The sequence below is a fragment of the Saccharothrix xinjiangensis genome (genome assembly GCF_039527585.1).
Classification (GTDB): Bacteria; Actinomycetota; Actinomycetes; order Mycobacteriales; family Pseudonocardiaceae; genus Actinosynnema; species Actinosynnema xinjiangensis.
In genome coordinates this window covers 18,358-131,013 of sequence record NZ_BAAAKE010000010.1, presented here as the reverse complement: position 1 = coordinate 131,013, position 112,656 = coordinate 18,358, and the positions used below count along the sequence as shown (strand labels likewise).

At 71.9% G+C, this 112,656-nt stretch carries 109 protein-coding genes, 1 tRNA gene, 1 pseudogene and 1 CRISPR repeat array (1 of these 112 only partly in view); of the genes and pseudogenes, 44 read left to right on the top strand and 67 right to left on the bottom strand.

The features are described 5' to 3' along the window. Nucleotides 1–1,113, bottom strand: partial view of a TRM11 family SAM-dependent methyltransferase gene (locus ABD223_RS22000; RefSeq protein WP_344038245.1) — the 5' portion only. The gene continues 105 nt to the left of window position 1, outside the view; the window shows 1,113 of its 1,218 coding nt (coding positions 1–1,113); it begins with the start codon at nt 1,111–1,113; its stop codon lies beyond the left edge, outside the window. Continuing rightward, nucleotides 1,110–2,180, bottom strand: coding sequence for a hypothetical protein (locus tag ABD223_RS21995; RefSeq protein ID WP_344038244.1), 1,071 nt, complete (start codon nt 2,178–2,180; stop codon nt 1,110–1,112). The genes ABD223_RS22000 and ABD223_RS21995 overlap by 4 nt, the downstream gene beginning before the upstream one ends. A gap of 506 nt (nt 2,181–2,686) precedes the next feature. Here ABD223_RS21995 and ABD223_RS21990 point away from each other — a divergent pair. The 8 genes from ABD223_RS21990 to ABD223_RS21955 all read left to right on the top strand — a co-directional run bounded on the left by ABD223_RS21990 (nt 2,687) and on the right by ABD223_RS21955 (nt 14,116). Continuing rightward, entirely contained in the window at nt 2,687–3,763 is a 1,077-nt protein-coding gene (locus ABD223_RS21990) for a hypothetical protein (RefSeq protein ID WP_344038243.1), read from the top strand. Between the two features lie 143 nt (nt 3,764–3,906). Next, nucleotides 3,907–4,272: a pilin gene (locus ABD223_RS21985; RefSeq protein WP_380648766.1), complete on the top strand. Its 366-nt coding sequence runs from the start codon at nt 3,907–3,909 to the stop codon at nt 4,270–4,272. Between the two features lie 413 nt (nt 4,273–4,685). Continuing rightward, a complete protein-coding gene (locus ABD223_RS21980; protein ID WP_344038242.1) occupies nt 4,686–6,323 on the top strand; it encodes a TrbL/VirB6 family protein in 1,638 nt (545 codons plus the stop codon). Then, nucleotides 6,320–7,432 carry a PrgI family protein gene (locus ABD223_RS21975; protein ID WP_344038241.1) on the top strand — a complete coding sequence of 371 codons (1,113 nt, stop codon included), beginning with the start codon at nt 6,320–6,322 and terminating at the stop codon, nt 7,430–7,432. Before ABD223_RS21980 ends, ABD223_RS21975 begins: the two co-directional genes overlap by 4 nt. Beyond that, the gene (locus ABD223_RS21970; RefSeq protein WP_344038240.1) at nt 7,432–9,312 is read left to right on the top strand and encodes a VirB4 family type IV secretion system protein; all 1,881 of its coding nucleotides are present in this window, start codon (nt 7,432–7,434) and stop codon (nt 9,310–9,312) included. The genes ABD223_RS21975 and ABD223_RS21970 overlap by 1 nt, the downstream gene beginning before the upstream one ends. 35 nt (nt 9,313–9,347) lie before the next feature. Then, a complete protein-coding gene (locus ABD223_RS21965) occupies nt 9,348–11,972 on the top strand; it encodes a type IV secretory system conjugative DNA transfer family protein (protein WP_344038239.1) in 2,625 nt (874 codons plus the stop codon). Nucleotides 11,973–12,063: 91 nt separating this feature from the next. Further along, on the top strand, nt 12,064–13,125 hold the full coding sequence (locus ABD223_RS21960) for a replication-relaxation family protein (RefSeq protein WP_344038238.1): 1,062 nt from the start codon (nt 12,064–12,066) through the stop codon (nt 13,123–13,125). Between the two features lie 55 nt (nt 13,126–13,180). Beyond that, nucleotides 13,181–14,116 carry a C40 family peptidase gene (locus ABD223_RS21955; RefSeq protein WP_380648784.1) on the top strand — a complete coding sequence of 312 codons (936 nt, stop codon included), beginning with the start codon at nt 13,181–13,183 and terminating at the stop codon, nt 14,114–14,116. 69 nt (nt 14,117–14,185) lie between these two features. On the opposite strand, the gene ABD223_RS21950 is transcribed toward ABD223_RS21955, so the two are convergent. Continuing rightward, a complete protein-coding gene (locus ABD223_RS21950) occupies nt 14,186–15,076 on the bottom strand; it encodes a restriction system modified-DNA reader domain-containing protein (protein ID WP_344038236.1) in 891 nt (296 codons plus the stop codon). Between the two features lie 315 nt (nt 15,077–15,391). On the opposite strand from ABD223_RS21950, the gene ABD223_RS21945 reads away from it, so the two are divergent. Then, nucleotides 15,392–15,949, top strand: a complete 558-nt coding sequence (locus ABD223_RS21945) for a hypothetical protein (RefSeq protein WP_344038235.1) — start codon at nt 15,392–15,394, stop codon at nt 15,947–15,949. Nucleotides 15,950–16,177: 228 nt separating this feature from the next. After that, nucleotides 16,178–16,723, top strand: coding sequence for a cysteine hydrolase family protein (locus tag ABD223_RS21940; protein ID WP_344038234.1), 546 nt, complete (start codon nt 16,178–16,180; stop codon nt 16,721–16,723). Nucleotides 16,724–16,736: 13 nt separating this feature from the next. On the opposite strand, the gene ABD223_RS21935 is transcribed toward ABD223_RS21940, so the two are convergent. The 18 genes from ABD223_RS21935 to ABD223_RS21850 all read right to left on the bottom strand — a co-directional run bounded on the left by ABD223_RS21935 (nt 16,737) and on the right by ABD223_RS21850 (nt 34,749). Then, nucleotides 16,737–17,369 carry a hypothetical protein gene (locus ABD223_RS21935; protein ID WP_344038233.1) on the bottom strand — a complete coding sequence of 211 codons (633 nt, stop codon included), beginning with the start codon at nt 17,367–17,369 and terminating at the stop codon, nt 16,737–16,739. A 94-nt stretch (nt 17,370–17,463) separates the two neighbouring features. Next, complete coding sequence (locus ABD223_RS21930) at nt 17,464–18,384, bottom strand: DUF4192 family protein (protein ID WP_344038232.1); 921 nt, start codon at nt 18,382–18,384, stop codon at nt 17,464–17,466. Nucleotides 18,385–18,418: 34 nt separating this feature from the next. Next, nucleotides 18,419–18,916: a hypothetical protein gene (locus ABD223_RS21925; RefSeq protein ID WP_344038231.1), complete on the bottom strand. Its 498-nt coding sequence runs from the start codon at nt 18,914–18,916 to the stop codon at nt 18,419–18,421. A gap of 112 nt (nt 18,917–19,028) precedes the next feature. Beyond that, nucleotides 19,029–20,777 (bottom strand): hypothetical protein, encoded by a 1,749-nt coding sequence (locus tag ABD223_RS21920; protein ID WP_344038230.1) that lies wholly within the window; start codon nt 20,775–20,777, stop codon nt 19,029–19,031. 39 nt (nt 20,778–20,816) lie between these two features. Further along, the gene (locus tag ABD223_RS21915; RefSeq protein ID WP_344038229.1) at nt 20,817–22,016 is read right to left on the bottom strand and encodes an AAA family ATPase; all 1,200 of its coding nucleotides are present in this window, start codon (nt 22,014–22,016) and stop codon (nt 20,817–20,819) included. Nucleotides 22,017–23,045: 1,029 nt separating this feature from the next. After that, nucleotides 23,046–25,910, bottom strand: a complete 2,865-nt coding sequence (locus tag ABD223_RS21910; RefSeq protein ID WP_344038228.1) for a transcriptional regulator — start codon at nt 25,908–25,910, stop codon at nt 23,046–23,048. Between the two features lie 173 nt (nt 25,911–26,083). After that, complete coding sequence (locus ABD223_RS21905; RefSeq protein WP_344038227.1) at nt 26,084–26,515, bottom strand: hypothetical protein; 432 nt, start codon at nt 26,513–26,515, stop codon at nt 26,084–26,086. Nucleotides 26,516–26,564: 49 nt separating this feature from the next. Continuing rightward, the gene (locus ABD223_RS21900) at nt 26,565–26,954 is read right to left on the bottom strand and encodes a hypothetical protein (RefSeq protein WP_344038226.1); all 390 of its coding nucleotides are present in this window, start codon (nt 26,952–26,954) and stop codon (nt 26,565–26,567) included. 83 nt (nt 26,955–27,037) lie between these two features. After that, nucleotides 27,038–27,562, bottom strand: coding sequence for a TadE/TadG family type IV pilus assembly protein (locus tag ABD223_RS21895; RefSeq protein WP_344038224.1), 525 nt, complete (start codon nt 27,560–27,562; stop codon nt 27,038–27,040). 7 nt (nt 27,563–27,569) lie between these two features. Further along, the gene (locus ABD223_RS21890; RefSeq protein WP_344038223.1) at nt 27,570–28,025 is read right to left on the bottom strand and encodes a TadE/TadG family type IV pilus assembly protein; all 456 of its coding nucleotides are present in this window, start codon (nt 28,023–28,025) and stop codon (nt 27,570–27,572) included. Nucleotides 28,026–28,030: 5 nt separating this feature from the next. Beyond that, the gene (locus ABD223_RS21885; RefSeq protein ID WP_344038222.1) at nt 28,031–28,219 is read right to left on the bottom strand and encodes a hypothetical protein; all 189 of its coding nucleotides are present in this window, start codon (nt 28,217–28,219) and stop codon (nt 28,031–28,033) included. A gap of 47 nt (nt 28,220–28,266) precedes the next feature. Next, nucleotides 28,267–29,160 carry a type II secretion system F family protein gene (locus tag ABD223_RS21880; RefSeq protein WP_344038221.1) on the bottom strand — a complete coding sequence of 298 codons (894 nt, stop codon included), beginning with the start codon at nt 29,158–29,160 and terminating at the stop codon, nt 28,267–28,269. Further along, the gene (locus tag ABD223_RS21875) at nt 29,157–30,089 is read right to left on the bottom strand and encodes a type II secretion system F family protein (protein ID WP_344038220.1); all 933 of its coding nucleotides are present in this window, start codon (nt 30,087–30,089) and stop codon (nt 29,157–29,159) included. The genes ABD223_RS21880 and ABD223_RS21875 overlap by 4 nt, the downstream gene beginning before the upstream one ends. Next, nucleotides 30,077–31,444 carry a TadA family conjugal transfer-associated ATPase gene (locus tag ABD223_RS21870; protein WP_344038219.1) on the bottom strand — a complete coding sequence of 456 codons (1,368 nt, stop codon included), beginning with the start codon at nt 31,442–31,444 and terminating at the stop codon, nt 30,077–30,079. The genes ABD223_RS21875 and ABD223_RS21870 overlap by 13 nt, the downstream gene beginning before the upstream one ends. Further along, entirely contained in the window at nt 31,441–32,346 is a 906-nt protein-coding gene (locus ABD223_RS21865) for a CpaE-like family protein (protein ID WP_344038218.1), read from the bottom strand. Before ABD223_RS21865 ends, ABD223_RS21870 begins: the two co-directional genes overlap by 4 nt. Further along, the gene (locus ABD223_RS21860) at nt 32,346–33,035 is read right to left on the bottom strand and encodes an SAF domain-containing protein (RefSeq protein ID WP_344038217.1); all 690 of its coding nucleotides are present in this window, start codon (nt 33,033–33,035) and stop codon (nt 32,346–32,348) included. Before ABD223_RS21860 ends, ABD223_RS21865 begins: the two co-directional genes overlap by 1 nt. 113 nt (nt 33,036–33,148) lie before the next feature. Next, nucleotides 33,149–34,153: a hypothetical protein gene (locus ABD223_RS21855; protein ID WP_344038215.1), complete on the bottom strand. Its 1,005-nt coding sequence runs from the start codon at nt 34,151–34,153 to the stop codon at nt 33,149–33,151. Beyond that, on the bottom strand, nt 34,147–34,749 hold the full coding sequence (locus ABD223_RS21850) for a hypothetical protein (protein ID WP_344038214.1): 603 nt from the start codon (nt 34,747–34,749) through the stop codon (nt 34,147–34,149). Before ABD223_RS21850 ends, ABD223_RS21855 begins: the two co-directional genes overlap by 7 nt. Before the next feature lie 233 nt (nt 34,750–34,982). On the opposite strand from ABD223_RS21850, the gene ABD223_RS21845 reads away from it, so the two are divergent. Continuing rightward, nucleotides 34,983–35,618: a prepilin peptidase gene (locus tag ABD223_RS21845; RefSeq protein WP_344038213.1), complete on the top strand. Its 636-nt coding sequence runs from the start codon at nt 34,983–34,985 to the stop codon at nt 35,616–35,618. Between the two features lie 43 nt (nt 35,619–35,661). Here the strand turns inward: ABD223_RS21845 and ABD223_RS21840 are convergent, their stop codons facing one another. The 7 genes from ABD223_RS21840 to ABD223_RS21810 all read right to left on the bottom strand — a co-directional run bounded on the left by ABD223_RS21840 (nt 35,662) and on the right by ABD223_RS21810 (nt 42,185). Beyond that, on the bottom strand, nt 35,662–36,033 hold the full coding sequence (locus tag ABD223_RS21840) for a winged helix-turn-helix transcriptional regulator (RefSeq protein WP_344038212.1): 372 nt from the start codon (nt 36,031–36,033) through the stop codon (nt 35,662–35,664). A 105-nt stretch (nt 36,034–36,138) separates the two neighbouring features. Further along, nucleotides 36,139–36,750 carry a GGDEF domain-containing protein gene (locus ABD223_RS21835; protein WP_344038211.1) on the bottom strand — a complete coding sequence of 204 codons (612 nt, stop codon included), beginning with the start codon at nt 36,748–36,750 and terminating at the stop codon, nt 36,139–36,141. 264 nt (nt 36,751–37,014) lie between these two features. Next, nucleotides 37,015–37,866: an SDR family NAD(P)-dependent oxidoreductase gene (locus ABD223_RS21830; protein WP_344038210.1), complete on the bottom strand. Its 852-nt coding sequence runs from the start codon at nt 37,864–37,866 to the stop codon at nt 37,015–37,017. Between the two features lie 57 nt (nt 37,867–37,923). Beyond that, on the bottom strand, nt 37,924–38,955 hold the full coding sequence (locus ABD223_RS21825; protein WP_344038209.1) for a GAF domain-containing protein: 1,032 nt from the start codon (nt 38,953–38,955) through the stop codon (nt 37,924–37,926). 178 nt (nt 38,956–39,133) lie between these two features. Then, on the bottom strand, nt 39,134–39,616 hold the full coding sequence (locus ABD223_RS21820) for an NUDIX domain-containing protein (RefSeq protein WP_344038208.1): 483 nt from the start codon (nt 39,614–39,616) through the stop codon (nt 39,134–39,136). After that, the gene (locus ABD223_RS21815) at nt 39,613–40,821 is read right to left on the bottom strand and encodes a helix-turn-helix domain-containing protein (protein ID WP_344038207.1); all 1,209 of its coding nucleotides are present in this window, start codon (nt 40,819–40,821) and stop codon (nt 39,613–39,615) included. The genes ABD223_RS21820 and ABD223_RS21815 overlap by 4 nt, the downstream gene beginning before the upstream one ends. 1,127 nt (nt 40,822–41,948) lie before the next feature. Beyond that, on the bottom strand, nt 41,949–42,185 hold the full coding sequence (locus tag ABD223_RS21810; RefSeq protein ID WP_344038206.1) for a hypothetical protein: 237 nt from the start codon (nt 42,183–42,185) through the stop codon (nt 41,949–41,951). Between the two features lie 87 nt (nt 42,186–42,272). Here ABD223_RS21810 and ABD223_RS21805 point away from each other — a divergent pair, with 87 nt between their 5' ends. The 11 genes from ABD223_RS21805 (at nt 42,273) to ABD223_RS21755 (ending at nt 50,674) form a co-directional block, all read left to right on the top strand. Then, complete coding sequence (locus ABD223_RS21805) at nt 42,273–42,752, top strand: hypothetical protein (protein ID WP_344038205.1); 480 nt, start codon at nt 42,273–42,275, stop codon at nt 42,750–42,752. A 6-nt stretch (nt 42,753–42,758) separates the two neighbouring features. Continuing rightward, nucleotides 42,759–43,472 carry a 7-cyano-7-deazaguanine synthase QueC gene (gene queC, locus ABD223_RS21800; protein WP_344038204.1) on the top strand — a complete coding sequence of 238 codons (714 nt, stop codon included), beginning with the start codon at nt 42,759–42,761 and terminating at the stop codon, nt 43,470–43,472. 191 nt (nt 43,473–43,663) lie between these two features. Then, the gene (locus tag ABD223_RS21795; RefSeq protein ID WP_344038203.1) at nt 43,664–44,443 is read left to right on the top strand and encodes a reverse transcriptase domain-containing protein; all 780 of its coding nucleotides are present in this window, start codon (nt 43,664–43,666) and stop codon (nt 44,441–44,443) included. Nucleotides 44,444–44,448: 5 nt separating this feature from the next. Continuing rightward, nucleotides 44,449–45,006 (top strand): formylglycine-generating enzyme family protein, encoded by a 558-nt coding sequence (locus ABD223_RS21790; RefSeq protein ID WP_344038202.1) that lies wholly within the window; start codon nt 44,449–44,451, stop codon nt 45,004–45,006. After that, nucleotides 45,003–45,464, top strand: coding sequence for a DUF6884 domain-containing protein (locus tag ABD223_RS21785; RefSeq protein WP_344038201.1), 462 nt, complete (start codon nt 45,003–45,005; stop codon nt 45,462–45,464). Before ABD223_RS21790 ends, ABD223_RS21785 begins: the two co-directional genes overlap by 4 nt. Then, nucleotides 45,449–46,525, top strand: coding sequence for a glycosyltransferase family 2 protein (locus ABD223_RS21780; protein ID WP_344038200.1), 1,077 nt, complete (start codon nt 45,449–45,451; stop codon nt 46,523–46,525). The genes ABD223_RS21785 and ABD223_RS21780 overlap by 16 nt, the downstream gene beginning before the upstream one ends. Next, nucleotides 46,522–47,499, top strand: coding sequence for a radical SAM protein (locus tag ABD223_RS21775; RefSeq protein ID WP_344038199.1), 978 nt, complete (start codon nt 46,522–46,524; stop codon nt 47,497–47,499). The genes ABD223_RS21780 and ABD223_RS21775 overlap by 4 nt, the downstream gene beginning before the upstream one ends. Beyond that, nucleotides 47,496–48,059, top strand: coding sequence for a phosphoribosyltransferase (locus ABD223_RS21770; protein WP_344038198.1), 564 nt, complete (start codon nt 47,496–47,498; stop codon nt 48,057–48,059). The genes ABD223_RS21775 and ABD223_RS21770 overlap by 4 nt, the downstream gene beginning before the upstream one ends. Continuing rightward, the gene (locus ABD223_RS21765; protein ID WP_344038197.1) at nt 48,052–49,191 is read left to right on the top strand and encodes a glycosyltransferase family 4 protein; all 1,140 of its coding nucleotides are present in this window, start codon (nt 48,052–48,054) and stop codon (nt 49,189–49,191) included. Before ABD223_RS21770 ends, ABD223_RS21765 begins: the two co-directional genes overlap by 8 nt. Continuing rightward, entirely contained in the window at nt 49,191–50,045 is an 855-nt protein-coding gene (locus ABD223_RS21760; protein WP_344038196.1) for a 5'-3' exonuclease, read from the top strand. The genes ABD223_RS21765 and ABD223_RS21760 overlap by 1 nt, the downstream gene beginning before the upstream one ends. A gap of 5 nt (nt 50,046–50,050) precedes the next feature. Next, a complete protein-coding gene (locus ABD223_RS21755; RefSeq protein ID WP_344038195.1) occupies nt 50,051–50,674 on the top strand; it encodes a PIG-L deacetylase family protein in 624 nt (207 codons plus the stop codon). Between the two features lie 14 nt (nt 50,675–50,688). Here ABD223_RS21755 and ABD223_RS21750 read toward each other — a convergent pair whose 3' ends face one another. Further along, the gene (locus ABD223_RS21750; RefSeq protein ID WP_344038194.1) at nt 50,689–52,206 is read right to left on the bottom strand and encodes a helix-turn-helix transcriptional regulator; all 1,518 of its coding nucleotides are present in this window, start codon (nt 52,204–52,206) and stop codon (nt 50,689–50,691) included. Nucleotides 52,207–52,499: 293 nt separating this feature from the next. Here ABD223_RS21750 and ABD223_RS21745 point away from each other — a divergent pair, with 293 nt between their 5' ends. From ABD223_RS21745 to ABD223_RS21730, 4 genes are all read left to right on the top strand, one after another. Beyond that, nucleotides 52,500–52,985: a 6-pyruvoyl trahydropterin synthase family protein gene (locus tag ABD223_RS21745; RefSeq protein ID WP_344038193.1), complete on the top strand. Its 486-nt coding sequence runs from the start codon at nt 52,500–52,502 to the stop codon at nt 52,983–52,985. Further along, nucleotides 52,982–53,701, top strand: coding sequence for a 7-carboxy-7-deazaguanine synthase QueE (locus ABD223_RS21740; protein ID WP_344038192.1), 720 nt, complete (start codon nt 52,982–52,984; stop codon nt 53,699–53,701). The genes ABD223_RS21745 and ABD223_RS21740 overlap by 4 nt, the downstream gene beginning before the upstream one ends. Before the next feature lie 87 nt (nt 53,702–53,788). Next, on the top strand, nt 53,789–54,235 hold the full coding sequence (locus ABD223_RS21735) for an NUDIX domain-containing protein (protein ID WP_344038191.1): 447 nt from the start codon (nt 53,789–53,791) through the stop codon (nt 54,233–54,235). Between the two features lie 20 nt (nt 54,236–54,255). Continuing rightward, nucleotides 54,256–55,641, top strand: a complete 1,386-nt coding sequence (locus tag ABD223_RS21730; protein WP_344038190.1) for a hypothetical protein — start codon at nt 54,256–54,258, stop codon at nt 55,639–55,641. A 64-nt stretch (nt 55,642–55,705) separates the two neighbouring features. On the opposite strand, the gene ABD223_RS21725 is transcribed toward ABD223_RS21730, so the two are convergent. The 12 genes from ABD223_RS21725 to ABD223_RS21670 form a co-directional block, all read right to left on the bottom strand. Next, entirely contained in the window at nt 55,706–55,942 is a 237-nt protein-coding gene (locus ABD223_RS21725) for a transcriptional regulator (protein WP_344038189.1), read from the bottom strand. A gap of 32 nt (nt 55,943–55,974) precedes the next feature. Next, entirely contained in the window at nt 55,975–56,874 is a 900-nt protein-coding gene (locus ABD223_RS21720) for a helix-turn-helix domain-containing protein (RefSeq protein WP_344038188.1), read from the bottom strand. Nucleotides 56,875–57,355: 481 nt separating this feature from the next. Beyond that, nucleotides 57,356–58,330 carry a hypothetical protein gene (locus ABD223_RS21715; RefSeq protein ID WP_344038187.1) on the bottom strand — a complete coding sequence of 325 codons (975 nt, stop codon included), beginning with the start codon at nt 58,328–58,330 and terminating at the stop codon, nt 57,356–57,358. Between the two features lie 27 nt (nt 58,331–58,357). Next, on the bottom strand, nt 58,358–58,750 hold the full coding sequence (locus tag ABD223_RS21710) for an integrase core domain-containing protein (RefSeq protein ID WP_344038186.1): 393 nt from the start codon (nt 58,748–58,750) through the stop codon (nt 58,358–58,360). An 18-nt stretch (nt 58,751–58,768) separates the two neighbouring features. Continuing rightward, nucleotides 58,769–59,248, bottom strand: a complete 480-nt coding sequence (locus ABD223_RS21705; RefSeq protein WP_344038185.1) for a helix-turn-helix domain-containing protein — start codon at nt 59,246–59,248, stop codon at nt 58,769–58,771. A 310-nt stretch (nt 59,249–59,558) separates the two neighbouring features. Then, nucleotides 59,559–59,890: a CRISPR direct-repeat array (repeat unit 28 nt; unit sequence GGAACACCCCCGCGTGCGCGGGGTCGAG). A 547-nt stretch (nt 59,891–60,437) separates the two neighbouring features. Beyond that, nucleotides 60,438–60,511, bottom strand: a tRNA-Pro gene (locus ABD223_RS21700). 180 nt (nt 60,512–60,691) lie between these two features. After that, nucleotides 60,692–61,804, bottom strand: coding sequence for a sensor histidine kinase (locus tag ABD223_RS21695; protein ID WP_344038184.1), 1,113 nt, complete (start codon nt 61,802–61,804; stop codon nt 60,692–60,694). Next, nucleotides 61,798–62,454, bottom strand: a complete 657-nt coding sequence (locus tag ABD223_RS21690; protein WP_344038183.1) for a response regulator — start codon at nt 62,452–62,454, stop codon at nt 61,798–61,800. The genes ABD223_RS21695 and ABD223_RS21690 overlap by 7 nt, the downstream gene beginning before the upstream one ends. A 22-nt stretch (nt 62,455–62,476) precedes the next feature. Further along, a complete protein-coding gene (gene der / locus ABD223_RS21685) occupies nt 62,477–63,883 on the bottom strand; it encodes a ribosome biogenesis GTPase Der (RefSeq protein WP_344038182.1) in 1,407 nt (468 codons plus the stop codon). Further along, a complete protein-coding gene (locus tag ABD223_RS21680) occupies nt 63,880–64,524 on the bottom strand; it encodes a lysophospholipid acyltransferase family protein (RefSeq protein WP_344038181.1) in 645 nt (214 codons plus the stop codon). The genes der and ABD223_RS21680 overlap by 4 nt, the downstream gene beginning before the upstream one ends. Then, nucleotides 64,521–65,249, bottom strand: coding sequence for a (d)CMP kinase (cmk, locus tag ABD223_RS21675; RefSeq protein WP_344038180.1), 729 nt, complete (start codon nt 65,247–65,249; stop codon nt 64,521–64,523). The genes ABD223_RS21680 and cmk overlap by 4 nt, the downstream gene beginning before the upstream one ends. A gap of 32 nt (nt 65,250–65,281) precedes the next feature. Further along, entirely contained in the window at nt 65,282–66,427 is a 1,146-nt protein-coding gene (locus tag ABD223_RS21670) for a DUF1015 family protein (RefSeq protein ID WP_344038179.1), read from the bottom strand. Nucleotides 66,428–66,446: 19 nt separating this feature from the next. Between ABD223_RS21670 and ABD223_RS21665 the strand changes: the two genes are divergently transcribed. The 5 genes from ABD223_RS21665 to ABD223_RS21645 all read left to right on the top strand — a co-directional run bounded on the left by ABD223_RS21665 (nt 66,447) and on the right by ABD223_RS21645 (nt 70,702). After that, complete coding sequence (locus tag ABD223_RS21665) at nt 66,447–66,929, top strand: cation:proton antiporter regulatory subunit (protein WP_344038178.1); 483 nt, start codon at nt 66,447–66,449, stop codon at nt 66,927–66,929. A 5-nt stretch (nt 66,930–66,934) separates the two neighbouring features. Then, entirely contained in the window at nt 66,935–68,116 is a 1,182-nt protein-coding gene (locus ABD223_RS21660; protein WP_344038177.1) for a cation:proton antiporter, read from the top strand. 139 nt (nt 68,117–68,255) lie between these two features. Next, nucleotides 68,256–69,434 carry a S8 family serine peptidase gene (locus tag ABD223_RS21655; protein WP_344038176.1) on the top strand — a complete coding sequence of 393 codons (1,179 nt, stop codon included), beginning with the start codon at nt 68,256–68,258 and terminating at the stop codon, nt 69,432–69,434. 20 nt (nt 69,435–69,454) lie between these two features. Next, nucleotides 69,455–69,700 (top strand): hypothetical protein, encoded by a 246-nt coding sequence (locus ABD223_RS21650; protein WP_344038175.1) that lies wholly within the window; start codon nt 69,455–69,457, stop codon nt 69,698–69,700. Nucleotides 69,701–69,793: 93 nt separating this feature from the next. Further along, nucleotides 69,794–70,702 (top strand): mechanosensitive ion channel family protein, encoded by a 909-nt coding sequence (locus tag ABD223_RS21645; RefSeq protein WP_344038174.1) that lies wholly within the window; start codon nt 69,794–69,796, stop codon nt 70,700–70,702. Between the two features lie 115 nt (nt 70,703–70,817). Here the strand turns inward: ABD223_RS21645 and ABD223_RS21640 are convergent, their stop codons facing one another. Beyond that, a complete protein-coding gene (locus tag ABD223_RS21640) occupies nt 70,818–71,153 on the bottom strand; it encodes a DUF6401 family natural product biosynthesis protein (RefSeq protein WP_344038173.1) in 336 nt (111 codons plus the stop codon). 139 nt (nt 71,154–71,292) lie between these two features. Here ABD223_RS21640 and ABD223_RS21635 point away from each other — a divergent pair, with 139 nt between their 5' ends. After that, nucleotides 71,293–71,739 carry a DUF6319 family protein gene (locus ABD223_RS21635; RefSeq protein WP_344038172.1) on the top strand — a complete coding sequence of 149 codons (447 nt, stop codon included), beginning with the start codon at nt 71,293–71,295 and terminating at the stop codon, nt 71,737–71,739. A 42-nt stretch (nt 71,740–71,781) separates the two neighbouring features. Here ABD223_RS21635 and ABD223_RS21630 read toward each other — a convergent pair whose 3' ends face one another. Together ABD223_RS21630 and ABD223_RS21625 are read right to left on the bottom strand one after the other, a co-directional pair. Beyond that, nucleotides 71,782–72,738, bottom strand: a complete 957-nt coding sequence (locus tag ABD223_RS21630) for a quinone oxidoreductase family protein (RefSeq protein ID WP_344038171.1) — start codon at nt 72,736–72,738, stop codon at nt 71,782–71,784. Between the two features lie 5 nt (nt 72,739–72,743). Continuing rightward, nucleotides 72,744–73,535: an SDR family NAD(P)-dependent oxidoreductase gene (locus ABD223_RS21625; RefSeq protein WP_344038170.1), complete on the bottom strand. Its 792-nt coding sequence runs from the start codon at nt 73,533–73,535 to the stop codon at nt 72,744–72,746. A 170-nt stretch (nt 73,536–73,705) separates the two neighbouring features. Here ABD223_RS21625 and fabG point away from each other — a divergent pair, with 170 nt between their 5' ends. Together fabG and ABD223_RS21615 are read left to right on the top strand one after the other, a co-directional pair. Next, on the top strand, nt 73,706–74,467 hold the full coding sequence (fabG, locus tag ABD223_RS21620; protein WP_344038169.1) for a 3-oxoacyl-ACP reductase FabG: 762 nt from the start codon (nt 73,706–73,708) through the stop codon (nt 74,465–74,467). 1 nt (nt 74,468) lies between these two features. After that, the gene (locus ABD223_RS21615) at nt 74,469–74,921 is read left to right on the top strand and encodes a MaoC family dehydratase (RefSeq protein WP_344038168.1); all 453 of its coding nucleotides are present in this window, start codon (nt 74,469–74,471) and stop codon (nt 74,919–74,921) included. On the opposite strand, the gene ABD223_RS21610 is transcribed toward ABD223_RS21615, so the two are convergent. The 5 genes from ABD223_RS21610 to ABD223_RS21590 all read right to left on the bottom strand — a co-directional run bounded on the left by ABD223_RS21610 (nt 74,918) and on the right by ABD223_RS21590 (nt 79,386). Then, on the bottom strand, nt 74,918–75,508 hold the full coding sequence (locus ABD223_RS21610; RefSeq protein WP_344038167.1) for a DinB family protein: 591 nt from the start codon (nt 75,506–75,508) through the stop codon (nt 74,918–74,920). The two genes, ABD223_RS21615 and ABD223_RS21610, sit on opposite strands and share 4 nt — an antisense overlap. Beyond that, a complete protein-coding gene (locus ABD223_RS21605) occupies nt 75,505–76,089 on the bottom strand; it encodes a TetR/AcrR family transcriptional regulator (protein WP_344038166.1) in 585 nt (194 codons plus the stop codon). Before ABD223_RS21605 ends, ABD223_RS21610 begins: the two co-directional genes overlap by 4 nt. 173 nt (nt 76,090–76,262) lie before the next feature. Beyond that, nucleotides 76,263–77,024, bottom strand: coding sequence for an SDR family NAD(P)-dependent oxidoreductase (locus tag ABD223_RS21600; protein ID WP_344038165.1), 762 nt, complete (start codon nt 77,022–77,024; stop codon nt 76,263–76,265). Next, nucleotides 77,024–78,226, bottom strand: a complete 1,203-nt coding sequence (locus tag ABD223_RS21595; protein WP_344038164.1) for an acetyl-CoA C-acetyltransferase — start codon at nt 78,224–78,226, stop codon at nt 77,024–77,026. Before ABD223_RS21595 ends, ABD223_RS21600 begins: the two co-directional genes overlap by 1 nt. A gap of 14 nt (nt 78,227–78,240) precedes the next feature. Then, a complete protein-coding gene (locus tag ABD223_RS21590; protein ID WP_344038163.1) occupies nt 78,241–79,386 on the bottom strand; it encodes an acyl-CoA dehydrogenase family protein in 1,146 nt (381 codons plus the stop codon). Between the two features lie 132 nt (nt 79,387–79,518). Between ABD223_RS21590 and ABD223_RS21585 the strand changes: the two genes are divergently transcribed. Beyond that, complete coding sequence (locus ABD223_RS21585) at nt 79,519–80,079, top strand: TetR/AcrR family transcriptional regulator (RefSeq protein WP_344038350.1); 561 nt, start codon at nt 79,519–79,521, stop codon at nt 80,077–80,079. A 214-nt stretch (nt 80,080–80,293) separates the two neighbouring features. Here ABD223_RS21585 and ABD223_RS21580 read toward each other — a convergent pair whose 3' ends face one another. The 3 genes from ABD223_RS21580 to ABD223_RS21570 all read right to left on the bottom strand — a co-directional run bounded on the left by ABD223_RS21580 (nt 80,294) and on the right by ABD223_RS21570 (nt 83,009). Next, nucleotides 80,294–81,541, bottom strand: a complete 1,248-nt coding sequence (locus ABD223_RS21580; protein WP_344038162.1) for a PIN-like domain-containing protein — start codon at nt 81,539–81,541, stop codon at nt 80,294–80,296. 194 nt (nt 81,542–81,735) lie between these two features. After that, the gene (locus ABD223_RS21575; RefSeq protein ID WP_344038161.1) at nt 81,736–82,008 is read right to left on the bottom strand and encodes a GlsB/YeaQ/YmgE family stress response membrane protein; all 273 of its coding nucleotides are present in this window, start codon (nt 82,006–82,008) and stop codon (nt 81,736–81,738) included. 203 nt (nt 82,009–82,211) lie between these two features. After that, nucleotides 82,212–83,009 carry a sporulation protein gene (locus ABD223_RS21570; protein WP_344038160.1) on the bottom strand — a complete coding sequence of 266 codons (798 nt, stop codon included), beginning with the start codon at nt 83,007–83,009 and terminating at the stop codon, nt 82,212–82,214. A 157-nt stretch (nt 83,010–83,166) separates the two neighbouring features. Between ABD223_RS21570 and ABD223_RS21565 the strand changes: the two genes are divergently transcribed. From ABD223_RS21565 to secA2, 3 genes are all read left to right on the top strand, one after another. Then, nucleotides 83,167–86,136, top strand: a complete 2,970-nt coding sequence (locus ABD223_RS21565; protein ID WP_344038159.1) for an acetyl-CoA carboxylase family protein — start codon at nt 83,167–83,169, stop codon at nt 86,134–86,136. A 10-nt stretch (nt 86,137–86,146) separates the two neighbouring features. After that, complete coding sequence (locus ABD223_RS21560) at nt 86,147–87,445, top strand: MFS transporter (RefSeq protein ID WP_344038158.1); 1,299 nt, start codon at nt 86,147–86,149, stop codon at nt 87,443–87,445. Nucleotides 87,446–88,165: 720 nt separating this feature from the next. Further along, the gene (gene secA2, locus ABD223_RS21555) at nt 88,166–90,484 is read left to right on the top strand and encodes an accessory Sec system translocase SecA2 (protein WP_344038157.1); all 2,319 of its coding nucleotides are present in this window, start codon (nt 88,166–88,168) and stop codon (nt 90,482–90,484) included. Nucleotides 90,485–90,782: 298 nt separating this feature from the next. Here the strand turns inward: secA2 and ABD223_RS21550 are convergent, their stop codons facing one another. Beyond that, nucleotides 90,783–91,049, bottom strand: coding sequence for a hypothetical protein (locus ABD223_RS21550; protein WP_344038156.1), 267 nt, complete (start codon nt 91,047–91,049; stop codon nt 90,783–90,785). Nucleotides 91,050–91,297: 248 nt separating this feature from the next. Here ABD223_RS21550 and ABD223_RS43595 point away from each other — a divergent pair. Further along, nucleotides 91,298–92,044: pseudogene (locus tag ABD223_RS43595) on the top strand (tannase/feruloyl esterase family alpha/beta hydrolase); the annotation flags it as partial. A 684-nt stretch (nt 92,045–92,728) separates the two neighbouring features. On the opposite strand, the gene ABD223_RS21540 reads toward ABD223_RS43595, so the two are convergent. From ABD223_RS21540 to ABD223_RS21525, 4 genes are all read right to left on the bottom strand, one after another. Continuing rightward, entirely contained in the window at nt 92,729–94,582 is a 1,854-nt protein-coding gene (locus ABD223_RS21540) for a helix-turn-helix domain-containing protein (RefSeq protein WP_344038155.1), read from the bottom strand. An 18-nt stretch (nt 94,583–94,600) separates the two neighbouring features. Continuing rightward, the gene (locus ABD223_RS21535) at nt 94,601–95,944 is read right to left on the bottom strand and encodes an MFS transporter (protein ID WP_344038154.1); all 1,344 of its coding nucleotides are present in this window, start codon (nt 95,942–95,944) and stop codon (nt 94,601–94,603) included. 71 nt (nt 95,945–96,015) lie between these two features. Next, nucleotides 96,016–96,780, bottom strand: a complete 765-nt coding sequence (locus ABD223_RS21530) for a 3-hydroxybutyrate dehydrogenase (protein ID WP_344038153.1) — start codon at nt 96,778–96,780, stop codon at nt 96,016–96,018. A gap of 528 nt (nt 96,781–97,308) precedes the next feature. After that, nucleotides 97,309–98,025, bottom strand: a complete 717-nt coding sequence (locus tag ABD223_RS21525) for a TetR/AcrR family transcriptional regulator (RefSeq protein ID WP_344038152.1) — start codon at nt 98,023–98,025, stop codon at nt 97,309–97,311. A gap of 107 nt (nt 98,026–98,132) precedes the next feature. Between ABD223_RS21525 and ABD223_RS21520 the strand changes: the two genes are divergently transcribed. Next, a complete protein-coding gene (locus ABD223_RS21520) occupies nt 98,133–99,404 on the top strand; it encodes an MFS transporter (protein WP_344038151.1) in 1,272 nt (423 codons plus the stop codon). A gap of 49 nt (nt 99,405–99,453) precedes the next feature. On the opposite strand, the gene ABD223_RS21515 is transcribed toward ABD223_RS21520, so the two are convergent. The 6 genes from ABD223_RS21515 to ABD223_RS21490 form a co-directional block, all read right to left on the bottom strand. Continuing rightward, complete coding sequence (locus ABD223_RS21515; protein WP_344038150.1) at nt 99,454–100,599, bottom strand: LCP family protein; 1,146 nt, start codon at nt 100,597–100,599, stop codon at nt 99,454–99,456. A 72-nt stretch (nt 100,600–100,671) separates the two neighbouring features. Continuing rightward, the gene (locus ABD223_RS21510) at nt 100,672–101,061 is read right to left on the bottom strand and encodes a DUF3037 domain-containing protein (RefSeq protein WP_344038149.1); all 390 of its coding nucleotides are present in this window, start codon (nt 101,059–101,061) and stop codon (nt 100,672–100,674) included. Continuing rightward, nucleotides 101,045–101,848, bottom strand: a complete 804-nt coding sequence (locus tag ABD223_RS21505) for a HipA family kinase (protein ID WP_344038348.1) — start codon at nt 101,846–101,848, stop codon at nt 101,045–101,047. Before ABD223_RS21505 ends, ABD223_RS21510 begins: the two co-directional genes overlap by 17 nt. Before the next feature lie 33 nt (nt 101,849–101,881). Further along, a complete protein-coding gene (locus ABD223_RS21500) occupies nt 101,882–102,676 on the bottom strand; it encodes an SGNH/GDSL hydrolase family protein (RefSeq protein ID WP_344038147.1) in 795 nt (264 codons plus the stop codon). Nucleotides 102,677–102,737: 61 nt separating this feature from the next. Beyond that, a complete protein-coding gene (locus ABD223_RS21495) occupies nt 102,738–103,796 on the bottom strand; it encodes a lactonase family protein (protein WP_344038146.1) in 1,059 nt (352 codons plus the stop codon). A gap of 142 nt (nt 103,797–103,938) precedes the next feature. After that, nucleotides 103,939–104,820: a PPK2 family polyphosphate kinase gene (locus ABD223_RS21490; RefSeq protein WP_344038145.1), complete on the bottom strand. Its 882-nt coding sequence runs from the start codon at nt 104,818–104,820 to the stop codon at nt 103,939–103,941. 142 nt (nt 104,821–104,962) lie between these two features. Here ABD223_RS21490 and rocD point away from each other — a divergent pair, with 142 nt between their 5' ends. From rocD to ABD223_RS21470, 4 genes are all read left to right on the top strand, one after another. Next, a complete protein-coding gene (rocD, locus tag ABD223_RS21485) occupies nt 104,963–106,186 on the top strand; it encodes an ornithine--oxo-acid transaminase (RefSeq protein ID WP_344038144.1) in 1,224 nt (407 codons plus the stop codon). 95 nt (nt 106,187–106,281) lie between these two features. Continuing rightward, nucleotides 106,282–107,655 (top strand): DUF2252 domain-containing protein, encoded by a 1,374-nt coding sequence (locus ABD223_RS21480; RefSeq protein ID WP_344038143.1) that lies wholly within the window; start codon nt 106,282–106,284, stop codon nt 107,653–107,655. An 84-nt stretch (nt 107,656–107,739) separates the two neighbouring features. Next, on the top strand, nt 107,740–108,444 hold the full coding sequence (locus ABD223_RS21475; protein ID WP_344038142.1) for a histidine phosphatase family protein: 705 nt from the start codon (nt 107,740–107,742) through the stop codon (nt 108,442–108,444). After that, nucleotides 108,422–109,276, top strand: coding sequence for an NAD(P)H-hydrate dehydratase (locus ABD223_RS21470; RefSeq protein WP_344038141.1), 855 nt, complete (start codon nt 108,422–108,424; stop codon nt 109,274–109,276). Before ABD223_RS21475 ends, ABD223_RS21470 begins: the two co-directional genes overlap by 23 nt. Here ABD223_RS21470 and ABD223_RS21465 read toward each other — a convergent pair. From ABD223_RS21465 to ABD223_RS21450, 4 genes are all read right to left on the bottom strand, one after another. Further along, nucleotides 109,273–109,470 carry a hypothetical protein gene (locus ABD223_RS21465; protein WP_344038140.1) on the bottom strand — a complete coding sequence of 66 codons (198 nt, stop codon included), beginning with the start codon at nt 109,468–109,470 and terminating at the stop codon, nt 109,273–109,275. The two genes, ABD223_RS21470 and ABD223_RS21465, sit on opposite strands and share 4 nt — an antisense overlap. Nucleotides 109,471–109,519: 49 nt before the next feature. After that, nucleotides 109,520–110,344, bottom strand: coding sequence for a COX15/CtaA family protein (locus ABD223_RS21460; RefSeq protein WP_344038139.1), 825 nt, complete (start codon nt 110,342–110,344; stop codon nt 109,520–109,522). Between the two features lie 18 nt (nt 110,345–110,362). After that, nucleotides 110,363–111,991 (bottom strand): ABC-F family ATP-binding cassette domain-containing protein, encoded by a 1,629-nt coding sequence (locus ABD223_RS21455; protein ID WP_344038138.1) that lies wholly within the window; start codon nt 111,989–111,991, stop codon nt 110,363–110,365. Nucleotides 111,992–112,222: 231 nt separating this feature from the next. Next, nucleotides 112,223–112,465, bottom strand: coding sequence for a DUF3040 domain-containing protein (locus ABD223_RS21450; protein ID WP_344038347.1), 243 nt, complete (start codon nt 112,463–112,465; stop codon nt 112,223–112,225). Between the last annotated feature and the right edge of the window lie 191 nt (nt 112,466–112,656).

Genomic DNA, 112,656 nt, shown 5'->3' with positions numbered 1-112,656 from the left:
GGTCTTGTGCAGGGCGGTGCGGAAGACGAGGACGTCCTCGTGGGCGATCAGGTGCAGCGGTAGTCCGGCTTCGCGTTGTTTGCGGATGAAGTCGCGTTGGAAGAACGAGCCGCGGGTGACCAGGTCGGTGTCGGCGGCGCGGGCGAGCAGGGCGACGTCGCGTTCGACCGGGACGAGTCCGGCGGTGCATCCGCAGGCCAGGATCTGGGAGGGCAGGTCGATCAGCTCGGCGTGCTCGCGCCAGGGGCGGATGGTGATGACGACGTGCCCGCCCGGCTTGAGGAAGGTGCGCAGGGCGGCGAGGATGCGGGTGAAGCCGGCCAGCAGGCGGTGGTGGCCGATGTTGGCGAGGTTGCCGCGGTCGAGGGTGTTGCCGTAGAGGTGGTGGTACTTCTGCACCCCGGCACCGGGCGCGACCGCGACCTGTCCGTGTGTGGAGGGTCCGTAGGGCGGGGAGGTCACGACCAGCGCCGCCTGCCCGACGTACTCGGGCGGGAGCAGGGTGAGCAGTTGGCGGGCGTCGCCGTGGAAGACCCGCGCGTCGTGGTCGACGCCCTGCGCCGTGGCGAGGTCGAGGTTCGCGCGGGCGACGTCGACCCAGTGCGGCTCGTACTCCACGCCCACCGCGCGGCGTCCGAGTCGGACGGCTTCGACGAGGGTGGTGCCGATGCCGCACATCGGGTCGAGCACCAACTCGCCCGGCTCGGTGTAGTGGGCGACGGCGTGCCGGACGACCTCGGGCAGCATTTTGGCCGGGTGCGCGGTCGACTCCGGGACGTAGGTGTTCTTGCGCTGGGTGGCCGGGGACGCCTGCGCGGTGGTCCACACCGAGACCGCGGGCGACTCGGACCGGTCCTCGCGCAGGCCGCCCGACGTCGTGTCCACCGGGCCGTCCGCAGGGGCGGTCGGGGTGTCGAGTGCGGTGATCAGGGCGCGCGGGATGTGCAGGGTCTGCTCGCCACCGGTCGCGTCCGTGGTGTCGGAGAAGGTGTGCGCGAGGACGTCGGCGGCGGTGCCGCCGGCCGGTCGGTTGGTGTGGTCGTGGGTCACGGGGATGCCCTCCTGGCGGTGTGGTCCGGGCTGGATGCGCCGGGCAGTGCGCGGGGCGCTCATCGGAGATCTCCATCCCGGGAAGGCCCGTCCACTCGCGCCGAGGGCGGCGGTTGGTGGTCGTGCGGCTGGGCGAAGACCAGGACATCGGAGTGGATGCGCCGATGCGGCGCGGGCAGTCCGCGCACCGGTGCGCGGTGCCGCGCGTAGTCCTGCGCGTCCTCGGTGTTCGGGTGTAGGTCGGCGAGGTGGAAGCGGCCGTCGCGGACGGGGGCGTGGACGGCGACGATGTGCTGGAGGTAGAGCAGGTCGGCGTTCTGCCCGGCGGTCACCACCGCGCCGGTCGGATCGGTCAACTCCCCCGCCGTCCAGTCACAGTGCGTGAGCACGACGAGGATGCCGCCGACCCGCAGCAGGCGGGCCGCGGACAGCGCGGCCAGGTCCGCGCCGCGAGTGCCGGAGTGCTGCGGGCGCAGGTTGGCGACGACCAGATCCGCACCGCCGGAAGACGTCGAACGCTGGTGGTGCGAGCCCGGCTCGACGACGCACGCCGGCACCGTCGGACCGGATGCGTGGGCCGGGTCGGAGTCCGCGGCGAGGTCGCTGTCGGCAGGACGACGGACCGGGTCGGTCGCGGGCGTCTCGACCGGTACGTGTTCCACGCGCGCCGCCCTGTCGAGGCGTTCGACGGCGTGCACGGCATGGGTCAATCCGGTGTCCGTCCCGGTCCCGGACGGGTGGGCGAGGATGCCGTCGAGTCCCGCCGAAGCGGCCGTCGGTCGGTCCCCGCCCGGGGTCGGCCAGGTCAACAGGACGACCTGCGCGGCGGGCCGGCTGAACGAGGTGACGATCCGTTCCACCAGCGCCGTGGGCCAGGTGGCGTCGAGGTCGATCGGGTGGGAGCCCGCGGTCCAGACGGTGGCGGGAGTGGGCGTCGAGGACGAGCCGCGTGACCGCGGGTGGGCGGCGCCCGCGGTGGGCTTGCCGGGGCTGACGCGGGTGGTGGTCGGGGCGGTCGGCCAGGGGCGCCGGTCCCCGCTCCGCCGTCCACCGGGCCGGGCCGCGGTGGGGTGGTCGGCATCGGCGTGTCGTCGGGAAGGACGGCGGTCGGGATGGTCGGGTCGGGCCACGGGTGTCCCCTTCGCAGCAGCTGGCGCGCCTATCGACGTGAGGCGCTGATGTCACCCGTAAACTCCGAAATACAGACCTGCCGGGGACACGAAGCCGGTCACTTCCCGACTTTTTCACGCCCGTGCCAGAAGCGTCGGAGAGTCGTGCGCGTTGACGCATGCCCAGCAAGAGGCCTCGCCGCCGGAAGAACCTTCGCAGTTTTTCCCAGATGGATCCGCCGCCGCCTCGAACCTCGGAAGCGACACACGGTCAACCCCCGCACAGAGCTATTACCAGACTGGTACCGAACTAGTACCGCTACACCGTAAGAGCAGTTGGGGCGCTGCCACAGTATGATCCGAGTGGATCTTGAAATCATTGTTTTGTGGATCATGACCGCTGCCTGATCGGACCTTCCGATGGCCTCGAAGGTTTCCGGGGAGATCATCGGCACCTCTGCGGTACTAGTTCTGTACCAGTTTGGTCAGCGTTTGGTACCACCCTCTGTGGCGTCCTGGTCGAGTCATTGGTTCCGACTCGCTCCGGGAGTCATTTCATGAGTTTGCATGATGCCGTTCCGCGCTCGCGTTTCGAGCGTGACGACATGCCGTTGGACGCCGCGCGCTCGGCGTTCGAGTGGCTGGTCGCCGGCCCTCGCCCGGTGGGCGTCGACGGTCGGTTGTTCCCCGGTCTGCCGGCGCGGCGGGTGCCGCTGGACGAGGTGCGCGACCGGCTGCTGCGCCGCCACTGCCCCCAGGCGTTGCGGGACGCGGTGTGGGCGCACCTGGTGCTGCTCGCCCGCGCCGAGGGCGGTGCCTGGACCGTCGGTGCGGTCGGTGTCGCGCTGCCCGCGCTGATTTCCATCTCCGCCACGCTCTCGGCGCGCTTCGCCGGGGATCCCAGCGACATCCACGCCGCGGTCCTGGCCGGGTTCGTCGCCGAACTCGGCCAGGTCGACCTGCGTCGGCCGCGCATCATGCTGCGGCTGCGGTGGGCCGCCTACCGCGCCGGGCACGCGTGCGTGCGCGAGGCGTTGGACGCGCCGGTGCCGTTCAGCCACGGGTTCCGCTCGATCGTGCCGCCGTGCCCGTCGGGCCATCCCGACTTCGTCCTGGCCCGCGCCGTCGCCGAAGGCGCCATCACCTCATCAGAGGCCGAGCTCATCGGCTCCACCCGTCTGGAAGGCGTGCCGCTGACCGCCGCCGCGACGACGCGGGACATGTCGTATCAAGCGGTGAAGAAGGCGCGCCGACGCGCCGAGCACCGACTGCTCGCCTACCTGCGCAACGACACCACGGACACCGCGCACACCGGTGCGGGCGAACGCGACCTGGCGACCCGGGTCGCCGACTCGATCGCCATCACGGCAGCCGCCGAACACGCGACCACCGCCACCCGGTCCTCACGCACAGTAACGTCATTGCGGAAGCGCGCGCCACGGAAATCCGAAGAGCGCGTGTCCCCCCGGGGCGCGTTTTCCGGAGTTCACGGACGCGGGAGGCAGTCGACCGCCACCGCGCCCACCACCTCTTCCCCCGCACCGCCGCGGCAGTCGCCACAGCGGTCGTCGGGCCCGACTCCGGGAGCGTCGCGATGCGCCTGACCCGACCTCTTACCCGTCTTCGCCACCACCGCATCCCCCTCGATCGGCGGACCGTCCGCGGTCGGGCACCGGGCCTGCGCGGGAACGCCTCACAAGCCCGGCCGACCACCAGTTCCGATCCCGGTGCGCGCAGCTACAACACCATGGCTCGTCCGACCTGTGCGGTGGTTCGCGGACGCACGCCCCGTCGTGCGCTGGTGCTCGTCGCGCTGCTGGTGCCGGCGTTGTTCGTGTCCGGGGTGACCGCGCACGCGGAGACCGTGGTGCTCGCGGTGGCGGGCAGCGTGGACGAGGTCCTGACCAACATGCGCAACTGGTTGATGGGGATCCTGGCCGGGTTGGCGACGGTGTTCCTGACCATCGGCGGGGTGCGTCGGGTGTTCGGCAGCGGCGACCCGGGTGAGCAGGAGAAGGCCAAGCAGGCGTTCAAGTCGGCCGGGATCGGCTACGGCCTGGCCGCGCTCGCGCCGCTGGTGGTCAGCGTGCTCAAAGGGATCGTGGGGGCCTAGCCATGCCCATCTCATCCATCCCGCGTTCTCACCGGCCACCGCCGGCCGAAGCTGCGACCGGCGTGCAGGTCGCGACGTCGTCGACCGGCCGCGGCGACACGACGCGGCAGGTGTTGCGTCGGCGTCACCGCGCCGTGTGGGTGGTGCTCGCCGGTGTGGTCGTCTCGTTGGCTTGCGTTCTGGTGGTGTCCGCGTCCGCGCAGCCGGCCTCGCCGCGTCCTGCCCAGCCGACGGATCCCTGTGCCGGACCAGGGCCGTACCCCGTGCCTTGCCCACCGGGCCCGACGAGAACACTGTCGCCTTCGGCGCCGTCGAACCCGTGCCTTGCCCCGCAGCCCGAACAACCTCCCCCACTCGGGTGTCTGCCACGACCGACCCCGACCTCGCCACAGCCCGTTTCCCCGACGGGCGCCGTGCCGGTGCCTCCCGCGGACGCCGAGTGCGGGATTCTCAACCCGGGCGCGTGCATCGGGGAGGGCATCGCCGGGTTCCTGCACCTGTTGGTCGGCGAGTCGCTGAACACGTTGTTGGGGTGGCTGGGCGGCACCCTGCTGTCCACGCCGACACCGGCCGACCTGCCCCGGGTCGGGGAGATCTGGGAGCAGTCGCGGCTGGTCGCGGTGGCGGTCTACTCGCTGCTGGTGGTGCTGGCCGGCGTCGTGCTGATGGGGCACGAGAGCGTGCAGGTCCGCTACTCGGTCCGTGAGATCGCGCCGCGGGTCGTGGTGGGGTTCCTGGCCGCCAATCTCAGTCTGGTGGTCGCCGGGCACGCCATCGGTCTGGCCAACGCCGCGTCACTGGCGGTGCTCGGCGACGGGTTGGATCCGCAGTCCTCCGGGCAGGCGGTAACGGAGTTGTTCGTCGGTCTGGTGGCGGGTTCGCTGGTGTCGGGCGGGTTGTTCGCCGGGGTGTTGTCGGTGGTGCTCACCGTTCTTTTGGTCGCGCTGTTGGTCGGCTACGTGGTGCGGGTCGCGCTCACGGTGATCCTGCTGGCCGGGGCGCCGTTGGCGGTGATGTGGCACGGCCTGCCGCAGACCGAGGGCCTGGCGTACTGGTTCTGGCGCGCCGGGGCCGGGGTGTTGGGCATCCAGGTCGGGCAGAGCCTGGCGTTGATCTGCGCGGTGAAGGTGTTCCTGCAACCCGGCGGCTTCCACTTCTTCGGCGCCCCGACACCCGACGGGCTGGTCAACCTCGTCGTGCTGATCGCCCTGGTGTGGATCCTGGTGAAGATCCCCGGCTGGGTGATGCGGCAGATCGGCATCGGTGGCGGACGCCGATCGTTCGTCGGCGGCCTGGCGCACGCGTTCGTGGTCGGCAAGACGATGGGCCTGCTCGGCGGCCGAACCAGAGGTGCCCGCGCCGCGTCCACGGCGGGCGGTGCGCGCCACGGTGCCGGGGCCTCTCGTGGGCGGGACCCTGGGTGGCCCGCGCCGGTGAGGGAGTGGGGCGGCGTCAACGGCGTGTTCGGCCCCGAGGCGATCGGGCGTCGCCTCACCGCCCAACGCGCCCAGGAGTTCGCGCGACGGCGCACCGTGTCCGGCCGGCAGCATCTGCGGTTCCTCCAGCCCACACCCCAGACGCCCACGCACGACCTCGCGCACTGGAACCCGGCGGGCAGCACGACCGCGGCGGAGTTCCACGCCGCTTCCCCCGCCACCGGTGAGCCGTCGGTTCCTGCAGCACACCCGCTGGGCATCGCCGCGGCACCGGTGTTCCGTGCGGCGGGACAGGACGCCCGACCTTGCCACACCCCTGCGGGTCCTGCGACGCCGATGCGCACCGCGCCCGTGCCGCCGGAGCTCAGGTTCCGGCCGCCCACCGAGGAGGTTCCGGCTTCCCCGGTCAGGGCGGGCAGTCCGGTTCAGGTGCCGGTGTTCCGATCCGCCGCGCCGTCTCAGCCCGGCGCGCACGGCCGCCGCGCCAGGACCCACACACCCGCGCCCGTGCTGTTCCGACCACCGTCCCCGCCCGATGCGGCACCGACACCACTCGGCGGTGCACCTGTTGCTCCTCGCGCACGGTCCGTGCGGCAGGCGGGTGAGCACCGATGAGTCACCCCGTCCGCATCCCGGCCGACGTCGACCTGCACGACCGCGTCCTCGGACCGCTGACCGCACGCCAGCTGGCGATCCTCGCCGCCGCCGGGGCGGTGCTCTACCTGCTGTGGGCGGCCACCCGCACGCTGGTGCCGCTGCCGGTGTTCGCCGTGCTCGCCGTCCCGCTCGGCGCGGCCTCGGCGATGCTCGCCCTCGGCCGACGCGACGGCGTCCCGATGGACAGGCTGCTGCTCGCCGCGATCGGCCAACGCCTGGCCCCACGCCACCGCGTCACCGCACCCGAAGGCGTGCGCCCGGTCCCGACCTGGCTCGCCACCGCTGCCCACGAGACCGCCGCAGACACGCCGGGCAGAAACGGATCGGCGCGTTCCGAGCAGGTCGCGCCGTCGGCGTTGCGGCTGCCGGCCGAGGCCGTCACCGACACCGGGGTCATCGACCTGGGCGCCGACGGACTGACCGTCGTGGCGGTCGCCGGCACGGTGAACTTCGCGCTGCGCACCCCGGCCGAGCAGGAGTCGCTGGTCGCCTCGTTCGGCCGCTACCTGCACTCGCTGACCGCCCCGGTGCAGGTGCTCGTGCGCACCGAACACCTGGACCTGTCCGCCCCGATCGCCGAGCTGCGCGAACGCGCGGGCGGGCTGCCGCACCCCGCGCTGGAGGCCGCCGCGAACGAGCACGCCGACTACCTGGACCAGCTCGGCCGGCAGTCCAATCTGTTGCGGCGCCAGGTCCTGCTCGTGCTGCGCGAACCGCTCGGCACCGCAGCCCCGACCGACGGCCTGGGCGGACCCGGTCCGCTGACGGTGCTCACCTCACTGGCCGGCGCACGTCGCAGACAGGCCGGCGAACACGTCGACGCCGGAGCCCGGCGGGCGGCGGAGTCGCGACTGGTGCGCCGCCTCGGTGAGGCGATCGAACTGCTGTCCCCGGCCGGCATCACGGTCACCCCGCTCGACGCCGGACAGGCCACCGCCGTGCTCGCCTCGGCGTGCAACCCCGACAGCCTGCTGCCTCCCTCGGCGGGACTGGCCGGCGCGGACGACGTCATCACCACCACCGCGGACCCGACCGAGGACGACTTCGACGAAAGGCAGTGGTCCTGATGGCCTCCCGCGCACGGCGCCACCGCCGCCCGGCCAGCCCGACAGCGTCCTCGACGGCCGCCGCCTTCACTCCCGACGCCCTGTCGGTCGCCGCCCGGCACCTGGAGGTCGGCGGCGAATGGGTCTCGTCGTTCGTGATGGTCGGCTTCCCCCGCGAGGTACACCCCGGCTGGCTCGCGCCGCTGCTGACCTACCCCGGACGCCTGGACGTCTCGCTGCACGTGGAGCCGATCGACCCGACCACCGCCGCCACCCGGTTGAAGAAGCAGTTGGCGAGGCTGGAGGCCGGGCGGCGGCACACCGCCGAACACGGCCGCCTGTTCGACCCGCACGTCGAGGCCGCCACCGAAGACGCCTACGACCTGTCCCACCGCGTCGCCCGAGGCGAGGGCAAGCTGTTCCGCGTCGGGCTGTACCTCACCGTCCACGCCACCTCCGAGAACGACCTCGCCGACGAGGTGGCCGCGCTGCGGGCACTGTGCGCCTCGCTGCTGCTCGACGCCAAGCACACCACCTACCGGTCGTTGCAGGGGTGGGTGTCCACCCTGCCGATGGGCCTGGACCTGATCGGCATGCGCCGCACCTTCGACACCTCCGCGTTGGCCGCGGCGTTCCCGTTCACCAGCCCCGACCTACCCGCACCCGACCCCACCTCCGTGGCCGCGCCGGCCGGAGTGCTCTACGGCTACAACATCGGCTCCCAGGGACTGGTGCACTGGGACCGGTTCGGCGAAGGCATGCACAACCACAACGCCGTGATCCTCGGCCGCTCCGGCGCCGGCAAGTCCTACCTGGTCAAGCTGGAACTGCTGCGGTCGCTGTACCGGGGCGTCGAGATCGCCGTGGTCGATCCCGAGGACGAGTACGCCCGCCTGGCCGCCGCGGTGGGCGGCACCTACGTCCACCTCGGCGCGCCCGGTGTCCGGCTCAACCCGTTCGACCTGCCCGTCCACACCCGCGCCGACGGACACCGCACCGCCCCGAAGGACGCGCTCGTGCGCCGGTCGCTGTTTCTGCACACCGTCCTGGCCGTGCTGCTGGGCGGCGAGCCGACGGCGGACGAACGGGCTGCGCTGGACCGGGCGATCGCCGCCACCTACCAGTCGGTAGGCATCACCGCCGACCCGCGCACCTGGACCCGTCCATCGCCGACCCTGCGGGTCTTGCGGGACCGGCTCGCGGACGCCGGGCAGACCGGAGACCACACTGCGGGCAAGCTGGCGGCGAGACTGCACCCGTTCGTCGACGGCGCCTTCGGGCAGCTGTTCGACGGGCCCAGCAGCGTCACCCCCGAGGGTCACCTCGTGGTGTTCAGCCTGCGCGACCTGCCCGACGAGCTGAAAGGCATCGGCACCCTGCTCACGCTGGACGCGGTGTGGCGGCGGGTGTCCAACCCCGCGATGCGCCGCCCGCGCCTGGTCGTGGTCGACGAGGCGTGGCTGCTGATGAAACAGCCCTCCGGGGCGGAGTTCCTGTTCCGCATGGCCAAGGCCTCCCGCAAGCACTGGGCCGGACTGACCGTCGCCACCCAGGACACCGCCGACGTCCTCGGCAGCGACCTCGGCAAGGCCGTCGTGGCCAACGCCGCCACCCAAATCCTGCTGCGCCAGGCCTCCCAGGCCATCGACGAAATCACCCGCACCTTCGACCTGTCCGCCGGAGAACGGCAATTCCTGCTCTCCGCCGACCGCGGGCAGGGCCTGCTGTCGGCGGGCACGCAGCGAGTGGCGTTCCACGCCATCGCCTCCCCCACCGAACACCAGCTGGTCACCAGCGACCCGGCCGAACTCGCCACCTACACCGACACCACCGATCCGGAGAACCAAGCCGACGCCGCCTTCGTCGACCTGGGCTCAGACGGCGACAGCTCCGCCACCTGACCCACCCCGCACCTCAACCTGCGGAGGACTTCACCATGCTTGGGCGCACAGCGGCTGCCCTGCCGCAGCCATCAGACTCCAACGCCACCGTGCCGTCCTCGACCCCGTTGCTGACGGGATGGCTGGAGGACTACCTGCACGATCCGGGCCGAGCGCTGCCGGCGCTGGTGGACCGGCTGCATGACCTCGCGCTGGAGTGGGGCCCGATCGTGACTCCGGTCCTCACCGTGCTCGTCACACTGACCGTGATCGGCCGCCGTCAGTGGGCCCGGCGCTGCCACCGGCTCCTGCTCGCCGACGCCCGCCACATCACCGTGCTCGCGCCACCCCAGGTCGATCCCGCGGGCGGCGCGGCGCTGTGGTCCAACCTGGTGGGCCTGTTGCGACCGGGATGGCGGCGGGCGTTCAGCGGCCAACCACACGTCGCCTACGAGTACACCTTCTCCGAGAGCGGGGTCGCGATCCGGCTGTGGGTGCCCGGCGTCATCCCGCCCGGCCTGGTCGAACGCGCCGTGGAGGCGGCCTGGCCCGGCGCCCACACCCGCGTCGGCCCCGCGGAGCCACCCCTGCCAGTGCCGGGTGAGGGACAGCGGCGGCTGGTGGTCGGCGGTGAGCTGCGGCTGGCCCGCCCCGAAGCGTTGCCCCTGCGCAGCGGCTTCGACGCCGACCCCCTCCGCGCCCTGCTCGGAGCCCCGGTCGGACTCGGCCGCGACGAGTACGCCTGCGTCCAGGTGCTGGCGCGCCCGGTCACCGGTCGCCGAGTGCAACGCGCGCGCCGAGCGGCACGCCGTGTGCACACCGGTGGCTCGACCCGGCTGATCAGTCGCCTGCTGGACGCGGTCACCCCGGGCCCGTCCCGACCGAAGGGTCCGGCGACGTCGCGAACGAGGACCGGGTCCCTGCACAGCGACCCGCAGACCAGCCTGGAGTTCGCGGCGCAGAACCGCGCCATCGTCGGCAAGCAGCGCGGCAGCCAGTTCGAGACCGTCGTGCGCTACGCCGTAGCCACCCTGCTGCCCACCGACACCGACCAGGACGAGGTCCGGCGGGCCCGGGAGACCGCCCGCGGCCGGGCCCACGCCCTGGCCGCCTCGTTCGCCTCCTACACCGAGCACAACCACTACACCCGCCGCCGCCTGCACCACCCGGACCGTGTCATCAACTCCCGCCGCCTCGGCCGCGGCGACCTGTTGTCAGTGCCCGAGCTGGCGGCGATCGCGCACCTGCCGGTCGACGAGGCCGTCCCCGGTGTCCAGCGCGCCGGAGCCCGCGCCATCGCACCCCCACCCGGAATCGCCACACCCGGCCCGGAAGCCAAACCGCTCGGGGTCACCGACACCGGCCACCCGCGTCCCGTCGCACTGCGCGTGCCCGACGCCCGCCACCACCTGCACGTCATCGGCGCCACCGGCTCGGGCAAGTCCACCCTGCTCGGGAACATGATCCTGGCCGACGCCGAGGCCGGACGCGGCATCGTCCTGATCGACCCCAAAGGCGACCTGGTCACCGACGTGCTCTCCCGCCTGCCCCGCTCGGCCGCCGACCGGGTCGTGCTCTTCGACGCCGACAGCAAGACCCGCCCGCCGTGCCTCAACCCGCTCGACGGCGGCGAGACCGACCTGACCGTGGACAACCTCGTCTCGGTGTTCCGGCGGGTCTACTCGGCGTTCTGGGGACCGCGCACCGACGACGTCATGCGCGCCGCCTGCCTCACCCTACGCACCCAGGACGGCGTCGCCACCCTCGCCGACCTGCCCAAACTGCTCGCCGACACCGCGTTCCGCGCCCGCGTCACCGCCGGGGTCACCGACCCCGTGCTGCGAGGCTTCTGGACCTGGTACGAGGAACTGACCGACTCCTCGCGTTCGCAGGCCATCAGCCCGCTGATGAACAAGCTCCGGGCGTTCCTGCTGCGCCCGTTCGTCCGCGACGCCATCGCCGCCGGCCCCTCCACCGTCGACATGAGCCGGGTCCTCGACGGTGGCATCTGCCTGGTCCGCATCCCCAAGGGCTCACTCGGCGAGGAGACGACCAGGCTGGTCGGATCGCTGGTCGTCGCCCGCACCTGGCAGGCCACCACCGCCCGCGCCCGCACCCCGCAACGCCAACGGCACGACGCCAGTCTCGTCATCGACGAGTGCCACAACTTCCTCAACCTGCCCTACCCGATCGAGGACATGCTCGCCGAAGCCAGAGGATTCCGCCTGGCCATGACCCTGGCCCACCAGCACCTCGGCCAACTCCCCCGCGAACTGCGCGAAGGCCTGTCCACCAACGCCCGCTCCAAAATCTTCTTCAACGCCTCCCCCGAAGACGCCCACGAACTGGCCCGCCACACCGCACCCAGGCTGTCCGACCACGACCTCGCCCACCTCGGCGCCTACCACGCCGCCGCCCGCCTCGTCCTGCACGGCGAACAAGCCCAGCCCTTCACCATGCGCACCCAACCGCTGCCGCCAGCCGTGCCCGGACGTGCCCGGGAAATCCGCGCCATAGCCCGCCGCACTGCCCGCACTCGCCCGACCGAGACCACCACCGGCGACAGCTCCCAACCCGTCCGCGTCCGGCCTTCTCGCGACCCGTCGGACTCCTCGCGCCCCGCGGAGCGGATCGAGCCCGTCGTGCGCCCACGCAGCACCGACCCCCGCCGCCACGCCTGACCCACTTCTTCCCGCCGTTCCACCCGCCCACTCCGCCTCGGCACGCCTCGCGCCCAGGCGGCTCGGGCCTGCCCACCCGGAGGCGCCCACCATGATCACCAACCCCACCCGCCAACGCGCCCTGCGCGGCCACAAGCCCACCCGACCCACCCCGCGTGCGGCCAACACCGCCGAACACCAGGCCGTCCTGGCGTGGCGGCTGACCCCGCGCGACAAGTGGATCGCCCGGATGCTCTGGGAGCACCGGGTGCTCACCGCCCACCAGATCACCGCCCTGGCCTTCCCGTCGTTCCGGTCCGGGCGCCAACGGCTGCGCGAGCTCTACACCTGGGGCGTCATCGACCGCTTCCAACCCTTCGTCACCGTCGGCACCGCCCCCATGCACTACGTCCTGGCACCCGCCGGGGCGGCCGTGCTCGCCGCCGAGGACGGCCTGGACGTCAAGGACCTCGGCTACCGGCACGACCGGGTCTTCGGCATCGCCCACAGCCTGCGCCTGGCCCACACCATCGGGGTCAACGAGTGGTTCACCGCCCTGATCGCCCGCGCCCACCACCCCGCACCCGGCGAGCAGGTCGCGCTGACGGCGTGGTGGTCGGAGACCCGCTGCGCCCGCCACTTCGGCGACCTGATCCGCCCCGACGGCTACGGCCGCTGGCGCAACGGCAGCCGCCAGGTCGAGTGGTTCCTCGAGTACGACTTCGGCACCGAGGCCCTGGCCAAACTCGCCGGGAAACTGACCGGCTACGCCGCGCTGGCCCAGGCCACCGGCATCACCACGCCGCTGCTGGTATGGCTGCCCACCTCGCGTCGCGAAGCCACCGCCCGCCGGCTGCTCCAGCGGACCTGGCGCGAACTGGACGACCCGCGCACAGTGCCGGTCGCCACCGCCACAGCAGAACTGCTCAACCCCGACCACACCCACCCCAGCCCCGCCGACGAGATCTGGCTCCCCCTCGACACTCAGGCCGGCGGGGCTCGACGGCGGACGCTGCCCGACCTGCCCGACGCCTGGCCGCACGTCCCGCCACCGGTCACCACCGGCGGTGACGACATCCACGGGCCGGATTCACCCCACCCCACGATCTCGCCACCCTCGCCGATGCCGCCCACGACCGCGCCCCGCGGATCAGACCAACCGGAAACGGGGTGAACCCGTGCTCGCCAAGATCACCACAGGTGTCGTTGCCGCTGTGCTGCTCATCCCCATGCTGCTCGCCCAGGCCATGGTCGACGCGCTGTTCGGCCCTTCGTCGAACACCACCGTCGACTGCGCCGCACCGGTCGCCGACATCCCGCCCGACTACTGCCGGCTCTACCTCGCCGCCGCGCCCCACTGCCCCGGCCTGGACTGGACCGTGCTCGCCGCCATCGGCAAAATCGAGTCCGACCACGGCCGACTCCAGGCACCCGGCGTCCACGACGGCGAGAACTCCGCCGGAGCCGCCGGACCCATGCAATTCCTCACCCCGACCTTCCACGGCGTCCTCGCCGCACACCGCATCCCGCCGGGCGGCGCCACCCCGCCCTCGCGGTACAACCCCCACGACGCCATCCACGCCGCCGCCTTCCTGCTCTGCGATGAAGGCGTCCGCCAAGGCGACCTGCGGGCGGCGATCTACGCCTACAACAACGCCGACTGGTACGTCGACCTGGTCCTCGACCAGGCCGCCAAGTACGCCGAAGCCGCCGTGACCAGCGTCGGCAACGGCGACTGCAACGCCATCCAAGCACCCAACGCCGTCGCCCTCACGGCAATCAACTACGCCTGCGGGCAACGCGGCCTGCCCTACGTGTGGGGCGGCAACGGACCCGACAGCGGACACGCGGGCTTCGACTGCTCCGGCCTGACCAAAGCCGCCTACGCCGCCGCCGGAGTCACCCTGCCCCGCACCGCCCAGACCCAGTTCGACGCCGGCCCACGCGTCCCGGCCGGGCAGCCACTGCTGCCCGGCGACCTCGTCTTCTACGGCACACCCGACAACATCCACCACGTCGGCCTCTACCTCGGCGCCGGACTCATGATCAACGCCCCGACCTTCGGACAACCCGTGCAGATCGACAACCACCGCTACTCCGGCGACGACTACGCCGGAGCGACCCGCCCGGCCTTCGTCTCCGTCACAGGTGGGAGTCGTCCATGACGACGCCCCGGGCGGATCGGTCGGACCGCCCGCGCGAAGGAAGCGGGCGGTCCGAGGCCGAAGAGGTGGTCATCGCCGTCGCGGTTCCAGCGTCAGTCCGCGGCGCGTCCGCAATCGGGCGCGCAGATCACCGAGGGCATGGCCATCCGAGGTCCGTTTCCACACCTTCCAGCCGTTCTGGTGCCTGCCGCCGAGTGCGACCACGGCACCGGAGGGATTGGCGTAGGCGCGTCCGTCGGCCAGGACCAGGGTGCCGTTGGAGTGGATGCGGGCGGTGTGGCGGGCACCGCGACCCGGGCGGTTCCAAGTGAACTCCTCGCCCGCCCGGACCAGACCGGCGGCGAGCAGGTCCACGATGCCGCCGTTGCCGCCCCAGCCCTGCAGCGGCCGGCCGGACGGCACATCCACCGGGGACGGATCTGCCCCCGTCGCCTCGGTGTGCAAGCCCATGATCGCGGCGGCGGTCACCGCGACGGTCCACGGCCAACGCGGGTCCAGGTTCTCCCACTCACCGACCCGGAGCCACCGGCTGTGGTGGGCGAGCAGCATCTCCACGTCGACCCGGTCATCCGGGAACGGCCCGTCGTCGGGTGTGGTCAGGACGAGGACGAGATCGCCTTCACGCAGCGCCGCCGATGGCTGTTCGGACAGCCAACACCCGGCGAACAGGACGACTTCGCCTTCCCGGTCGGGGTCGGTGTCGTCCAGCACGTCCGCCGCCAGCATCAGCATCGCCCAGGTGTCCTCCGGCTGCCGCATCGGCGTGGCGGCGACCGACGGGGCGAGGATCACGGCATCGGAAGGCAATCCCTCCCTCCACAACATCCGCGCCTCGTCGTCGCCGTGCGCGGCGACGGGTACGGGTTCGGGTCCATCGGTCGTGGCACCATTGTTCGACACGAGCACGACGGCGTCGGGCACGGGTTCGGGTGGCATCGATGGAGCGGCGCTGGCGGTCATCAGTCCCGGTGTCCCTTCGGGTTGGCTTCAACTGGGCCGAACGGCCAACATGCATGGACGCTCCGCTACGGCCGAAATGTCAATACGCAATGCGGCAACAGCGGCGAACTGCACCCTTGTGATGTAAGGGTTTCCCGAGGTATCCATCGTCCACAGAAGACGGATTCGGTTTCTCGGTGTTCGACTTGACTTCATAGGGGCAAGGAAGCGTCCATAGTCGTGTGGCCCGAAACCCACCGGATGCGCACCGGGGGCCGCACCCGCTCCGGCCGGGGCGGACCACCAACACAGGACACCACTTCATGCGAGGTAGTCATGCCCACCGACACCATCCCCACGTTGCGAGCTGTCCCCGATCCGGCGAAGCCTCGGACGGAGGCCGAGGAGAAGCTGCGGCAGGCACTGCTCACCCACCCCGGCAGCACCGCTGTCGCCCTGTCGACCACTGCCGGGATCGGGAAGTCCACCGCCCAGAAGATCCTTGCCCGCTGGGCGCAGGACAACCTCGTCACCCGCACCACGGGCATCGCCGATGATGGGTCGCGCTCCGCCGACCGCTGGTCGATCACGGCCGATGACGAGCCCGTCGACGACCAGCCCAGCGGTGACCACCCGGGTGAGCCTGCCGCACAGCCGGTGGGGTCCGAGCGCCTGGCGTCGGGCGCATTGCGTGGAATGGTCGAGGACCACCTTCGACAGCACCCCGGTGAGGAGTTCAGCCCGAATGCGATCGGCAAGGCGTTGAGCAGGTCCTCCGGTGCGGTGCACAACGCCTTGGAGAAGCTGGTCGAGAGCGGCTACGCCGTGCGCACGAGCGACAAGCCGAAGAAGTACTCGATCGTCACCGAGGCTGCCGCCACGTCGGTGGAGTGACACCGCGCGAAAGGCGGTCACGCGGTTCTGTGCCCTCCGCTCCCTCGGGTGGAGGGCACAACCGCTTCCGGCCGTCGACCGACCGGTCGGCGGTGCCGGACCGGGGCCGGAACGACGACCGGTAGCTTCACCTGCGCACTGTCACCATCGCGAGCACCATGGCCGCCGGACCTGCTGCCCTGTCCACCACGGGGCGCCACGTCGGGGCGGCCGGACGGGGAGCCTGTCTTGACCACCGCACTGATCATCGGTGACCTCCAGCGGGGCATCACGGACACCTACCCGTTCGCCGCGCGGGTCGTGCCGCCGGTCGCCGACCTGCTCCCGCGGGCCCGTGCGGCGGGCGCGCTCGTGGTGTTCGTGCACTTCGCCTTCCGGGGCAACGGAGCCGACCTGCTGCCGGGCAACGACTTGTACAAGTCGTTCTACGACGCCGGGGACGCCTTCCACGAAGGATCGGCCGGGACCGAACCGACCCTGCCGGTCGCCGAGGAGGACGTCGTCGTGCTCAAACGCCGCGCCGGCGCGTTCGCCGGCACGGACCTCGACCTCGTGCTCCGCGCCCGCCACGTCGACACCCTCGCGATCGCCGGGGTCGCGACCAGCGCGATGGTGGCCGCGACGTGCTACGACGCGGCCGACCGCGGCTACCGGGTGACCGTACTGCGCGACGGTTGCGCCGACGGCGACGGCGCGGTGCACGACTTCTTCGTGGACACCGTCTTCCCCAGCCGGGGGTTCGAGGTGGTGTCCTGCGCCGACTGGTCCTGTTGACCTTGCTCCGGGTTCACGCCCCTTGATGGCAGATCGATGCCGTTGACGCGCAGCATCCCCGTGGCGGTCCGGTGCACCCGAGGTTGGGCGTGTCGTGCACGGTTCTGCCCGGTAGCGGTGCCTTATCGAGGGTCTGGTCGTGATCGAGGCAGTGGGGAAAGCGGCAATTCCCGTCGCAGTCCCGGGTGCCGGTGCTGGTGATGAACGAGCAGTCGTCGCGGTGGGCTTTGGTGAAGATGACGCCGCCGTCTTGGCGCTCGATGACGTGCAGGGTGCCACCGAGGCCTCGGGCCCGGGAGATGTCGTCGGGGTTGATGCGGACCTCGGCGTCGACGCCGTGGGTGGCGGCTGGCAACGCGCTGATCGCGTCGTGGGCGTGGGGTGGGATGCGCTTGGTGATCCGGCGGTGGGAGGCGAGGATCGTGGCGGCGCGGCGCAGGAGCTGCTCGGCCAACGGGCCGAGGACGGTGCCGGCGCGGGTGTCGGGTATGGGTGGCGGGGTGTCGTGCCACCAGGCGGCCGGTGCTTCGGCGGTCAGGCTGGTCCAGGTGGTCCGGTCGTTGAGGGCTTCGGCGAGGGCGAAGCCCTGGTTGAGGTAGGAGTCGCGTTCGACGCGGGCTTGGACGGTGTGTCCGGCGATCTGCACGACGCGGGTGCAGTGGTGACGGGTCGGTGGGTGATGCCCGGCCGGACGCCGCTGGTGATGGCGTCCGGGCGGGCGGTGTGGGCTTGGTGGCGGTTCAGAGTTCGGCGATCAGGTTGTGGCTGTTGTGTGCCATGGCGAGCAGGTGGTCCGGTGCCAGGTCGGTGACGATGACTTCGCTGATCAGCCGGCTGAGGCGGTGTTCGGGGTGGGCGTTGAGGGCGTGGGCGGTGGCGGCGGTGGCCAGGTCGGGGTCGTGGTGGAGGTAGGCGAAGGCGGCCAGCAGGGCGGCCGGTTCGGCGCGTTCGGGGGCGGGGGTGGCGGCGGTCAGTTGTGTCCAGAGGGTTTGGGCGGCGTGGGCGTGCTCGCCGGTGGCGAAGGACAGGGCGGCGTCGCGGACCATGGGGTCGGTCAGGGCGAAGGCGAGGGCGGCGATTTCGGTGTCGGTCAGCGGGTCGGTGCGGTCGGCCGTGCGCAGGATGTGTTCGTGGATCAGGTCGAAGCGGCTGCGGCGTCGGCTGGGTGTGTCGGGCTCGGTGGGGTGGTCGTCGGTGGTGGAGGTGCGGGTGGCCAGGTCGTCGATCAGGGTGGCGCGGCGGGCGAGGACGTCGTCGGGGTGTGGTAGGAGGACTGTGGGGGTGGAGGGGAAGCGGGCGGTGCGGGTGGCGACCCAGGCGCGGGTGTCGTCGCAGAGGTAGACCCAGTCGGCGTGGCGGTAGTCGTGCCACGGCCAGGGCCAGCCGTCGGTGGGCAGGTAGCGCGGGCGGGTGTCCTGCTCGTCCGAGGCGTGCAGCAGGTCGGTCACGGCGGCGGTGAAGGCCTGTGGGGTGGTGGCGTTGAGCAGCTGCCGGCCGGTGGCGGTCTGTCGCAGGGAGTCCGGGTCGGTCGCGCCGTGCAGAGTGCCCAGCCATTGCAGTTCGGTGTCGTGCAGGGCGTAGAAGTCGGCCATGGCGGCGGGGGTAGTGGTGGTGTCGTGGGTGTCGGTGGTGGTGTCGTCCGGGCTGGTCGTGGTGCGCATGGTGGTCCTCCTGGATGGGTGATGGTGCGGGTTGTCAGTTGCCGGCTCGGGAGTGGGCGCAGTCGGGTCGGTGGCCGGTCGGGTCGGGGAGTTCCCGGGCGGGTGGGGTGTGGGGGTCGGGGTCGAGGTGGTCGCCGAGGTCGGCCAGGGTGGCGACGGGGGCGACGGGGACCTCGGCGGCGCAGTGGGGGCAGGTGTCGAGCAGCAGCCAGGCCTGGCCGGGGGTGGTGTCGTCGGGGATGAACCGCCACTCCCTCCTGCCGGCGGGGTCGGTGACGGTGATCAGGTCGCCGGGGACCTCACCGGTGCGGGCGGGGTAGGTGCGGTGGGGGTCGTCGGTGACCAGCACGTGCTCGACGGGCACGTGCAGGGCGGTGGCGACGGTGCGGGCGACGCGGGCGCGGCGTGTCCACCGGTCCCACGCCTGCGGGCTGTCGTGACGGTGGCGGAATCCGTCGGGGTCGGCGGCGCGGTGGGCGCGCACGGCGCGTGCCGCGCGGTGGGCGAGCACGGAGGTGGCGGTGGTCATCATGACCGTCCGGGGACGTCGGCGGCGGTGTCGGGTCGGGTGGTCATCGGGATCTCCTCGGGCATTAGGGGTGGCCGGTCCGGGGCGGGTTGTCCGCCCCGGGACCGGGCAGGGTTCAGCGGGTGGCGCGCAGGGCGGTGGTGGCGGCGTGTCCGATGGCTCGGGCGGTGGTGGTGGGGTCGGTGAGCCGGTGCACGGTCACGCCGTCGAAGGGGTGGTCGTGCTGGTCGGTGGTCAGCCACAGCACGGCGCACCCGGACGCGCGCAACCGGTCGACCTGGTGGTGTCCGGCGGCGCGTTCGTCGACGTCGTACATCCCGTCGGAGACGATCACCAGCAGGCGTGCCGCGCCGGGTCGGGACAGTCCGAGTGCGCCGTCGAGGGCTGCGGTGGCGGTGGCGATGTCGTGCGAGCAGTCGTTGGCCTCGAACTCGGTCACCTGGTCGGGGATGACGCCGGGGTGGGTGATCGGGCGGACGTGTGCGCCGTAGATGACGGTGGCGGTGGTGACGGGCACGGTGGCGCGATGTCCGGCGTGGGCGAGGATCCACGCGGTCGAGGCGACCGGGTGGCGCAGGTCGCCCATGGAGCCGGACACGTCGCAGGCGATGCCCAGCCGCAGCGGCGGGGTGGGCACGGTGAGCCGGGTGGTGCGGGTGAACGGTTCGGCGGTGACGGTCGCGCCGGCGGCGCGTTGGGCGTCGGCGGCGAGTGCTCCGCGCATCCGCAGTCGTCCGGGCGGGACCGGTGAGGTGGTCTTGGCCGTGACGCGGTCGCGTGTTCCGGCGGTGGACAGGGCACGGGCGAGCACGCGGGCGGCGGTGTGTTCGGCTGTGGTGGGGCGACGGGTGCCCGTCGTGGCGGTGGTTCCGTACCCCTTGGGGTTGCGGTGTGCGCCGGCGAACACGATCCGGGCGGTGGTCTCGTTGGCGTGGCGGGTGGCGTCCTCTGCGGCTTGTCGTGCCGCCGCCATGGCGGCGGGGTCCTGTGGCGCGGGTTCGGTCGCCACCGCCGTCGCGATGTTGGCCAACGCCCTGCCGATGGCCTGGGTCAGCGGCGAGGGCACGCCCGAGTCCTCCGACGGGTCGGGGTCGCCGGATGCGCCGGGGTCGGGGTTGTCGGGATCGGCACCGATGGCCTGGCACCAGCGTCGCCCGAGGTCGATCATCGTTGCGGTGTCGTCGTCGGCGGTGCGCAGCGCTTCCCGCCACAGCCCGCGCAACTCGGCCAGCAGGTCCGCGCCGAGTACGGTCTCGACCACGGTGGCGACCGGGGCGACCTCGTCGGCGGTGAGGATGCCGCCGTCGACCCGTGCCAGCAGCAGCGCGGCGGTGTGGGCGGCGTGCGCCGTGGTCATGCGCGGTGCGCGGGCGGGGTCGGTGGCGTCGGTGTCGGCGAGGATCAGGTCGGTGGCCGAGGCGCGCAGCCAGTGCCGGTCGTCGAGGCGGCGGCGGACGTGGGCGGCTTCCATTCGGGGTTCCTCCAGCAGCATGGCGGCGGCGAGCACGCCGGGCGGGGTGTCCTCGGGTGGTTGCCACGCGCTGTGTTTGGCGTGCCCGCACTCGTGGGTGAGCAGTCCCCACGTGGTGGCGTAGCGGGTGCGGTCGGCGGGGTTGGCGGGGTCGGCGGTGGCGGGGTCCACGCCGAGGTGGTCGCCGTCGACCTCGATCAGCGCGCGGGCGGGGTAGAAGCACGCCGGGGCACCTGCGCCCGCGCCGGGGGCGATGGTGACCAGCAGGTCCTCGCGGTCGGCGATCACGTCGACCTCGTCGGCCAGCGCGGCGGACAGGGTGAGCCATTCGGGGCGGGCGGGGAACACGGCGGCACCGGTCGCGGTGGGGTCGGCTACCAGGTGGGTGGCCATTGTCTGTCCTTTCGGGACGGTGGCGGTGGCGTGGGGTGGTCAGATGCGGGAGCCGAGGGCGAGAGGTTCCACGGTGGTGCCGAAGGCGGCTTTGACGGCGGCGGCGACGACGTCGCGGTCCTCTTCCGGGGCGATGCCCACGAGGTTCCCGGCGGCGGCGTCCGCGCCCAACACGCCCACGATCTTCTGGAACGCGATCAACTCCCGCAGTTGCGGTGCCCACCCGATCTCGCCGCGTGCCTGTCGGGTGGCGAGGTTGCGGGCGACCTTGACCGCCCGCTTGTCGATCTTCAGTTGGGCGGCGAGGTCGTAGTCGGTGGACACCCGGATCTGGGCGGAGAACCGCGACGACAGCGCGTCGGTCAGGATCGCGCCGTGCACACCGGGGTTGTGCCCGGCCACGACGTAGAAGCCCTCGGCGGCGTCCACGACCTCCCCGCCGTTGGCCTTGACCACGATCTGCCGGCGTCCATCCATCGCCGGGTAGACCACCGCCAGCACGGTCGGCGGGATCAGGGTGGCGTCGTCGACGAACAACGGCACGCCCCCGCGCATCGCGCGCACCAGGGGACCGTGCACGAACACGTACCGGCCGTCGTCGGTCTGGGTGTACTCCCCCACGAAGTCCGCGACCGTGGTGTCCCCGTCGCCCTGCACGGTCACCAGGTCCGGGAAGGCCGCCTCCACCACGCTGGTCTTGCCCGTGCCCGGTGGTCCGTACAACAGTGCGGCGACCCCCGCTTCCCGCAACCGCCGCAGCGCGGTCACATCCGGCATCCCCGACAGCATCCGGGGGTGGTAGGTCATGCCGTTGGGGCGGGCGACCGGACCGGTGACCACCGCCGCCGTCACCGATACCGCCGCCGGAGCAGGCGTGGCGAGGGTGGAGGTTTTCGGGCGACGTGGACGGGGCGCGCCGGACCGGGCGGGTGCGATGGTCGAGGCGGCAACGGCGGCGGTGGTCGCGGTGGCACGGTAGGTCAGCGGCGCGGGCGTCGCGATGTCGGCCTCGCCCCGGTCGGCCAGGACCTTCAGCGCGTTGCCGACCGCGCCCGACGACCGCCCGCCGAGTCGGGCGGCGATGGCGCACGGGGTCAGCGCGGTCGCCGGGTCGTCGGCGAGGATCCCGGCGACCATCGCGCGCAGTTCACCGCTGCGCAGCCGGGACCGCGACCCGCCAGGCGAGGTGGGCGTGGTGGCGGTGCCGGGTGTGGCCGTACCGGAAGAATTCGTGTTCATCATTTTTCCCCGTTCCGATAATTTGACATGGCTCGCGCCGGGCGTGTCATTCGGTGTGACTTTTCCGTTCCGTCCCTGCAATTAATTATGACTCTGCACCGGGGACCCGGGCAACCGCTCCACAGCTCTTTTCCCGCCCCGTTCGGGTGAACAATACGCGCGACTTTCCGGCCGGCCGCAGATGCTCAAATACGCAACCCCGGGCGAACGCACACGAATTACGCACGAAATGCGCGGCCGACAACACCGATAAAACACGCCATTTGAATGGGGCGGCGAAAATCAGGGAACCGTGCATGAGGAGAAGACCAGGGCGGACGTCGGTGTCGGTCCACCGGTTGCCGGTGAAGGGCCGACGTTCCACACCCACGGGACGAGGTGGCCCCGCCCTGCCGCCCCGATGTGTGAACCGGCTTGCGGGCAAGCGAGTCTGGGATACCAGCGGATCCCCTCACAAGCCCGGCGACCGGCGTCTTCACGACTCGCAGGGGGTGGCGCCCTAAGGGGATCCTCAACCTGATCCCCAAGGTGATCCCCCGTGTGAACCCCCAACGGAAGCCACCGTAGGCGCAGGCGATCTCCACGTCGGCCACACACGGCGACCGTCCGGCGGAGGCGCGCCGAGCAGGGCTGGCCGTCTCGGCGGCGCACCGGGAAGGTACTGCGATCTTTCGTGAAAGCATGCACGACGCGGACCCGGCAGCGGGGCGGCACGACGGGGTCCCGCAAGCACGCACGACTGGCGACACCGAAGCGGAACTCTTTTCACGGCCAACTCGTATTCCATCGCCCAGGACGGGAGGACTAACACGACGTGCCGCACGGTAGCATTCAGGCGCGAACGCTCCAAATGGAATAAGAATGACCTTTTACCGTTCGGGCGAGCCGCGTGGAATCTTTCTCTCCGGACATCGACGTGGTGTTGCCGTTGGGTATCGCCGGTCACCGCACCATCCCGGCCCGTCGCACCGGGTGGTTCTCGTGAGGGAGATGCCGGTGGGACGTACGCGGCCCGGTTCGCCAGGGTGGTCATCCGGCCCTGCTGTGTCCGTGGTCGATCCGGGGTTCCGGGTCACCGGTGTCGTCGTGGCGGCGGCGCAGCCGCTCGGCCAGCTCGACGGTCTGTGGTGTAGGCCGGTCGTCGATCTCGGTCAGCCGGGCGGTCAGCAGGGACAGAGTGCGCCGGATCGAGTCGAGTCGGCCGAGGCGTTCCTGCAGGCGCATGATGTCGCGGTAGATCAGCTCGTTGTGCGGGTCGAACGCCCGCGCCACCTCCAGCAGGTCCAGTGTCTGCTGCGGGTCGCGGTCGGCCAGGGTGCGGGCCAGGGCGGCCACGGCGTCGATGGCGTCGCGGCGGATCGCCTCGCGGGCGGTTTCGATCCACTCGGTGCTCATCCCGTCGGCCAGCGGGCCGGTGTAGCTGTCGACGATGCGCCGGTAGGTCTCGATCCGCTGCCGCTCGGTGGTGGCGGCGCGGCGGGCGGCCACGGCGGCGGCGAAGGACCAGTGGTCCACCTCCACCAGGTCGGGATCCAGGCGGTAGCGGCTTTCACCGACCTGCACGATGTCCGGCAGGGAGCCCTCGGTGGCGACCGTCAGGGCGCGACGCAGGCGGCTGAGGCTGGTGTTCATCACGTTGGTGGTCTTCTCCGGTGGACTGGTGGGCCACAGAGCGGCGATGAGGGCCTCGCGGCTGGCGCCGTCGGGGTGCAGGGCCAGGAACACCAACAGCTCGCGCAAGCGCGGCTGGAACGCCGCGGTGACCTCGCGCTCCGCAACCTCGCCGTCCTGGCCTGCCGACTCCTGGCGCCACCACACCCTCGGGGGTCCCAGGACGTTGATCCGCATCGGCACGCACAAAGCACAATGCTCGGGGACAGCGGTTTCGTGCGGTTCGTCGTCCGAAGGGTGAGCGGATCCGGTGGCCGGTGTGGTCTGGTCGGTGTGGGACCCGGTGCGCGTGTGCGCGAACGGCTCTGGGCGCAATCGAGAACCGGCCGAGAGCATGGACATGGACCCGAGGATTTCCAGGTCGTGGTGCCCTCCTTTCCGGAGGTCGGCTAGCGGCTCGGCGGGCTCGGTCGCGGTGTCCGGTGCGGCGTGGTGCAGCAGCGCCAGCAGGTCGGTGGTGTGGTCGTCACCCAGCCGGAACACGCGCGTACCTCTCAGTAGCTCGCCGAGTCGAGGGGTGGTGGTGGAGACGGTGCCGTCGTCGCGCACGTATGCGGTCACCCCTGAGTTCCACTGCCCCAGTAGCAGCCCGGTCACACCGACGGCCGACCCGTTGTCCAACACCGCTTGCAACCGTCGGGACTGCCGTGCGGGTGTGCGGGCCACCAGCACGACCGCACCCCACGAGCGGCCGGTGGACCGGCGCTGACCGACGCGCACCAGGGTCTCGGATTCCAGCACGTCCAAGGCGGCATCGAGGTCCGTCGCCACGTGCAAGCTCGTCGGAAGCGGTGCCCGCTCCGGTCGCCGGTCCAGCAGCGCCGCGAGGTCCTCGGCCGGAACGACCACCCTTGCCTCCCCTTCTCCAGCGGTCAGGGCGGCGACGAGCAGTGCGCGCACCGCGCCCGTGGCGCCCGCGCCGAGCAGGCCCAGACCGCGCGCGGCGGCCAGGTCCAGGGCGATCTCGCGGCCGTCACGCACACCGATCGGCAGGATCGGCGCCTGGTCGTCGAGGACGTCGTCATCACCGAGCACAACCGGCGGCACCGGTGCCCGCCGCGGTCGCCCGCCCGGCCTGTCGAGGGCCGGATCGTCGTCACCATCTGGGTCGAACTCGTGGTCGGCGCGCAGGTGCGCCAGCCGCAGCTGGTAGACCACAGGGGCGACGGGCAGGTCGCCGCGCTCGCCGCTGCCGGGCCGGTAGCGGCGCCGGTTGTGGCGGCGGGCGGCGACCAGGGCGGCGCTGACCGCCGAGGCCAGGCCCAGGCCGACGAACAGCTCCTCGCCCCAGCTGAGCCCCGGGTCGTCGGAGGCGCTCGTGCTCGGCGCTCGGGGACCTGGCGGCTGGGTGAACCGGGGAGCCTGTGTGGTCGTGGGAACCTGCGTTGTCGAGTGCGGCGGGCTGGTGGAAGGTGGCGTAGCGGTGGTCGGGGGCGGCGCGGGCTGTGGGGAGGGCTGGGCGGGAGGCATCGCGGGCACGGTGACGTCGTCGGGCAAGGCCATCTCTTCGCCGGGGAACACCAGGCTGGGCCGGGTGAAGGTGCCACCGTTGGGTTGCGATTTTCCCTTGTTGAGCTCGTAGATCTCCGGCCAGCGGTTGCCGTCGCCGAGCGTGCGTTCGGCCATGCGCCACAGCGAGTCGTGCACGCCGGTCTCGGGGTCGTGGGCGAGCACCACGGCGGACTTCGCGTGGGCGGGCCGCTCGGCAGCGACATCGGGTGCCGCCCGGTGTGGCGCGGTGTGGGCGGCCGGGCGAACCTGGGCTGCCGATCGCTCGGACGCCTGGTTCCAGGCCGGGGCCGCCGCGACGACATCGGTGCCGCCGAGCCCGGCGGAGAGCAGGGGCGCGACGGGGAGGTTGGCCCGCTGGCCGAGGAGGGAGATCAGGACCGCGCCGATGAGCGCGGCCGCGATCCGCTGCACCGGTCCGGCCTCTGACAGGTCCGGCATCCGCGCCTCGCGAGCGATGTGGATCACGCAGCGGGCGACGTCGAGGGTGAACGAGGCCCACACCAGCCAGGCCACGCAGGCGATGAAGTCCAGCAGGAACGTGGTGGTCATCGGGCCGAGCAGCACACCTTGGACCTCCGCCCAGGTGGGCAGGTGGTCGGGCAGCGGGAGGCCGACGAAGTGCGTCAGCGCCCACGGCAGCCCTGCCAGCAGCGCCGCGAGAACGGTGACGGCCAGCGCTGCGCGCACCAGCAGCGCGAACACCCCGAGCACGCACCCGGCACCGCGCCGTGCCCGACCTCGTTCTCGGGACAACCGAGGCGGCTTCGGGCGGGAGGGGTGCGGTGGCGCCGTCATGACGTGCTCGTTTCCTCAGCAGTGCCAGAACTCCATGCAGGACGTCGTGAGCCGACCGGCGGTCTAGTCCGGCCGGGAGGCGGATGTCGTCAGCTCGCCTGTGCGACCGGACGCTCGGGTGCGTCCGGTGACCCGGCTGTGGCCATGTCTTCTCGCGGAACAGGCGCTTGGGCGGGCGTCCTCGACGTTTTCGGTTCCGGGCTGCGGCGCGCGTCGCCCTGGGCGCTGGAGGTGCTCGTGGTCTTGCGGCGCTTGCCGCGGCCGGGTTTGTGGCCGGCGAGCCAGGCGGTGAGGTCGGCGGGCTTGAGGTCGGTGAACTGGGCGAGTTCGTCGACGCCGATGACGTCCTGGGCCTCGGCGAGCACGTCGCCGAGTTCGCGTTCGACGTCCTGGAGTTGGTCGAGGACGGCGGCGCGGCGCTGGGCGAGTTCGCCGACCTGCTGTGCGGCAGCGGCCCGCCGCGTGCTGCGGGCGGTGTCGGTCTGCTCAACGCGCCGGCGGATCTCCTCGGGCGTTGTCATGTTGCTCTCCCGTCTCGGGTGCCTGTTCACGGTGACCAGGCGGGTGTGGTCATGGATCGATCGCGGTCACCCCGCGTTGCGGGTGGGCGCTGCCCCGGCCGTGGACCTGGAGCGAGCCGATGCCGACCAGGCCGAGCAGTTGGGTGTTCTGGCTGGCGGTCACGGTGACCGTGACGGTGTCGCCGGAGACGGTCACGGTGCCGGTGGCGCCCTCGGCGGCCAGATGTGCCTGGGCGTTGGCGACCGCCTGGGCGGGCACCAGCCGCACGGTTCCGCCGCCGCGGTAGGCGGTCAGGTCGATGGCTTGGGCTCCGGCGCGGGCGGCGGCCTCGGCTCGGCCGGCTGCCCGCACCTTGGCGGCCAGTGCGAGACCGCCGTCGAGGGTGAGGCCGGCCAGGGCGAGGATGCCGGTGGTGAGCACCACGACGAACGCGGTCACCGAGCCCTCATCGGCACGCCACCACCGGGCCCGCCTGCGCCACGCCGGCCCTCTGCCGCGCCGAGCGCGGCGATCTCGGCGGGTCATGCCCGGCTCCCGGTGTCGACCGTCGAGCGCCACAGGTCGACCGGTTCGATCGAGGTCGCCGAGAGCGTCTTGCCGCCGGGCACGCCGAGGATGAGCGCGTCGCCGAAGTCCACGGCGCAGGACACGGTCACGCTGACCGTGCCACCGGGCCGAAGGCCGCCGGTGGCGGTGTTCACCGACAGGGACGCGCACGTCACGCCGGCCTGCGAAAGCGCGCCGGCGGCGGTGGCCTGGGCGGCGGCGATGGCGGCGACGGGGGTGCGTTCGATGCTGGCGGCGCGGGCGGCCTGGTGGGCGGCGTCGTCGATGCGGATGCGCGTGTCCACGCCCCGGTGGATCACCACCCCGACGAACACCAGCAGCATGACCAGGAACGGGGCGGCGATGGTGACTTCGGCGGCCACGGAGCCGTCGTCGGCCCGCCACCAGGCCGGCCAACCCCGGTGACCGTGCCATCGGCGGCCGTGGCCGTACCGGGGCGGTGTTTCGGGCGTGCCGGGCGTCTTGGGCGCTGCGGTCATCGGTTCCTCAGCCTCCTACCAGGTCGGGGACGAAGCGTTCGACCGGTCCGACGGCCTCGGCGTGCACGGGCAGGCTCAACAACGGCACCACCGAGGTCGCGGTACCGCTGATGCGCACCGACGCCGAGGCCGCCCCACGGTCGGCGCTGACGACGGCACCGCGCAGCGGACCGGTGGCGAGCTGGTCGAGGAGCTGCCTCGCGCCGGCTATTCCCGCCGCCGAGGTCCCGTTCTGGGACCCCGCCGCGGCCAGCCCTTGCGAGGCGGCGGCCTGGGCGATGTGGGTGGCGTGCGACCACAGCGCGAACTGCACGATTGACAGCAGCATCAGCAACAGCAGCGGTGTGGCGATCACCAACTCCGCGCTGACCGCCCCTCGCTCACCCCGCAACGCCCGCCGAAACCGCGGGGGCCACGCGCTGCCCAGCGTCGGCCGTACAGTGGTGAAGTCCTTGCTGTTCATGTGATTCACATGGTGATGCCGTTGGCCTTCTCGGTGACCTTGGCGACCACGATCGCGATCACCGCGAGCGCGGCCACCACGAGCAGCGCGGTCACCAACACGGTCTCGGTCGAGTACCCGGCCTCCGGGCGCTGGTGCAGCTGCTCCCAGCGAGCTTGCACTACGGTCCACAACGCCTTCACCTGTGAGAGCATCGTTTTCTCCCTTGCGGTTCAGGGACTTGGAATGCCCGCGCGTCGTGTCAGAGTCCATTGAGGACCTGCGTCAGCGCGGGATAGGCGATGAACGCCAGGAACCCGAGGAACAGTGCCATGACCGGCAGCGACATGCGCTCGGTCGCGGCCTGGGCTTCGCCCTCGGCTTCGGTGATCTGGTGGGTGCGCAGGGCGTGGGCTTTGGCGGCCAGCGAGGTGCGGACCTTGGCACCCTCGGTGCCGGCCAGGTTGACCGAAGCGGCGAGCTCGGCCAGCTCCGTGACGTCCAGTTCCTCCCCGAGCCGGCGCAGCGCCGCCCACGGGGGCGTGCGGGTCAGGTGGGCGGTGTCCAGGGCTCGGCGGAGCTGCTCGAAGGCCCACCCGCGGCCGATGTCGACCGAGTCGCCCAGGGCGCTGTCCACCCCGGCGCCACCGGCCAGGGTGATCCACACCAGGTCGAGGTAGGCCGACAGGGCGTGGCGGAACCCGACGCGCAGCCTGGCGGCCTCGGAGCGGGCTTGCAGGTCGGGCAGGGCGAACCCCACCGCGGCCAGCAGCACCCCGGCGACGATCGGGAACTGCAAGCCCGGACCCGACCCCGCCATCGTGAGCACCACGGCCGACAGGACCGGCAGCAGCAGGCCGGCGACGGTGAGGATGGCTTTCTCCGCCAGGTGGGTCGAGGTCGACCGGCCGATGACCGCGAGGTCGCGGGCCAGGCGCGGGCCGGGCAACCCGAGCGTGCGCAGCGGGGCGACGGCGGGACGCCCCAGCCTCGCGGCCCAGCCGGTGTCGTCGGTGGTGAGGATCGGCTCGGGTACTGAGGGCGCGGTGGCGCGGGACAGGACCGCGCCGAGGGCGGGACGCGGCGGGAACAGGTAGACCGCCAAGGCCCACAGTCCCATCCCGAGCCCGACGCCCAGGGCGATGCAGGTGATCACGGCGTTTGCTCCTGCCTTCCGGTGACCACGAGCACCCGATGCCCGCTGCTCGGGTCGTGCTCGGCGGCGCACAGGAAGCGGTCAGGCCGGGCGACCCGGGCGATGCGGGCCAGCCAGGCGAAGCCGAGGGCGAACAACGCCCCGATGCCCAACAGCACGATCTGCCCGGTCGCGCTGTCGTAGGCGCCCATGTAGTCGCGGTTGAGCAGCACCACCACGATCGCGAACGCGCACGTGGTGCCCACGATGACCCGCACCGAGGTCCGGGTGCGGGCGCGTCCGGCTTCCACGCGCATCCGCATGGAGGCCTGTGCTCGGGCGGCGTCGGCCAGCGAGCCGAGCAGGTCCGCCAGCCGACGCGTCTGCTGCTCGGCCGCCAGCAGCAGGGCGGCGATGACCAGATCCCCGACCGGGTCGTCCAAGTACTCGCCGAGCCTGCGCAGCGCGGACGCCAGGCGCTCGCCGTTCTCGATCCCGGCGGCCAGCTCACCGACCTCGGCACGGATCACGGTGGGCGCGAGCGGGGCGGTGGCGAGGACGGCCTGCTCCAGCCCGGCGGCGGCCGACAGGGTGTCGCGCAGCATCTCCGCCCAGGTGGCGATGGCTTCGATGCGCGCCACCCGTCGGGTGTGTTCGGGGTCGCGGCCCAGTACTCGCGGCAGTGCCCAGGCCGCGAGCCCGGCCAGCACCGCGCCGACGATCCACCCGGTCAGCAGGCCGGTCACCACCGCGGCGGCGACCGCCGACGCCAGGCGCAGCGTCCAGTGCCGATCCACCGCGCCGGCGGCGCGCGTGCGGGTCCGGCGAGACCGGTTCGGATCGGCGCCGCGCCGGCCGAGGGCGACCAGCAGCAGGCCGCTCCCGGCGCCCACGCCGAGCAGCGCGGCTACCGCCGTGGTCGGGCTCAGGGTGCTGTTCACCGTGCCCACCAGCCCTCGGGGTTCTCCAGCACACCGGGGTCGAAGCCGACCTCGACCAGGTCGTCGAGGGTGTCGCTGCGCAGGGCCCCGGCCACGGGTCGGGCGCGCCGGTCGGGGCCGGGGCGGTAGACCTCGTTCGAGATCACTTGCGGGCCGTCCGCGCCGACGACCTCGCGGATCGAGGACACGACACGGGTGCGACGGTCTTCACCGCGGGCCAGGTGCACCACGAAGTGCACCGCGCTGGCGACCAGTAGGTTCGTCGCCTCCAGGGGCAACCGCTCGACGCCCTGGGCGGCGTAGGAGGCCAGCCGGGTGAACGCGATGCTCGAGCTGCTGGCGTGCAGGGTGGCCATGGAGCCGTCGTTGCCCTGCGACATCGCGTTGCACATCGGGATGACCTCGGGCCCGCGGATCTCACCGACGATCACCCGATCCGGCGACATGCGCAGGCCCCACCGCACGAGTTCGGCCTGGCTGACCGCGCCTACGCCTTCGACGTTGGGTTCGCGGGCCTGGAAGGCGGTGACGTCGGCGTGGATGTCCAGGTCGTGGTCCAGGCCGAGTTCGAAGGCGTCCTCGATGGTGACGATCCGCTCCAGCGGATCCATCTCCGAGGCCAGCGCCCGCAGCAGCGTGGTCTTGCCCGCGCCGGTACCGCCGGTGACCAGTATGTTCCTGCGAGCCCTGACCAGTGCCCGCAGGAACGCCTCCAAGCCTGGGTCCAGGGTGCCCCGGCGGCGCAGCTCGGGCAGGGTGACGGTGAGGTAGCCATGGCGGCGGATCGACAATGCCGTCACCCCACCCGCCGTCAGGCCCATCACGGCGAACAACCGCTCCCCGCCGGGTAGCTGGAGGTTGACCGCCGGAGCGCCCTGGTCGAACCGGCGCTCCTGGCTGCCGGCGCGTGCGGCGAGCAGCCGCACCAGGTCGGTGAGCTCTTCATTGGAGCCCGCGATCGGTCCGACCCGGGCGCGGCGACCGTCGTTGTACTGCACGAACACCCGGTCGTGGCGATTGGCGTTGATCGTCTCCACGGTCGGGTCGTCCAGCAGCGGCTGCAACCCGGCCATGCCGAACAGCTCGTTGACGACCTCGGCCACCGCCTGCTGCTCGACCTCGCGGGGCAGCAGCTGCCGGCCCGCGGCCAGCTCGTTCTCGGTGTGCGCCCGCAGCGCCTCGTCGAGGATGTTGCGCGCCAGCTCGCGGCGGGCTTCGCGGGTGGCGGTGGTGCCGGTGCGGTCCTGCTGGTCGGCCACCCGGGTCGGGAGTTCGGCGTTCAACCGCTCGCGCAGGTACAGGCGCAGCCGAGTGGTGGCAGCCGGGAGGTCGATGTCGTTCTCGTCGGTGCTCCATTTGGTCATGACGCCTGGCCTCCTCGCTGTTGGTGTGGGTTGTTGTCCGGCCTGGGCGCGGGACGGACGCCGTTGGGCGGTATTGGGCCGATGGGCACGCCGGGGACCGTGTGCATCGTGGTGACCGGTGCTCGCAGCCCAGTGGGTTCCGCCGGCAGCGGAAAAGGTGGAACGGATCGTTCGCAGGTGGCCAGTTGAGTGGCGACCTCGTGGGCGAAGCGGCCCAGTGCGGAGTGGGAGGGGCCGCTGCGTCCCCAGCGCAGCTTGTTCGGTCGCCCGCACAGCACAGCCGCGCCGTTTGGGTCGTGCGGCACCCGGCCCAGCGGCAGCACGCCGAGTTCGCGGGCGACCTCGGTGCTGCGGTAGCCCTCGCCGACCAGCAGCAGCACCGGGTTGGGACTCCAGCGGCCGACCGCGGGCAGCCGGCGCGGCAGGTGCGCGAGGTCGTCGGCGTGCGCCCGCGACAGCAGCACCACCACATCGGAGAACCGCGCGATCGGCAACGCGGGCGAACCTGGGTCGACCCGCCCGCAGTCGAGGACGACCACGGTGCCGGGCTGGTTGGCCGCCGCCCGCACGGCCCCGAGCCCGGTGACCGGATCGGGGACGAGCGCGGACAGCGCCGCGCGGGTCTGCTCGGCGTCCGGCGGTGCGGCGATGACCGGCAAACCGCCGGGAAGCTCCTGGGTGTGCCGCCACACCAGGTCGGCGTCGCCGCCGCGGCGGGCGGCGGCGGCCAGGCTCACCAGACCGGGCGTCGAGGGCAGGGAGAAGCGCAGGCCCAGGTCGCCCCCGGATGGGTCGGCCTCCACTACCAGGGCGCGGGTCGGGGCGGGCCAGCGGGCGGTCAGGGCCACGGCGAAGGTGGTGGCGCCCGGCGAGCCTTTCAACGACAGGACCGAGACCAACATCAGCGACCCCCTGCGGAGAGCATCACGATCGACAACTGCCCGGCCGGCACCGCGGCGACCTGGCGAGCAGTGGCCTCGGCCAACTGGACCGAGATCACGGTGGTCTGCTCGTTGGGCGAGGTGGTCACGCTGGTGACCACAGCGGTCCAGGCGGTGCCGCCGTCGGCGGGCGGGCTGGTCGCGGTGCCTGCCTGACCGGGCACGAACACCATCGACACCCGAGCGCCCGCGGCGACCTCGTGCGGGAACTGACCGGGCTTGAGCGCGAGCGCGGCGACGGCCTGGCCGCTGGTCGGAACTGCGGCGCCACCGACCGAGTTCGGCGTCAGCAGAGCCCCGGTCGACAGGCTGGTGGCCAGGGGTCTGCCGACCACCGTGGCTGCCTGGTCAGCACCCACCACCGCCACACCGGGGTCGACCGCGACGTTGACCTGACGCAGGTCCTGCGCGGTCAGGACCTGACCGACCGACACGTCTCGGGCCAGTGCGAGCACGGGTCGGCGGTCACCGGAGTTCAGCGAGATCAGCACGAACCCGCCCACGCAGACCAGCACGAGCAGCACTCCGAGCAACAGGTACGGCAGGTTGCGGCGGCGGTTGGTGGTGCGCAGCCGCGAGAACGACCGCTTGTTGTCGTTGCTGATCCAAGGGCGGTCGGTGTCCGACCGGGTCGTGGTGTTGGTGCTCATGCCGAGACCTCCAGAAGGCATGGGAGTAGTGCGCCGCGTCACCAAGGCGATCGGGGAGCGGGAACGGGGGTGGTGACTTGTGGTTGGAGGAGCGCCGGTGAGGGCGGGGTTCGTCAGCCGCCGTCGTGGTTCAGCGCCTGCGACTCCGCGACGCGGAAGCCGGCGTTACCGGTGGTGGTCATGTCCGGGAACGTGCCGCCCTGCCCGGCACCGGACCAAGTCACCGTCCAGTGCGCCGTGGCCGTCACCGGAAACGCTTGCCCCGCCTGGCTTGCCGAGGAACGGCGGTAGACGTGGCCGCAATCGGGTGAGGGTGCCTTCGGGTCGGTACCCGTCGTGTACGGCGTTCCCGCACCGGCACAGGTCACGGTGGAACCGTCACCCATCGCCCAGGTCACCGACGTCGGCGTGGCCGTCGCTGTTACCGAGACACCGGGCACCGAGGCCGTGGCCGAGACCGGGCTGAAGCCGCTCGACAGCCACATCCAGGTCGGCAGGCTCACCAGCTGGTCCCCGGCCGGGTTCGCGGCGATCGTCGGCGTGGGCAGCCGCAGCTGCTCGCGGGCCATCTGCGCCAGCTCAGCCGGTGAAGGCAGCAACGCCGCGCCGGGCTGCTGGCCGTCGGCGATCCACACCGGCGGCCGGTACAAGGCGTCCGCGAAACCCTCACCTGTGCACTTCCACACGTACCAGGCGCCGGCTCCCTGGCCGGGCTGCGCCACCTGCGCGCGGAACACCGCGGGGCGGACCACTCCCCCGCTGGTCATCGGCGGCTGGTACGCGGCGGCGATCACACCACCGGACGGTGGCCGGTAGTCGCTTTCGACGTAGGAGCAATTCGCCAGGTTCGAATCACCGCCGACGATGGTGTCACCGGGGTTGCCGGGCCTACCGGTACTGGAGTCGTTGCCCCCAGGGCGGTGGGGTTTGCCGGAACCCGGGTTTCCTCCCGGCCTGCCGGGGTCACCGCTCGTACCGGCATCCAGCTCGCACAACGGAGAGGGGACCTGGTCACAAGTGACGTTGCCGTAGTTGTCCGCGGATGCAGGTTCCGTGCCGAGGACGAGCCCGACGGCGACCGCCCCCGCCACGACGACGGTCCGCTTCACGTTCAACACGTCCCCACCTCGTGGACCGCGAAATCGGTGACCTTCCACGACCTGTCGACCTGGAGTTCGACCTGGCCGTTGATCAACCGCCGTTCGCCGGGGGTGTCGTCGGCGAGTCGACCGTTGTCCGCGCGGTACTTCGACGCCTCGGTGGAGTCGCTGCAATCGGCGATCATGATCTTCGTCGGGTTGTCCGCGGGCTCGACGGACACGGCCTTGGCCTCGTGCCGCGCCTCGCCTTTGGTCACCAACCCGTTGTGGTGGTCGGCGTAGAGCCCTCGGGTCAGGTTGTTCAGCGCGACGCCCGTTGCGTGCTTGCCGAGGGCCGCTGATTGCCAATCCGAAGTTTTTCCGGCGAAGGCGAAGGCATGCCACATGCCGCGGTATGCGGCGAGCGCGGCGTGTTCGGCCTCATCCGCCGGGGCCAGGAAGGCGGTCGGAGTGGCCGATGAAAGTGAGTTCCGCGCGGCCGACTCGGAAGTGTCGACCGCAGGACTGCTCATGCCTCCTGAGCCACAGGACGCGAGCATGAGCACGACGGCCCCCGTGTTCAGCATTTCCCGAGCCCGGCCACCTGCGGCGTTGATGATCTTTCTCGACTTCACCTGGCACCCCACTTCGCATGTGAGCCATCCGCCCTTGCATCATCAGGTTTACACCCCGACCCCCTACTAGCTTCAACATGTGCAATGCACTGACTTTGAAGTCAGCATGAGAGTTCAGGGGCGAGGTTCACTCGCCCGAGTTAGAGTGACGAGGAGCCTGCTGGGCTTACCTGAGCTTGCTGAAGCGGACAAGGCCGAGCGAGGCGTTCATAAAACCGAGTGAGGTGTTCAGGATGAGCGGAGTTCTCATACCGCTCTGGACCGGTGCCGGCATCCTGGTCGGCTCGATGCTCGTCGCCCCGACCCTGCGGCTGCTCGCAAACCCTTCTTCCGGGCCACTTTCCGTAACCTTGTCGATTCCTGCGCTGACAGCGTTCACCTTTGCCGTTACGGCATGGCGGTTCGGCGCATCGTACGACTTGGTCCCTTACAGCGTGCTCGCTTCCGTCGGGGTTCCTCTTGGTGTCATTGACGCCCTGGAACGGCGCTTGCCTCGCCGCTTCCTGTTGCCGAGCACCCTTGTTTTCGGGGCTCTGTTGCTGGGATCGGCCGCAGTCGACGCCAAGACGTCGGACTTGTTCCGCGCACTGGCGGGCATGGCGATCCTCGTCGTGGTGTACCTCGGCATGGCGCTGCTCATGAGCGGAGGACTGGGCGCGGGCGACGTCAAGCTCGGCGGCCTGCTCGGACTCGCTCTCGGCTGGCTCGGCTGGAACACGCTGCTCATGGGCACCCTGCTGGGATGGCTGACCGCGGCTCTCACCTGCCTCCTGCTGCGGGCGACGGGCCACTGGACACGCGGTTCGGATGTGCCACTGGGCACTTTTCTCCTGCTGGGCGCGCTCATGGCGATCAGCATCCCGTCCTGAGGCGGACGTCGATGTAGTGGAACAGTCTGCATCGTCCCGGTTTTCAACCCTCCTGTTCACTCGGTTCGATGTGGACTGCCATCCATTCTGCTACAGGGGTCAGCTTGTCGATCAGACATTGTGCGGCTGGCGTGAGGGCATAGGTCACAGATCGAGGGAAGACCGCCACCTCCTCGACGCGGAGGACGAGACCGTCCCGTTGCATGCGTCGCAGTGCGCGCGACAAGATGCTGTCATGCAACGTCGCACCAGTTCCTCCCCGGTCCAACTCGCAGCAACGGTGAACCTCTGCACGAATCTCACTCCAGTGCAGCGGCCCTGCGGCCAGGGTCGCGAGAATCGCCGTATCCCATTTCCCTCCGAGCAGCCGGAAGAGTCCGTCCAGAGCGACGAAGGAAGTCTTTTCGCTGATCATGATGGCCCCCGATGACCGTACGAGTGTTCCAATGTGACTGGAGGTCGCCCTGAGGGCGACACCTCAACCGGATCGAATAATTCCCTCGAAACTTGACGTCCGAAGTCAACCGTAGTCAGTGGTGTGCCGATACGGGCTACGGCATGGGCATCGCGATTGCCAGCCGTTTCGTTTAGAAGTCAGCAAAGCGGCATCAGCCGCCCGCACGAGCTCTTCAAGGTCTGCCGCCGCGTGGGTGAACGCCAGGCCGATCGACGCCGACAACCGCGTCACGTGCACTGCCGTGCCATCGACAGCGGTCGCCGGCACGACCAACTCCTGGATTTCCCGAGCGATGTGCCGCACGATCCCCTGCACGCCCCCGGCACCGCGAGAGGTGAGCAGAACCACGAACTCGTCGCCGCCGTACCTGCCGATCACGTCACCGCGGCGTGTCACCGACCGAAGCAGGTCGGCCACCGCCCTGAGCACCATGTCACCGGCCAGGTGCCCGTACCGGTCGTTGACCGCTTTGAACCGGTCGAGGTCGATGAACAACAGGGCGCCTCGACGCTCGCTGCCGATCTGTGCGAGTGCACCAGCGGCGGCGTCCTGCCAACTGCGCCAGGTCAGCAGCCCGGTGCGATCATCGAGCGTCGACCTGTCGTCCCAGGAGCTTCCGCAGACCCAGCACCGCGCGAAGGTGAGAGCTGGTCCGCCGTACCGACCGACCAGCAACGCGAGCAGGTGCCACAGGCGGTACAGCAGCCTATGACGTAGCGCGTCGCGAGTCCCCTCATGATGATCATTAGCGGCTACGGCTCGTCGAGACACGTTGATCCCCGATCGCGTAGAGGGCCGCCCGCAGGCAACCCGATCACAGCAATTCAGGGACCGGCCCGATAGCTCCAGAGCCAACCCAACCTGCACACGCAGGTTGGCACAGAGTAAGCAGCCGTCCGGATCGGGTCAAGCGCTACACCAGGTGAGAGACCCCCGGAATCACTTGGCAGGATGTCGCCTCGTCCGTCGCAGCAGTTCCACCAGTCGTTGGGTCAACGGCATCAAGTCCTGGTAACTGCCGCCCAGCGCGTGCACGACCGCCGATACCGCGCGAGCGTCGGCACCGACCAGTACACGGGCACGACGGCGCTCGACCCCGCGGAGGATGACGGATGCCGCGTGCTCCGGTTCGGTCCGCGCGACTCTCGACTCGAAGTTCTCGGTGACGGCTTCCCTGTTCTCACCGGAGGCGAAAAGTCCATTGCGCACGATCGAAGTGCGGACCCCGCCCGGGTAAACACAGGTCACCGAGATCCGATTCCCCGCGCGAATCATCTCCTGCCGCAAGGAATCACTGAAGCCGCGAATGGCGAACTTCGACGAAGTGTACGCTCCGTACTTCGGGGTTGCCATGAGACCGAACGCGCTGGAGAACGTGACGATATGCCCTCCCGCCGATGCGGCGACATGAGGCAGGAATGACTTCACCGTGCGAACCGTACCGCCCCAGTTGACAGTCATGACCCGCTCGATGTCCGACATCTCGGAGTCGATCAGAGACCCGCGGTGGATGATCCCCGCAACAGCGAATACCGCGTCGACTCTGCCGAACTCCTCCCTGGTCGCATCCGCGTAACGCAGCACCCGATCCCAATCGGTCACATCCACTGTCTCGGGCCGCACCCGTGCTCCGACCAGTTCGCAGCGACGCGCGGTGTCCAGTACAGCGACGCGGTCTCGATCCGACAGCGCGACCTGTGCGCCGCGTCGGGACAGTTCAATGGCCAGCGCCCGACCGATCCCCGCGCCCGCGCCGGTGATCACGGCGACTTTGTCGTCGAAGTAACCCACTCCTGCTCCCACCTTTCACCAGAACGCTGCCTCGCCGGACGGGCTTCGATCGCAGACTCAAACGACCTGGTCGTCATCTGGCATGGTGAGGGTCACCAGAGCGGCGGTGGTGTGCTGGTCGAGCAACATGAGGGCCGCCGTAACGGTCATCCACGTCCAGCCGCCATCCTCCGCTCGAAGCCGCAGCGAGGCGCGTGCGTGGCCGCTGTCAGCGAGAGCCTCGGACATCTGAACCGCAGTGCGAAGATCGCCGCGGTGGACGGCCGGCTTGTGGGGTGTGTCGAGCTTCCAGGCGACTTCCGGAGGCGGGTCGTCGAGCCAACGCAGCAGTCTCATCGTCCGCAGGTCCACGATCGCCCGCCACCGGCCGGGCACGGCCTCGGCGGCTACGACTTGTTGAGCCAGCAGCACCGGTGCCGCCGGTGGTGCCGCCGGCACGCTCTCAGCCGGACCTATGTCATGCGTGATCCCCCGCACGACCAGTTCAACCTGCCCCTGGTCGTTGAGCGTTTCAACGCACCGGCAGGCGAAATTCACCGCGCGTCGCGTGCCGTCATCGCGCTTCACGGTCCACGTGGCCTGGTGTTCCGTTCCAGGTGTCGCGTTGACGATCAGAGCAAGGGCCTTCGACTCGTCGGAGTTGGTTTGCAACCGCCCGTATGCGAACAACTCGGCCAGGTCGTGCTCGTTCTTCCAGTTCTCTGCTTTTGTTCCATACAGGCGGAGGAGGTCATCCGATCTGCTGCTGACGTGCCTGGTGATGTTGACGTGCCATGCGCCCGCCGGATCTTGTGGCGGCGGTTCCTCGTGCGCCCTGCCCACCCATGCGCAGACTCCGTGGACATGACCGCCATAGGTCTTCAAAGGGTGTCCGATCAACCGGCGCTTCCCGACGGTGGCGGCCATTTCCACCGATGCGCCGGTTTCGATCACCTGGGAGATCAGCGTCAGGGAATCTTTCAGAAAAGGGCTGCGGTCGAGGATTTTCCGCAACGGCACCATGCTTCTCGGACTGCGCCCCACCGCGATCACCGTCGGTTCGCGGCGGTGTCCACCGAACGTCTCGACCAACAACCAGTCGGCTGCCATCTTCCCGTCCCGGTCGAAGTAAGCTCTGTCTCGGGAGCGTACCGCGGCGCCGGTATAAGCGCTCGATCACCGACGAGCACACAGGTGCGGCGCCGCTCCTTGCCGAAGGGGACTCGACCCGACTTCGGGGAATTGCGGTGCGGTCACGGGTGCGTCCAGCGCGCCAGAGCCGTCCGAGTCATTCCGAGTAGTCCGTGACGCCCGTCGCGAGGGCGTCGTGGGCACGGGCCAGGCGCTGCGCCATGTCGGGCCGCAGCATGGACTTCGCCTCGGTGAGTTCGGCGAAGGCGTACTCACCGATCTCCGGATCGCAGATTCGGATGGACTTCACCTGAGCGGGTGACAGCGTGCCACCGTCGAAGATGAACACCAGTTGGTCGTCCCACGGTCCGTGAGGTCCGACCCAGTCCAGGACCAGCACACGGCCGGCGGTGACGGTGAGGCCGAGTTCCTCGGCCAGCTCGCGCACACCCGCCGCCCTCGGCGGTTCGTTGCTCTCGACCATGCCGCCGGGCAGGTCCCAGTGGTCCTTGTAGGTGGGGTTCACCAGCAGGATGCGCCCGGTGTCGTCCCGGATCAGCAGGTCGGCGGCCACGCGCTTGCGCGCCTGCCTGGCGTTGCCTTCCGCGAGGTAGGCGAAGCGCTCCTCGTCGTCGGTCATACCGGCCACGACGACATCTCACCGTTGCTCCCGGAGGCGACCGAGAGGCCGGCCAGCGCGGCGAGGAACGACGAGACCTGGCTCGACTTCGGCACCATGCCCAGCACCCCGCCGAGGGCGCGGAGCTGGTGCACCACCCTGGCCGAGTTCAGGGAGGCGGTCGTGCCGCACGCTTCGTGGCCGATCGCCGCCGCCTCGTCGACCCGGCCCGCGTGCACCAGGACGTTGGCGAGGGTGAGCTGGGCGAAGGTGCGGCTCCGAACGCGGTCCTCCGACCTCAGGCGGATGACTTCCCGAGCACGGCGTTCGGCTTCGCCGAGTTCCGTCAGTTGCAGGAAGCACAGCGCGGCTTCGCTCGCCAGCGACGCTTCGTCGAACCCCGCGATCCACCGGGCGGGTTGTTCTCCACCGGCCTGGTCCAGGATGCGCTCGGCGTCTTCCAGTGCGGTGCAGCAGCCGGCACGGTCGCCGATGAGGGCGAGACCGCGGGCGCGCATGGCGTGGAGCCGGGCGATGAGCCGTGAAGTGCCGTGGGTCGCCGCGGCCTGTCCGAGTCCTTCGGCGGCGATGCGCAAGGCGTCGTGCGGTTGTCGCAGCTCGATCGCCAGGTGCGCCATCGAGGCACAGGCGTTCGCGGCCAGCGCCCGATCGTCTCCGGCCAGCGCCAACCGGAAGGCTCGATCGAAATACCTTCGGGCGTTCCCGTCTTCTCCGCTGTCGTGCGCCATCCACCCTGCGATTTCGGTGATCGACGCGGCGGCGGCGAACAAAAGAGGGACGGAGACCCCGAACGTGGGCGACACCAATTGCGGCGCTATTTCATGGGTCAGGTAGTGCGCGGCCGACGGGTACAGGGCGCCTCCACCGATCCTGCGGTCCGCGATTTGCCACTCCTGGGCTGTGGCGAAGATGCTGTCGATGACCTGCCGGCCGTCAAGATCGCCCAGTCCTGCGATGCCCGTGGGTGCGACGGTTGATGAGGGAGCGCTCTGCGGAGTGGTCCCGTCCAGCAAGGCGGCGAGGCGGTCGGGCGTGGCCTGGAGCGCCTTCGCCAGGTCGGGGCGCATCCACGGCTGTGGTGTCTGAATGCCGCGCTCCCAGCGGGCGACCGTGGAACGGTCGACCCTCATTCGCTGGGCGAGCGTCTCTTGCGTGTACCCGAGGGCTTCGCGACGTTCCGCGAGGCTCTGCCGCCGTACCGTCATACCGTTCCTCCCGCGCCGGTAGCCCCAGGATCGTCCCGCTGTCGTTTGGCCAGGTCAAGCCTGACGCGTACCAGTGGGACCCAGCACCATAGTGGATCTTCGCCCGTCGGGGCGCGCCGTGTCTTCCCAGAGCTTTCGACCGCGCGGTCCGGCTATCGCAGGTCACCCTGTCGTGTCTTGCCCTCGTCCAGCCGGTACCTGGAGCATCGCGCGTTTCACCCGTTCGGCATAACCATGCCCGATTGGAAAACTTGCAGGTCACGATGCCTGCCGCCCTGTGAACGCCCCATCACTGCTGCGTTCCCGCTCTGGTTCGTGCCGCCCGGCGGACGTTTAGCTGCGTTGGCGGGTTCACGGCGGTTCTACCAGCGCCGTTACCCGGTTCTCCGGTTCGACCGGTGGCAACCGAACGCTTGACGCCACAGGAGTAGCAGAAGCTCGGGAAAAAATAAATCGGGACTCGCTGAATTATGGAGTAGATGATGACGCTCTCCCAGCGATTCGCGGAACCTCCGGTTTCGCGATGCCCACAGACCAAGCTCGCTGTGCCGCGTTTCCTCGTGCAGCCGGTGTGGGTACGGAGTGGGACCACCGCTCAAGGCGGTGACGCACGATGAACGACCGCGGACCTTGGGCGGTGACGTGCCGCGATGTCGCCGGCCGCCCTCGGAGCCTGACGGTGCACGTGCGCGGCTCGGAGGTCGTGGTGGTGGCGCCCGCCGGTGAGGCAGCCGCGCTCAACGCCACCGAGGCCGAACAGTTCCGCTCCGTCTTCACCGCCGCCGCCGAGGCGGCCGACACGCCCGCGCCAGGTGGATCCGGCCCCTCCGGGGGAACCGGCACGGCGAGCACGGTGAAGCAGTGCGGCGACGGTGTTCCCCCGACCGTCGCAAGACTCCCTGCTTCATCGCCATATCGCGGCGGGACCACGACCCCGATACCTGGTCCCGCCGCGAACCCCGCCCTGAGGGGTGGGGCGCCGTGATGCCCTTGGCGCCGGTCATCACGGCGATCGCTGCTGTGGTGTTCGTCAGTTGCCTGCTGTTGCGCGCATTCCGGCAGCGATGTTCTCGAACGACGTCCGGTAGACACAGCTTGACCGTGTCCTACGTCGGCAGGCACTGGCGTCAACCGAAGCAGCCACCGTCACCCGTGTTGGTGTACGCGCTGAAGACGGTCGGCACGCACGGCTTGGGCTTCATCAGGGAAAGCGAAGCCGTGTGAGCCGTCTCGACGACCGGCCGATGACCGTGCGCTTCGCATCCGGTCGGCCGGCGTGGGCGCGGAACTGCGCCTGACATCCCTTGATCCGCGAACTCGTGCCGACCGTCGATCAGCACGGTCCGCGCGGCGATGAGCAACACGTCCCCCGATCACGGCGGGGCCGGGGTTTTCCCTTGAGGCACCCCGGTTCCGCCGCACCAATCCCCTGTGCTCAAAGGAGCCTTTCCATGACCACGGCAACAACGACCTGCACCGGACAGCGTGACGCCACGCCGAGGGTGCTCTCGTGGCACCAAGCCGAGCTGCTGAGCTGGCCGACCGCGATCAACCCCGACACCGGAGGGGTGAGGCTGCGACTCGGGGAGAGCATCGACGCCCTGGTGATGCGGGCGGGGTTGGGTGGCGAGGTCAACCACGAGCTCACCTGGGCGATGATGCGCGCGCCGATCATCGTCGTGCCCCGTCCGAAGGTGGTCGACTGGGTCTTCCTGACCCAGCCGCGCACGCCGATGCGCCAGTCGACCGTCAACGACCTCATGACCGCCCAGGTCGGGTGGTACCGGGAGGGTGACACGATCGAGCTGCCCGTCTTCGGCACGGCTGAAGGCGGGTTGAGCTGGTTGCAGCAGCCTGAGCCCGGCGTGGAGCTACCGGGCTGGGGAGCCGTTGTCGGCGCGGTTCGGCGCACCTTCACGCGGACGTGGTAACCGGCCATGACCACCGAACACGCCGAGCACCGCCACCCCGACCACGCGGTCGTCATCGCCTCCGGCGGGCTGGACTCCACCGTGCTGGCCTACTGGCTGGCCGCCCGCCGCAGTCGTTTGACTCTGATCTCGTTCGACTACGGACAGCGGCACCGCGTCGAACTCGACCACGCCGCCGAGATCGCCCAGCTGCTGGACAGTCCGCACCGGATCGTCGACCTGACCAGCCTGGGCGCGCTGCTGACCGGTTCGGCGTTGACCGACACCTCGGTGGCGGTACCGGACGGGCACTACACCGATGAGTCGATGTCCGCCACGGTGGTGCCCAACCGCAACGCGATCATGCTCGACATCGCCGTGGCGGTGGCCATCGCGAGGGGCGCGGACGCGGTCGCCTTCGGCGCGCACGCAGGGGACCACACCGTCTACCCGGATTGCCGACCGGAGTTCGTGGAGCGGTTCGCCCGCAGCGTGCAGACGGCCAACGAGGGCCTGTTGGTACCGGAGTTCCAGGTGCTCGCTCCGTTCCTGACGCTGACCAAGACCGACCTCGTGCGCCTCGGCGAGGCCTTGGCGGTGCCGTTCGCTCGCACGTGGTCCTGCTACCGGGGCCATGAGGTGCACTGCGGCACCTGCGGAACGTGCACCGAGCGCCGGGAAGCCTTCCGCGACAACGGCATCGCCGATCCCACCGTGTACCGGGCCGCGCAGAGGATGTGAGCGTCGTGGATGCGAAGCCCACGGGTACCGGGCCTGAGCGGGGCCGTCTTTCCCCCGGTCGCAGCTCGCGCGTGTTGGGTTGCGAGCCTGGTCGCGGTGATCGGGGGAGCGTGCCTGCCGCCCAAGCAGGTTCGACGCTAGCGCACTCCCCCGCAGTGCCGCCAGCCCTTGTCCGGCAGGCGCACTCGCTGATGCCGTTGTTGGACGAGAAGCGCTTGCGGACCGCGTTGCGGCAGTGCGGGCGGCGCACCTCCGCTCCCGGTGCGGACCGGATGACGCCGGCGGAGTTGCGGCGACGTTCCGCCGAACTGCTGCCCCGGCTGGCCGAGCAGTTGGCCGAGGGCACTTGGCGGCCGGGCCCGGTGCGGGAAGTGGCTTTCCCGACCTACACCGGCAAGCCGATGACGGTGTGCGTGCCCACGATGGTCGACCGGCTGGTGCACCGCGCGCTGCGCAACGCCCTCGAACCGGTCTTGGAGGCGCAGGCACTGGCCGACTGGGTGTCCGGCTACCGGCCGCGCCGCAACCGCATCACCGCGCTGCGCCACGCCGCGGCTCACGTCGAGGCCGACTTGCGCGCGGTCGCCGACGTGGACGTGGCCTCGGTGTCCGAGGGCGCCACGGTCGAGCAGGTCGTCGACTGGTGCGCGCAGCACGTCCACGACGGCACGTTCCTCGACCGGGTGCGCACCGCCCTGACCGCGATGCCGCACCCGATCGCGCCGGGTTCCGGGCTCGCGCCGATGTTGATCAACCTGCGCCTGTCCCGCTCCGACGCCCTGCTCAGTGGGCTGGCAGTGGTGCGGTTCGCCGACAACTACGCCGCCTTCGCCGCCGACGAGACCGAGGCCCACACCGCCTTCACGGTCATCACCGAAGCCCTCGCCCGATTCGGGATGCGGCCCAACGAGTCCAAAAGTCGCGTGCGAGCGCGCGCCAACGTCGAAGACCTGTTCCTGATCGGGGGCTGAACACCATGAAGATCGAGTGGGTCGAGGTGCCCGGCGGGACCTGCCGATTCGGTGACGGCGCCCGACCGGTCGGGGTCGGTGCGCTGCTGTGGACGCGCACCCCGATCACCTACGCCCAGCTGCACGGGGAGCGCGGTGGTGGCCACTGGCTGCACCCGATCACCGGGGTGACCCACGCCGAGGCCGCCGAGATCGCCCACGGCCTGGGCGGGCGGCTGCCGACCTCGGCGGAGTGGGAGTGGATGGCGGGCGGAGCCGCCCGACGACGTTGGCCGTGGGGTGACCGGGACTGGACACCCGAGTTGGCGAACCTGCGCGACTCCGGCCTCGGCACCACCAGCCCGGTCGACGCCCACTCCGCCGGAGCGACCCCGGAGGGGCTGTTGGACGTGGCGGGCAACGTCTGGGAGTGGACCGCCCGCGCCACGATGGGCGGCGGCGTCACGCTGCGCGGCGGCTCCTACGCCTCGCCCGCGCTGTACGCGCGCACCACCTTCCTCAACGCCGCGCCCGCCGAGCTGGCCTCGCCGGGCATCGGGGTGCGGGTGGTGCGCAGGCCATGACCACCATCAGCGGGCTCGAGTCCGAGCAAGGGCTGGTCATCGTCTCCTGCAGCCGGGAGAAGCTGGTCACCACGACCCCGGTCCCGGCGCTGGAGCTGTACCAGGGCGCGCTCGTGCCCCATCTGCGCGACCACCTCGCCCCCGAGCACCGGGCACGGGTGCGGATCCTGTCCGCCGCATACGGCCTGCTGCACCCCGACGACCTCGTAGACACCTACGAGCGCAAACTGCGGACCCGCGGCGAGGCACAGGCGCTCCGACCCCACGTGGCCGAACGCCTGACCACCGACCTGCGGACCGAGGCGCTGCGGCACGTGCTGGTGGTGCTGGAGCCGCTGTACCAGACCGCCGCCGAGCGCCTGTTCGACCACGCGCCGCCGCTGACGTTGACGCTGCTGCCGAACCCCGTCGACTGGTCCGGCACGAGCGCGGTGCTGTCCGGTTGGGGCTGGTTGTGACCGCGCCCGAACTCGCTCCCGGCCCGCTGCCGTTGCGAGAGGAGATGTTGCGCCACGGCAACGACCACAGCTCCAGCACCCACGCCTGGGAAGCCGTGGCCGACGGGATCGGCTGGCACCAACCCACGCCGTCGGACTGCCGGCTGGCGCCATCCCGCACCGTTTCGGTGGTCATCCCCGCCCACCAGGTGGGCTACAGCCTGCCCACCGTGCTCGACGCCCTGGACGCCCAGCACCACCCGTACGGGTTCGAGGTCATCGTCGTCGACGATGCCAGCACCGACGACACGGCCCAGGTCGCCGCCGGGCACCGGGTGATCGACCGGCTGGTGCGGCTGCCGCAGAGGATGGGCGCGGCCACCGCCCGCAATGTCGGCACCGCGCTCGCACGCGGTCAGACGGTGCTCTACCTCGACGGCGACATGGTGATCCCCCCGCACGTGATCACCGACATCGCCGCCCGCGCCACCGACACCAGCGTGCTGGTCGGCTTCCGCCACAACCTGCGCCACGAGGTCCACTCCCAGGACCCGACCACCCTGGGGCGCGTCCCGGCCCTCGCCGCCGATCACCGGGTCGTGTGGCGGCCACCGCCGAACACCGTGCTGCCCTACAGCGGGATCACGCTGCCCGAGCCGCTGGACGGCCGTCCACTCGACCACACCCACGACTTCATCAACCTCGGGTACGGGCACTCCTATTACGACTGGGACCTGCCCCGCATGGTCGTCACCGCCCTGGTCGCCGTGCCCCGCACCGCCGTGCTCGACGTCGGGGGCTTCGACGCGGAGTTCGGCCGCCTCGGGTGGGGCATGGAGGACACCTACCTCGGGGCATGCCTGATCGCCGCCGGACTGCTGGTCATCCCGCTGCGCCAGGCCGTCGGGTTCCACCTCGACCCACCCGATGCCGCGCAGCAGTGGCAGCACAAGCTCGCCGGCTGGCCGCACACCCTCGCCCGCTATCGCGACCTGCTGGAATTGCCCGCCCCGCGAGGCCGCACCCAGGACTTCATCGCCGCCATGAACAACCTGCTCACCCACTGCGAGGTGCTCCCATGACCACGTCGACCGGGACCTCAGGACGCGCTTCGGCGTGCCGGATGGTCTGCTGCGGCACGCGCGGCGCAACCGGCGTCGTCTACGACCCGCTCACCGGCCTGACCCACCGAACCGACGACCCCACCCTGGCCGGGCGCACCGCCCTGGCCGAGGAAGGCATCGCGGCACTACCCGAGGTACACCCAGGCGAGCTGGGCGACACGACGCCGGTCAGCGTGTGCTGGTCACCCATCGTGCGCTGCAACCTGGCCTGCCCGCACTGCCTGGACGACAAGATCGTCCCGGAGCCCGGCCGCGGCGAACGCGCCAAGGTCGCCACCAGGATCGCCTCCTCCGGAGTGCTCGGCGTGGACGTCTCCGGTGGCGAACCGCTGCTCATCCGCGCCCTGCCCACCCTGCTCGACGCGCTGGTCGACGGCGGTTGCGCGGTCAGCGTCACCACCAACGGCACCCACCTGTCCCGCCGTGCCGAAGCCCTCGCCCGTTGCGTGGACGCGATCCGGGTCAGCCTTGATGGCCCGGACCCGCAGCGGCACGACCGGTGGCGCGGTGAGGGCAGCTTCGCCAAGGCCGTTTCCGGCATCCGCGCCGCCATCGCCCACGGCATCCCCACTCAAATCCAGACCGTGCTGATGCGCTCCACCACCGCCGGCCTGCCCGCGATGGTCGAGCTGGCCGACCGGCTCGGCGTCCACGGCGTGACCGTCCTCCAGTACCTGCCCTTCGGCGAAGGCGCCCCGCTCGCCGCCACCGAACAGGTGCCCGACGACGAGGCTCTCGACTTGATCGCCGCGCTCGCGCCGACCCCGGTGCCGGTACGACTGCGCACCCGCGCCGATGCCGCCGGGTTCACCGTCGTGCGCGCCGACGGGCAGGTCTGGCGCAACATGCCGGACACCAGCGCCATCGCCGCCCTGCGCCCGCTGGCCGGGCCGACCAGCCTGGCCGTGACCGGACGGGACGGGTCGGCATGACCCGCACCGCACAGCGCGTGTTCGAGCACCGGCGCATCTGGCGGGTCACCCCCGACGCCCTGCGCGAAGCCTGCCTGCTGCTGTTCGCCGCCATCAGCCGCGACCACCCGACGGTCGACCACGTCGTCGGCATCGCCAACGGCGGCGTCGCCCCCGCCCACATCCTCGCGGCCCGTCTCGGCGTGAAGCCCCGGACCGTGCAGGCCCGGCACAACACCGACGACGACCTCTACCGGCAGGCCACCGGCAAGGTCACCGTCGACTTCGACGCCTTCCACCGCACCCTCGGCCACCGCGAGCTCGACGGCACGATCCTCGTGGTCGACGACATCTGCGGCAGCGGCGCCACCCTGCGCGAACTCCGCAACGCGCTCACCCCGGTCCTCGCCCCGGACTCTCGCGTGATCACCGCGACGCTGTGCCTGAACACCGGCGCGCAGACCTGTCCGAACTACTCGGTGTGGGCCGTGTCGGACTGGGTCAGCTTCCCCTGGGAGAAGCGCCCCGACCAGCCGACCACCGACCTTCCCATCCCGGACCGGGTGACCAGCCATGCCTGACATCAGCAAGTCCTTGACCGTGGCGTTCGTCCTGGCCTCCTACACGCGCGACGCACCGGCCGGGATGGAACGCGCCACCGCCGCCCTCGCCCGCGGGCTGCGCCGGCACGGGCACCGGGCCCTGGTCATCACCGCCATCGAGGCCGACGCGACCGATGGCGGAGTGGACGAGGACCTGGTCTCGCTCGGCTCGATCGAGATCGCCTTCCCCGCCGCCGATGACGAGCTGCGCGAGGCGATCAGCACCCACGGCCAAGACGACGTCATCGCCTCTGACCTGCGCGCCCTCTACCGCCATCACGGTGTCGACATCGCCGTCTACGTCGACGCCCTGTGGGGGCTCGGGCGCCTCGCCCCAGCCTGCGACGGGGTGCGCACGGTGCTGGCGATGCACGTCGTCGGCCACGACCAGGACCTCACACCTGCCCTGGAACGCGCCGACGTGGTGCTCGCCCCGTCGACCACAGTCCTCGACCAGGCCCACGACCGGGGCTACGACAGCACCTGCTGGCGGATCGTGCGCAACGCCCTGCTCGACGACCACGCCCCGCCCGACGACCGGCACCGGGAGGCGCTGCGGCAGGGCGGTCCGGTGCGGGTGCTGGCCCGGCTCGGGCCGGAGAAGAACATCCGCGCCCTGCTCGACGCCGGTCGCCTCGTCGACCGCGGCATCGAGGTCGTCCTCGCCGAGGCCGGGTTCGAGCACATCACCGGCGCCCAAGCCGCCGAGTACCGCCACTGCGCCTACTCCGCCGCCCACCTGCTCATGGGCGGCATCCGCGAGGGCGGCCTGCCCTGGAACCAGGTCCCACCGTGGCTGGCCGAGGCCGCCGTGGTCATCGTGCCCTCGACCGAGGAGACCTTCGGACTCGTCGCCCTGGAGGCCATGAGCGTGGGCACCCCGGTCGTCGCCTTCGACGTGGGCAACCTGCCCAACCTCATCGGCAGCAGGACGGGAGCGGGCGGGATCGTTGTGCCCCGCGCGCACGGCGAGTCCGGGCTGTGGGGTGCCGCCGAAGCCCTCCTCGACGATCCGGTACGCTACTCAGCGCTATCACGGGCTGCGTACTACCGCTCGCGGGACTATCTGCCCACCACAGTCGCCCATGACTTCCTCAAGGCGGTGCGGTGATGTCCCATGCCCCTCTTCTGCTGGTCGACGGCCACAACCTGCTCTGGCGCGGAGCCTTCGGCTTCCCCGCCGCGATCCGCTCCCGCGACAAGACCCGCGACCTGACCGCCGAGTTCGCCTTCTTCGCGCTACTGCGCGTAGCCATCCGCGAGGAGTTCACCTCCCCGCCGGAGGTGATCGTGGTGTTCGACGGCCAGCACGGCGCGGCCGAACGCCAAGCCGCCGACAGCGACTACAAGGCCAACAGGGTCCTCGACGAAGCCGCGCTCAAACCCATCCGCGCCATCCCGCACGTCCAGGAAGCCCTGACCGCCTACGGGCTGTCCTGGATCGAGATCGACACCGCCGAAGCCGACGACGTGATCGCCACCCTCGTCGCCCACACCCGCCGCGACGACCCCGACCGCCAGGTGTGGATCATGTCCGGCGACCGCGACTTCTACCAGCTCCTCGACGACCACGTCCGTGTGCTCAACACCGCCATGAAGCGGGGCCGCCGCCACATCGAGCCCGACACCGTGTTGGAGCGCTTCAACGTCCACCCGACGCAGTGGGCGGACTTCCGCGCCCTCACCGGCGACCCGGCCGACAACATTCCCGGCGTTCGCGGCGTCGGCGCGGGCACCGCCGCCAAGCTCCTGGCAGGCGGTCTCACCCTCGACCAACTCCCCGACTCCGGACGACTCACCGGCACCAAGGGCACGGCCATCACCAGCGCCTGGGACCAGGTCGTCGCCTGGCGCGACCTGATCAGCATGCGCACCGACCTCGACCTCCCTCTGCTGCCCACCGGCCGCAGCAGCCGGACCCTGCCCGCGCCCGCCGAGGTCATCGACAAGCTCGGGCTGTGGTGACCCCGGTGACCGCGTTCATCCCTCCCGCCTCGGTGTTGGCCGTGATGGCCCACCCCGACGACGCCGAACTCTGGGCAGGCGGCACGCTCGCTCTCTGCGCCAACGCCGGAGCCGACGTCACCATCGCCGTCCCACGCCACCCCGAACCCCGCGCCGGCGAAGCCGCCGCCGGGGCCGCCATGCTCGGCGCCGGGCTCCACCAGATCAACGAGCCCATCGCGGCGGCCATGCGCGAACTGCTGCTGGACACCCGCCCCGAAGTCGTCCTCACCCACCCGCTGCGCGACGCGCACCCCGACCACCGGCGCATCGCCGAAGCCCTGTTGGAAGCGCTGCCCGAGGTCGTCATCGCCACCGGACACCCGCGCCGGATCTACACCACCGACACCTACAACAGCCTCACCCTGGACGGCCCCGTCCCTGCCCACACCACCGTCGACATCACCACCACCTGGGCCACCAAGCAACGCGCCCTGGCCACGCACGCCTCCCAGCCCGTCACCGAGCACTTCGGGCCGATGGCCGAAACCCTCGCCCGGCTCTGGGGTGCACGCATCGGTGTCACCCATGCCGAGAACTTCATCCCGCTACCCGTCCTTGGACGCCTGCCCGCCGCGCCCTTCCTCTGACGGCGGGTTCTCCGTCACACCGCCAGCAGCTGGTGGCGGTCCCTCCAGGCCAGGCGGAGCAACGTCAGCGAGCTGGCCGAGATGCGAGGTTCCAGCCGGTCGATCGCCTCGGCGGTGAACGGCATGTCGGTCCGGCCGCCTTCTCCCACGACACGTCCCTCGTCGTTGGTCGTCACCATGTTGGTGAACAAGAAGTCGAACACTTCGCCATCCACCACCGCAACCGTGCGCTGACTCGGCCCGAGTGTGAGCGGATCCATCACCAAGCCGTAGTGCCACAGCCGGAACCGCCCTTCAGCGCGAGCCCGCTCGAACGAACGGAACGGCTCTTCTCCGGCGTAGTCGATCGAACGCGCCCCGGGACCGTCATGCTCAGGGTTACCGAGGAACTCTTCCGAGTACTCCCGCATGATATTGCGCCACAAGGAGAAGTCGTTGCGCACATCGACCCCGGCGAGCGACGAGGGCTGGAACTCGCCGGAGGGCATCACGGTGCACATCCCTCCCCCGTCGGCCACGGCCTGACCGTCACGTTGGTGCATCACGAACCGGTGCTCACCGCTCCGGCCCCTGCGGATGGTCAGGGTGGCGATACCAGGAGACATCGACCGCCGCGCCGGGTCGAACGGGTCGCCGATCGCCGAGCGCAACGGCAGCGCGTCCCAACCGGGGACCGAGCCGCCCGACGCCAGCCAAGCCGCCTTGAACTCGTGGGCAAGAGCTTCCTTGACGTCGAACACCTCGAAGAACGTGGTGGTTCCGAACGTGAGCGCCAGCCCATCGTGCCGGGACACCTCCAGCAGCCGGTAGCTGAGCCGGTTCTCCAGCAGCCGAGGCCGCACCAGGTCCCGCACCGCCCGGCTGTAGCCGGCGTAGCGCCGGCCACGGACGTTCAACGGCAACACGTGGTCCATCGGGTCGGCTTCGGGGGTCGGGTGCTTGATGTCGGAGAACACCAGTTGTACCGAGTCCAGCTCCACTGGCTCGTCCAAGAGCCATCCAGGACCTGTCAGCACATGACCGCCAGGTGCGCGATGCTCCTTCGGGTACAACCACGCCGCCAGCTCCGCCAGTTCTCGGCCCCGTGTGCCGGAAGCACGACGCACGCGCAGCCACTCCGCCTGGCTCCGCCGCACGTGCTCGGCGACCTCGGGACCGAACACCGCAGTCACATCGCCCACACCATTTGCTTGAGGCGGATCTTGGTGAGGAACGGTGTCGCCCTCCTGGGACACCGTTCCTCCATTGCCGATTCGCACGGTGCCTTCCGGGCCGGGTGATGCCGGCACGAGCAATGCGTTCAGTTCTTCGAGGGTCAGTCCCAGTGCCTTCGCGATGCGTGGCCTGCGGTATGGCTGTGGGGTCAGGCCGCCACGTTCCCAGCGACCGACGGTGGAGAACTCCACCCCCACGGCATCCGCGAGACTTTCCTGGGTGTGCCCCATCAGCTCGCGCCGCGCGATGAACGAATCCCGCCGATCGCCCACGAAGATCACCTCACCCGTCGGTCCGCTGCCACGATAAGCGGCCACCGGCCGAGACTGATCACGCGCTTGTCCAGCTGCACCCGTTTGGGCTACAACCTCTCCAGAGAAGTTCCTGCAGCTCAGAGGCCATGTCGCCCCGTGCACGCCTCTCGGCCGCAGCACGATCGCCCTGGTGGAGGGCGTCGGTAGCGGCGTTGACTGCGCTCGGGTCCGAGGTGGCAGTTTTCAGCCCAGCCGCCTGCCACAGCAGGAGCTGAGCTTGCTCCGGTGGAAATACGCGAGGCGGTTTCATTGCGATCAAACGTATCGATCAACCTTGCGAACGCGGTGATCCATTGATGCCGCACAAGGTCGTCGTCGAGCACTCGTTCGAGGCCGGGCATCGCCTGCCGCACCTGGGCGGCAAGTGCGTGAGCCTCCACGGTCACTCCTGGTCGATCGCGGTGACCGTCAGCGCGCCGAAGCTGAGCCCCGAGGTCACCGTGGTGGAGTTCGGCGCACTCAAGGTTGGGTTGCGACGGTGGATCGACGACCACCTCGACCACGCCACGATGCTCGGCGTGCACGACCGGCTGATCGAGCCGCTGACCGCCGAGGGCAGCCGGGTGTTCCGCTTCGGGGCGGAACACCCGACCGGTGTCGCCGAAGAACTCGCCCGCGGACTGCCGTGGCCCACCGTAGAGGCCGTCGCCGTCCTGCTCGGCCGGGTCGCGGAGAGCACCGTGGCCGGGCTTCCCGGTGCCGATGGTGCGCGGGTGGAGCGGATCCTGGTCCGCGAGACCCGACTCAACACCGCTGTCTATGAACCCCCAGGTCCTCGATGAGCACCGCCGCGCCGGATGCCGCCGTGACGCTGGTGGTCAACGAGCTGTTCGGCCCGACCTTCCAAGGCGAAGGTCCCAGCCAGGGCAGGCTGGCCCGTTTTGTGCGCTTGTTCGGTTGTCACCTCGCCTGCTGCTGGTGCGACACCCCTCAGACCTGGGACCGCCGACGCCACGACCTGGCCGTCGAACAACGGCATCTCGGCGTCGACGAAGCCTTGAACTGGCTGGCGGGTACGCCCGGTGACCTGTTGGTGATCACCGGTGGCGAGCCACTGCTCCAGCAGCGGGCCTTGGAGCCTTTCCTGGCGGCTGTTCGGCAGAATGGCCTGGCCGGTGAAACCGAGGTGGAGACGTCCGGCACCATCGCGCCCAGCCCCGCCGTGGTCGAAGCGGTCACCCGCTTCATCGTCTCGCCGAAGCTGGCGCACTCCGGGCTGCCCGAACGGCAACGCCTCCGACCCGCCGCGCTGCGGCAGTTCGTGCTGTCGGGCAAGGCCAGCTGGAAGTTCGTCGTCCAGTCCGTGCCCGACCTGGACGAGGTCGAGGACCTGGTGACCCGGTACCGGCTCAACCCGGTGTGGGTCATGCCCGAGGGCACCGACAGCGCCACGGTGCTGGACCGGATGCGGTTGTTGGCCGATCCGGTGCTCGCCCGCGGCTGGAACCTGACCTCCCGGCTGCACATCCTGTTGTGGGAGAACGCCCGTGCCCGCTGAACACCGGACACCGGACGCCGAAGACGGACCGGCCCCACCCCGAGATCCACCTTCGGCATCGACCCGCCCACCGATCGTGAGAGCACCATGACAGCCACCTCACCGGTTCTCGGCCCGCTCGTCGGGGTGTACGGCCTCGTCGGGGACTGCGAGCGTCTTTTGGCCGTCCGAGACTCGGACGTCGCGGCATACCGGCTGCCGGGTGGCCTTGTGAGAGTCGGTGAAACCGTCGAGAACGCTTTGAGGCGCACCCTGCGGGAACAGGTCCACAGTCATGTGGCGTGCCTGGACTTCTGCGCCGCTGTGGAAGTGCGCGCCCAGCACGCGGACATACAGCCCGCCGTCTTCGAGCTGGCCCTGCTGTTCGACGTGACCCTCACCGACCCCGGTGCGCTCCGGGCTGGGCACGGCGAAGCGCGCTGGGGCACCGACAGCGAACTCAGCCACCTCGACCTGCGGCCCACGGCGCTCGCGAACTGGCTGCGCGCCGGTGGGCTGACTGGCGAGCACCCGTGGTGGCCTGCTCGATCTTGACCTGACATCCACTGTCCAACTTGGAACCGCTCACACTCGCGCAGGATCTCGAAGGAAAACACGCCGTCGCGTTGGAAGGCAGCGGCCCTAAAAACATCCGGCGCTTCTCGACCGCGTGCTGCGAGCACTGCGCCGCCTGCGATGAGCGGCGCACCATGTCGCCACCTCGCCCTGGAGCCTGCTTCATGCACCCCGCAATCAGCGGCCTCACCATTCCCGACCCCATTCCGGACGCATCGGTCTTCCAACCAGCTCCGTGGGCTGCTCCGTCCTCCCAGCAGTTGCCCTTCCTGCGCCGTCGGCTTTACGAGCATTACGCCACCATCGCGGCAGCCGGTGCCCGTGAGGAGCAGAGGACCCGGAGCTTCAGATCCGCCACCAAAGCCGATGGCGATGACCGGGACGTGAGAGGTTTCGCTCGGCAGGAAGCCGGCCGCCTAAGGCACGCGAGCCTCACCTGGGTGGACCGGGAGGTGATCGACATGGCGGTGACGTACTCGTCCACCCCGTCCACCGAACCCGCCTGCGCGGACCGACTGCCCAGCTTGGTCGGCTTCATGCTGTTCGAGGCCTGCATCGGCGGGGCCCTCTACGACGTCGTACGTGCTCAGGACCTGCCAGGCTCGGGCTGGACACCCGCACCATGGCTCCACGACGTTCCCGGCCACGTCGAGGCCCCCATCGTCGCGGTCAGCTGGTCACGGCCACCGCCACCCCACGACGACCGGGTTCACCTCTGCTTCTACACGCCGCATCGGCCTCCTCGTTGGGAAGGCCTGCCTCCGAACACGTTCGTCGCCCGATGGTCGGAGACGAGAACGCGCTACAGCGCGGGCTACTTCGCCGACCACGTGCGCACTGTCTCCGCACGGATGAGCCCGACGCCGGTACTCGCGGCCTTCCCCGCGACCGTGCGGCTGGGTGAGTTGCTCCCCGAGCCGGGCACGGGCCACTGCGCCGGATGGATCCAGGCCGCTTACGGCCTCTGGCAGCTGCTCGATCAATCAGCGAAGAAACCACTGACACTGACCGACGTGCTCGCAGCTCCACGATCGGTGACCCGGGGCGACGCCCAGGCCGGCATCACCGCGACCAGCGCCGTGAACGTCGTCCGGGTCCATCCCCGCTTCAGCACCGAAGACCTGCCTGCCGATAACGCCGAGGACGGCGTTGACGAAGTCTCGGCGAGCAAGAGCCGGCGTTCGACTCGCCATCGCTATCGGTACTGGCGCGGTCCGTACCGGGCGAATATCTGCTTGAACCCCCGGGGCCACGCCGAAGGAAACTGCCAACACAAGGAGGTGCCGGTAGGGCGACATTTGCGCGGACCAGTCGGCGCACCATTCCGCGAGCGCGTCACGGAGCTACGCGGCTCACCGATCCACGGTTTCAGCACGGACGCGTAGTAACACAGCAAGGGCGGTACAACTTGAGTTGAACGCAGTGCGGCTTCCTTTCAGGCGACAAGAGCTACAGTCGACGATGAGCAGGGACAATTTCAAAAAGGTCTTCGAAATTCATGGGAGCCAGAACGGTGAGGGCTCCACCGATGAAGGCGGGGCCGGGCTGAAGTCGTCCACTGCACACACGGGTGACAGTGGACCGGTTGACCCCCATGCGCCTGGCCAGGGAGTAGTCGGAGCCGAAGCCGGCGAGCTTTGCGGCCTTGGAAAAGACATCCGTGCGCAACCGGATGGTTTTCTGCACGTTTTCCGATTTATTCCTCCTGACTGCTTTTCTCACAGTGCGCCTCCCGGCCGCGGTTCGGGAGTGTCGTAGCGGTCGGACCATTGGGCGAGCAATTCTCGGGATTGTGCGTGATCGAGAGCCAAGCGGTCGATCTGCCGCATCTTGTTGCGGTAGACCTCAACGATGCCCGGGTCGTCGTGAAAAACGGTTGCCACGTCGGTTTCGACATGTACAACCGGCCGCAGAGGAGGATCGAGGGTCAACAGGGTGGCCGGACGACACAGGGCGACATGAAGACCACAGGACCGCGGGATGATCCGGATCGAGGTGTCGGCACTGCCGGCCAGCAGCGCGAGTTGCAAGAGTTGATCACGCATGGTCCACGTGGAGCCAACGACATGGGCCAGAGCGCTTTCGTGGATGAATACCGTCATTCGGCGGCCGAGGAAGCCCTTCGGAGGTCGCTGGCGTCGCATCCGCGCCGCCACGAGATCTGGATCATCGATCAAGGCCAGGGCATAGTCCTCGGTCTGAACCATTTCGGGGATGCCGACGGGGTCGTAGGAGGTGATGTCGACCGCTTCATCTTCATCCACGAGCAGCGCTGGCAAGGTGTCGAGCGCGCAGTGGTGCAAGCGCAGAAAGCTACCGGTATCGGACTCCTCGGCCAGGGCGATGATCTGTTCACGGGTTTTCAGGTCGACGTTGAGAGCGCCAAGCAGGAAGGCGATATCACATGGCGACGTGCCTCGGGTCCCCTTCTCCAGTTTGGACAATTTTCCGGCCGACCACTCCAACATCTCCAGCAGTTGACCGGTCTTGAAGTTCGTCTGCCGCCGGACCCGACGCAAGTGCTCACCCAACTCGCGACTGCGGACCGTGCTGAACCTCTCCTGCTTGACGTCCGACGACTCTTCCTCATTTTCGTACTGCAACAAATCCTCCAGCAATCAAAAATCCGACATGAATGCGGCGATCAAGAGAGCCAAACCACACTTCCACCGACTGCATAAGATCGTCGATACGGCTAGAACGACCCTCCATGTCGACTCGCCCGCACACCGACGCCGCCGGTTCGGTTCATGCAAACATTAGACCCACGGTATCGAATTCTTACCAGAGCGACTATGTAACGATCATGAGGCGTCCATGGGGCGGGGCATGGCTTGAACACTCCTTCAACAACGAAGCAGGACACTCCGTCGAGTGACACTTCACCAAAGCCATACAGAAGTTGAATCCACGTTGGCAGTTACACCGACTCCGCGCCCCTCCTTGATCGTCGCAGCATGCTTAAAGTCCACGGACAAGAAGACCCGGCAACCTCGGCGGTCGTTCGCTCCGGAGTTCAAAGCCGAGATCCATGGAGCTGTGCCAGCGGGTGGCCGGTCGGTCAGATCGCGAAGGACTTCGACCTGACCAAGACTGCAGTTAGGCAGGGTTGAACTCCTCGTAGTAGCCGTCCGGGCCGGACATGCAGATGCGCGCGGTGGGTTGGGTGCCGTTGAACATCCAGTAGCAGCCGATGTGCCACCGGCCCACCGACAGCGGTGCGAGGAACAGCACGGTGGCGAACGCGCCACTCGAGCTGGCCGTTGCGCGCTGAGGGCTGGACTTGAAGTCCACACCGAACTCCACGGAGTTGGTCACGCCGTCGGCCTGGTAGGAGCACGACAGAGTGACCGCCCCGGTGTCGGGATCGATGGAGCTGGTGTTGGTCCAGAACTCGCAGAACAGGCTGCGACCGGGGACGGTGGTAGGGGTGCGCGGGTCGAACCGCACGGTGAACGAGGTTGTGGTGGAGCCGGTCAGCGCCGCCATCTCCCAGGGCTCGTAAGGCCGGGTGTAGCCGATCGAGCCGGAGTGGGTGCGGTAGAACCCGATGTCGGAAGTGATGCCGCCGTGCATGGAGGCATAGAGGATGGCGTTGGTGCGCGGCGGCGGGGCGGTGTGGACACCGGCGTCGCGTAGCAGGTTGCCCACCACCCACGCGCCCGAGGCGATGGGCACGGTGTTGATCGACACGGCGGCCGGGAAGTGGGCCGAGCCGCGCAGCCGTTCCGTGCCGTCTAGCGCCGCCACCTCCACGCGGCCGGTGGCGCTGTCGGCGATGCGGTCGCGCGCGGTGCCCCGGAACGCCGGTAGGGCGTCGTCGTTCAGTCCCCAGCCGTGCAGGACCGATTGGCGGGGTCGGGCGATGTCGGCGGTGGCGTGCGGGGCGTAGGGACTGTAGAGCTGGGCGGCGGTCCACTCCCCGGTGCCGGTGAGGGTGAGCCGCAGTTCGGCCGAGGCGCTGCCGTTGGTGGCGCGCATCGGGGAGGGCAGGTCGGAGTCGTAGGCGCGGTCCAGCGACCAGGCGGTGACCTGCTCAGTGAGTTCCCGTCCGTTCAGCCCATGGGGTTCCAAAAGTCGGCCACATGGCCTGACCTGTGGTTAGGCGGTTGTCGGTTCGTATTCGTTGATCAGGCCGCCGAGGACTGGTCGGCGGCGTGTCGAGGTGTGATTCGGCTGTGCGGTCGGCTGGTCTGACCGTGGTGGTGCGAGTTGCGGTGCTTGGTGTGGTCGGCGGTGGTTGTAGTGGGCCGCGTACCGGTCGAGCACTGATCTCAGGTGGTGTTCGTCGAGGATGGGCAGGCGCTCGGTGACTTCGTGTCCGACGGTGCTGACGAGCCGTTCGGCGTGGGCGTCGACTCGTGGACACCGTGGTGGGATCTTCACGACCTGGATGCCGGTGGCGGCGAGGACTACGTCGAACGAGGCGGTGAACTGGCCGGCCCGGTCGCGGATGAGAAGCCGGAAGTCGTCGGTCCGGTCGCCGGGGTCCACAACTACGTTGCAGGCTTGTTATGTAGCCCATGCCCGTCGGGGTTGGTGGTGGTGCCGAGGATGTGGACGTAGCGGGGTGGCGACGTCCACCGCGAAGAAGACGTACACGCGTTCGAGGGTGACGGCGCAGTCGACGTGGAAGCCGTCGCAGGCCGACAAGCCGGCTGCCTGGGCGCGGAGCAACCGTCGCTGGGAGGTGTCGGTGTCGCGCCGGGGTGTGGGTGGGATCCGCAGGCGCTCGAGCACGCGGCGGACGGTCGAAGCGGCGACCCGGTGGCCGAGCTTGAGCAGCTCGCCCCGGATGCGGCGGTAGCCCCGGCCGGTGTTCTCCCGCGCTATCCGCCCGATCAGCGCCACGACGGTGCCGCCGACCGGTAGGCGTCCGGTCCGGTGAGGGTAGGTCCACTTCCTTGCGACCAGGCGTCGGTGCCATCGCAGGACGGTGCCCGGCGTCACCAACCGGTGCTCGCGCAGCAGTCGTGGCAGTCGGCGCACCACTGCGGCAAGTACCGCGCGATCGGCCCGGTCCAACCGCGGACGAGGGTCGATCCGGCGCAGCACTGCGACCTCGTGCCGTAGCACCAACAGCTCCACGTTCTTGACCGCCGATGACCGGCCGAGCAGAACCAGCCGGCCGACGAGCCGGACGAAGATCAGCTACACCAGTCGTAACTCCACGCCTCACGAGCATGCCCCTACAGCCCATGATGCACGATCACCGCAGCTCAACGCCCGCGTGCAGAGTTCTGGCACCCCACACGTGCACGGGGTCGAGGACCTAAGCGCAGCGCACGCAGCCGGTGCACCAGGAACACCCCCGCGTGCGCGGGGTCGAGCCTCGTAGCGGGCGACGCGCTCCACCCACGAGGGGAACACCCCGCGTGCGTGGGGTCGAGTCTGCCGGTCGCTCGGGGTCCAGCCGAACCTGCGGAACACCCCCGCGTGCGCGGGGTCGAGGCCTCGGTGAACGAGCGGTACCCGCCCGAGGCGGGAACACCCCCGCGTGCGCGGGGTCGAGCCCAGCGACCGGTTCCGCATCGACAGTGGCGCGGGAACACCCCCGCGTGCGCGGGGTCGAGAGCAGCGGCATGACGTGGTAGGAGCGGTCGTTGGGAACACCCCCGCGTGCGCGGGGTCGAGGCTTGGTGACCTGCGGTTCCACGAACTGAAACAGCGTTTCTGATTCACTGCGTTTCAGCGTCCGCCAGCCAATCCACACCACATGCTCACGATCTCACGACTCAACGGAAAGCCGACAGAACACGCGGAAGCGCGTCGTCGAAGGCAGCGCCTCAACCCGCCAATGTAGTCGCACACGCCAATACGACGATCTGCTCGCCGCCAAGGCTTCCGACGCACCCCCAACCTGCGCCCGGTCACGTCGGTTCAGATCCTTCGACCGGTCCACGACACCGGTCGGGACGGTTGCCGATGGTTGACGAAGTCCAGGAACGGTTCACACCAACGGGTGATGTTTGGCGCCGGTTGGACGGATTCACCCGTTCGAGGCGACCACATTCGGCGTTGGTCAAAGATCCGGAGCCGTCCGCTCCGGATTTCGCTCCTGAACACCGTTCACCAAGATCGAAAAGTTACCGCTCCGTAACCGAGCGAAGATCAACATCAGCACACGAAAAAGCCCGCCGACCTGGGCAAACTTCCCAAGCCAGCGGGCTTCCTCAGACCGTCGGGACGACAGGATTTGAACCTGCGACCCCTTGACCCCCAGTCAAGTGCGCTACCAAACTGCGCCACGTCCCGGCCACACCCCCGTTGTGGGGTGCGCGCATAGCTTAGCGCACCCCCAACAGGGTGCCTGACACGACCCCCCGACATCGGTCATGTAAGGCGTCTAGCTGCGGTTATGACGGAGGCCCGCGCGTGGCGGGCCCCCGTGCTCCCCTCGATCCAGCCGCTCCCCCGGGAGTCGACGTCCACCCACTATGCGTTGGCCCTCGTTTGTGCACTACCGCCAAAAGTCGAGTCGTTCCCGTCAACTTTCGACGGTGTCGTGGGGAGGCTGGCCTCCACCTCGAAGCTGCCCTCCGCCTGGGTCGTGGTCAGGGTTCCGCCGGCCAGGGCCACGCGTTCGCGCAGGCCGTGCAGGCCGTGGCCGTCGGGTGGTGGCTTGGGTGGCGAAGGGGGTGTGGGGTTGGTGACGGTGATGGTCAGGCGTTTGTCCTGTTGGGTGAGGGTCACCCGGGTGGGGGCTCCTGGGGCGTGTTTGGTGACGTTGGTCAGGGCCTCTTGGATCACCCGGTAGGCCGCTCGGCCCGTGGCCGGGGGCGGGGTTCCGCTCGTCCGGTCCTCGTAGGTCACCGTGAGTCCTGCCGCCCTGGCTCGTTCCACCAGGTGGGGTATTCCGTCGTACCCGGGGGTGGGTTCCGTGTTGAGGAGGCCCAGGGCGGCTCTCATCTCGGCCAGCGACTCCTTGGCCAGGGCTCGCAGGCGCAGGGCCGTTTCGCGGGTCTCGGGGTCGTCGGTGGTGGCTGCCAGCGCTGCCGACTCGACGGCGATCAGGGTGGCGTGGTGACCTACGGCGTCGTGGATCTCTCTGGCTATTCGGGCTCGTTCGGCGGCTTTGGCGCCTTCTTCGCGGGCTTCCACCTCGGCCGTCCTGGCCCTTGAGGCCTCGGTGAGGCTGGCGGTCAGGCTTCGCCTGGTGGTGATCAGGGCTCCCAGTGCGGTGGGGGCGCCCGCCATGAACAGGGCGAAGGCGAAGGTCAGGAGCGCCTGGTTGGGGGCCAGGGATTCGCGGACCACCACGAACGTGGCGGGGACGGCGGCCGCGGCGGCCACCCAGGTGATCATGACCGGTGGGCTGGTCTTGCGACCCACCCGGTACAGGGCCACGACGGTCGGGGGCCAGCCCAGGCCTCCCACCAGGGCCGGGAGGCACGGCAGGGCCGCCAGGGACGGGTTCAGGCGGCGCAGCGGCAGGGCCAGGCAGGCCAGGAGGGCCGCGGGGATGGACCAGGTGAACGGCACCGACCCGGCCATCAGGACCATGGCCCCGGGCACGAGCACCGCCAGCAGTTCCAGGAGGATCACCACGCGTTCACCTGGTGCGCCACCAGTGCCGCCTGGACGCGGTTCTCCACTCCCAGCTTGGTCAGGACCGTCGAGACGTAGCTCTTCACGGTGGCCTCGCTGAGCTTCAGCTCGGCCGCTATGGCGCTGTTGGGCTGCCCGTTGGCCAACAGCGCCAGGACCTGGCGCTCCCGGGCGCTCAGCACGTCGAGGTGGGGGTTCTCGCGCGGTTTCGCCACCCGCAGCCTGGGCAGCAGGCGGGCGGTGATCCTCGGGTCGAGGACGGCTCCCCCGGCGGCCAGGTCGAGCACGGCGCGCACCAGGGCGTCGGGTTCGGCGTCCTTGAGCAGGAAGCCGTGGGCGCCCAGGTCCAGGGCCGCGGCCACGTAGTCGTCCAGGTCGAACGTGGTGAGCACGGCCAGGGCGGGCGGGTCGGGCCACGTCAGCAGCTCGCGCAGCGCCGCGAGGCCGTCGACGCCCGGCATCTGCACGTCGACCAGCGCCACGTCCGGCCGGTGCCGCCGGACGGCGTCCAGCAGCTCGGCGCCGTCCGCGGCCTCCGCCACCACCTGGACGCGGCCGTCCGCTTCGAGCAGCACCTTCAGCCCCCGACGGAGCAGCGCCTCGTCGTCGGCGAGGACCAGTCGCACCCGCACTTCGCCAGGCAACCGCATTCGGCCCGCCGGGGCAACCGGGTCACTTCTTGGCGCGCTTCTCCCGCACGCGCACCGAGATGCGGACCGGGCTGCCCTGGAAGCCGAACTCCTCGCGCAGCTTCCGCTCGATGAACCGCCGGTACCCGGCCTCCAGGAAACCGGTCGTGAACAGCACGAACGTCGGCGGGCGGGTGGCCGCCTGGGTGGCGAACAGGACCTTGGGCTGCTTGCCGCTGCGCACCGGCGGCGGGGTGGCGGCGATGAGGTCGTTCAGCCAGGCGTTCAACCGGCCGGTGGGCACGCGGGTGTCCCACGAGTCCAGCGCCGTGCGCAGCGCCGGCGCGAGCTTCTGCACGGCGCGGCCGGTCAGGGCCGAGATGTTCACGCGCTCCGCCCACGGCACCCGGACCAGGCCCCGCTCCAGCTCGCGCACCATGGCGTGGCGCCGGTCCTCGTCGACGAGGTCCCACTTGTTGAACGCCAGCACGCACGCGCGCCCCGAGTCGACGACCATGCTCAGCACCCGCAGGTCCTGCTCGCTGAGCGGTTCGGCGGCGTCGAGCAGCACGACGGCCACCTCGGCGGACTCGATGGCGGCCTTGGTGCGCAGCGACGCGTAGTACTCGGCGCCGGAGGCGAAGTTCACCCGCTTGCGCAGGCCGGCGGTGTCGACGAAGCGCCACAGCTCGTCGTCGAGCTCGACCAGGGAGTCGACCGGGTCGACGGTGGTGCCCGCGGTGGCGTCGACGACCGACCTGTTCTCGCCGGTGAGGCGGTTGAGCAGGGACGACTTGCCGACGTTGGGCCTACCGACGAGCGCCACCCGGCGGGGGCCGCCGCGCTGGGCCTCGAACGTCTCGCGGGGCGTCTCGGGCAGCGCCTCCAGGATCTTGTCGAGCATGTCGCCGGAGCCGCGGCCGTGCAGGCCGGACACCGGGATCGGCTCGCCGAGGCCCAGCGACCACAGCGAGGCCACGTCGGCCATGACGCGCTCGTCGTCGACCTTGTTCGCGACCAGCAGCACGGGCCGCTTGGAGCGGCGCAGCAGCTTCACCGCGGCCTCGTCGGTGGTGGTCGCGCCGACCGTCGCGTCGACCACGAACACGATCGCGTCGGCGGTGGCCATGGCCAGCTCGGCCTGCGCCGCGACGGAGGCCATCATGCCGGTGGCGTCGGGCTCCCAGCCGCCGGTGTCGACCACGGTGAACTTGCGGCCGTTCCACAGCGCGTCGTAGGCGACCCGGTCGCGGGTCACGCCCGGCACGTCCTGCACGACCGCCTCGCGGCGGCCGATGACGCGGTTGACCAGGGTGGACTTGCCGACGTTCGGTCGGCCGACCACCGCCAGCACGGGCTGCGGCGGCGTCGCGGAGCCCTCCTCGCCCGCCTCGTCGTCGAACGCGGTCCAGTCGGACTCGTCCGCCCAGGTGCCGTCCAAGTCCGTCATCGTGCTTCTCCTCGTAGACTGTCGAGCTCGGCCACCAGGGTGGCCAAGCGGTCGCGGACCTGCTCGGTGGCCTTCACGAGCGCCTGACGACCCCTGTCGTCGGGCAGCTCGAACGGCTCGCCGACGAGCACGTCCACCACGGGCCGGAACCGCCTGCGGGTCCCGGGTGGGCGCAGGGTGCCGCGGCACGCGATCGGCACGACGACCGCGCCGGTCGAGCGGGCGAGCCAGGCCGCGCCGCGCTGGGCCTCGGCCACGTCGCCGGCGCCGCGCGTGCCCTCGGGGAACACGCCCACCGCGCCGCCGTCCCGCAGCACGCCCTGCGCCGCCAGCAGCGGCGCCCGGTCGGGTTCGCCGCGGCGAACGGGCAGCTGCCCGATCCACCGCAGCAGCGTGCCGGCCACGCCCTTGAACATCTCCTGCTTGATCAGGAACACCACGCGCCGGGGCACCACGCCGAACAGGATGGGCCCGTCGACCATGGAGCTGTGGTTGGCCACCACGACCAGCGGCCCGGTCCGCGGCACCCGGTCCGCGCCGTGCACGCGCACCCGGAACGGCGTGCGGAACGGCCCGCGCGCGATCCACCGGCCGAGGTCGTGCAGCCGGGGCCGCGACCCGTCGGGGAGCTGGTCGGTCACCCGCGCACCCGTCCGCTCGGCTGGGCGAGCAGGCCGCGCTCGTCCACCAGCTCCAGCAGCGCGGCCAGCACGCCCGGCAGGTCCAGGTCGGTGGTGTCGAGCACGACCGCGTCGTCGGCGGCGCGCAGCGGCGACACGGCGCGCGACGAGTCGTAGGCGTCGCGGCGCTGGACGTCGGCCAGCGTGGCGCCCAGGTCGGCCTGGCGGCCGGACGCGGCGTCCTGCTTGGCGCGGCGGCGGGCGCGGGCCTCGGCGTCGGCGGTGACGTAGACCTTGAGCGGGGCGTCGGGCGCGACGACGGTGCCGATGTCGCGGCCCTCGACGACGATGCCGCCGACCTCGGCCAGGGCCGCGGCGATGATGCGCCGCTGCTGGTCGACGACGGTCTCGCGGACCTCGGGCACGGCCGAGACCGGCGACACGGCGAGGGTCACCTCGGGGCCGCGGATCTCGGCGCCGACGTCCTCGCCGTCCAGGTGCGTGGTGGAGCGGTCGGGGCTGGTGCCCTGGACGACCGCGGCGCCCCGGACGGCCTCGACCACGCGGTCGGCGTCGGCCGGGTCGACGCCGGCGCGCAGCACGGCCAGGGTCGCCGCGCGGTACATCGCGCCGGTGTCGAGGTAGCGCGCGCCCAGGGTGGCCGCCAGCCGTCGCGCGACGGAGGACTTGCCGGTGCCGGACGGCCCGTCGAGGGCCACCACGCCACGCAGCTCACCGTGTGCCACCGGGTTGTCCTCCTCAACGCGTACTGCGGTCGTCAACCCCGCAATTGTGCCTGGTGCGGGCGGTCACACCGGAACCCGGGTCGGCCCAGGTCCGCCAGCAGCAGGCCGCTGCGCGGCTTGGGCGTGAAGTAGGTGCTCTTGCGCGGCATCCGACCACCGGCGGCGTGCACGGCGAGCACGTCGGCCGGCGGCACCGGCGCGATGAGCACGACGAAGTCCGCGTCGGGCACGACCTCGTCGGTGACCGGCCGCACGCGCGGGCCGCCCAGCCCCAGCGCCTCGGCCAGCAGCACCGATTCCACGGCCGCGTGGTCCACGCCGCCGGGTGGCAGCGACACGGCCACCGCCCCGTCCGCGCCCACCGCGACGGCCACCCCCGGCGACGGGCGGGCGTCCCGGTCCACCGGCGTCACCGCCAGCCCGAGGGCCCGCCACGCGGCCGCCGCGCCGGCCACCGCGAGCCCGCTGCCGACCACGGCCCGGTGGATGGGGCCGACGCGCAGGTCGGGGCCTGCCGCGACCAGCGCCAGCAACCCGGGTAACCCGGCCGCGGCCGCCACCCGGTGGTTGCCGTCGGCGACCATCAGGGGGTGCTCGCCCGCGGCGGCCAGCAGCGCGTCCTGCCGCTCGCCCGGCCCGACCAGCCACAGCCGGTGCCGCCGACCGCCCGGGTCGACGACCGACGCGGCGGGTTCGTCGTCCACCTCCGCGACCAGCCTGGTCAGCGACACCTCCGGCCCCACCGGCACCAGCAGCGCCGCGCTGGTCGCGCACCCCAGGCCGGACAGCACGCGGGCGCGCTCGGCGACCACCTCCGGGTAGACGTCCTCGGTGTGGCCGACCGCGGTCGGGTCCACCACGCACAGCAGGCCGTGCGCGGTGCCGTCCGGGCCGTCCACCCGGTAGGGCGCGACCACGTCCCGCACCTCGCGGTAGGCGGTGGCGCGCAGGCGGGCGAGGTCGGCCCGCGCCCGCGGCAGCGCGTCCACCAGCGACAGCCCGGCCGCCAGGGCCTCGGGCGTGCGGTGCGGGTGCTGCACGGCCAGCAGCGTGCCGGCGCGGGCGCGGGCCAGCGCGGCGGTGACCTTCCCGGGCTCGGCGAACTCGTCCACGTCCGGGCCCGGCACGCGGTCCCGCACCACCCAACCCCGGCGAACCGGACCAACCAGTACACCCATCCGACTAGACTCCTGCCTCGTGAACGTCGAGGTGACGCCGCTTCCGGGGATCGGCACCCGGCAGGACTTCATGATCCGGGCCGGACGCCGCATGGGTGTGATCACACACCGTGACGGCAAGTTCGAGCTGATCGTGTCGCGCAAGGACGACGCCGACGACTGCATGGCGTCCATAGCGCTGACCTCCGCGGAGGCCGCCACCCTGGCGGGCCTGCTGGGCGGTCCGCAACTGGTCGCGCACCTGGAGGAGCAGCACCGCGACGTCGCGGGCATCTCCACGCAGCAGTTCCCGGTCGTGCCCGGCTCCCGCTTCGACGGCAGCCCGCTGGCCGAGACCGAGCTGCGCACCCGCACCGGCGCGTCGATCGTGGCCGTGGTGCGCGCGAACGGCGTGCACCCCTCACCGCGCCCGGACTTCGTCTTCGCGGGCGGCGACCAGGTCGTGGTCGTCGGCACCGCGGAGGGCCTGGCGGCCGCCGGCGACCTGCTGGGCGGTGGCTGAGCACCTTGCACAGCACAGCAATCGCGCTCATCCAGCTCGGCGCGGTCTTCTTCGGGCTGGGCCTGCTCGGCAAGATGGCGTGGCGGATCGGCATCTCACCCATCCCGCTCTACCTGATCGGCGGCCTCGCGTTCGGCGAGGGCGGCCTGGTCCCCCTGCACGGCATCGAGGAGTTCGCGCACCTCTCCAGCGAGATCGGCGTGGTCCTCCTGCTGCTCCTGCTCGGCCTGGAGTACTCCGCGGCCGAGCTGGTGACCGGCCTGAAGCGGTCGTGGATGGCGGGCGTCCTCGACATCGCGCTCAACGCGACGCCCGGCGTGATCGCCGCGCTGGTGCTGGGCTGGGGCCCGGTCGGCGCGCTCGCGATGGGCGGCGTCACCTACATCTCCTCGTCCGGGATCATCGCCAAGGTGCTCGGCGACCTCGGCCGGCTGGGCAACCGGGAGACGCCGGTGGTGCTGTCCGTGCTGGTGTTCGAGGACCTGGCGATGGCGCTCTACCTGCCGATCCTGACCGCGGTGCTGGCGGGCGTCAGCTTCGTGGGCGGGCTGACCGCGGTGGGCATCTCGCTGGCCGCGATCACGGTGGTCCTGGTGGTCGCGCTGAAGTTCGGCCGCTACGTGTCGGCGCTGGTCGACAGCCCCGACCCCGAGGTGTTCCTGCTGAAGGTGCTGGGCGCGGCGCTGCTGGTGGCGGGCGTCGCCTCGCAGCTCCAGGTGTCGGCGGCGGTCGGCGCGTTCCTGCTGGGCATCGCGATCTCCGGGTCCACGGCGGAGAACGCCACCCGGATGCTGGAGCCGCTGCGGGACCTGTTCGCCGCGATGTTCTTCGTGGTGTTCGGCCTCAACACCGACCCGGCGTCGATCCCGCCGGTGCTGGCCCTGGCGGTGGCGCTGGCGGTGGTGACCACGGCGACCAAGGTGGCGACCGGCTGGTGGGCCGCGAAGTGGCAGGGCATCGGCCGGATGGGCCGGGCCCGTGCGGGCGCGGCGCTGGTGGCGCGCGGCGAGTTCTCCATCGTCATCGCCTCGCTCACGGTGGCGTCCGGCGCGGTGGACGGGGAGCTGGCGGCCCTGGCCACGGCGTACGTGCTGCTCATGGCGGTGCTGGGCCCGGTGGCGGCCCGCGTGGTGGAGCCCCTCGCGAATCTCACCCGAAAGGGTGAGAAGAACCCGGCGACGGCCTGAGCTGTATCTACCGGTTGCCCCGGACCTCCAGTACGACATGCGGACCACGGCCGTGCGACTTGTTACCCGTACGGGCGCTTGAGCGTGAGCGGGGTCCGGGGTTACACCTGACAGCCGCCAAACCCCGGAGGGGGTCGTCATGTCACAGCCAACGGGCACCGGAACCACGGGGCGCTACCTGGTGCTACTCGAAGACAGGTCGGTCGCGGCCGGCGCGATGGAGATGAGCCGGGTCGCCGGCATCTCCGCCGCCAGCACGGCGGACCGCCCCACCGCGGCGGACCTCACCGCCGCCGACGGCTTGATCTTCCAGGACCTCGGCGTCGCGGTGGTCGACGCGACGCCGGAGCAGGTCGCCCAGCTCTCCCGGGCCGCCGAGGCGCCCGGCCCGATCAGCGTCGTCGAGGCCGAGCGCGTCGTGCAGGCCTACACGACCGCCGAGGAGACCGCCGCCGCCGTCGACGAGGCCGTGTTCACCTGGGGCCTCCAGGCGGTGGGCGCCAACCTCAGCACGGCCACCGGCAAGGGCGTCCGGTTGGCCGTGCTCGACACCGGGTTCGCCATCGCGCACGCCGACTTCCAGGGCCGCACGGTGGTCACCCAGTCGTTCATCAAGGGCGAGACCGTGGACGACGCGCACGGCCACGGCACGCACTGCATCGGCAGCGCGGCCGGCCCGCGCAAGCCCGCCGCCGGCCCCGGCTACGGCGTCGCGCACGAGGCCGAGATCTACGCGGGCAAGGTGCTGTCCAACGCGGGCTTCGGCTCGGACAGCGGCATCCTCGGCGGCATCGAGTGGGCCGTCGCCAACGGGTGCGCGGTCATCTCCATGTCGCTGGGCGCGGCCGTGCGGCCGGGCACCCCGTACTCGCAGATCTTCGAGCAGGCCGCCACGCGCGCGATGAGCCGGGGCTCCCTCGTCATCGCCGCCGCCGGCAATGAGAGCAGGCGGCCGGGCACGGTCAACCCGGTCGGCCACCCGGCCAACTGCCCGTCGATCCTGTCGGTCGGCGCCGTCGACGTGAACCGCGCCGTCGCGCCGTTCTCCTGCGGCACGGTCGACGCCATCGGCCAGGTCGACCTGGTCGGGCCGGGCGTCGACGTCTACTCGTCGTGGAACAAGGACGACGGCGCGGGCATGTACAAGCGCATCCAGGGCACCAGCATGGCCACGCCGCACGTGGCGGGCATCGCCGCGCTCATCGCCGAGAAGCACGGCGCCCGCGGCTGGGAGCTCTGGGCGAGGCTGGCGCAGTCCTGCCGCCGACTGGGGTTGCCTTCCACGGATGTGGGTGGAGGATTGGTGCAGGCTCCCTGACGGCACCGACGGAGGCGACCGTGGCACTCGCTCGGCACAAGGTGGTTGTCTCGGTCGCCGACGACGGGCTGGCGGACCTGCCCGCCGTCGTCTCGGCCCTGCGCGACGCGGGGATGGAGGTCGACGACGTGATGGAGTCGCTGGGCGTGGTCACCGGTTCGGTGCCCGGCCCGGCCGCCACCGGCGCGACCGGCGCGCTGGGCGCGGTGCCCGGCGTCGCCTCGGTCGAGGTGGACCGGGAGGTCGGCCTACCCCCTGGCGAGTGAATCGACCTCCACGGTGGGTGGACATCCGGGTTGGGCCGGCCCGTGCCGGGCAGCCGCCCCGGGGACACCCGTCGCCCGAGGAGGTCGAAGACGATGAAAGCCCTGCTCGCCGCGCGCACGGCGCAGGCACAGGACATCGGTGGCGCCACCGGGGACGCCCTGCGCTCCGTGGTGGCGTTCCTGCCCAAGCTCGTCGGTTTCCTGGTCGTGCTGATCATCGGGTGGATCGTCGCCCGGCTCCTGCGCACGGCGGTGAACAAGGTGCTGGAGCGCGTGCACTTCGACCGCGCGGTCCAGCGCGGCGGTGTCGGCGACGCGCTGGCGCGCTCGAAGTTCGACGCCTCCGGCCTGGTCGCGCAGATCGTGTACTACGCGGTCCTGCTGATCGCGCTCCAGGTCGCGTTCGGGCTGTTCGGCTCGAACCCGGTGAGCGACCTGCTGACCGGCATCGTGGCCTGGCTGCCGCGGGCGGCCGTCGCGATCGTGATCATCGTGGTGGCCGCGGCCGTGGCCCGCGCGGTGCGGGACGTCACCGAGCGCGCCCTGGGCGGGCTGTCCTACGGGCCGGTGCTCGGCAAGGTCGCCTCCTGGTTCATCATCGGCATCGGCGTCATCGCGGCGCTGAACCAGATCGGCGTCGCCACCACCGTCACCACCCCGATCCTGATCGCCATCCTCGCGACCGTGGGCGGCATCCTGGTCGTCGGCCTCGGCGGCGGCCTGGTCCGGCCCATGCAGCAGCGCTGGGAGGGCTGGCTGACCCGGGCCGAGCAGGAGGCGCCGCAGGCCAAGGCGCACGCCGAGGCCTACCAGCGCGGGCGCGAGGACGTGCAGCGGACGCAGGCCCCGTGGGCGACGCCGGTGGGCGAGGCGTGGGGCACGACGTCGGAGAACCCGGCGGCGGCCCGCGTGGCGCCGACGCCGACGCCGGCGGCGGGGATGCCGGCGCAGCAGCCCGGACAGCACCGGCAGGATCCCGGCACGCAGGACCCTCCGCGGTGAGCGGGCGGTAGCCCTCACCCACGGCGAAGGCCGGGAGAGCCGAGGTCGGCTCTCCCGGCCTTCGCCGTCGAGGAGCGCGAACGGCGGACCTGCGACGAGCAGCCCGCCGGGCTGGCTACGCCTCCGGCGCGGGCTGCCCGCGGCGCGCCAGGTGGCACACCGCCGCCAGCCTCAGCGTCGTCCAGTCCGCGTTCGGCCAGTCCACGAGCGCGGGCGGCCGCCACCCGTGCTCCGCGGCCTCGTCCAGCACGCCCTTCGCGTACCCGGCCAGCAGCACCGCCCCGGCCGCCAGGGCCGAGGCCGGCACGCCGTGGGCCAGGACGTCCCGCACCGCCGCGCCGTGCTGGTCGACGGCGGCCAGCACACCGGGCGCCAGGACCGCCGCGAGACCGAGTTCGTCGCTCAACCGATCCAGGAACCGGCGAGCGGAGAAGTCCCTCCACACGCTCACAAGGCCGACACCCTACGCTGTGCGGGGCCATCGACCCGAAGTCGAACAGGTGTTCTAAGATCACGGCGGGTCGAGCCGGACGCGCAGAGAGGAACCACAGAACGTGCAGGCGGACACGCTCGCAGAGCAGGAAGTGAAGGTGGACGCCGAGGCGCCCGCCGCCGCGCCCGTGCAGGAGGAGGTCGCACCCGTGCCCCAGGAGCAGCAGCCCGAGGCCAAGGAGCAGCCCGAGGCCAAGGGTCAGCCCGAGGTCAGGGGCGAGGAGGCCGAGGCCAAGCCCGCGAAGCGGCCGAAGTCGACGGCGAAGAAGACCCGCACGGTCGAGCTGACGCTGACCGTGACCGGCACCGCGGACGGCGAGTGGCAGGCCGACCTGGTGCACGGCACCAAGCGGGTCGTGCAGGGCCTGGCCATCTCGGCCGCCGCCGTGTCGCGGGCGGCCAAGGAGCTGCACGAGGACATCGCGGGCGGCATCGACGAGGTCATCGAGACGGCCCGCGCCCAGCACCGCACCCGCATGGAGGAGCTGGAGGCCGAGCTGGCCAAGGTCAAGGCGGCCCTGGCCGAGCTGAGCGACGAGGACTGAGGCGCCGGTGAGGGGGACCGGCCGAGCCGGTCCCCCCACCCCTCAGCGAGACGGGTCGAGCACCAGCTTGCCGCTGGTCCGCCGGGCCCGCAGGTCCTCGTGCGCCCGGCGCACCTCGGACAGCCCGTACTCGCCGCCCGGCACGGCGCGCAGGTCGCCCGCGAGCACCAGGTCGAACAGCTCCGCCATGGCCCGGTGCACGACCCGGCCGGGCAGCTTGAACGCGTGCGGCAGCCACATTCCCGCGACCGCCGTGGAGCGCACCAGCAGCTTGCCGGGCGGCACGGGCGCCGGCTGCTCCCTGCTGGCCATGCCGTAGAACGCCAGCCGCCCGAACGGCGCCAGCGCCGCCACGCTCTGGTCGGTCACCGCGCCGCCGGTCATGTCCAGCACGACGTCCACCCGGCGCCCGTCGTTGGCCGCGCGCAGCGCCTCGGTCATGTCCGGCGCGGTGGAGTCGACCGCGACGTCCGCGCCGAGCTCCAGCGCCAGCCCGCGCTTCTCCTCGCTGCTGGCGGTGGCGATGACCCGCCCCGCGCCCCACCGCTTCGCCAGCTGCACGGCCAGCGACCCGACCCCGCCGGCGGCGGCGTGCACGACGACGCTCTCCCCCGGCTCCAGGTGCGTGCTCCGGCGCAGCAGCAGCCACGCGGTGGCGCCCTGCACGACCATGCTCAGCGCGGTCAGGTCGTCCACCCCGTCCGGCACGTCGAACGCGGTCGCCTCGGGCACCACGGCCTTCTGCGCGTACCCGCCGCCGCCCGCGGTCAGGGCGACGACGCGCCGGCCGCCCGCCTCGCCGACGACCTCGCCGCCGGGCACGAGCGGCAGCTCCATCTTGGCCAGGTAGGAGTTCTCGGCCTGGTGCGTGTCGGCGTAGTTCAGGCCCGCCCGGCTCACCTCGACGAGCAGCTCGCCCGGACCGGCGACGGGATCGGGCAGCTCGACCTCGGTCAGCACCTCTGGTCCGCCGAACTCGGTGATCTGGATGGCTCGCACGGGCTTCAGCCCTCCTCGCTGGTCAGGGGGTCGTGGTTGAGGGTGACGCGCTCGCCGGAGGCGGTGCGCGGACCGGGCGGGTTGGGGAACCGGAACGGCGCGCTGGGCCTGCCGGCCTGCACGAACCAGCATTCACCAGGTTCCCCGGAGCGCAACACGGCCACGAAGGCGTCGACCACGTCCTCCACGCCCAGCACGGGCATCCCGGAGGACTCCAGCGCGTCCTTGAAGCCGGAGATGATGCCGGTGTCGGCGAACGACGGGCAGACCGCGTTGACCGTGACGCCCTCGGCGGCGAGGCCGGGGCCCAGCCCGCGGACCAGGCCGACGACCGCGGCCTTGTTGGCGCCGTAGAGGGGGTCCATCGGCATGGCCATGAGCCCTGCCATGCTGGCGGTGGCCACGATCCGCCCGCCGCGCTCGCGCAGCGCGGGCAGGGCGGCGTGGACGCCGTACACGACGCCGTCGAGGTTGATGCCCATGACGTTGCGGTACCGCTCGGGGTCGAAGTCGTCGCCGAGGCCGAAGCCGGTGCCGATGCCCGCGTTCAGCACGGCCACGTCCAGGCCGCCGAACCGCGACACGGCCAGCTCGACGGCGGCCTCCGAGTGCCCGGGGTCGCGGACGTCGCAGTGGAGGTACGCGCCGCCGACCTCGTCGGCCACGGCCTCGCCGCGCGCGTCGTCCACGTCGGCGACCACGACCGAGGCGCCCCCGGCGGCCAGGCGGCGCGCGATGCCCGCCCCGATCCCGTTCGCACCCCCGGTGACCAGCGCGACCTTGCCGTCGAACTCCACAGCGCCTCCCCTGGTTGACATTCCGACCAGTCGGTATGCTTCCCTCGCCCCGCCCTGGCGTCAAGGCGAGGTCGCCGGGTAGGTTACTAAGCGGTTGCTTAGGCCACCGGGGTGGTCCGCAGCCCAGGGCTCGCCAGATCAAGGCTCGCCAGATCTAAGGAGGACTGACCGTGGCCGACACCGACAGCCGGGTGGCGATCGTCACCGGAGCCGCGCGGGGCATCGGAGCCGCCGTGGCCACGCGGCTCGCCGAGGACGGCTTGGCCGTCGCGGTGCTGGACCTCGACGAGGGCAGCTGCGCCGAGACCGTGGAGAAGATCAGGGCGGCGGGCGGCACGGCCCTCGCGGTGGGCGCGGACGTCAGCAGCGGCCCGGCGGTCGAGGCCGCGGTGGCCCGCGTGGCCGACGAGCTGGGCGCGCCGACCGTGCTGGTCAACAACGCGGGCGTGCTGCGGGACAACCTGCTCTTCAAGATGACCGACGACGACTGGGACGTGGTCCTGAACGTCCACCTGCGCGGGTCGTTCCTGATGAGCCGGGAGGTGCAGAAGCACCAGACCAAGGCGGGCTGGGGCCGGATCGTGAACCTGTCCAGCACCTCCGCGCTGGGCAACCGGGGCCAGGCGAACTACTCGGCCGCCAAGGCCGGCCTCCAGGGCTTCACCAAGACGCTGGCGATCGAGCTGGGCAAGTTCGGCGTCACGGTCAACGCCATCGCGCCGGGCTTCATCGCCACCGACATGACCGCCGCCACCGCCGCCCGCGTGGGCGTCGACTTCGAGGACTTCAAGAAGGGCGCCGCGGCCGCCATCCCGGTCAACCGGGTCGGCACCCCCGAGGACATCGCGCACACGGCGTCGTTCCTGGTGAGCGAGGGCGCGGGGTTCGTGTCCGGCCAGGTCATCTACGTCGCCGGCGGACCGAAGGACTGACATGCGGACCTTCGAGAGCCTCGACGAGTTCGCCGCCGCCTCGGGTGAGCACATCGGCTTCGGCGGGTGGCACGAGATCACCCAGGAGGAGATCAACCTGTTCGCCGACGCGACCGGCGACCACCAGTGGATCCACATCGACCTGGAGAAGGCGGCCGCGGGCCCGTTCGGCGCGCCCGTCGCGCACGGGTACCTGACGCTGTCGCTGATCCCCCTGCTGGTGCGGGACGTCTACACCGTGCGGGGCCTGAAGATGGCCGTCAACTACGGCCTGAACAAGGTCCGCTTCCCCAGCCCCGTGACCGTGGGCTCGCGGGTGCGCGCGGGCGTGGAGCTGGTCGAGGTGTCCGAGGCCGGGCAGGGCAGGCAGTCCGTGGCCCGGGTGACCGTCGAGGTCGACGGCCACCCCAAGCCCGCCTGCGTGGCCGAGACCGTGACCCTGCTGATCGCCTAGACGCCGGCGTCCCGGCGGAACCGCCGGGCCAGGTCCTCCAGCCTGGCCCGGTGCGCCGCCCACGCCGCCTCGTCGCCGGGCGCCGCCATGTTGTCCACCTCGCGGCGGTGCCCGACCGCGCCGTCGAGCTGCTCGCGCAGGACGTCGAACTGGCCGGCGTGGCGGTTGGTCTCGGCGACCATGTGCACGAGGACCAGGTGCAGCGCCGCGTGCCGCCGCTCCTCGCCCCACCACGGGACGTCCGCCCTCGCGTCGAGGTCCAGCTCCTCGATCGTGGCGTCCGCGTGCGCCCCGGCCCGCCGGTAGAAGGCGACGACGTCCTCACGGGACTCGTCGGCCGTCGCCCACAGGTCGGAGTTCGGCTCGTCCTCGTCGTAGTGCAGGGAGCCGGTGAACGGGCGGCCGAACACCAAGCCGAAGTACTCGGTCTCCAGGATCGCCAGGTGCTTGACCACGCCGAGCAGGTTGGTGCCGGTCGGCGTGAGCGGGCGTCGCACGTCGTACTCCGACAGCCCCTCCAGCTTCCACAGCACGGCCTCGCGGGCGGCGCGCAGGTACTGGTGCAGGTCGGCCTTGGGGTCGGTCACCGGTTCTCCTCGACGGGTCGCAGGGACGCGAGCAGCAGGTCCGCGAAGTGCCTGCCGACCTGCTTGGCCGACAGCGGCCCGTCGGCGCTGTACCACTGCCCCAGGTGGTGCACCGAGCCGAAGAAGTAGTGCACGGTCAGGTCCGCGGGCACGTCGGCCCGGAACACCCCGGTCCGCTGCCCCTCCTCGACCAGCGCCCGGAACCGCTCGTGGTAGCGGCGGCGCTCCACCCGCATCTCGCGCCGCTTGTCCTCGGCCAGGTGGTCGGCCGAGCGGAAGTACACGCGCGCCTGGTCGAAGTTGTCCACCGAGGTGACCACCACGTCCACCGCCGCGGCGTGCAGCCGGTCGGCCACCGGGGCCGGGCCGGCCGCGATGTGCTCCAGCCGTTCGGTCTGCATCCGCAGCAGCCTGCCGTAGATCTCGTACAGCAGGTCGTCCTTGGACCCGAAGTAGTGGTACATGGCGCCCTTGGTGACGCCGGCCAGGTCCACGACCTCCTGCACCGCGACCCGGTCGTAGCCCTTGGCGGCGAACAACCGCGTCGCGGCCTCGACCAGCCGCTCCGGTACCGATGCCATGGTCCAAGCATCGCACGCGGCGATCGGCGGAACACCGCGATGGGCGGGACGGGCGGGCTTGCCCGGCCCGCCGGACGCGCCGGACCGACCGGACGCGCCGGGTCCACCGGACCTGCCGGACCTGCCGGACCTGTCGGGTCCACCGGGTCGCCCGGACCCCGCGGCCGACGCCATCAGCCGCCCAGCGTCACGCCGCCGTCGACGACGAACGTCGCCCCGGTGGTGTAACCGCCCGCCGGCGAGGCCAGGAACACCACGGCCGCGGCCAGCTCCTCCGGGTCGCCCACCCGGCCCATCGGCAGCCGGGAGATGTGCGCGTCGAGGTAGCCCTCGGGGTACTGGTCGGTCATCTCGGAGGCGAAGTAGCCGGGCGCGATCGCGTTGACCCGGATGCCCTTGCGCCCGCTCCACTGCTGGGCGAGGTCGCGGGTCAGGCCCAGCAGGCCCGCCTTGGACGCCGAGTAGGCCGCCTGCGGCAGGCCGCCGGAGACCAGGCCCAGCACGCTGGAGACGTTGACGATCGAGCCGCCGCCGGTCATCACCGCGGCGGCGGCCTGCGCCATCCAGTACGCGCCGTTGAGGTTGACGTCGACGACGCCGCGGAACTGCTCGGGCGTCTCGCGCGAGGCGGGCACGGCCGCGGCGACGCCCGCGTTGTTCACCAGCACCCCGACCCGGCCGAACCCGGCGGCGGCGCGGGCGACCTCGTGGCAGTCCTCCGGCCGCGCCACGTCGGCCTGCACGACCAGGGCGCGGCGACCGGCCTCCTCGACCAGCCCGGCGGTGTCCTTGAGCCGGTCCGCGCGGCGCGCGGCGAGCACGACGTCCGCGCCCGCCTCGGCGAGGGCCTTGGCGAAGGCCACGCCGAGGCCGGAGGACGCGCCGGTGACGATCGCGACCCGGTCGTCCAGGCGGAACTTGTCGAGGATGCCCATCAGGAAAGCCTTTCCAGGATGATCGCCATGCCCTGCCCGCCGCCGACGCACATGGTCTCCAGGCCGAACTGCGCGTCGCGGGCGCGCATCCCGTTGATCAGGGTGGTCATGATGCGGGCGCCGGTGGAGCCGAACGGGTGGCCGAGCGCGATCGCGCCGCCGTGCACGTTGAGCCGGTCGACGTCGATGCCGAGCGCGCGCTGGCTGCCCAGCACCTGCACGGCGAACGCCTCGTTGATCTCGACCAGGTCGATGTCGCCGATCGACAGGCCCGCGTGGGCCAGGGCCTGCTTCGTGGCGTCCACCGGGCCGAGGCCCATGACCTCGGGGCTGAGGCCCGACACGCCGGTGGCGACGATGCGCGCCAGCGGGGTGAGGCCGAGTTCCGCCGCCCTGGTGTCGCTCATGACGACGACCGCGGCGGCGCCGTCGTTGAGGGGGCAGCAGTTCCCGGGCGTGACCGTCCCCTGTGGACGGAACGACGGCTTGAGCGCGGCCACCGCGTCGTAGGTGACGCCGGCGCGCGGGCCGTCGTCGGTGTCGACCACCGTGCCGTCCGGGAGGGTCACCGGGGTGATCTCGCGCGCGTAGAAGCCGTCGGCGATGGCCTTCTCCGCCAGGTTCTGCGACCGCACGCCGAACTCGTCCTGCTCGCGGCGGCCGATGCCGAGCAGCGTGGCGACGTTCTCGGCGGTCTGGCCCATGGAGATGTAGTAGTCGGGCAGCTCGCCGTCCTCGCGCGGGTCGTGCCACGCCGCGTTGGTCTCGGCGGTGCGCTCGGTGCGGGCGCGGGCGGCGTCGAACAGGGGGTTGGGGTGCGGGTCGCCGTGGCGGTAGCGGGAGACGCACTCCACGCCCGCGCTGACGAACGCGTGCCCCTCCCCGGCCTTGACGGCGTGGAAGGCCATCCGCGCCGTCTGGACCGACGAGGCGCAGAACCGGTTGACCGTGGTGCCGGGCACGGTGTCCAGGCCGAGCTGGACGGCGATGCGGCGGGCCGCGTTCTGCCCGTGCTCGTCCTGCGGCTCGGCGCAGCCCAGGTGCAGGTCGGTGATCTCGCGCGGGTCGAGCGCGGGGACCTGGTCCAGGGCGGCCCGCACCACCTGGGCCGCCAGGTCGTCCGGGCGGAGGTCGACCAGCGAGCCCTTGCGGGCGCGACCGATCGGGGAACGGGCGGTGGCGACGACGACGGCCTCGGGCATGGCTCCTCCAGGGTCTACAGGCCGAGGTCGCGGCCGATGAGTTCTTTCATGATCTCGTTCGAACCGGCCCAGATCTTGGTGACGCGGGCGTCCATCCAGGCGCGGGCCACGCGGTACTCGGTCATGTAGCCGTAGCCGCCGTGCAGCTGCACGCAGGCGTCGAGCACGTCGTTCTGGACCTCCGCGCTCCAGTACTTCGCCTTGGCCGCGTCGGTGGCGGTCAGCTCGCCGCGCGTGTGGGCCTCGGTGCACCGGTCGACGAAGGCCTGGGTCACGTCGACCTTCGTGACCAGCTCGGCGAGCAGGAACTTGTTGTGCTGGAAGGAGCCGACGGCCTGGCCGAACGCCTTGCGCTCCTTGGTGTAGGCGATCGTCTCCTCCAGGATCTGCGCGGCGTGGGCCAGGTTGGCGATCGCGGAGCCGACGCGTTCCTGCGGCAGGCGCTCCATCATGTGGATGAAGCCCCGGTCGACCTCGCCGATGACGTTCTCCGCCGGGACCCGGACGTCGGTGAAGAACAGCTCGGCGGTGTCGGACTCGGGCTGGCCGACCTTGTCGAGCTTGCGCCCGCGCTCGAAGCCCGCCATGCCGGTCTCGACGGCGAACAGCGTGATGCCGCGCGCCTTCTTCGCCGGGTCGGTGCGGGCGGCGACCACGACGAGGTCGGCGGAGAAGCCGTTGGTGATGAAGGTCTTGGAGCCGTTGAGGACCCAGTCGCCGCCCTGGCGGACGGCGGTGCTCTTCAACGCCGCGAGGTCGGAGCCCCCGGACGGCTCGGTCATGCCGATGGCGGTGGTCAGCTCGCCCGAGCAGAACCGCGGCAGCCAGCGCCGCTTCTGCTCGTCGGTGCACAGGTCGACCAGGTAGGGGGCGACCACGTCGTAGTGGATGCCCAGGCAGGACGACATGGCCGCGCTGACCTTGGACAGCTCCTCGCCGAGGACCGCGTTGAAGCGGTAGTCGCCCGCGCCGCTGCCGCCGTGCTCCTCGGGGACCTCCAGGCCGAGCAGCCCCTGGCGGCCCGCTTCGAGCCACACGTCGCGGTCGATGTGGCGCTGCTCGATGAACCTCTCGTGGTGGGGCTTGAGGGTGCGGTCGACGAACGCCCGCACGCTCTCGCGGAACGCTTCGTGGTCGGGTCCGTACAGCGTGCGGCGCACTGCTCCAGCCTCCATACTAAGCGGTTGCTTAGTCGCCAGCCTGCGGTATCGTCCGTGGTCGTGTCAAGGCGCGACGAGTTCGACCGGCTGGATTCCACGTGGTCGTCGGTGACCCCGCCGGCCGCGCGCCGGATGCTCATCGCGGCCGCCGCCGCGTTCTCGGTGCGCGGCTACCACGCCACCACCACCCGGGACATCGCGGCGCAGGCGGGCATGTCGCCCGCCGCCGTCTACATCCACTACCGGTCCAAGGAGGAACTGCTGTTCCAGATCTCCCGGATCGGGCACACGACCTCCCTGTCCCTGCTGACGTCGGTCACCGGCGACGACCCCGCGACGCGGCTGGCGTCGGCGGTGCGGGCGTTCGCGACGTGGCACGCGGAGTACCGCGTGACCGCGCGCGTGGTGCAGTACGAGCTGAGCGCGCTGACGCCCGAGCACCTGGCGGAGGTCGTCGAGCTGCGGCGGCGCATCGAGGGCTCGGTGCGGGACATGGTCGAGGAGGGCGTGGCGGCCGGGGTGTTCGACGTGCCCGAGGTGCGGGGCGCGACGCTGGCGGTGCTGTCGCTGTGCATCGACGTGGCGCGGTGGTTCCAGCCGGACCGGGGGCGGACGCCGGCGGAGATCGGCGACCTGTACGCCGACCTGGTGCTGCGGATGGTCGGCGCCAGGACGGCTCCCCAGGCCGGTTGACCGCCGCCGACCGGGCCTGTCCGGCTTGCCCGACCCGGCCTGCTCTGCCTGCCTGACCCGGCCTGCCCACCCTGGCCCAACCCGACCTGCCCCGGCCTGCCCGACCCGACCTGCCCGCCTCGCCCGCCCCGGCCACCGTCAGCCCAGGGCCGGGGTCGGGGGTCGGGGACGGGTTCCCGGGGCGGGCTCGTTCGGTTGGGCGCGCGGTCGGTCCTCAGACCGTGAGCCAGCCCCGCTCCCCGGCCGGTTCCGAACCCGCCCAGTCCTCGCCGACCGGCCACATCACCGGGATGCCGAGGTTGGCCAGGCCGTCGAGCACCCGGTCGCCGGGCCGGTCCGAGAACACGACCACGTCGTCACCCGCGGGTTCGGCGTGCGCGCGCACCAGCCTGGCCACCCACTTCACCGCGGCGCCCGGCTCCGCGAACGGCGGGTCGACCAGGAACGCCCGCCGCCGGTCGCCCGCGTCCCCGGCCCGCAGGACCACGTGACCGTCGCCGGTGTGGTAGTCGGGCATGAGGTCGCGGGCCAGGAACACCTCCACGAAGTTGAAGGCGAGCACCTGGAGGGCCGAGGTGTTGGCCTGCCGGAGCGCCCGCTCGACGTCGTCGGCGGACTCCTTCCGGGCGGTGGGGCCGAGCAGCTCGTGCGCGTGGCGGAGGAAGGTGTCCGGCCGCATCGTGAACAGCCGCACGCCGGCCACCGCGCGCAGCTCCTCGTACAGCTCGGGCCGGGGCCCCCTGGCGTTGCCGTGCTCGTCGAGGCGCCACCAGCCCTCCGCGACCTCGCCGGTGACGAGCAGGACGTCCCGCCCGCGCCGCGCGGCCTCCGCGAGGACCTGGCGCCACACGAGGTAGTCGCCCTCGCCGGGCGGGAACCTCCGGCTCTCGCGCTCGGCGGCCTCCGCCAGCGCCGCGCGCTGCTCGTCCGGCGGCAGCGGGTCGCCGACGCGGCCGTAGAGCAGCCCGTCGAGGTCGGCGACCACCTGGTCCTCCTCGGTGTCCACCACCGCTTCCCGCCGGGTGGCCTCGGTCAGGCGCGCGGCCACGTGCTCGTGGGCGTCCCGCAGGACCCGCTCCAGCGCGGACAGCTCGTCCGGCGCGAGCGACGCCCGGTCCGACCAGGCCAGCAGGCCGCGCACCGCCTGCTCCTCCGCCCGGCGCAGGACCTCGGCGGACCGCGCGGACACCTGCTCCACCTCGCTCAGCGCGGCCTCGCGGCGGCGCCAGAACTCGGCCAGCACCTGGTGCGGCACCCACAGGCGGTCGCGGATGCGCTGGAGGGCGCGCAGGAAGTCCACCCGGGACCGGGGCGTGCAGCGGTAGAGGCTGAGGAGGGTGTCGGTGTCGAGCACGACCGTGCCGCGCGCGAACAGGTCGCGGTGGTGGTCGGCGCGGGCGGTGCGGTAGGCGCCGAAGCCGTCGAGGATCCCCCTCGGCTCGGCTGACGACTCATCGGCCATCCTGGAATTGTCGTACCCCGCCGCTAACGTGAAAGCAGGGGACCCCCCCGCGAGGGGACCCCTGCTCGTCGACGGGCTCCTGGCAGTGGTCGGCGCAGTGGCCAACGCAATGGCCGGCACAGTGCCGACGCGGTGCCCGGCGCAGTGGCCAACCAGTGGCCAACCAGTGGCCAACGCAGTGGCCAACGCAGTGGTCAGCGCACGGATTTCCGGCCGTAGAAGCCGGCCACCAGGCTGACGCCGACCGCCGCGATGAGCACCTGCACCAGGATCTCGATCCAGTCGATGCCCCTGGTGTCCTCGACGCCGAGCGCCCTGGCCACGAACGTGCCGAGGAACGCCGCCACGATGCCCACCACGAGGGTGAGCCAGATCGGGATGGCCTGCTTGCCCGGCGCGACGAGCTTGCCGAGCAGACCGATGATGAGCCCCACGATCAAAGCGCTGATCACGCCGCCGATGCCCATGACGCCTCCCGTGGTTCGTCCGTTGCGAAGAAGTCCCCCGCTTCGTCGAGGGGCCCGGTGGATCATCCCACCGAACGCGCCGGCCACCGCCGGATCACCGACTTGGATTCACCCACTCCGGTGACCCCGCATCCGGTGAACCCGGCCCCGCGCGCCTCGCGACGACCTCACCGCGACAACCGCGGCGGTCTCACCGCGACGCCCTACAAGCCGAACCCGCCGAAGGACCGCCTGCCCGCCACCTTCTCCATCCACTGGTGCAGCAGCGCCGCCCAGTCGGAGCGCAGCACCTCGTCGTGCGACATGGCGAAGTGCCCGAACGTGTCGCCGCCCGCGCGCAGCACCCCGCCGCGCCGGTCGGCCTCCAGCACCACGTACAGGTGGTGCGGGTCGGTGACGAAGGTCAGCTCCAGCTGGCTGATCTTCGACAGGAACTGCTGCGGCGGCAGGAACTCGATCTCCTGGTAGAACGGCAGCTGCTGCGGCACGCCGTGGATGCGGCCCTGCTCGTTGTCGGCCCGCTGGAAGCGGAAGCCGAGCGCGCCGAACGCGTTGAGCACGTGCTCCTGCGAGCGGATCGGGTGCACGTTGAACGCGTCGAGGTCGCCGGGGTCGACGGCGCCGCGGACCTCCAGCTCGGTGCGCAGGCCCATGGTCATCCCGCGCAGGAGCTGCCCGTGCACCACGGTCAGCGGCGTCTCCAGCGGCACCGGGAACTGGAACGGCAGCGAGAGGTTCTGCCCCGGGCCGACGCCGACGTGCCGGCCGACGACGACCTGGGCGAATTCGAGGTTGCGGTTGTGCTCGTTGTCGCCGCTCTCCACCTCGACCCTGGTGACCAGCGACAGCTTGACCTGCTCGATGTCGACGGCGTGGTCGCCGCCGGCGATGCGGACCTCGCCGGTCAGCACCTCGCCGGGCCGGACGTCCGGGTTGGCCAGCACCGTGTCGACCGTGGGACCGCCGACCCCGAACGCGCGCAACATCCTCTTGAAAACCACGGTGGTGCCTCCTGAACCGCTGCCAAGGTCACGCCCTGGGACCCGAGTGCCCCTATGACGCCTCGTCGGGTGAATCGGTTGCCTCTGGACGAACGCTAAGCCCAGGTGCCAGTATGCGACCGGCGTCACATACTAAGCGGTCGCTCAGGAGGTCGAAGTGCCCACGCTGCTCGTCGCCAACCGGGGAGAGGTCGCCGTCCGCGTGCTCCGCGCCGCCGCCGACCTGGGGTGGGGCGCCGTCGCGCTCGTCACGGACTCCGACGACGCGCACGCCAGGTTCGCCGACCGCGCCGTGCGGCTGCCCGACGAGCGGTCGTACCTGGACGTGGACGCGGTGCTCGCCGCCGCGGGCGGGTGCGACCTCGTGCACCCCGGTTACGGGTTCCTGGCCGAGAACGCGCGCTTCGCGCGGCGGTGCGCCGAGGCCGGGCTGACGTTCGTCGGGCCGCCGCCCGAGGTGCTGGAGCTGCTGGGCGACAAGCGGCGGGCGCGCGAGCTGGCCGCCCGGGTGGGCGTGCCGGTCCTGGCGGGCGTCGAGGACGGGTTCGAGGAGTTCTTCCGCGCGCACGGCGCCGTGGTCGTCAAGGCCGCGGCCGGCGGCGGCGGCAAGGGCGTGCGGGTGGTGCGCGGCCTCGCCGACCTCCCGGCGGCCGTGCGGCGGTGCCGGGCCGAGGCGCTGGCGGCGTTCGGCGACGACGCCGTGTACGCGGAGGAGCTGATGGAGCCGGCCCGGCACGTCGAGGTCCAGCTCGTCGGCACGACCGTGCTCGGCGACCGCGACTGCTCGCTCCAGTCCCGGCACCAGAAGCTGGTCGAGTTCGCGCCCGCGCCGCACCTGTCCCCCGACCTGCGGGCGGCGCTGCACGGCGCGGCCGCCGCCATCGCCCGCGCGGTCCGCTACACCGGCCTGGGCACGGTGGAGTTCCTGGTCGCGCCGGACGGGCGGTTCGCGTTCCTGGAGGCCAACCCCCGGCTCCAGGTCGAGCACACCGTCACCGAGCAGGTCACCGGCCTGGACCTGGTGCGCGCCCAGCTCCTGCTGGCCACCGAGGTCGAGCCGGACCTGGCGCACGCGCCGCGCGGCTGGGCGGCGCAGCTGCGGGTGAGCCTGACCTCCACGGGCCGGCTGTCGGCGTTCACCCCGCCGACCGGGCCGGGCGTCCGGGTCGACACGCACGCGTCGGCCGGCTACCGCGCGGCGCCGGGCTTCGACCCGCTGCTGGCCAAGGTCGTGGTGCACGCCGACGACCCGGGCACGCTGCTCAAGCGGGCGCGGCGGGCGCTGGACGAGTTCACCGTGGACGGCGCCAGGACCAACATCCCGTTCCTGCGCGGTCTCCTGGATCACCCGGACGTGTGGCGGGCGCACACCGGGCTGGTGGACTCGCTGCCGCGCGAGGACACCGGGGCGCGCGCCCCCGTGCGGGGCACGGTCGTGGCCGTCGAGGACGGCGCGGTCGTCGTCGAGGCGATGAAGATGCAGCACGTCGTGCCGGTCGGCGACGGGCGCGTGCTGGTGTCGGTCGGCGACACCGTCGCCGAGGGCGCGCTGCTGGCCGAGGGCGTGGACGCGGCGGTCGAGGAGAAGGCCGCCGAGGTCGACCTGGACGAGGTGCGCCCCGACCTGGCCGAGGCGCTGGCGCGGCACGACTTCAGCCGCCCCGAGGCGGAGGCGCGGCGGCACGCGGCCGGGCGGCGCACGGCCCGGGAGAACGTCGCCGACCTGTGCTCGGACTTCGTCGAGTACGGCGGGCTGGCCATCGCCGCGCAGCGCCGGCGGCGGTCGCTGGACGAGCTGGTCGAGCGCACCCCGGCGGACGGGCTGGTGGCGGGCGTCGGCCGGGTGAACGGCGAGCGGGTCGTCGCGATGTCCTACGACTACACGGTGCTCGCGGGCACGCAGGGCATCCGCAACCACGCCAAGAAGGACCGGATGTTCGAGCTGGCCGAGCGGCAGCGGCTGCCCGTGGTGCTGTTCGCCGAGGGCGGCGGCGGGCGGCCCGGCGACACCGACCACGCGGGCGTGAGCCGGCTCGACTGCGCGGCGTTCGAGCTGTTCGCGAAGCTGTCCGGGCTGGTGCCGCTGGTGGGCGTGGCGTCGGGGCGGTGCTTCGCGGGCAACGCCGTGCTGCTGGGCACCTGCGACGTCGTCATCGCGACCCGCGACGCCACCATCGGCATGGGCGGGCCCGCCATGATCGAGGGCGGCGGGCTCGGCGTGTTCCGGCCCGAGGAGGTCGGGCCGGTCGACGTGCAGGTGCCCAACGGCGTGGTCGACGTCCTGGTGGCCGACGACGCCGAGGCCGTCGCGGCGGCGCGCAAGTACCTGTCGTACTTCCAGGGCCCGGTGGACGCGTGGGAGTGCGCCGACCAGCGGGTGCTGCGGCACGCCGTGCCGGAGAACCGGGTGCGCGCCTACGACGTGCGGACCGTGGTGGAGGCGCTCGCGGACACCGGGTCCGTGCTGGAGCTGCGGCCGTCGTTCGGGCGCGGGGTCGTCACCGCGCTGGCGCGCGTGGAGGGCGAGCCGCTGGGGATCCTCGCCAACGACCCGGCGTGGCTGGGCGGCGCCATCGACTCGGACGCGGCGGACAAGGCCGCGCGGTTCCTGCGGCTGTGCGACGCGTTCGACCTGCCGGTGCTGTCGCTGTGCGACACGCCCGGGTTCATGGTCGGGCCGGACGCCGAGCGCACGGCCACCGTGCGGCACCTGACCCGGCTGCTCGTGGCCGGCGCGAACCTCGACGTGCCGTTCGGGTTCGTGGCGCTGCGCAAGGCGTACGGGCTGGGGGCGCAGGCGATGGCGGCGGGCAGCCTCAAGGCGCCCCGGTTCGCCGTGGCGTGGCCCAGCGGCGAGTTCGGCCCGATGGGGCTGGAGGGCGCGGTGCGGCTGGGGTACCGGCGGGAGCTGGACGCCATCGACGACCCGGAGCAGCGCCGCGAGGCGTTCGAGGCGATGGTCGTCGCCGCCCACGAGCACGGCAAGGCGCTCAACGTGGCCTCCGCGTTCGAGATCGACGACGTGATCGACCCGGCCGACACCCGGCACTGGGTCGCCTCGCAGCTCACCTGCGGGCCGAGGCCCGCCCGCGACGGCAAGAAACGTCCGTTCCTGGACACCTGGTGAAGGGAAAAGCATGGTCACGACCGCCCCGCCCGACCAGCGCCGCACGCTGCGCAAGCTCATGGCCGCCGGGCTCGTCGGCTCCTCGCTGGAGTGGTACGACTTCTTCATCTACGCCACCGCCGCCGCGCTGGTGTTCCCGAAGCTGTTCTTCCCGGGTGCGACGCCGCTGATCGGGCTGCTGCTGTCGTTCAGCACGTTCTGGGCGGGGTTCGTCGCCCGGCCGCTCGGCGGGCTGGTGTTCGGGCACGTCGGCGACCGGTACGGGCGCAAGCCCGCGCTGGTGGCGTGCCTGGCGATGATGGCGGGCGCGACGTTCCTGATCGGGCTGCTGCCGACCAGCGCGTCGATCGGCGTGCTGGCGCCCGTGCTGCTGGTGGCGCTGCGGTTCCTCCAGGGCATCGCGGTCGGCGGGCAGTGGGGCGGCGTGGTGCTGCTGCTGACCGAGACCGCCGGTCCTCGGCGGCGCGGGTTCGCCGGGACGTTCGGTCAGGCCGGGGTGCCGCTGGGGGTCATCCTGGGCAACGCGGCTTTCCTGCTGACCGGTGCGCTGCTGCCGGCCGCGTCGTTCGCCTCGTGGGGGTGGCGGGTGCCGTTCCTGGCGAGCGCGCTGCTGTTCCCGGTGGTGCTGTTCATCCAGCTGAAGGTGGAGGACAGCCCGGTGTTCCGGGAGATCAAGGAGCGGCGCGGCGAGGCCCCGGTCGCGCCGCTGGCGGAGGTGCTGCGGACCCACCGGCGGCCGGTGCTGCTGGGCGCGGGGCTGATGTTCGCGTCGAACGCGGTGTTCTACGTGAGCATCGCGGGCGTGCTCGACTACGCCACCAGGGAGCTGGGGCTGGAGCGCAACCCGGTGCTGGTGGTGACGCTGCTGTCGTCGCTGCTGTCCGTGCCGGTGATCCTGCTGGCCGGGCGCTGGTCGGACCGCCACGGCCGGCGGCCGCTGATCGTGGCCGGCGCGGTGGCCATGGTGGTGTGGGCGTTCCCGTACTTCTGGCTGGTCGACACGGGGTCGCTGGGGTTGCTGTTCGTGGCGCTGACCGTGTCGGGGATCGGGTCGAGCCTGGTGTACGGGCCGGTGGCGGCGTACCTGGCGGAGCTGTTCGAGCCGCACGTGCGGTACTCGGGGGCGTCGCTGGCGTACCAGCTGGCGTCGATCCTGGTGAGCGGCGGGACGCCGTTCATCATGACGGCGCTGCTGGTGGCCACCGGGACCTCGCTGTCGGTGTCGGCGTTCCTGCTGGTGATGGGGCTGGTGACGCTGGCCTCGGTGCTGGGGTTGCCGGAGACGCACCGGGCCGAGGACAACACCTGAAACGAGGGCTTCACGGGATGGGCGTCCTCACGCGGGGACGCCCATCCCCTTCAGCTCAAGGCGCGTGCCCGAGTTCCGGCGCGGCGGCGGGTCGAATGCCGAAAATTCGAAAACAGCCCGGCCCCGTTCGTCGACGCTCCGCGCCAAAGCCAGGCTTTCCCGCTCTCCGGGCTCCGATCGGTTCGAGGTATGCGTCGCAACCGACCGGCGGCACCACCCGGTACCGGGCGAACTCGACCGAATTCGCGAAGCGCAGGGTGAATTCATCGGGAACCCCGTCGCTCATGAGCGGCGCGCACATTCCCGGCCACGAGCAGGTGCCACGAGCAGGTGAGGGGCAGCCCGGGGCCGGGGGCACCACCTCCCGCCGGGTTCCGGACCACGACGTCGACCCCGCGCCGGTACTTGGCGGGTTGCCGCCGGCCGCACCCGTCGACCAACCGCAGGCCCCACGAACCCTCGGTCAGCGCCTCGCACCGCAACAGGAGCCGTCCGCGCGCCGATCCGTCGCCATTCCGCCTCCCGCGAAACGTGGTCGCCCCGGGACCAGGGCGCATCGACCGCGAAGGTCTTCGTGCCGGGCGATCCGCAGGCGCCGGCTGGTCCGGCCGGCCGCGCTCGCGCGCGACCGGTCGGACCAAGATCAACGCAGCTCACCCGAGTGAACGGTCAACCGGGTGACGTGCGGAACGTTGCGCGCTTGCCGTACGTTGCCGTGCCGTGACCACTCTTCTGGGACGGTTCAAGCAGCGGCTGCGCCGGTTCGCGCAGAAGCCCGGCTCCGCCGACCTCACGCCCTACCGCAAGCTGCTCGACGAGGTGAACGAGCGGGCCGAGCGCGTGAAGGAGCTGAGCGACGAGGAGCTGACCGCGGCGGCCGCGGCGCTGCGCGGGAAGTCCGAGTTCGGCCGTCCCGAGCTGGTCGAGGTCTGCGCGCTCGGGCGCGAGGCAGCGGACCGGGCGCTGGGCCTGCGCCCGTTCGACGTGCAGGTCCTCGGCGCGCTCGGGCTGCTCGAAGGGCACGTCGTCGAGATGGCGACCGGTGAGGGCAAGACGCTCTCCGGCGCCATCGCCGCCGCCGGCTTCGCGCTGCGCGGCGACCACGTGCACGTCGTCTCGGTCAACGACTACCTCGCCCAGCGCGACGCCGAGTGGATGGGGCCGCTCTACGAGCTGCTGGGCGTGAGCGTCGGCTGGATCAACCAGAGCTCCAAGCCCGAGGAGCGCCGCGCCGCCTACCAGGCCGAGGTCACCTACGCCTCGGTCAGCGAGATCGGCTTCGACGTGCTGCGCGACCGGCTGGCCACCGACGTCGGCGACCTGGTCGTGCCCCGGCCGCGCGTCGCCCTGGTCGACGAGGCCGACTCGGTGCTGGTGGACGAGGCGCGCGTGCCGCTGGTCCTGGCGGGCTCCACGGCGGGCCCGGCGGTCGACCCGGCGCTGGCCGACCTGGTCAAGCGCCTGCGCCGCGACCTGCACTTCGAGATCGACGACGAGGAGCGCAACGTCTACCTGACCGGCGCGGGCAGCGAGCTGGTCGAACGCGCCCTCGGCGGCATCGACCTGTACTCCGACGAGCACGTCTCCACCACGCTGTCCAAGGTCAACGTGGCCCTGCACGCGCAGGTCCTGCTGCACCGCGACGTGGACTACATCGTCCGCGACGGCAAGGTGCACCTGATCAACGACACCCGCGGCCGCATCGCGAAGCTCCAGCGCTGGCCCGACGGCCTCCAGGCGGCGGTCGAGGCGAAGGAGAACGTCGCGACCACGGACGCGGGCGAGGTGCTGGACTCCATCACCGTCCAGGCCCTGCTCAGCCGCTACCCGACGGTGTGCGGCATGACCGGCACCGCGGTGGCCGTCGCCGAGCAGCTGCGCGACTTCTACCGGCTGGAAGTGCTGGTCATCCCGCCGAACGTGCCGACCGTCCGCGAGGACGAGCCGTCCCGCCTGTACGCGACGCTGGAGCAGAAGGAAGCGGCGATCGTCGCCGAGATCGAGGAGGTCCACGCCACGGGCCGCCCGATCCTGGTCGGCACGCTGGACGTGGCCGAGTCCGAGCGGCTGTCCCGCAAGCTGTCCGAGGCGGGCCTGGAGTGCGTGGTCCTCAACGCCAAGAACGACGCCGAGGAAGCGGCGATCATCGCCGACGCGGGCTCGTTCGAGCGGATCACGGTCTCCACCCAGATGGCGGGCCGCGGCACCGACATCCGGCTCGGCGGGCACGACTCGACCGACCACGAGCGCATCGCCGAGCTGGGCGGCCTGTACGTCATCGGCACCGGGCGGCACTCCAGCAGCCGGCTGGACGGCCAGCTGCGCGGTCGCGCCGGCCGCCAGGGCGACCCGGGCGGCTCGGTGTTCTTCTCGTCCCTCCAGGACGACCTGGTCACGCAGTACGTGCCCGACCACGACGAGCCCGCCGAGGTCGGCGACGACGGCCGGGTGACCGACCCGGGCACCCTGCAAGCCGTGGAGCACGCGCAGCGCGTGGCCGAGGGCGTGCACCTGGAGATCCACCGCAACACGTGGCGGTACAACAAGCTGATCGAGCACCAGCGCCAGCTGGTCCTGGAGTTCCGGGACAACCTGCTGCGCACCGACGCCGCGTGGCACGAGCTGTCCAAGCGCGCGCCGGAGCGCGCCGAGGAGCTGGCCGAGCTGGACGCGGAGATCAAGGAGAAGGCGGCGCGGCTGATCGCGCTGCACCACCTCGACCAGCGGTGGAGCGACCACCTGGTGTTCCTGACGGACCTGCGGGAGGGCATCCACCTGAGGGCGCTGGCCCGGCAGAACCCGCTGGACGAGTTCCACCGCGAGGCGATCCCGGCCTACCACAAGATCGTGCCGGACGCGTGGGAGGAGGCGGAGGAGACCTTCGCCAAGGTCGTGGTCGACGAGGAGGGCGCGCACCTGGAGGAAGCGGGCGTGCACCGGCCGAACACGACCTGGACCTACCTGGTCAACGACAACCCGTTCTCCTCCGGCCTGGAGGAGACGTTCAAGGGTCTGGTGAAGCTGGTCCGCCGCCGCTAGGGGACGGCGACCGGTCGACGACGCGGGCGCGGGTGCCGCGGTGGGCGCACCACCGCGGGGCTCGCGCACCGTGCTTTTCCCGTGCGGCGCGGTCCGCGCTCCTTCACCGTGACTTCGCGCCCCTGACCTGCGGCTCCACGCCCCCGAACCGCGATTTCGAGCCTCTGACCTGCGGTGCCGCTCCCCTGAACCGCGATTTCGCGCCCCCCGGACCCGGCGGCCCGCTGCGGGCGGGACTCGCGGGGCACCCCGGCGCGGGGTTGGCGCGGGCTGGGGCGCCTCCCCAGCCCGCGGCGACCTAGTTGAGCGGTGCGGTCACCTTCGGGTTGTCGACCGGCTCGGCCTGACGGGGCAGTTTGGCCGGTCTCGGCATGCGCTGCGCCACCGCCTGCTCGGTGAGCGCGCGGATCTCCGCCAGGATGTCCAGGTGCTGCTGGGACGGCGGCGGTCCCACGAGGTTCGAGTGGTCGTAGGCGGTGCGCTCAGCCCGCTTGGCGAGGTTCTGGATGCGCCGGATCAGGTCCCACTCCTGGTCGGTGCGCTTCGAGCGCCGTTGCTCAGTCACCCCGGAAGCAGACACCTCACGCCGGGTGAACGTAAATCACCTGGAGGTGCGAACTTCACTGCGTCAACTCAGCTACCCCGACCGAAGTCCCCAAAACACCCTGAACGTGCGACACAACCCCACTCGGGACGGGTCTCTTCCCTCTTCCGGCCCAGCGCAAACGGCTTCGGACCGAAGCCGACCACCGGCATCAGCCACTCGGACGTGCCCCGCCCAGGTCACGGGTGACGTTTTGACCCGCGGTCACCGTGACCACCCCTCCCGGGTGGCTGTCCTCACCACAGCGGGAAGTCGCGGCATGGCGGTGCGAACCATTACCGCGCGCCGCGCGCCGCCTTACGGTCCCGGGGGTGAACATCGCCGTTCCGCTGATCGCAGCGCTCCTCGCCACCACGGTGCAGGCGGCGCCCGCGCGCGCGACGGGGTGCGGTCCCCTGCGCGTCCCCGGCGCCGAGCACCAGGAACTGACCCGCCTCGACGACCTGTCCACCTCGGGTGGGCGCACCGACCCCGCCGACTGGGCCGGCCTCACCCCCGCCGACCTGCCCGCGCCCACCCCCGTGGCGGGCGCCCAGCTCGACGGCTACTTCCCCGACACCTCCTCCGGCAACACCAACCACGGCTGGGCGCACGACTCGCAGTTCGTCATCCGCCTGCCCGAGCGCTGGAACGGCGGCCTCGTCGTCACCGGCTCGCCCGGTGTCCGCGAGCAGTACGCCAACGACCGCGCCATCAGCGATTTCGTGCTGGCCCGCGGTTACGCCTTCGCCGCGACCGACAAGGGCAACACCGGCGCGGCCTTCCACCGCGACGGCCGCCGCCCCGGTGACGCGATCGCCGAGTGGAACTCCCGCGTCACCCAGCTGACCAGGGCGGCCAGGGCGGTCGTCGCCCAGCGCTACTGCCGGCCGCCGGCGCGGACCATCGCCACCGGCCTGTCCAACGGCGGCTACCTGGTGCGCTGGCAGCTGGAGAACCACCCCGAGCTGTACGACGGCGGCGTCGACTGGGAGGGCACCCTGTGGACCGCGCGGGGACCGAACCTGCTCACGTCCCTGCCGTCCGCCCTCACCGGCTACCGGACCGGCGACCGCGCGAAGGTCGTCGAGGCGGGCTTCCCCGCCGAGTCCGAGTTCCTCTGGGACTTCCACCACCGGTACTACTGGGACCTGACCCAGCGGATCTACCGCGAGGAGCTGGACCCGGGCTGGGACGGCGACCTGGAGGCGGGCACGCCGTTCTGCGCGCCCGGCGCCCCCGCGTGCGACGCCGACTACGACTACGCCACGCGCCCGCAGGCGCAGCGGGCCGTCGGGCGCATCGCGCTCACCGGGCGCATCGGCCGCCCGCTGCTCACCCTCCACGGCACGCTGGACGCCCTGCTGCCCGTCTCGGACTCCGACGCGTACGCGGACATGGTGCGCCGGGCCGGGCGCGGAGCGCTGTTCCGCTACTACCGCGTCGAAGGCGGCACGCACGTGGACTCGCTGTTCGACGCGTTCCCGGACCGGCTGCGGCCGCTGACGCCGTGCCACCGCACCGCGTTCGCCGCGCTGGAGGGGTGGCTGGCGGGCGTCCGACCGCCCGCGTCGGCGACCGTGCCCCGACCGGCCGCGGTCAGCTCGGCGGAGTGCGCGCTGGCGTGACGCCCCCGGGTGGGTCCCGGCCCCGGTCGGGACCTACCCGAGCACCTTCATCAGCTTCAGCGCCAGCTGGACCTCCAGCACGCGCTCCGGCGACTGCCAGTCCTCGCCGAGCAGGCTCGCCACCCGGTCCAGCCGCTGCACCACGGTGTTCACGTGCACGTGCAGCTCGTCCTTGGCGCGGCTGAGGTTCGCGCCGCACGCGAAGTAGGCCGTCACCGTGCGCACCAGCTCGGTGCCGCGGCTCGCGTCGTAGTCCAGCAGCGGGCCCAGCGTCGACCGCACGTACCCGGCGACATCGGCCCGGTCGCCCAGCAGCACCCCGACGAACCCCAGGTCGGCGAGCGTGCCGCCGGTGCCGCGCCGGTCGAGCCGCAGCAGCGCCCGCACGCACCGCACCGCCTCGGCGTGCGCGGCGGCCACCTGGCCGGGGCCCTCGGCCGGTCCGCCGGACCCCACCGTCACCGGCGCGCCGACCGCCTTGCCGAGCACGCGCGCCGCGTCCCGCGCCGAGCACGCCGGGTCCGCGCCGGGCAGCACCAGCACCACGTGCTCGCCGTGGGCGCCCGCCAGGCCGCGGCCGCCGGAGGCGTGGTGCGCGGCGGCGGCGAGCAGCCGGTCGCGCGGGCCGTCCGCGACCAGCACCACGTGCGGCGCGGCCAGCTCCACCCCGATCCGGCGCGCCCGGTCGCGCAGCGCGACCGGGTCGAGGTCCGCGCTGGTCAGCAGGTCGTTGATCAGCTCGCCGCGGACCTTGTTCTCGGCCTCGGCGACGGTGCGGCGCAGGAGCAGCAGCAGGGCGGTGACCACGCCCGCGCGCTCGAACAGGCGGCGGTCGGCGTCGCCGAGGTCCGGCCGGTCGGTGAGGGTGATGCTGCCGAGCAGCTCGCGGCCCGCCAGCACCGCGCACACCCACGTGCCCTCCCGCGGCACGGCCCGGCCGCTGGCACGGGAGGCGTGCACGGCGGCGCGCGGCGCGGGCGCCTGCGCGGTCCCGATGCGGGCCAGCTCCACGCCGTCGCTGTCGTGCACCGCGAGGCCGCCGTCGAGCACCTTCGCCACCGCGGCGGCCACCTCGGGCACGTCCGCGCCGCGCAGCACCAGGTCGGTCAGCCGGTCGTGCGCCTCCTCGGCGCGGCGCAGGGCCTCGTTGTGCGCGCGGATCACCTCGCCCGCGGCGCGGGTCTCCTCCAGCAGGTTCGCGGTGTCCAGGGCGATGGCCGCGTGGTCGGCCAGCGAGGACAGCAGCGCCACCTCGTCGGGCGGGAACTGGCGGGGCGAGCGGTTGGCCGCGTAGAGCACGCCGATGACGCGGCGGCCCAGCTTGAGCGGCACGCCCAGGATCGCGACCAGCCCCTCGTCGCGGACGGCCGCGTCGATGGGGCCGGTGTGGTTGAAGCGGTCGTCGGCGAAGTAGTCGGCGGTGACGTAGGGCTGGGCGGCCTGCGCGACCAACCCGCCCAGCCCCTCGCCCATGCCGAGCCTGACCTGCTGGAACAGCGGGGAGATCGACCCGTCGGTGACCCGCATGTAGGTGCCGCGCTCGCCGGCGTCGTTCATGCTCAGGTAGGCGGTGTCCGCGCCCAGCAGCAGCCGGGCGCGGCGCACGATCGACCGCAGCACCGCGTCCGGGTCGCGCGCGCCCGCCAGGTCGTTGGCCGTGTCGAACAGGGCCTCCAGCTCGGCCTCGCGGCGGCGGTGCGCGGTGAGCGTGCGGCGGATGCGCAGCGCCTGCCCGGTGGCGCGGGCGATCCGGTCCAGCTCGCCGTCCGGCACGCCGGCCGCGCGGGCCGCGGGGAGCACCGCCGCCAGCCGCTCGCTGCCCGCGTCGCCGGCCAGGAGCCCGAACAGCTCCAGCAGGTGATCCACCGCGTCCGCCCCGTCGGTCATGCCGTCATGCTTCCACCGTCACGCCTCCACGCGGGCGCGCTCGGTGACCGTGCGGCTGAGGGAGGTGCCGCGGGTCTCCCTGGACGCCACCACGGCGATGATCGTCAGCACGCACATCCCCAGCACGTACAGCACGATCGGGAACGTGCTGCCGTACTCCTTGAGCAGGGCGGTGGCGATGAGCGGCGCCACCGCGCCCGCCGCAATCGACGCCAGCTGGTAGCCGATGGACGCGCCCGAGTAGCGCACCTTCGTGCCGAACAGCTCGGAGAAGAACGCCGCCTGCGGGCCGTACATCGCGCCGTGCAGGACCAGGCCGACGGTCACCGCCAGCGTGATCGGCAGGAACGACCTCGTGTCGAGCAGGGCGAAGAAGGCGAACATCCACAGGCCGGTGCCGACCGCGCCCAGCAGGTAGGTGGTGCGGCGGCCGATGCGGTCGGACAGCGCGCCCCACAGCGGGATCGTCACCAGGTGCACGAAGGAGCCGATGAGGACGGCGTTGAGGCCCACCGACCGCGACATCCCCAGCTGGGTGGTGAGGTAGACGAGGATGAACGCGGTGATCACGTAGTAGGACACGTTCTCCGCCATGCGGGCGCCCATCGCGATCAGCACCTCGCGCCAGTGGTCCCGCACGACCACCACGATCGGGGGCTTCTCGACCTCGCGCTCCCCGGCCTTGCGCCGCGCCGCCTTCTCCTGCGCCTCCAGGAACACCGGGGACTCGGTCACGCTCAGCCGGATCCACAGGCCGATCACCACGAGCACGCCGGACAGCAGGAACGGCACCCGCCAGCCCCACGAGAGGAACGCCTCGTCGCTCTGCACCGCGGCCAGCACCGCGAGCACGGCGGTGGCCAGCAGGTTGCCCATCGGCACGCCGGCCTGCGGCCAGGACGCCCAGAAGCCGCGGCGCTCCGGCGAGCCGTGCTCGGACACGATCAGCACCGCGCCGCCCCACTCGCCGCCGAGCGCGAAGCCCTGCACCAGGCGCAGGAACGTCAGCAGCAGCGGCGCGGCCACGCCGATCGCGGCGTAGGTGGGCAGCAGGCCCATGGCGAACGTCGCGCCGCCCATCATCAGCAGGCTCAGCACGAGCAGCTTCTTGCGGCCGAGCTTGTCGCCGTAGTGGCCGAACACCAGGCCGCCGAGGGGGCGGGCGAGGAAGCCGATCGCGTAGGTGGTGAACGCGAGCAGGGTGCCGGTGAGCGGGTCGGAGTTGGGGAAGAACAGCTTGTTGAACACGAGCGCGGCCGCGGAGCCGTAGAGGAAGAAGTCGTACCACTCGACGGTGGTGCCGATCAGGCTGGCTATGACGACCTTGGCGAAGGCGGGCTTCGGTTGGGCGGCGTCGGTCATGTGCGTTCACCACTTCGTTGGGGGGACGGGGGCTTGCCGGTGCTCTTGCCGGCCGCTCTCACTTGCCGCTCTCACTGGGCGGTCCAACCGCCGTCGATCGTGAAGGAGGAGCCGGTGACGCGGCTCGCGTGCGGTCCGCACAGCCACAGCACGACCGACGCCACCTCGTCCGGTTCGACGAGCTGCTTGATGGCGTGCCGGGTGAGCAGCACCTCGGACAGCACGCGGTCGGGCTCGATGCCGTGGGCGCGGGCCTGGTCGGCGACCTGGTTCTCGACCAGCGGCGTGCGGACGTAGCCGGGGCTGACGCAGTTGCTGGTGACGCCGTGCGGCGCGCCTTCGAGGGCGATGACCTTGCTGAGCCCCTCCAGGCCGTGCTTGGCGGCGACGTAGGCCGACTTGAAGGCGCTGGCGCGGGTCCCGTGCGCGCTGGAGACGTTGACCACCCGGCCCCAGCCGCGCTGGTACATGTGCGGCAGGACGTGCCGGGCGAGCAGGAACGGCGCGGTGACCATGACCCGCTGGAGCAGCTCGAACCGGTCGGGCGGGAACTCGTGGACCGGGGCGACGTGCTGGAGGCCCGCGTTGTTGACCAGCACGTCGACCTCGGCGGGCAACCGCTCCAGGCCCGGCCCGGCGAGGTCGACCACGTGCCCCGTGCCGCCGATCTCGCGGGCGGCCTCCGCGACGGCGTCGCGGTCGCGGTCGACCAGGTGCACCTCGGCCCCCGCGCGGGCCAACCCCACCGCGCAAGCCCGCCCGATGCCGCTGCCCGCGCCGGTGACCAGGGCGGTGCGGCCGGACAGGTCGGTGCTGTGACCGGGAACACTAGTCATGGCCAGGAACGCTAGGTGACCTGCGGCGCAGCGCCCATGTGAGCGTCCGACACAACTCACCGGTAACCGGTGTGCCCAACCACCAGTCAGCCAAACCGGGACCGACTTCGTGAATACCGCATGAAGTCACCACCCCCGACAAGTAGGCTGCCTTGGCCCGATCGGGGGACGAACTAGCCAATGGGGGTTACGAAGTGTCACTAACGCCGATCTACGACGACCTGCTGCGCGAGTTCGAAGGCATCATCCTGGCCAGCCAAGACACCCCCTCAACCCCTCCCCCACCCACCCCCGCCTCTCCCCCCTCTCCCACCCCAGCCTCTCCCCCCACCCCCTGACCCGCGCGAGTCGTACCTCCAGAACGCGCGAGTCGTACGTTCAGGACCCTCGTGTCGAACACTCAGGACCCCCGGGTTCAACGTTCGCGTCAAGCCTGTGGGGGTGCACGGGCTACCTGAACGTAGAACTCGGGGGTCCGGAACGCACGACACGGTGGACCGGAACGTACGACTCGCGACGTTTTTGTGGTCAGGGGTGGGGGGTCAGCAGGGTGGTTATGCCGTCCAGGAGGCGTTGCAGGCCGAACTCGAAGCGGTCGGCGGCGTAGGGGGCCACGCCTGCCTGAAGGGTTGCGAGCAGGGCCGGGTAGGCGGAGAAGTCGATCAGGCCGGCCAGGATGGCGTCGCGCTCGGTGGCCTCGGCCGTGCTGGGCTCGTGGGAGTCCAGGCTCAGGCGGGCCTGGCCGCGCACGTAGGCGTCCACCGACTCGACCACCGCCATCTTCTCGGCTTCGGTCAGGCCGGTGCCCTCCAGCGCCCGCAGCGCCGAGTCGAGCCACCTGATCGTGTTCGGCCCCGGGAACGGCGTGGTCGCCACCAGCTGGAGCACCCACGGTCGCTTGCGGAAGCCCTCCCAGTCCGACCGCGCCCACGCCTCCGTCTTGGCCCGCCAGTCACCCGGCCACTCGTGCGGCAGGGTGTCGTCCAGCGCCACGGCGTCGAGCATCAGCGCTTCCAGCTCCGCCTTGCCGGGCAGGTAGGTGTAGAGCGACGCGGGCCCCACGCCCAGCTCCTGCGCCACCCGCCGCATCGACAGCGCGGCCAGGCCGTCCGCCTCCACCAGCGCGATCGCCGCGGCCACGATGCGCTCCGCGGTCAAGCCCCGCTGCGGACCCCGCGCGGGGCGGCGGGCGTCCTTCCACAGCAGCTCCAACGCTCGTCGCTGCACGTCGTCCTTTGCGGTCATGGTGAAACTCAGTATACCGTTCGGAGTTGTACGAACGCCGTTCGGAGTTTGGGGGAGCGATGGCGGATGGGGAGAAGAGGGACCAAGAGGGGGAGAGGGCAGCGCTGATGGGGGATGGCGAGCAGGGGAGCCGGAACGGGGAGGGCGGCGAGCAGGGAGGCGGCAAGCTGGAGGGCGGTGAGCGGGGAGGCGGTGGGCGAGGGGGCCGCAAGGTCGGGGACAAGCGGGAGAACCTGGCGTTGTGGGCGGCGACGCTCGCCAACGGGCCCACCGAGTTGATCGACTTCGTGCTGCCGTTGTGGGCGGGGGCGGCCATCGGGTTGCGCGCCACCGAGATCGGGGTGCTGCTCGCGGTGGAGATGGCGCTGTCGGTGGTGGTGCGGCCGGTGGCGGGCGTGCTGGCCGACCGGTGGGACCGCCGCTTCACGGCCGCCGCCGGCGCCCTGCTCTACGCGCTGTCCTGCGCCGGGTACGCGGTCGCCCAGTCCGCGCCGGTGGCCTACGCCGCGGCGGCGGTCGGCGGGGCCGGTGGCGCGCTGCTGTGGGTGGCCGTGCGGGCGATCGTGAGCGAGCGGCTGGCCGAGGACTCCGCGGTGTTCGCGCGCCTGCTCTCGTCCCAGGAGACCGGGACGTGGGTGGCGTTCGTGGTGGGCCTGTCGCTGATCGGCCAACTGGGCTTCGCCGGCCTGTTCTGGGCGTGCGCGGCCGCGTGCGCGGTGGCGGCGGTGTGCCTGGTGGTGGCGCCGCGACGTCCCGGGCACGGCGGCGGGGCCGCGGTCGGGCTCGGCCTGCGCGCGGTGGGCAAGCGTTTGCGCCCCATGCTGTTCGCGGTCGTGATGACCATGGCCGCCGAGGCCGCCGTGGGGTTGCTGCTGCTCCTGCACCTGCAACGGGGGTTCGACCTGGAGGTGGTCGAGGTGGCGTGGGTGTTCCTGCCCGGCGCCATCGCGATGAGCGTCGCGGCCGAGTACCTGCACCGGCACGTGCTGCGGTTCGGGCGGCGGCGGGTGCTGGTCACCGCGTCGGTGGCGAGCTGCGCGTTCGCGGTGAGCCTGGCGTGGGCGCCCACCCCGCACGTGATCGCCGGGCTGTGGGTGCTCAGCGGGCTGGCGTGGGCGGCGGTGATGCCGGTGCAGCAGGCCGTCATCGCCGAGGCCTCCGCCGGGCAGGTCGGCCGCGGCATGGGCGTGTACGAGTCGGCGTGCCTGGTCGGCGCGCTCATCGGCAGCCTGGCGGCGGGGGCGCTGTACGACGGGGCGCACTGGTGGGTCGCGTGCGTGGTGGCCGCCGGGATGATCCTGGCGGGCGCGGTCGTGGTGCCGCGGGCGGTGCGGGCGCTCGGCGTGCCCGACGTGCCGGTGGAAGCGGGGCGGAGCTGAGAGCGGGCCGCCGGGGAGTCCCCGGCGGCCCGCACCTCGGTCGACGGAACTACTGGGGCGGCGGGAGCAGCTCGGCGGGCACCGGCTCGTCCCGCTCCAGCGCGCCGAACAGCGCCAGCGCCTGCTCCCGGTTCCACTGCACGACCGAGCCGACGCCGCCGATGGTCGGGGTGCCGCCCACCGGCACGGTCACCGTGTCCACTCCCCCACCCATGGCGAACGCCATGCCCACCAGGTTGTGCAGGTTGTCGTCGTCGGCGATGGAGATCGAGTCCGTGCCCGCGAACAGCAGCGGGAACGCCCGGAACGGGTTGGCCAGCACAGAGGGGCTCGTCGCCTTCTCGGTCAGCGCGGCGAGGAACTTGCGCTGGTTCTCCACCCGCTGGAGGTCCGCCCGGGCGAACGCGCGGGTCCGCACGAAGCCCAGCGCCTGCGCGCCGTCCAGCTCCTGGCAGCCCGCCTGGAGGTCCAGGCCCGCCAACGGGTCCTGGATCGGCTCGTCGACGCACAGGTCCACGCCGCCGACCGCGTCCACGATCCCGGCGAACCCGCCGAAGCCGATCTCCATGTAGTGGTCGACGTGGATGCCCGTGGCGCCTTCGACGGTCTGCACCAGCAGCGGCGCGCCGCCGAACGCGAACGCCGCGTTGATCTTGTTCTTGCCGTTGCCCGGGATGTCGACGTAGGAGTCGCGGGGCATGCTGACCAGCGTCGCCTTCCCGGAGCCCTCCGGGATGTGCAGCAGCATGATGGTGTCGGTGCGCCGGCCTGCCGCGTCACCGGTGGCGAGCGCGGCCTTCTCCTCCTCGGACAGGTCGTCGCGCGCGTCCGACCCGACCAGCAGCCAGTTGGTGCCGGGCGTGTCGGCGGGCCTGCCCTCGTAGTCGGGCAGGGCGTCGATGCGGCGCAGCGACGAGTCGACGTAGAACCACATGCCGACGGCGAACACCAGCAGCAGCACCAGCACCGTGCCGATGGTCCGGCCGACCCGCCGCTTGCGGCGCGGCGGGGCCTGCCGGTACCCGCCCTGCGCCGCCGCGGCCTGCTGCGACCCCGCCGGCTGGTAGGTCGGCGGCGGCCGGTGCGCGTCCTGCGGCGGCCGGCCGCCGACCGGGTAGGACCGCGTCCGCTGCTGGGGGCGCTGCGGCGGGCGCCCACCCCGTTGGTACCCGCCCTGCTGATACCCGGCGTTCATCAGACGACCCCGCTCCGTTTGTCGGCCACTGCTCGCACCTAAAGACGCCTTGCGCGCCAAGAGGTTGCCAGCCTAGTGGGCGGGCGGGAGCACGAGCGCGGCCAGCAGGCGGTCCAGCTCGGCCTCCGGGTCCTCGGTCAGACCGGTGTGCGCGGGCGAGGTCTGGACGATCGTCGACCGGGGCGCGGTCAGCCAGCGGAAGCGCTGACCGGGCGACGTGCGGGACACCGGACCGGCGGTCGGCGAGCCGGCGCACGACAGGCCGAGGTGGGTCAGGCTGGCCCGCAGCACCTCCACGTCCAGGAACGGGTCCAGCGCCAGCACGCGCTCCTCGTCCACGTGCACGCGGGCGCCGAGGAAGTCCAGGTCCTTGCAGTAGACCAGCACCCCGACGTTGACGAACTCGCCCCGCTCCTGGCGGGGCACGGCCCGCAGCAGGGCGTACTCAAACACGTGCGGCACGCGCGGCCTCCAGCTCGTCGACCCACGTCCGCGGCCCGGCCAGGCGGGCGGCGAAGAACCTCTCGTACGCGTCGCGCACGGCCTCGGGCGTGCCGAACGCCTCGTCCTTCGCGAGCCACTTGTCGGGCACCAGGGCCAGCACCTCGCGCACCAGCTCGGGCGTGACGCGGGCGGACAGCTCGGCGTCGACCGGGGCGAGCGGCCCGGCGAACGGCACCATCAGGTGGTCGGCGGCGTCGAACCGGTAGCTCGCCGCCGGGAACCGCTCCGGCCGCCAGGAGTGGTGGAAGTACAGCGAGGCGCCGTGGTCGATCAGCCACAGCTCCCGGTGCCACAGCAGGGTGTTGGGGTTGCGCCAGCTGCGGTCCACGTTGAGGGTCAGCCCGTCCAGCCACAGCAGCCGGGCGGCCAGGTCGGCGGACGGCTCGCGCACCACCGGGTTGTAGTCGAACGAGCCGGGCAGGTAGTCCAGGCCCAGGTTCCGCCCGCCGCTGGCCTTCAGCAGCTCCTGCACCTCCTGGTCGGGCTCGGACCGGCCCAGCGCGGGGTCCAGGTCGACCAGGACGATCTCCGGCACGTTGAAGCCGAGGCGGCGGGCCAGCTCGCCGACCACGACCTCGGCGATGAGCGCCTTGACGCCCTGGCCCGCGCCGCGGAACTTGAGCACGTACATGCCGAGGTCGTCGGCCTCCACCAGCCCCGGCAGGGAGCCGCCCTCCCGGAAGGGCGTGACGTAGCGGGTGGCGGCGACCTGGCGCAGCCCGTTCGTGGGTTTCACGTCGGGCATCATCGCCGGTCGGCCGCCGCCACCGCCAACGAGTTAGCCGACCCGGCCGCCGGCGGCCACCTCGGCGTCGGCGCCGGCAGCGGCCACCGCCTCGGCCAGCGCGGGCAGGTAGCCGGACTCCTGGCCCTTGCCGCTGGGGTGGTACGACCGGTCGTGCGGCAGCAGCATCAGGCCGTTGATCCACGGGTCGCCGGAGCACACGCCGTGGCCGTCGAACTCGTCGCGCACGTCGGCGTAGGTGAACCCGGCCGCCTCCGCCCGCGCCGCGATCACCTCGCTCATCACGTCCACGGCCCGGTCGAGCGCGTCGCGCTTGGGCTCGCTCATCAGGCACAGCGAGCGTCCGCCGCCGAACAGGCGCGGGTAGCCGAGCACGACGACCCGCGCCTGTTCCGGCGTCCGCTCGCGCACCAGGCCGTACAGGGCGTCCAGCCGGCCGGGCAGCTCGTCCCGGACGAACGCCTCGGCCCGCTCGACCCGCTCCACGCAGGACTCGTCCTCGCCGATCGTGCACGTGGTCATCACGTCGGCGAACCCGGCGTCGTTGCCGCCGACCGTGAGGGTGACCAGCGTCGTCGCGGGCGTGATCCGGGTCGACTGCCGCTCCACGTCCGCCGTGGTGGCCCCGGCGCAGGCGGCGAACACGAAGGACGCGTCGTTGCGCTCGGCCCACCGCGCGGGGTGGGCGGCGGAGCTGCGCCGGCACGAGTTCGACGACTCCCCGCCGGCGCCGAGCCCCGCCGCGTAGGAGTCGCCGAGCGCGACGTGCTCCGGCGCGGCGGGAGCGGGGGCGAGGGACATGAGCAGCGCGACCGCGATCATCTTCATGCGGTCGTCCTACCACTGTGGACAGTCGTCGGCCGGGAAGTTAACCCGTCAGTGCGAACTCCTACAGGGCGACGCAGACCGGGACCGGGGCCTCCAGCGAGGCGACCTCGCGCAGCCCCCCGGTGGCCCGGTCGACGGCGAACGTGGTGACGTTGCCGGAGTTCTGGTTGGCCGCGAGCAGGAACCGGCCCGCCTGGTCGAGGGTGATGTGCCGGGGGTACTCGCCGCCCACGGGCGTCGCCCCGACCAGCCGCAGGGCCGCGCCGCCGCGCTCCACGGCGAACACCGCGACGCTGTCGTGGCCCCGGTTGGACAGGTAGGCGAACCGGCCGTCCGCGGACACCACGACCTCGGCCGGGTAGTTGCGCGGCGAGGTGGGCGCGCCCTCGGGCAGCGTGCTCAGCTTCGCGCCGGGCGTGAGCACCCCGCGCTCGTAGCTCGCCACCACGATCGTGGAGTCCAGTTCGTTGGCGATGTAGGCGTGCCGCCCGGACGGGTGGAACGCCAGGTGCCGCGGCCCCGCGCCGGGGTGCAGGCGGGCGACGCCCGCCGACGTCAGCCTGCCGTCCTCGCCGAGCCGGTAGCTGTGGACGGAATCGGTGCCGAGGTCCACGGCGAGCACGAACTCGCCGCGCGGGTCGGGCAGCACCTGGTGGGCGTGCGGGCCCTCCTGCCGCTCGGGGTCGGGCCCGGAGCCGGAGTGCTCGACCAGGTCGGTGCGCTCGCCGAGGCCGCCGTCCGGTCGCACCCGGTGCACGGCGACGCTGCCGGAGCTGTAGTTGGCCGACAGCAGGAACCCGCGGTGCAGCGCCAGGTGGCACGGGTCGGCGCCGCCGGTGGACTGGCTGTTGATCACCTCCGGCACGCCGTCCGGGCGCACGGCCAGGGCGGTCACCGCGCCGTCGGCCTGCTCGTTGACCGCGTAGAGCCGCCTGCCCGCGTCGATCACGAACGACGGGTTGGGCACGCCCTCCACCACGCCGGTCACGCGCAGCCGGCCGGTGGCCGGGTCGTACGAGGCCAGGCCGATGCCGCGCCCGCCGCCCTCCCAGGTGGTGTAGGTGCCCAGGTAGGCACGAACCCCCGCCCGTCCCTCACCCGTCGCCACGCCCTCGGTCATCAGCAACCCCGCTCCCACGCCAACGGCCCCCAGGAACCGACGCCTGTCCACAACCACGCTGAACCTCCGCTCGACTGCCCGCGGCAGTCCCACAGTGGCCTGGACGACTGTCGAGCAGCAAGAGGCGCAACGAAGATTGCGTCTAGCGCAACGGATCGTCCTCCCGGAGGCGTGCCAACTCGACCTCAGGATCGTACGAGGGCTCCGGGTACTCCGGTCCGAGGTCCCCCAGCGCCTCCAGCAGCAGCCGGGCGACCGCCCAGTTCCGGTACCACTTGCGGTCGGACGGGATCGCGTACCAGGGCGCGGTCGACGTCGAGCACCTGGTCAGCGCCTCCCGGTAGGCCTGCTGGTACCGGGAGAACTTCGCCCGCACGGCCAGGTCGCCCGGGTCGTACTTCCACCGCTTGACCGGGTTCTCCAGCCGCGCGACCAGCCGCTCCTTCTGCCGCTCCGGCGAGATGTGCAGGAAGCACTTGACGATCTTCGTGCCCCCGTCGGCCAGCTCGCGCTCGAACTCGTTGATCTCCCGGTAGCGGGTGCGCAATTGGGCGGCGGGCACCAGCCCGTCGACCTTCGGCACCAGCACGTCCTCGTAGTGGGAGCGGTCGAACACGCCGATGTAGCCGGGTTCGGGCAGCTGCTTGTGGATCCGCCACAGGAAGTGGTGCCGCCGCTCGGCCGGCGTGGGCTTCTTGAACGAGGCGATGCGCAGGCCCTGCGGGTTGACCAGGCCCGCGACGTGCCGGATCGTGCCGCCCTTGCCCGAGGTGTCCAGGCCCTGGAGCACCAGCAGCACGCTGCGCCGGCCACCGCCCAGCCCCTCGGCGTAGAAGGCCTCCTGGAGCGCGTCGAGCCGTTCGCCGACCCCGACCAGGTCCTCGGCGGCCTCGGCCTTCGAGGACGGCCCGACGGGCGTGGCGGCGGGGTCGACCCCCGCCGGGTCGAAGTCCGGGCCGACCAGGAAGGCAGCCGACACCGGCTGGTCCCGAACCGACCGGACCCGGGTGGTCTTCTTCGCCATCTTCGCCAAGGTAGTCGCCTCACCGGATGGCTGCCTCTTGTGCAACGGATTGCCGCGTTAACGGCAGATTGCGCAACGAATACACCGGACACGCAACGCCCGGCGGCTGAAATCGCCGGCATCGGCCCTCTAACCTGGTGACATGACCGCCACCGCCCTTCCCACCGCCGAGCAGTTCATCGCGCTCGACGACGAGTGGAGCACGCACAACTACCACCCGCTCCCGGTCGTGATCTCCCACGGCGAGGGCGCGTGGGTGACCGACGTCGAGGGCCGCCGCTACCTGGACTTCCTGTCCGGCTACTCGTCCCTGAACTTCGGCCACCGCCACCCGGAGCTGGTGGCCGCCGCGGTCGGGCAGCTGGGCCGGGTCACGCTGACCAGCCGGGCGTTCCACCACGACCAGTTCGGCCCGTTCTGCCGCGAGCTGGCCGAGCTGACCGGCACCGACGTGGTGCTCGCCATGAACTCCGGCGCGGAGGCCGTCGAGTCGGCGATCAAGGTCGCCCGCAAGTGGGCCTACCGGGTCAAGGGCGTGCCCGCCGGCGCCGCCGAGATCGTCGTCGCGGGCTCGAACTTCCACGGCCGGACCACCACGATCGTGTCGTTCTCCACCGACGAGGACGCCCGCGCCGACTTCGGGCCGTTCACGCCGGGCTTCAAGGTCGTCGAGTACGGCTCGCTCGACGCGCTGCGCGGCGCGATCACCGAGCGCACCGCGGCCGTGCTGCTGGAGCCGATCCAGGGCGAGGCGGGCGTCGTCGTGCCGCCGGCCGGCTACCTGGCGGGCGTGCGGGCGCTGTGCGACGAGCAGGGCGTGCTGATGATCGCCGACGAGATCCAGTCCGGCCTCGGCCGCACCGGCGAGGTGCTGGCGCTGGACCACGAGGGCGTGCGGGCCGACCTCTACACGCTGGGCAAGGCGCTGGGCGGCGGCATCCTGCCGGTGTCCGCGGTGGTCGGCAGCCGGGCGGTGCTGGGCGTGCTGCGGCCCGGCGAGCACGGGTCGACCTTCGGCGGCAACCCGCTGGCGTGCGCGGTCGGCCGGGCCGTGGTCCGGCTGCTGGCGACCGGCGAGTTCCAGCAGCGCTCCCGGGAGCTGGGCGCCCACCTGCACGCGCGGCTGGGCGAGCTGGTCGGTCACGGCGTGGCCGAGGTGCGCGGGCGCGGCCTGTGGGCCGGGGTGGACATCGCGCCCGGCGGCCCGCGCGGCCGGGAGGCGTCCGAGGCGCTGGCGCGGCTGGGCGTGCTGTGCAAGGAGACCCGCGACACGACCCTGCGCGTGGCGCCGCCGCTGGTGGTCACCCGGGCCGAGCTGGACCGCGGTGTGGACGCGCTCGGTGAGGTGCTGGGCACTCCTCGCTAACACCGTGCCCGAATTGCGCTTTCAGCCCGATTGCGCAGGTCACAGACGTGTCGAGGTCGGTGCATTCGCCGACCTCGACACCCATCATTGGCCACATGGGTGAACGCAAGCGCGCCGAGGCGGCCAGGGCGCTGGGCCGGTGGACCGAACCGGAGGAGGTCCTGGCGCGCGGTCGCGCGCTGCGCGCGGCGGTGAGCCACGAGGCGCACCGCAAGGCGCTGCTCGCCCCGGACCGGCCGGGCGTCGTGGAGTTCGTCGAGGCGTCCAACGAGGGCAGGCTGCCCGAGCTGGCCCCGCTGCGCGTCGGCCGGATGCTCGCCTCGCCGTTCGCGTTCTTCCGGGGCAGCGCGGGCCTCATGGCGGGCGACCTGGCGGTGGGCGCGAGCACCGGGCTGGACGCGCAGCTGTGCGGCGACGCGCACGCGGCCAACTTCGGGCTCTACGGCACGCCCGAGGGCAACATCGTCATGGACATCAACGACTTCGACGAGACGCTGCCCGGACCGTGGGAGTGGGACCTCAAGCGCCTGGCCACCTCGCTGGTGCTGGCCGGCCGCGAGGGCGGGGTGTCGGAGAAGGGCTGCCGCGACGCGGCCGAGGACGCGGTGCGCGCCTACCGGGGCGCGGCCCGGCACCTGGCCGAGCTGCCGTTCCTGGAGTCGTGGAGCGCGCTGGGCGACGAGTCGGTGCTGTCCAAGTCCAAGGCCGACGACCTGACGCGCCACTTCGCCAAGGCCGCGTCCAAGGCGCGCCGGAACACCAGCGCCCGCGTGGCCGCCAAGTGGACCCGGCGCGAGGGCGAGCACTGGCGCTTCGTCCCGGACCCGCCGGTGCTGACCCGCATCCCGGCCGACGTCGCGCGGACCGTCGTGGACGCCCTGCCGTCCTACGTGGACACCCTGCGCGAGTCCCGCTACAACCTGATCATGCGCTACGGCGTGTCGGACGTGGCGTTCCGCGTGGTCGGCACCGGCAGCGTGGGCCTGCGCAACTACCTCGTGCTGCTGCACGGCAACGGCGACGAGGCGCTGGTGCTCCAGGCCAAGGAGGCCCGGCCGTCCGCGCTGGCGCCGTTCCTGCCCGCCGCGCCGGCCAAGCACGAGGGCAAGCGGATCGTGCACGGCGCCCGGCTGGTGCAGGCGGAGACCGACATCCTGCTCGGCTGGACCACCATCGACGGCAGGCCGTTCATCGTGCGCCAGTTCCGCAACCGCAAGGGCGAGATCGACGCGACCACGCTCAAGCGCGACGACCTGGACGACTACGGCCGGCTCGCGGGCGCGCTGCTGGCCCGCGCCCACAGCCGGTCGCTCGACCCGCGGCTGCTCGCCGGGTACTGCGCGGACGGCGAGGAGCTGGACGGCGCGATCGGCCGGTACGCGCTGGACTACGCCGACCGGACGTGCGCCGACCACGAGGAGCTGGTGCGCGCGGTCGGGGCCGGTCGGCTGCCCGCCGAGACCGGGTGACCCGCCGGGCGGCCGGGCGCGGCGCGGGTGGTGTTCGGCCCCGTCGAGGTGAACTCGGGCGCCGGCGCCGCTAAGTTCGCCGGTGTGGACTGGATCGGAGTGATCAGGCACGGCGAGAGCAACGGCAACGTGGCCCGCGAGGTGGCGGAGTCGGGCGGCCACGAGGTGATCGACATCCCGGAGCGGGACGCGGACGTGCGGCTGTCCCCGGCGGGCCTGGACCAGGGGCGGGCGCTGGGGCGGTGGTTCGCCGCGATGCCGCGCGACCGGTGGCCGGACGTGGTGGTGGCCTCCCCCTACCGGCGGGCCGTCGACACGGCCGCGCTGGCGCTGCGCGGGCACCCCCGGATGCTGGTCGACGAGCGGCTGCGCGACCGCGAGCTGGGCGTGCTGGACCTGCTGACCACCCACGGCGTGGCCGCGCGGTACCCGGAGGAGCTGATCCGCAAGCGGCGGCTCGGCAAGTTCTACCACCGGCCTCCGGGCGGCGAGTCGTGGGCGGACGTGGCGCTGCGGCTGCGGTCGCTGCTGCGGGACCTGGAGGGCGCGCGGGTGCTGCTGTTCGCCCACGAGATCACCCACTTCCTGCTGCGCTACCTGCTGGAGCACCTGCCCGAACAGGACCTGCTGGCGTACGCGCACCACTCCGTGGTCCCCAACGGCGCGCTGACCTCGTGGCGTCGCGACGGCGGTCTGTGGGTACTGGAGGAGGAGTTCCAGGCAGACCAGCTGCGCGAACACGGCGCCGAACCCACGGAGACCGAGGATGCCACGATCACGTCCACCTGAGCCCGTCACGTCCGCGCTGCTGCGCGAGTGGCTGCCCGAGCACGAGGACCGCGGCACGGTGCTGGTGGTCGGCGGGTCGCGGCGGGTGCCGGGCGCGGTGCTGCTGGCGGGCATCGCGGCGCTGCGGACCGGCGCGGAGACCCTCCAGCTGGCCATCGCCGAGCGGCACGCCTCCGGGCTCGGGCTGGCGGTGCCCGAGGCGCTGGTCGTGGGGCTGCCCGAGACCGACGCGGGCGCGGTGTCGCGCGAGGCCGCCGACGTGCTGGGCGACCTGGTCGGCGAGGCGGCGTCGGTGGTCGTCGGGCCCGGCCTGGTCGACGCGGACGAGACGGCCGCGCTGCTGGAGCGGCTGCTGCCGCTGACGCGCGGCCCGGTGGTGCTGGACGCGTTCGCGCTGGGCGCGCTGGGCACGCACCCGTCGCTGGGCGACCCGGTGCGCGGGCGGGTGGTGCTCACGCCGAACACCGTGGAGGCGGGGTACCTGCTCGGCTCGGAGGTCCCCGACCACGTCGAGGCGGCCCGGGGGATCGCGGCGAAGCACGACGCGGTGGTGAACCTGATGGGCGTCGTGGCCGCACCGGACGGGCGGGTGTGGCAGGACAGCACCGGCCACATCGGGCTGTCCACCTCGGGCAGCGGCGACGTGCTGGCGGGCCTGGTCGGCGGGCTGCTGGCGCGCGACGACGACCTGGCGCGGGCCACGTGCTGGGCCGGGCACGTGCACGCGATGGCCGGGCAGCGCTTGGTGCCGCGCACCGGCCTGACCGGCATGCTGGCCCGCGAGCTGCTCGACGAGGTGCCGCAGGTGCTGGTGGAGCTGCGGTCGCGCTAGTCGCGGACCGCCGGCTCGTCGCGCTGCCACAGGGCGACGAGCACGACGGGCACGGCGGCGCAGAGGGTGACCGCGATGGCCAGCGCCCTGCCCGCCGTCCCGTCCAGCAGCACCTGGGCGAGGGTGGCGAGGGTGGTCAGCGCGAGGACGGCGGCCATGGCGAGCCAGAACCGCCTGCTGTATCGGCGTCTCATGCGCCCAGGGTCCTCCCGGGCGGCCGGGCGCGCCATGACCCGAACGGGGTCAGGCGCGGACCACGACGCGCGTGGTGGCGGCCACGACCAGCGCGGCGACCACCACGTGCGCGGCGACCAGCGGCACCGGCAGGGCCAGCGCGCCCTGGGCCGCGCCGATCGCGCCCTGGAGGAGGGTGAGGGCGAGCAGGGCGACCGCCGCCCGGTTCCGCAGCCGCGCCACCGCCACCGCCTGGAGGGCGAGCAGCAGGAGCACGGCCGCCGCGTGCGCCGAGGTCAGCGCGGCGGCGTCGAGGCCGAGCCGGCGGGCGTCCTCGTCACCGGCGTGCGGGCCGCTGCCGGTGACCAGCGTGCCGAGCACCAGGACGGCGGCGAGCGCCACCGGCAGCGCGAGGACCCATCGCGGCGGCCTGCCGACGGCCCCGCCGAGCAGGTCGACCAGCACCGTCAGCGCCGCCACCAGCACCATGCTGACCAAGAAGTGCGCGGCGACGACCTCGGGCGCCAGCTCCTGCCGCACGCTGAGCCCGCCGACCAGCCCCTGCACGCCCACGCCGACCAGGGCGCCCACCGCCAGGGCCAGTGCGCCGCGCGGCCGCTCGCGGTGCCGGGCCACCACGACCACCAGGACCAGCACCACCAGGCCCACCACGACGCCCAGCACCCGGTTGCCGAACTCGACCACGCCGTGCGCGCCCATCTCGGGCGTGGTCACGAACGAGTCGTCGGTGCAGCGCGGCCACGTCGGGCAGCCCAGGCCGGAGCCCGTCAGCCGGACCAGCGCGCCGGTCAGCACGATCAGCACGTTCGCCGCCAGCGCGGCGACGGCGGCGACCCGCGCGGCGCGGGCGGTGGGCAGCTGCACAACGGTCACGCCGTGCAGCCTAGGGAGTCAGCGCACCCGCTCGACGCGCGCCTCGTCCCACACCGGCTCGTCCACCTCCACCACCCGGCCGTCCGAGCGGAACAGCAGGAAGCGGTCGAAGGAGCGGGCGAACCAGCGGTCGTGCGTGACCGCGACGACCGTGCCGGTGAACTCGTCCAGGGCCTGCTGCAACGCCTCGGCCGAGTTCAGGTCGAGGTTGTCGGTCGGCTCGTCAAGCAGCAGGAGCGTGGCGCCGGACAGTTCGAGCAGCAACACCTGGAACCGCGCCTGCTGGCCGCCGGACAGCGTCTCGAACCGCTGGTCGCCCTGCTTGCCGAGGCCGTAGCGGCTCAGCGTGGCCATCGCGGCGCCCCGGTCGCGCCCGGCGCGGCCGTCCTCGCCGTGCCACAGGATGTCCACCAGGGTGCGGCCGACCCACTCCGGGTGCTGGTGGGTCTGCGCGAACAGGCCGGGCACCACCCGGGCGCCCAGCCGCGACGTGCCGGTGTGGGCGACCCGGTCACCGCCCAGCAGGCGCAGGAAGTGGCTCTTGCCGGAGCCGTTGGAGCCCAGCACGGCCACCCGGTCCTCGAAGAAGACCTCCAGGTCGAAGGGCTTCATCAGGCCGGTCAGCTCCAGGTCCTCGCACGTGATCGCGCGAACGCCGGTGCGGCCGCCGCGCAGGCGCGGCGCGACCTTCTCGTCGGTCGGCAGCTCCGGCGGCGGACCCGCCGCCTCGAACTTCTCCAGCTTCGCCTTCTGCACGCGGTACTTGGCCGCCATGACCTCGCTGATCTTCGCCTGCACCTGGAGGGTGCGGACCAGCTCCTTGAGCCGCTCGTGCTCCTCGTCCCAGCGACGGTGCAGCTCGGCGAGGCGTTCGATGCGGTGCGCGCGGGCGGCGTGCCAGGTGCCGAACGACCCGGCGTGCGTCCACGCGGACCGGGCCTCGACCGCGACCACCTGGGTGGCGGCGACGTTGAGCAGCTCGCGGTCGTGGCTGACCAGCAGGACGGCCTTGCCGGTCTCGGACAGGCGCGCCTCCAGCCAGCGCTTGCCGGGCACGTCCAGGTAGTTGTCCGGCTCGTCGAGCAGCAGCACCTGCTCGGGGCCGCGCAGCAGGGCCTCCAGGACCAGGCGCTTCTGCTCGCCGCCGGAGAGGGTGCGGACCTCGCGGAACCGGGCCCGGTCGAACGGCACGCCCAGGGCGGCGACGGTGACCACGTCCCACAGGACCTCGGCCTCGTAGCCGCCGACCTCGCCCCACGCGGTGAGCGCGTCGGCGTAGCGGAGCTGGGTCGGCTCGTCGTCGGTCTCCATGAGCTGGAGCTCGACGGCGTCGAGGGTCTCGGCGGCGGCGCGCAGGGGCGGCGGCGAGACGGCCAGCAGCAGGTCGCGGACGGTGCTGTCGTCGCGGACCGAGCCCACGAACTGCGGCATCACGCCCAGGCCGCCCTGGACGCGGACGCTGCCCGCGGCCGGGGTCAGCTCGCCGGACAGGATGCGGAGCAGCGTCGTCTTGCCGACGCCGTTGGCCCCGACGAGGGCGACCACGCTGCCCGAACCGACCTTGAACGAGACGTCGCGGAACAGCTCGCGGCCGTCCGGCAGGCGGAAGGCGAGGCCGTTGGCGTCCAGGAATCCCACGTCCGGCATGGTCCGGCACGGACGGCGGTCGTGGCGAGCGCTTTTGGCGGATTCGGGCGTTTTTCGGCGCTCACGTGCCCGGCATCACTCACCTGGCGTCGTGCGACTGGCGGTGTCACTGACGTCGTGTGGCTGGCGTCGTGTGCCGGCGATCAGGCCCGGTGGTCACCGGCCGCGCGTGGATGAGCACGTCGCAACGGCCGGTCCCGGTCGCACCGGGCCCTGACGGCACGGTGGCGTCTAACGCCAGGTGTAACCGCGCATCAAGACCAGCACGGCGGCGAACCCGAGCGAGCCCAACGCCGGACCGAACGAACCGAGCACCAGCAGCAGCACGCCCAGGCCGGCGAACAGGGCCACCAGGGCGTAGCTCAGGACCGGGTTGCCGGGCTTTCCGGCGACGAGAGCCGATGCCAGGGCCGGCTCCTCGTCCATGAGTCTCATCTCGATCTCACTCAGGGTGCGGCGTTCCGCTTCGCTCATCACGCGCGAGGGATACCCGGCCCCAACCAGGCAAAACCAACCCCGAACGGAGTGCTCCCGATGCCCGAACGGCCCACACGCGGACCAACCTGAACGCAGAACTCACCGGTCCCGAACGTACGACACGGTGGCCCCGAACGTACGACTCGCGGGTCCTGGACGTACGACTCGCGATGCTTGAGTGGACGACT

What these genes read in the sequence shown, in the direction of transcription:
- ABD223_RS21795 (WP_344038203.1), top strand. Translation starts at nt 43,664, where the DNA reads ATGCCGTTGTTGGACGAGAAGCGCTTGCGGACCGCGTTGCGGCAGTGC.
- ABD223_RS21965 (WP_344038239.1), top strand. Translation starts at nt 9,348, where the DNA reads ATGCTTGGGCGCACAGCGGCTGCCCTGCCGCAGCCATCAGACTCCAAC.
- ABD223_RS21505 (WP_344038348.1), bottom strand. Translation starts at nt 101,848, where the DNA reads ATGCCCGACGTGAAACCCACGAACGGGCTGCGCCAGGTCGCCGCCACC.
- ABD223_RS21845 (WP_344038213.1), top strand. Translation starts at nt 34,983, where the DNA reads ATGAGCGGAGTTCTCATACCGCTCTGGACCGGTGCCGGCATCCTGGTC.
- ABD223_RS21690 (WP_344038183.1), bottom strand. Translation starts at nt 62,454, where the DNA reads ATGCGGTTGCCTGGCGAAGTGCGGGTGCGACTGGTCCTCGCCGACGAC.
- ABD223_RS21530 (WP_344038153.1), bottom strand. Translation starts at nt 96,780, where the DNA reads ATGACTAGTGTTCCCGGTCACAGCACCGACCTGTCCGGCCGCACCGCC.
- ABD223_RS21450 (WP_344038347.1), bottom strand. Translation starts at nt 112,465, where the DNA reads ATGAGCGAAGCGGAACGCCGCACCCTGAGTGAGATCGAGATGAGACTC.
- ABD223_RS21495 (WP_344038146.1), bottom strand. Translation starts at nt 103,796, where the DNA reads ATGACCGAGGGCGTGGCGACGGGTGAGGGACGGGCGGGGGTTCGTGCC.
- ABD223_RS21605 (WP_344038166.1), bottom strand. Translation starts at nt 76,089, where the DNA reads ATGGCATCGGTACCGGAGCGGCTGGTCGAGGCCGCGACGCGGTTGTTC.
- ABD223_RS21885 (WP_344038222.1), bottom strand. Translation starts at nt 28,219, where the DNA reads ATGCTCTCACAGGTGAAGGCGTTGTGGACCGTAGTGCAAGCTCGCTGG.
- ABD223_RS21870 (WP_344038219.1), bottom strand. Translation starts at nt 31,444, where the DNA reads ATGACCAAATGGAGCACCGACGAGAACGACATCGACCTCCCGGCTGCC.
- ABD223_RS21585 (WP_344038350.1), top strand. Translation starts at nt 79,519, where the DNA reads ATGCTCATCGCGGCCGCCGCCGCGTTCTCGGTGCGCGGCTACCACGCC.
- der (WP_344038182.1), bottom strand. Translation starts at nt 63,883, where the DNA reads ATGACGGACTTGGACGGCACCTGGGCGGACGAGTCCGACTGGACCGCG.
- ABD223_RS21670 (WP_344038179.1), bottom strand. Translation starts at nt 66,427, where the DNA reads ATGGGTGTACTGGTTGGTCCGGTTCGCCGGGGTTGGGTGGTGCGGGAC.
- ABD223_RS21615 (WP_344038168.1), top strand. Translation starts at nt 74,469, where the DNA reads ATGCGGACCTTCGAGAGCCTCGACGAGTTCGCCGCCGCCTCGGGTGAG.
- ABD223_RS21645 (WP_344038174.1), top strand. Translation starts at nt 69,794, where the DNA reads ATGAAAGCCCTGCTCGCCGCGCGCACGGCGCAGGCACAGGACATCGGT.
- ABD223_RS21970 (WP_344038240.1), top strand. Translation starts at nt 7,432, where the DNA reads ATGGCCTCCCGCGCACGGCGCCACCGCCGCCCGGCCAGCCCGACAGCG.
- ABD223_RS21820 (WP_344038208.1), bottom strand. Translation starts at nt 39,616, where the DNA reads ATGACCGACGACGAGGAGCGCTTCGCCTACCTCGCGGAAGGCAACGCC.
- rocD (WP_344038144.1), top strand. Translation starts at nt 104,963, where the DNA reads ATGACCGCCACCGCCCTTCCCACCGCCGAGCAGTTCATCGCGCTCGAC.
- ABD223_RS21930 (WP_344038232.1), bottom strand. Translation starts at nt 18,384, where the DNA reads ATGCGCACCACGACCAGCCCGGACGACACCACCACCGACACCCACGAC.
- ABD223_RS21655 (WP_344038176.1), top strand. Translation starts at nt 68,256, where the DNA reads ATGTCACAGCCAACGGGCACCGGAACCACGGGGCGCTACCTGGTGCTA.
- ABD223_RS21985 (WP_380648766.1), top strand. Translation starts at nt 3,907, where the DNA reads ATGGCTCGTCCGACCTGTGCGGTGGTTCGCGGACGCACGCCCCGTCGT.
- ABD223_RS21740 (WP_344038192.1), top strand. Translation starts at nt 52,982, where the DNA reads ATGAGCACCGCCGCGCCGGATGCCGCCGTGACGCTGGTGGTCAACGAG.
- ABD223_RS21760 (WP_344038196.1), top strand. Translation starts at nt 49,191, where the DNA reads ATGTCCCATGCCCCTCTTCTGCTGGTCGACGGCCACAACCTGCTCTGG.
- ABD223_RS21905 (WP_344038227.1), bottom strand. Translation starts at nt 26,515, where the DNA reads ATGACAACGCCCGAGGAGATCCGCCGGCGCGTTGAGCAGACCGACACC.
- ABD223_RS21955 (WP_380648784.1), top strand. Translation starts at nt 13,181, where the DNA reads ATGCTGCTCGCCCAGGCCATGGTCGACGCGCTGTTCGGCCCTTCGTCG.
- ABD223_RS21515 (WP_344038150.1), bottom strand. Translation starts at nt 100,599, where the DNA reads ATGAACGCCGGGTATCAGCAGGGCGGGTACCAACGGGGTGGGCGCCCG.
- ABD223_RS21465 (WP_344038140.1), bottom strand. Translation starts at nt 109,470, where the DNA reads ATGAGACGCCGATACAGCAGGCGGTTCTGGCTCGCCATGGCCGCCGTC.
- ABD223_RS21950 (WP_344038236.1), bottom strand. Translation starts at nt 15,076, where the DNA reads ATGACCGCCAGCGCCGCTCCATCGATGCCACCCGAACCCGTGCCCGAC.
- ABD223_RS21455 (WP_344038138.1), bottom strand. Translation starts at nt 111,991, where the DNA reads ATGCCGGACGTGGGATTCCTGGACGCCAACGGCCTCGCCTTCCGCCTG.
- ABD223_RS21865 (WP_344038218.1), bottom strand. Translation starts at nt 32,346, where the DNA reads ATGTTGGTCTCGGTCCTGTCGTTGAAAGGCTCGCCGGGCGCCACCACC.
- ABD223_RS21975 (WP_344038241.1), top strand. Translation starts at nt 6,320, where the DNA reads ATGAGTCACCCCGTCCGCATCCCGGCCGACGTCGACCTGCACGACCGC.
- ABD223_RS21540 (WP_344038155.1), bottom strand. Translation starts at nt 94,582, where the DNA reads ATGACCGACGGGGCGGACGCGGTGGATCACCTGCTGGAGCTGTTCGGG.
- ABD223_RS21825 (WP_344038209.1), bottom strand. Translation starts at nt 38,955, where the DNA reads ATGGCAGCCGACTGGTTGTTGGTCGAGACGTTCGGTGGACACCGCCGC.
- ABD223_RS21945 (WP_344038235.1), top strand. Translation starts at nt 15,392, where the DNA reads ATGCCCACCGACACCATCCCCACGTTGCGAGCTGTCCCCGATCCGGCG.
- ABD223_RS21500 (WP_344038147.1), bottom strand. Translation starts at nt 102,676, where the DNA reads ATGAAGATGATCGCGGTCGCGCTGCTCATGTCCCTCGCCCCCGCTCCC.
- ABD223_RS21920 (WP_344038230.1), bottom strand. Translation starts at nt 20,777, where the DNA reads ATGGCCACCCACCTGGTAGCCGACCCCACCGCGACCGGTGCCGCCGTG.
- ABD223_RS21525 (WP_344038152.1), bottom strand. Translation starts at nt 98,025, where the DNA reads ATGACCGCAAAGGACGACGTGCAGCGACGAGCGTTGGAGCTGCTGTGG.
- ABD223_RS21480 (WP_344038143.1), top strand. Translation starts at nt 106,282, where the DNA reads ATGGGTGAACGCAAGCGCGCCGAGGCGGCCAGGGCGCTGGGCCGGTGG.
- ABD223_RS21770 (WP_344038198.1), top strand. Translation starts at nt 47,496, where the DNA reads ATGACCCGCACCGCACAGCGCGTGTTCGAGCACCGGCGCATCTGGCGG.
- ABD223_RS21785 (WP_344038201.1), top strand. Translation starts at nt 45,003, where the DNA reads ATGACCACCATCAGCGGGCTCGAGTCCGAGCAAGGGCTGGTCATCGTC.
- ABD223_RS21600 (WP_344038165.1), bottom strand. Translation starts at nt 77,024, where the DNA reads ATGGGCATCCTCGACAAGTTCCGCCTGGACGACCGGGTCGCGATCGTC.
- ABD223_RS21815 (WP_344038207.1), bottom strand. Translation starts at nt 40,821, where the DNA reads ATGACGGTACGGCGGCAGAGCCTCGCGGAACGTCGCGAAGCCCTCGGG.
- ABD223_RS21765 (WP_344038197.1), top strand. Translation starts at nt 48,052, where the DNA reads ATGCCTGACATCAGCAAGTCCTTGACCGTGGCGTTCGTCCTGGCCTCC.
- ABD223_RS21560 (WP_344038158.1), top strand. Translation starts at nt 86,147, where the DNA reads ATGGTCACGACCGCCCCGCCCGACCAGCGCCGCACGCTGCGCAAGCTC.
- ABD223_RS21745 (WP_344038193.1), top strand. Translation starts at nt 52,500, where the DNA reads ATGCCGCACAAGGTCGTCGTCGAGCACTCGTTCGAGGCCGGGCATCGC.
- ABD223_RS21575 (WP_344038161.1), bottom strand. Translation starts at nt 82,008, where the DNA reads ATGGGCATCGGCGGCGTGATCAGCGCTTTGATCGTGGGGCTCATCATC.
- ABD223_RS21775 (WP_344038199.1), top strand. Translation starts at nt 46,522, where the DNA reads ATGACCACGTCGACCGGGACCTCAGGACGCGCTTCGGCGTGCCGGATG.
- ABD223_RS21520 (WP_344038151.1), top strand. Translation starts at nt 98,133, where the DNA reads ATGGGGGATGGCGAGCAGGGGAGCCGGAACGGGGAGGGCGGCGAGCAG.
- ABD223_RS21580 (WP_344038162.1), bottom strand. Translation starts at nt 81,541, where the DNA reads ATGGCCGATGAGTCGTCAGCCGAGCCGAGGGGGATCCTCGACGGCTTC.
- ABD223_RS21890 (WP_344038223.1), bottom strand. Translation starts at nt 28,025, where the DNA reads ATGAACAGCAAGGACTTCACCACTGTACGGCCGACGCTGGGCAGCGCG.
- ABD223_RS21895 (WP_344038224.1), bottom strand. Translation starts at nt 27,562, where the DNA reads ATGACCGCAGCGCCCAAGACGCCCGGCACGCCCGAAACACCGCCCCGG.
- ABD223_RS21595 (WP_344038164.1), bottom strand. Translation starts at nt 78,226, where the DNA reads ATGCCCGAGGCCGTCGTCGTCGCCACCGCCCGTTCCCCGATCGGTCGC.
- ABD223_RS21840 (WP_344038212.1), bottom strand. Translation starts at nt 36,033, where the DNA reads ATGATCAGCGAAAAGACTTCCTTCGTCGCTCTGGACGGACTCTTCCGG.
- ABD223_RS21805 (WP_344038205.1), top strand. Translation starts at nt 42,273, where the DNA reads ATGACCACGGCAACAACGACCTGCACCGGACAGCGTGACGCCACGCCG.
- ABD223_RS21915 (WP_344038229.1), bottom strand. Translation starts at nt 22,016, where the DNA reads ATGAACACGAATTCTTCCGGTACGGCCACACCCGGCACCGCCACCACG.
- ABD223_RS21925 (WP_344038231.1), bottom strand. Translation starts at nt 18,916, where the DNA reads ATGATGACCACCGCCACCTCCGTGCTCGCCCACCGCGCGGCACGCGCC.
- ABD223_RS21535 (WP_344038154.1), bottom strand. Translation starts at nt 95,944, where the DNA reads ATGACCGACGCCGCCCAACCGAAGCCCGCCTTCGCCAAGGTCGTCATA.
- queC (WP_344038204.1), top strand. Translation starts at nt 42,759, where the DNA reads ATGACCACCGAACACGCCGAGCACCGCCACCCCGACCACGCGGTCGTC.
- ABD223_RS21960 (WP_344038238.1), top strand. Translation starts at nt 12,064, where the DNA reads ATGATCACCAACCCCACCCGCCAACGCGCCCTGCGCGGCCACAAGCCC.
- ABD223_RS21490 (WP_344038145.1), bottom strand. Translation starts at nt 104,820, where the DNA reads ATGGCGAAGAAGACCACCCGGGTCCGGTCGGTTCGGGACCAGCCGGTG.
- ABD223_RS21735 (WP_344038191.1), top strand. Translation starts at nt 53,789, where the DNA reads ATGACAGCCACCTCACCGGTTCTCGGCCCGCTCGTCGGGGTGTACGGC.
- ABD223_RS21790 (WP_344038202.1), top strand. Translation starts at nt 44,449, where the DNA reads ATGAAGATCGAGTGGGTCGAGGTGCCCGGCGGGACCTGCCGATTCGGT.
- ABD223_RS21470 (WP_344038141.1), top strand. Translation starts at nt 108,422, where the DNA reads ATGCCACGATCACGTCCACCTGAGCCCGTCACGTCCGCGCTGCTGCGC.
- ABD223_RS21860 (WP_344038217.1), bottom strand. Translation starts at nt 33,035, where the DNA reads ATGAGCACCAACACCACGACCCGGTCGGACACCGACCGCCCTTGGATC.